This window comes from Micromonospora arida, assembly GCF_042873195.1.
GTDB classification, from domain to species: Bacteria; Actinomycetota; Actinomycetes; order Mycobacteriales; family Micromonosporaceae; genus Micromonospora; species Micromonospora arida.
Genome location: NZ_JBIALC010000002.1, coordinates 388,486 through 497,889, shown reverse-complemented (window position 1 = coordinate 497,889; position 109,404 = coordinate 388,486). Strand labels below are relative to the sequence as shown.

112 protein-coding genes, 2 tRNA genes and 2 pseudogenes (1 of these 116 only partly in view) are annotated in these 109,404 nt (G+C 71.5%); 70 read left to right on the top strand and 46 right to left on the bottom strand.

Going from position 1 to position 109,404, the window contains the following annotated elements; all coding sequences use genetic code 11:
• The 3 genes from ACFYP0_RS08990 to ACFYP0_RS08980 form a co-directional block, all read right to left on the bottom strand.
• Positions 1 to 118, bottom strand: partial view of a 2-oxoacid:ferredoxin oxidoreductase subunit beta gene (locus ACFYP0_RS08990; protein WP_124854264.1) — the 5' end (the start) only. 917 nt of this gene lie to the left of the window's left edge; the window shows 118 of its 1,035 coding nt (coding positions 1-118); it begins with the start codon at positions 116 to 118; its stop codon lies beyond the left edge, outside the window.
• Complete coding sequence (locus tag ACFYP0_RS08985; RefSeq protein WP_112581690.1) at positions 111 to 1,958, bottom strand: 2-oxoacid:acceptor oxidoreductase subunit alpha; 1,848 nt, start codon at positions 1,956 to 1,958, stop codon at positions 111 to 113. The genes ACFYP0_RS08990 and ACFYP0_RS08985 overlap by 8 nt, the downstream gene beginning before the upstream one ends.
• 278 nt (positions 1,959 to 2,236) lie before the next feature.
• The gene (locus ACFYP0_RS08980) at positions 2,237 to 3,715 is read right to left on the bottom strand and encodes a hypothetical protein (protein ID WP_355493846.1); all 1,479 of its coding nucleotides are present in this window, start codon (positions 3,713 to 3,715) and stop codon (positions 2,237 to 2,239) included.
• A 128-nt stretch (positions 3,716 to 3,843) separates the two neighbouring features.
• Between ACFYP0_RS08980 and ndhC the strand changes: the two genes are divergently transcribed.
• Complete coding sequence (gene ndhC, locus ACFYP0_RS08975) at positions 3,844 to 4,221, top strand: NADH-quinone oxidoreductase subunit A (RefSeq protein ID WP_091394827.1); 378 nt, start codon at positions 3,844 to 3,846, stop codon at positions 4,219 to 4,221.
• A gap of 66 nt (positions 4,222 to 4,287) precedes the next feature.
• On the opposite strand, the gene folP is transcribed toward ndhC, so the two are convergent.
• Complete coding sequence (gene folP / locus ACFYP0_RS08970) at positions 4,288 to 5,157, bottom strand: dihydropteroate synthase (RefSeq protein WP_355493847.1); 870 nt, start codon at positions 5,155 to 5,157, stop codon at positions 4,288 to 4,290.
• Positions 5,158 to 5,313: 156 nt separating this feature from the next.
• Here folP and ACFYP0_RS08965 point away from each other — a divergent pair, with 156 nt between their 5' ends.
• On the top strand, positions 5,314 to 5,937 hold the full coding sequence (locus tag ACFYP0_RS08965; RefSeq protein ID WP_355493848.1) for a DivIVA domain-containing protein: 624 nt from the start codon (positions 5,314 to 5,316) through the stop codon (positions 5,935 to 5,937).
• Positions 5,934 to 6,431 (top strand): SRPBCC family protein, encoded by a 498-nt coding sequence (locus ACFYP0_RS08960; protein ID WP_124854261.1) that lies wholly within the window; start codon positions 5,934 to 5,936, stop codon positions 6,429 to 6,431. The genes ACFYP0_RS08965 and ACFYP0_RS08960 overlap by 4 nt, the downstream gene beginning before the upstream one ends.
• Here the strand turns inward: ACFYP0_RS08960 and ACFYP0_RS08955 are convergent.
• Positions 6,376 to 7,272 (bottom strand): sterol desaturase family protein, encoded by an 897-nt coding sequence (locus ACFYP0_RS08955; RefSeq protein WP_355493849.1) that lies wholly within the window; start codon positions 7,270 to 7,272, stop codon positions 6,376 to 6,378. The genes ACFYP0_RS08960 and ACFYP0_RS08955 overlap by 56 nt on opposite strands.
• Positions 7,273 to 7,407: 135 nt before the next feature.
• Between ACFYP0_RS08955 and ACFYP0_RS08950 the strand changes: the two genes are divergently transcribed.
• A complete protein-coding gene (locus tag ACFYP0_RS08950) occupies positions 7,408 to 7,989 on the top strand; it encodes a DNA-3-methyladenine glycosylase I (RefSeq protein WP_124854259.1) in 582 nt (193 codons plus the stop codon).
• A 13-nt stretch (positions 7,990 to 8,002) separates the two neighbouring features.
• On the top strand, positions 8,003 to 8,626 hold the full coding sequence (locus ACFYP0_RS08945; RefSeq protein ID WP_124854258.1) for a hypothetical protein: 624 nt from the start codon (positions 8,003 to 8,005) through the stop codon (positions 8,624 to 8,626).
• On the opposite strand, the gene ACFYP0_RS08940 is transcribed toward ACFYP0_RS08945, so the two are convergent.
• From ACFYP0_RS08940 to ACFYP0_RS08925, 4 genes are read right to left on the bottom strand one after another with little or no spacing between them, the layout of a single operon-like run.
• On the bottom strand, positions 8,623 to 9,864 hold the full coding sequence (locus ACFYP0_RS08940; protein ID WP_124854257.1) for a DUF1501 domain-containing protein: 1,242 nt from the start codon (positions 9,862 to 9,864) through the stop codon (positions 8,623 to 8,625). The two genes, ACFYP0_RS08945 and ACFYP0_RS08940, sit on opposite strands and share 4 nt — an antisense overlap.
• A gap of 14 nt (positions 9,865 to 9,878) precedes the next feature.
• A complete protein-coding gene (locus tag ACFYP0_RS08935; protein ID WP_355493850.1) occupies positions 9,879 to 11,174 on the bottom strand; it encodes a DUF1800 domain-containing protein in 1,296 nt (431 codons plus the stop codon).
• A gap of 59 nt (positions 11,175 to 11,233) precedes the next feature.
• On the bottom strand, positions 11,234 to 12,025 hold the full coding sequence (locus ACFYP0_RS08930; protein ID WP_091394802.1) for an enoyl-CoA hydratase-related protein: 792 nt from the start codon (positions 12,023 to 12,025) through the stop codon (positions 11,234 to 11,236).
• Between the two features lie 4 nt (positions 12,026 to 12,029).
• Complete coding sequence (locus tag ACFYP0_RS08925) at positions 12,030 to 12,848, bottom strand: PaaX family transcriptional regulator (RefSeq protein ID WP_386995156.1); 819 nt, start codon at positions 12,846 to 12,848, stop codon at positions 12,030 to 12,032.
• 190 nt (positions 12,849 to 13,038) lie between these two features.
• On the opposite strand from ACFYP0_RS08925, the gene ACFYP0_RS08920 reads away from it, so the two are divergent.
• Entirely contained in the window at positions 13,039 to 13,206 is a 168-nt protein-coding gene (locus ACFYP0_RS08920) for a DUF3117 domain-containing protein (protein ID WP_007455245.1), read from the top strand.
• Between the two features lie 146 nt (positions 13,207 to 13,352).
• Positions 13,353 to 14,828 (top strand): leucyl aminopeptidase family protein, encoded by a 1,476-nt coding sequence (locus ACFYP0_RS08915; RefSeq protein ID WP_386995154.1) that lies wholly within the window; start codon positions 13,353 to 13,355, stop codon positions 14,826 to 14,828.
• A gap of 53 nt (positions 14,829 to 14,881) precedes the next feature.
• Here ACFYP0_RS08915 and ACFYP0_RS08910 read toward each other — a convergent pair whose 3' ends face one another.
• Positions 14,882 to 15,451, bottom strand: a complete 570-nt coding sequence (locus tag ACFYP0_RS08910; RefSeq protein ID WP_112581855.1) for an O-methyltransferase — start codon at positions 15,449 to 15,451, stop codon at positions 14,882 to 14,884.
• Positions 15,452 to 15,750: 299 nt separating this feature from the next.
• Here ACFYP0_RS08910 and ACFYP0_RS08905 point away from each other — a divergent pair, with 299 nt between their 5' ends.
• Positions 15,751 to 17,217 (top strand): S1C family serine protease, encoded by a 1,467-nt coding sequence (locus ACFYP0_RS08905; RefSeq protein ID WP_386995501.1) that lies wholly within the window; start codon positions 15,751 to 15,753, stop codon positions 17,215 to 17,217.
• A gap of 97 nt (positions 17,218 to 17,314) precedes the next feature.
• Positions 17,315 to 17,737 carry a preprotein translocase subunit TatB gene (locus tag ACFYP0_RS08900; protein ID WP_091394791.1) on the top strand — a complete coding sequence of 141 codons (423 nt, stop codon included), beginning with the start codon at positions 17,315 to 17,317 and terminating at the stop codon, positions 17,735 to 17,737.
• A 474-nt stretch (positions 17,738 to 18,211) separates the two neighbouring features.
• Here ACFYP0_RS08900 and ACFYP0_RS08895 read toward each other — a convergent pair whose 3' ends face one another.
• The 3 genes from ACFYP0_RS08895 to ACFYP0_RS08885 form a co-directional block, all read right to left on the bottom strand.
• Complete coding sequence (locus ACFYP0_RS08895; protein WP_124863099.1) at positions 18,212 to 19,360, bottom strand: Mrp/NBP35 family ATP-binding protein; 1,149 nt, start codon at positions 19,358 to 19,360, stop codon at positions 18,212 to 18,214.
• Positions 19,361 to 19,436: 76 nt separating this feature from the next.
• Complete coding sequence (locus ACFYP0_RS08890; protein WP_124863096.1) at positions 19,437 to 20,087, bottom strand: DUF1003 domain-containing protein; 651 nt, start codon at positions 20,085 to 20,087, stop codon at positions 19,437 to 19,439.
• Entirely contained in the window at positions 20,080 to 21,366 is a 1,287-nt protein-coding gene (locus tag ACFYP0_RS08885) for a magnesium transporter MgtE N-terminal domain-containing protein (protein ID WP_124863093.1), read from the bottom strand. The genes ACFYP0_RS08890 and ACFYP0_RS08885 overlap by 8 nt, the downstream gene beginning before the upstream one ends.
• Before the next feature lie 33 nt (positions 21,367 to 21,399).
• Between ACFYP0_RS08885 and ACFYP0_RS08880 the strand changes: the two genes are divergently transcribed.
• Positions 21,400 to 22,269 (top strand): PhzF family phenazine biosynthesis protein, encoded by an 870-nt coding sequence (locus tag ACFYP0_RS08880; protein ID WP_355493854.1) that lies wholly within the window; start codon positions 21,400 to 21,402, stop codon positions 22,267 to 22,269.
• Positions 22,270 to 22,281: 12 nt separating this feature from the next.
• Positions 22,282 to 22,812, top strand: coding sequence for a hypothetical protein (locus ACFYP0_RS08875; protein ID WP_124863086.1), 531 nt, complete (start codon positions 22,282 to 22,284; stop codon positions 22,810 to 22,812).
• An 8-nt stretch (positions 22,813 to 22,820) separates the two neighbouring features.
• Here ACFYP0_RS08875 and ACFYP0_RS08870 read toward each other — a convergent pair whose 3' ends face one another.
• Complete coding sequence (locus ACFYP0_RS08870) at positions 22,821 to 23,540, bottom strand: HAD family hydrolase (protein ID WP_355493855.1); 720 nt, start codon at positions 23,538 to 23,540, stop codon at positions 22,821 to 22,823.
• Between the two features lie 107 nt (positions 23,541 to 23,647).
• On the opposite strand from ACFYP0_RS08870, the gene ACFYP0_RS08865 reads away from it, so the two are divergent.
• Positions 23,648 to 24,604 (top strand): DMT family transporter, encoded by a 957-nt coding sequence (locus ACFYP0_RS08865; protein ID WP_355493856.1) that lies wholly within the window; start codon positions 23,648 to 23,650, stop codon positions 24,602 to 24,604.
• A 6-nt stretch (positions 24,605 to 24,610) separates the two neighbouring features.
• Here ACFYP0_RS08865 and ACFYP0_RS08860 read toward each other — a convergent pair whose 3' ends face one another.
• The 3 genes from ACFYP0_RS08860 to ACFYP0_RS08850 all read right to left on the bottom strand — a co-directional run bounded on the left by ACFYP0_RS08860 (position 24,611) and on the right by ACFYP0_RS08850 (position 26,495).
• Positions 24,611 to 25,255 carry a hypothetical protein gene (locus tag ACFYP0_RS08860; RefSeq protein WP_355493857.1) on the bottom strand — a complete coding sequence of 215 codons (645 nt, stop codon included), beginning with the start codon at positions 25,253 to 25,255 and terminating at the stop codon, positions 24,611 to 24,613.
• A 129-nt stretch (positions 25,256 to 25,384) separates the two neighbouring features.
• Entirely contained in the window at positions 25,385 to 25,678 is a 294-nt protein-coding gene (locus tag ACFYP0_RS08855; RefSeq protein ID WP_112669814.1) for a hypothetical protein, read from the bottom strand.
• Positions 25,671 to 26,495 (bottom strand): SDR family NAD(P)-dependent oxidoreductase, encoded by an 825-nt coding sequence (locus tag ACFYP0_RS08850; RefSeq protein WP_386995499.1) that lies wholly within the window; start codon positions 26,493 to 26,495, stop codon positions 25,671 to 25,673. Before ACFYP0_RS08850 ends, ACFYP0_RS08855 begins: the two co-directional genes overlap by 8 nt.
• 129 nt (positions 26,496 to 26,624) lie before the next feature.
• On the opposite strand from ACFYP0_RS08850, the gene ACFYP0_RS08845 reads away from it, so the two are divergent.
• On the top strand, positions 26,625 to 27,581 hold the full coding sequence (locus tag ACFYP0_RS08845; protein WP_355493858.1) for an HpcH/HpaI aldolase/citrate lyase family protein: 957 nt from the start codon (positions 26,625 to 26,627) through the stop codon (positions 27,579 to 27,581).
• Between the two features lie 87 nt (positions 27,582 to 27,668).
• On the opposite strand, the gene ACFYP0_RS08840 is transcribed toward ACFYP0_RS08845, so the two are convergent.
• Positions 27,669 to 28,238, bottom strand: a complete 570-nt coding sequence (locus tag ACFYP0_RS08840) for a DUF4190 domain-containing protein (RefSeq protein ID WP_355493859.1) — start codon at positions 28,236 to 28,238, stop codon at positions 27,669 to 27,671.
• A gap of 118 nt (positions 28,239 to 28,356) precedes the next feature.
• On the opposite strand from ACFYP0_RS08840, the gene ACFYP0_RS08835 reads away from it, so the two are divergent.
• The gene (locus ACFYP0_RS08835; RefSeq protein WP_091394758.1) at positions 28,357 to 29,262 is read left to right on the top strand and encodes an SDR family NAD(P)-dependent oxidoreductase; all 906 of its coding nucleotides are present in this window, start codon (positions 28,357 to 28,359) and stop codon (positions 29,260 to 29,262) included.
• A 27-nt stretch (positions 29,263 to 29,289) separates the two neighbouring features.
• Here ACFYP0_RS08835 and ACFYP0_RS08830 read toward each other — a convergent pair whose 3' ends face one another.
• The gene (locus ACFYP0_RS08830; protein ID WP_355493860.1) at positions 29,290 to 29,829 is read right to left on the bottom strand and encodes a DUF4190 domain-containing protein; all 540 of its coding nucleotides are present in this window, start codon (positions 29,827 to 29,829) and stop codon (positions 29,290 to 29,292) included.
• Between the two features lie 177 nt (positions 29,830 to 30,006).
• Between ACFYP0_RS08830 and ACFYP0_RS08825 the strand changes: the two genes are divergently transcribed.
• A complete protein-coding gene (locus ACFYP0_RS08825; RefSeq protein ID WP_124863063.1) occupies positions 30,007 to 31,203 on the top strand; it encodes an acyl-CoA dehydrogenase family protein in 1,197 nt (398 codons plus the stop codon).
• 126 nt (positions 31,204 to 31,329) lie between these two features.
• On the opposite strand, the gene ACFYP0_RS08820 is transcribed toward ACFYP0_RS08825, so the two are convergent.
• Together ACFYP0_RS08820 and ACFYP0_RS08815 are read right to left on the bottom strand one after the other, a co-directional pair.
• Complete coding sequence (locus ACFYP0_RS08820) at positions 31,330 to 31,737, bottom strand: CoA-binding protein (RefSeq protein ID WP_196928457.1); 408 nt, start codon at positions 31,735 to 31,737, stop codon at positions 31,330 to 31,332.
• A gap of 19 nt (positions 31,738 to 31,756) precedes the next feature.
• Positions 31,757 to 32,803 (bottom strand): Rv2578c family radical SAM protein, encoded by a 1,047-nt coding sequence (locus ACFYP0_RS08815; RefSeq protein ID WP_355493861.1) that lies wholly within the window; start codon positions 32,801 to 32,803, stop codon positions 31,757 to 31,759.
• 93 nt (positions 32,804 to 32,896) lie between these two features.
• On the opposite strand from ACFYP0_RS08815, the gene ACFYP0_RS08810 reads away from it, so the two are divergent.
• Complete coding sequence (locus tag ACFYP0_RS08810) at positions 32,897 to 33,316, top strand: thiol-disulfide oxidoreductase DCC family protein (RefSeq protein ID WP_355493862.1); 420 nt, start codon at positions 32,897 to 32,899, stop codon at positions 33,314 to 33,316.
• Here ACFYP0_RS08810 and ACFYP0_RS08805 read toward each other — a convergent pair.
• From ACFYP0_RS08805 to trxA, 3 genes are all read right to left on the bottom strand, one after another.
• Positions 33,280 to 34,248: an HTTM domain-containing protein gene (locus ACFYP0_RS08805; protein ID WP_355493863.1), complete on the bottom strand. Its 969-nt coding sequence runs from the start codon at positions 34,246 to 34,248 to the stop codon at positions 33,280 to 33,282. The genes ACFYP0_RS08810 and ACFYP0_RS08805 overlap by 37 nt on opposite strands.
• Entirely contained in the window at positions 34,245 to 34,685 is a 441-nt protein-coding gene (locus ACFYP0_RS08800) for a hypothetical protein (RefSeq protein WP_355493864.1), read from the bottom strand. Before ACFYP0_RS08800 ends, ACFYP0_RS08805 begins: the two co-directional genes overlap by 4 nt.
• A gap of 154 nt (positions 34,686 to 34,839) precedes the next feature.
• Positions 34,840 to 35,202, bottom strand: coding sequence for a thioredoxin (gene trxA, locus ACFYP0_RS08795; RefSeq protein WP_007455291.1), 363 nt, complete (start codon positions 35,200 to 35,202; stop codon positions 34,840 to 34,842).
• Between the two features lie 548 nt (positions 35,203 to 35,750).
• Here trxA and ACFYP0_RS08790 point away from each other — a divergent pair.
• From ACFYP0_RS08790 to ACFYP0_RS08740, 11 genes are all read left to right on the top strand, one after another.
• Positions 35,751 to 36,266: a MaoC family dehydratase gene (locus ACFYP0_RS08790; protein ID WP_030486570.1), complete on the top strand. Its 516-nt coding sequence runs from the start codon at positions 35,751 to 35,753 to the stop codon at positions 36,264 to 36,266.
• A 92-nt stretch (positions 36,267 to 36,358) separates the two neighbouring features.
• Entirely contained in the window at positions 36,359 to 36,895 is a 537-nt protein-coding gene (locus ACFYP0_RS08785; RefSeq protein ID WP_208741488.1) for a hypothetical protein, read from the top strand.
• A 51-nt stretch (positions 36,896 to 36,946) separates the two neighbouring features.
• The gene (locus tag ACFYP0_RS08780) at positions 36,947 to 37,570 is read left to right on the top strand and encodes a TrmH family RNA methyltransferase (RefSeq protein ID WP_355493956.1); all 624 of its coding nucleotides are present in this window, start codon (positions 36,947 to 36,949) and stop codon (positions 37,568 to 37,570) included.
• Positions 37,571 to 37,580: 10 nt separating this feature from the next.
• A complete protein-coding gene (locus ACFYP0_RS08775; protein WP_355574981.1) occupies positions 37,581 to 38,327 on the top strand; it encodes a DUF6758 family protein in 747 nt (248 codons plus the stop codon).
• Positions 38,328 to 38,443: 116 nt separating this feature from the next.
• Positions 38,444 to 38,602, top strand: a complete 159-nt coding sequence (locus ACFYP0_RS08770) for a hypothetical protein (protein ID WP_007455302.1) — start codon at positions 38,444 to 38,446, stop codon at positions 38,600 to 38,602.
• A 6-nt stretch (positions 38,603 to 38,608) separates the two neighbouring features.
• Positions 38,609 to 39,484 (top strand): PH domain-containing protein, encoded by an 876-nt coding sequence (locus tag ACFYP0_RS08765; protein ID WP_088951386.1) that lies wholly within the window; start codon positions 38,609 to 38,611, stop codon positions 39,482 to 39,484.
• Between the two features lie 103 nt (positions 39,485 to 39,587).
• Positions 39,588 to 40,370 (top strand): SigE family RNA polymerase sigma factor, encoded by a 783-nt coding sequence (locus tag ACFYP0_RS08760; protein ID WP_124863042.1) that lies wholly within the window; start codon positions 39,588 to 39,590, stop codon positions 40,368 to 40,370.
• Positions 40,367 to 41,629 (top strand): hypothetical protein, encoded by a 1,263-nt coding sequence (locus tag ACFYP0_RS08755; RefSeq protein WP_355493865.1) that lies wholly within the window; start codon positions 40,367 to 40,369, stop codon positions 41,627 to 41,629. Before ACFYP0_RS08760 ends, ACFYP0_RS08755 begins: the two co-directional genes overlap by 4 nt.
• Positions 41,630 to 41,682: 53 nt before the next feature.
• Positions 41,683 to 42,555, top strand: coding sequence for a PHP domain-containing protein (locus ACFYP0_RS08750; RefSeq protein WP_124863037.1), 873 nt, complete (start codon positions 41,683 to 41,685; stop codon positions 42,553 to 42,555).
• A 41-nt stretch (positions 42,556 to 42,596) separates the two neighbouring features.
• The gene (locus ACFYP0_RS08745) at positions 42,597 to 43,211 is read left to right on the top strand and encodes a MarC family protein (protein ID WP_091394729.1); all 615 of its coding nucleotides are present in this window, start codon (positions 42,597 to 42,599) and stop codon (positions 43,209 to 43,211) included.
• 13 nt (positions 43,212 to 43,224) lie between these two features.
• Positions 43,225 to 44,175 carry a RecB family exonuclease gene (locus tag ACFYP0_RS08740; protein ID WP_386995139.1) on the top strand — a complete coding sequence of 317 codons (951 nt, stop codon included), beginning with the start codon at positions 43,225 to 43,227 and terminating at the stop codon, positions 44,173 to 44,175.
• Between the two features lie 21 nt (positions 44,176 to 44,196).
• Here ACFYP0_RS08740 and ACFYP0_RS08735 read toward each other — a convergent pair whose 3' ends face one another.
• Together ACFYP0_RS08735 and ACFYP0_RS08730 are read right to left on the bottom strand one after the other, a co-directional pair.
• Positions 44,197 to 45,060, bottom strand: coding sequence for an oxygenase MpaB family protein (locus tag ACFYP0_RS08735; protein WP_356977378.1), 864 nt, complete (start codon positions 45,058 to 45,060; stop codon positions 44,197 to 44,199).
• Between the two features lie 59 nt (positions 45,061 to 45,119).
• Entirely contained in the window at positions 45,120 to 45,548 is a 429-nt protein-coding gene (locus ACFYP0_RS08730) for a Fur family transcriptional regulator (protein ID WP_112581661.1), read from the bottom strand.
• A 201-nt stretch (positions 45,549 to 45,749) separates the two neighbouring features.
• On the opposite strand from ACFYP0_RS08730, the gene ACFYP0_RS08725 reads away from it, so the two are divergent.
• Positions 45,750 to 46,232, top strand: a complete 483-nt coding sequence (locus ACFYP0_RS08725; RefSeq protein ID WP_091397283.1) for a DUF2231 domain-containing protein — start codon at positions 45,750 to 45,752, stop codon at positions 46,230 to 46,232.
• Between the two features lie 34 nt (positions 46,233 to 46,266).
• On the opposite strand, the gene ACFYP0_RS08720 is transcribed toward ACFYP0_RS08725, so the two are convergent.
• Positions 46,267 to 46,632, bottom strand: coding sequence for a hypothetical protein (locus ACFYP0_RS08720; RefSeq protein ID WP_356977376.1), 366 nt, complete (start codon positions 46,630 to 46,632; stop codon positions 46,267 to 46,269).
• Positions 46,633 to 46,774: 142 nt separating this feature from the next.
• Here ACFYP0_RS08720 and ACFYP0_RS08715 point away from each other — a divergent pair, with 142 nt between their 5' ends.
• Positions 46,775 to 46,957, top strand: a complete 183-nt coding sequence (locus ACFYP0_RS08715) for a hypothetical protein (RefSeq protein WP_124863025.1) — start codon at positions 46,775 to 46,777, stop codon at positions 46,955 to 46,957.
• Between the two features lie 122 nt (positions 46,958 to 47,079).
• Here the strand turns inward: ACFYP0_RS08715 and ACFYP0_RS08710 are convergent, their stop codons facing one another.
• Complete coding sequence (locus tag ACFYP0_RS08710; RefSeq protein ID WP_356977374.1) at positions 47,080 to 47,322, bottom strand: hypothetical protein; 243 nt, start codon at positions 47,320 to 47,322, stop codon at positions 47,080 to 47,082.
• 198 nt (positions 47,323 to 47,520) lie between these two features.
• On the opposite strand from ACFYP0_RS08710, the gene ACFYP0_RS08705 reads away from it, so the two are divergent.
• A complete protein-coding gene (locus tag ACFYP0_RS08705) occupies positions 47,521 to 47,739 on the top strand; it encodes a hypothetical protein (protein WP_356977594.1) in 219 nt (72 codons plus the stop codon).
• Positions 47,740 to 47,753: 14 nt separating this feature from the next.
• On the opposite strand, the pseudogene ACFYP0_RS08700 reads toward ACFYP0_RS08705, so the two are convergent.
• Positions 47,754 to 47,960: pseudogene (locus ACFYP0_RS08700) on the bottom strand (FmdB family zinc ribbon protein); the annotation flags it as partial.
• Complete coding sequence (locus ACFYP0_RS08695) at positions 47,957 to 48,634, bottom strand: 5-formyltetrahydrofolate cyclo-ligase (RefSeq protein ID WP_386995134.1); 678 nt, start codon at positions 48,632 to 48,634, stop codon at positions 47,957 to 47,959. The pseudogene ACFYP0_RS08700 and the gene ACFYP0_RS08695, both read right to left, overlap by 4 nt.
• 85 nt (positions 48,635 to 48,719) lie before the next feature.
• Between ACFYP0_RS08695 and ACFYP0_RS08690 the strand changes: the two genes are divergently transcribed.
• The 6 genes from ACFYP0_RS08690 to ACFYP0_RS08665 all read left to right on the top strand — a co-directional run bounded on the left by ACFYP0_RS08690 (position 48,720) and on the right by ACFYP0_RS08665 (position 55,437).
• On the top strand, positions 48,720 to 51,053 hold the full coding sequence (locus ACFYP0_RS08690; RefSeq protein ID WP_386995132.1) for a diguanylate cyclase: 2,334 nt from the start codon (positions 48,720 to 48,722) through the stop codon (positions 51,051 to 51,053).
• Positions 51,054 to 51,062: 9 nt separating this feature from the next.
• Positions 51,063 to 52,025, top strand: a complete 963-nt coding sequence (locus tag ACFYP0_RS08685; protein ID WP_124863014.1) for a UTP--glucose-1-phosphate uridylyltransferase — start codon at positions 51,063 to 51,065, stop codon at positions 52,023 to 52,025.
• Positions 52,022 to 53,335, top strand: a complete 1,314-nt coding sequence (locus ACFYP0_RS08680) for a molybdopterin molybdotransferase MoeA (RefSeq protein WP_091394702.1) — start codon at positions 52,022 to 52,024, stop codon at positions 53,333 to 53,335. The genes ACFYP0_RS08685 and ACFYP0_RS08680 overlap by 4 nt, the downstream gene beginning before the upstream one ends.
• A gap of 112 nt (positions 53,336 to 53,447) precedes the next feature.
• Positions 53,448 to 54,098, top strand: a complete 651-nt coding sequence (locus tag ACFYP0_RS08675) for a GNAT family N-acetyltransferase (RefSeq protein WP_091397273.1) — start codon at positions 53,448 to 53,450, stop codon at positions 54,096 to 54,098.
• A gap of 213 nt (positions 54,099 to 54,311) precedes the next feature.
• Positions 54,312 to 55,088: a divisome protein SepX/GlpR gene (gene sepX / locus ACFYP0_RS08670; RefSeq protein ID WP_355493957.1), complete on the top strand. Its 777-nt coding sequence runs from the start codon at positions 54,312 to 54,314 to the stop codon at positions 55,086 to 55,088.
• Positions 55,089 to 55,363: 275 nt separating this feature from the next.
• Positions 55,364 to 55,437, top strand: a tRNA-Ala gene (locus tag ACFYP0_RS08665).
• A gap of 106 nt (positions 55,438 to 55,543) precedes the next feature.
• Here the strand turns inward: ACFYP0_RS08665 and ACFYP0_RS08660 are convergent.
• On the bottom strand, positions 55,544 to 56,278 hold the full coding sequence (locus ACFYP0_RS08660; protein WP_355493869.1) for a hypothetical protein: 735 nt from the start codon (positions 56,276 to 56,278) through the stop codon (positions 55,544 to 55,546).
• A 59-nt stretch (positions 56,279 to 56,337) separates the two neighbouring features.
• On the opposite strand from ACFYP0_RS08660, the gene ACFYP0_RS08655 reads away from it, so the two are divergent.
• Together ACFYP0_RS08655 and ACFYP0_RS08650 are read left to right on the top strand one after the other, a co-directional pair.
• On the top strand, positions 56,338 to 57,423 hold the full coding sequence (locus ACFYP0_RS08655; protein ID WP_355493870.1) for a Gfo/Idh/MocA family protein: 1,086 nt from the start codon (positions 56,338 to 56,340) through the stop codon (positions 57,421 to 57,423).
• A gap of 120 nt (positions 57,424 to 57,543) precedes the next feature.
• Complete coding sequence (locus ACFYP0_RS08650; protein WP_355493871.1) at positions 57,544 to 58,563, top strand: hypothetical protein; 1,020 nt, start codon at positions 57,544 to 57,546, stop codon at positions 58,561 to 58,563.
• A gap of 64 nt (positions 58,564 to 58,627) precedes the next feature.
• Here ACFYP0_RS08650 and ACFYP0_RS08645 read toward each other — a convergent pair whose 3' ends face one another.
• Together ACFYP0_RS08645 and ACFYP0_RS08640 are read right to left on the bottom strand one after the other, a co-directional pair.
• Positions 58,628 to 59,398 (bottom strand): DUF4352 domain-containing protein, encoded by a 771-nt coding sequence (locus ACFYP0_RS08645; protein ID WP_355493872.1) that lies wholly within the window; start codon positions 59,396 to 59,398, stop codon positions 58,628 to 58,630.
• A gap of 202 nt (positions 59,399 to 59,600) precedes the next feature.
• Positions 59,601 to 60,257, bottom strand: coding sequence for a 4'-phosphopantetheinyl transferase family protein (locus ACFYP0_RS08640; RefSeq protein ID WP_124862996.1), 657 nt, complete (start codon positions 60,255 to 60,257; stop codon positions 59,601 to 59,603).
• A gap of 198 nt (positions 60,258 to 60,455) precedes the next feature.
• On the opposite strand from ACFYP0_RS08640, the gene ACFYP0_RS08635 reads away from it, so the two are divergent.
• Positions 60,456 to 60,725: a hypothetical protein gene (locus ACFYP0_RS08635; RefSeq protein WP_112581650.1), complete on the top strand. Its 270-nt coding sequence runs from the start codon at positions 60,456 to 60,458 to the stop codon at positions 60,723 to 60,725.
• Between the two features lie 46 nt (positions 60,726 to 60,771).
• On the opposite strand, the gene ACFYP0_RS08630 is transcribed toward ACFYP0_RS08635, so the two are convergent.
• The 3 genes from ACFYP0_RS08630 to ACFYP0_RS08620 form a co-directional block, all read right to left on the bottom strand.
• Complete coding sequence (locus ACFYP0_RS08630; protein ID WP_124862994.1) at positions 60,772 to 61,554, bottom strand: peptidase; 783 nt, start codon at positions 61,552 to 61,554, stop codon at positions 60,772 to 60,774.
• Complete coding sequence (locus tag ACFYP0_RS08625) at positions 61,554 to 62,831, bottom strand: VWA domain-containing protein (RefSeq protein WP_355493873.1); 1,278 nt, start codon at positions 62,829 to 62,831, stop codon at positions 61,554 to 61,556. Before ACFYP0_RS08625 ends, ACFYP0_RS08630 begins: the two co-directional genes overlap by 1 nt.
• Before the next feature lie 365 nt (positions 62,832 to 63,196).
• Complete coding sequence (locus tag ACFYP0_RS08620) at positions 63,197 to 64,858, bottom strand: dolichyl-phosphate-mannose--protein mannosyltransferase (RefSeq protein ID WP_244219236.1); 1,662 nt, start codon at positions 64,856 to 64,858, stop codon at positions 63,197 to 63,199.
• Between the two features lie 140 nt (positions 64,859 to 64,998).
• Between ACFYP0_RS08620 and rsmI the strand changes: the two genes are divergently transcribed.
• Positions 64,999 to 65,838 carry a 16S rRNA (cytidine(1402)-2'-O)-methyltransferase gene (gene rsmI / locus ACFYP0_RS08615; protein ID WP_386995497.1) on the top strand — a complete coding sequence of 280 codons (840 nt, stop codon included), beginning with the start codon at positions 64,999 to 65,001 and terminating at the stop codon, positions 65,836 to 65,838.
• Positions 65,839 to 65,869: 31 nt separating this feature from the next.
• Here rsmI and ACFYP0_RS08610 read toward each other — a convergent pair whose 3' ends face one another.
• On the bottom strand, positions 65,870 to 66,931 hold the full coding sequence (locus ACFYP0_RS08610) for a hypothetical protein (protein WP_355493874.1): 1,062 nt from the start codon (positions 66,929 to 66,931) through the stop codon (positions 65,870 to 65,872).
• A 149-nt stretch (positions 66,932 to 67,080) separates the two neighbouring features.
• Between ACFYP0_RS08610 and metG the strand changes: the two genes are divergently transcribed.
• On the top strand, positions 67,081 to 68,883 hold the full coding sequence (gene metG / locus ACFYP0_RS08605) for a methionine--tRNA ligase (RefSeq protein WP_124862979.1): 1,803 nt from the start codon (positions 67,081 to 67,083) through the stop codon (positions 68,881 to 68,883).
• A gap of 42 nt (positions 68,884 to 68,925) precedes the next feature.
• On the opposite strand, the gene ACFYP0_RS08600 is transcribed toward metG, so the two are convergent.
• A complete protein-coding gene (locus ACFYP0_RS08600; RefSeq protein ID WP_386995125.1) occupies positions 68,926 to 70,182 on the bottom strand; it encodes a hypothetical protein in 1,257 nt (418 codons plus the stop codon).
• Between the two features lie 129 nt (positions 70,183 to 70,311).
• Here ACFYP0_RS08600 and ACFYP0_RS08595 point away from each other — a divergent pair, with 129 nt between their 5' ends.
• The 6 genes from ACFYP0_RS08595 (at position 70,312) to ACFYP0_RS08570 (ending at position 76,335) form a co-directional block, all read left to right on the top strand.
• Complete coding sequence (locus ACFYP0_RS08595) at positions 70,312 to 71,211, top strand: TatD family hydrolase (RefSeq protein ID WP_386995123.1); 900 nt, start codon at positions 70,312 to 70,314, stop codon at positions 71,209 to 71,211.
• A 46-nt stretch (positions 71,212 to 71,257) separates the two neighbouring features.
• Positions 71,258 to 72,127, top strand: coding sequence for a 16S rRNA (adenine(1518)-N(6)/adenine(1519)-N(6))-dimethyltransferase RsmA (rsmA, locus tag ACFYP0_RS08590; RefSeq protein ID WP_355574862.1), 870 nt, complete (start codon positions 71,258 to 71,260; stop codon positions 72,125 to 72,127).
• Between the two features lie 86 nt (positions 72,128 to 72,213).
• Entirely contained in the window at positions 72,214 to 73,161 is a 948-nt protein-coding gene (locus tag ACFYP0_RS08585; protein ID WP_386995121.1) for a 4-(cytidine 5'-diphospho)-2-C-methyl-D-erythritol kinase, read from the top strand.
• Positions 73,162 to 73,281: 120 nt separating this feature from the next.
• Positions 73,282 to 75,087: an ABC-F family ATP-binding cassette domain-containing protein gene (locus ACFYP0_RS08580; protein WP_386995118.1), complete on the top strand. Its 1,806-nt coding sequence runs from the start codon at positions 73,282 to 73,284 to the stop codon at positions 75,085 to 75,087.
• Between the two features lie 100 nt (positions 75,088 to 75,187).
• The gene (locus tag ACFYP0_RS08575; protein WP_124862961.1) at positions 75,188 to 75,643 is read left to right on the top strand and encodes a DUF4383 domain-containing protein; all 456 of its coding nucleotides are present in this window, start codon (positions 75,188 to 75,190) and stop codon (positions 75,641 to 75,643) included.
• Between the two features lie 215 nt (positions 75,644 to 75,858).
• Positions 75,859 to 76,335: a DUF4383 domain-containing protein gene (locus ACFYP0_RS08570; protein WP_356977878.1), complete on the top strand. Its 477-nt coding sequence runs from the start codon at positions 75,859 to 75,861 to the stop codon at positions 76,333 to 76,335.
• A gap of 6 nt (positions 76,336 to 76,341) precedes the next feature.
• On the opposite strand, the gene ACFYP0_RS08565 is transcribed toward ACFYP0_RS08570, so the two are convergent.
• Entirely contained in the window at positions 76,342 to 77,040 is a 699-nt protein-coding gene (locus ACFYP0_RS08565; protein WP_356977880.1) for a TetR/AcrR family transcriptional regulator, read from the bottom strand.
• 224 nt (positions 77,041 to 77,264) lie between these two features.
• Positions 77,265 to 78,230 carry an acyl-CoA desaturase gene (locus ACFYP0_RS08560; RefSeq protein WP_124862952.1) on the bottom strand — a complete coding sequence of 322 codons (966 nt, stop codon included), beginning with the start codon at positions 78,228 to 78,230 and terminating at the stop codon, positions 77,265 to 77,267.
• A gap of 315 nt (positions 78,231 to 78,545) precedes the next feature.
• Between ACFYP0_RS08560 and ACFYP0_RS08555 the strand changes: the two genes are divergently transcribed.
• The 8 genes from ACFYP0_RS08555 to ACFYP0_RS08520 all read left to right on the top strand — a co-directional run bounded on the left by ACFYP0_RS08555 (position 78,546) and on the right by ACFYP0_RS08520 (position 86,319).
• Positions 78,546 to 78,617: transfer RNA gene (locus ACFYP0_RS08555), tRNA-Gln, on the top strand.
• A gap of 110 nt (positions 78,618 to 78,727) precedes the next feature.
• Positions 78,728 to 80,287, top strand: a complete 1,560-nt coding sequence (gene glmU, locus ACFYP0_RS08550; protein ID WP_386995115.1) for a bifunctional UDP-N-acetylglucosamine diphosphorylase/glucosamine-1-phosphate N-acetyltransferase GlmU — start codon at positions 78,728 to 78,730, stop codon at positions 80,285 to 80,287.
• Between the two features lie 58 nt (positions 80,288 to 80,345).
• A complete protein-coding gene (locus ACFYP0_RS08545) occupies positions 80,346 to 81,326 on the top strand; it encodes a ribose-phosphate diphosphokinase (protein WP_091394633.1) in 981 nt (326 codons plus the stop codon).
• A gap of 334 nt (positions 81,327 to 81,660) precedes the next feature.
• Complete coding sequence (locus tag ACFYP0_RS08540; protein ID WP_355574848.1) at positions 81,661 to 82,356, top strand: 50S ribosomal protein L25/general stress protein Ctc; 696 nt, start codon at positions 81,661 to 81,663, stop codon at positions 82,354 to 82,356.
• A 94-nt stretch (positions 82,357 to 82,450) separates the two neighbouring features.
• Positions 82,451 to 83,041, top strand: coding sequence for an aminoacyl-tRNA hydrolase (gene pth, locus ACFYP0_RS08535; protein WP_356977885.1), 591 nt, complete (start codon positions 82,451 to 82,453; stop codon positions 83,039 to 83,041).
• A gap of 132 nt (positions 83,042 to 83,173) precedes the next feature.
• Positions 83,174 to 84,004, top strand: coding sequence for a 3'(2'),5'-bisphosphate nucleotidase CysQ (locus ACFYP0_RS08530; RefSeq protein WP_091394622.1), 831 nt, complete (start codon positions 83,174 to 83,176; stop codon positions 84,002 to 84,004).
• 75 nt (positions 84,005 to 84,079) lie between these two features.
• Entirely contained in the window at positions 84,080 to 84,991 is a 912-nt protein-coding gene (cysD, locus tag ACFYP0_RS08525) for a sulfate adenylyltransferase subunit CysD (RefSeq protein ID WP_091394617.1), read from the top strand.
• A gap of 74 nt (positions 84,992 to 85,065) precedes the next feature.
• Positions 85,066 to 86,319 (top strand): sulfate adenylyltransferase subunit 1, encoded by a 1,254-nt coding sequence (locus ACFYP0_RS08520; protein ID WP_124863102.1) that lies wholly within the window; start codon positions 85,066 to 85,068, stop codon positions 86,317 to 86,319.
• A gap of 438 nt (positions 86,320 to 86,757) precedes the next feature.
• On the opposite strand, the gene galK is transcribed toward ACFYP0_RS08520, so the two are convergent.
• Together galK and galE are read right to left on the bottom strand one after the other, a co-directional pair.
• Positions 86,758 to 87,927, bottom strand: coding sequence for a galactokinase (gene galK, locus ACFYP0_RS08515; RefSeq protein WP_355493875.1), 1,170 nt, complete (start codon positions 87,925 to 87,927; stop codon positions 86,758 to 86,760).
• Positions 87,924 to 88,907: a UDP-glucose 4-epimerase GalE gene (gene galE, locus ACFYP0_RS08510; protein ID WP_355493876.1), complete on the bottom strand. Its 984-nt coding sequence runs from the start codon at positions 88,905 to 88,907 to the stop codon at positions 87,924 to 87,926. Before galE ends, galK begins: the two co-directional genes overlap by 4 nt.
• Positions 88,908 to 89,101: 194 nt before the next feature.
• Between galE and ACFYP0_RS08505 the strand changes: the two are divergent.
• From ACFYP0_RS08505 to ACFYP0_RS08480, 6 genes and pseudogenes are all read left to right on the top strand, one after another.
• Positions 89,102 to 90,079: pseudogene (locus tag ACFYP0_RS08505) on the top strand (hemolysin family protein); the annotation flags it as partial.
• A 282-nt stretch (positions 90,080 to 90,361) separates the two neighbouring features.
• Positions 90,362 to 91,387, top strand: a complete 1,026-nt coding sequence (trpS, locus tag ACFYP0_RS08500; protein WP_355493877.1) for a tryptophan--tRNA ligase — start codon at positions 90,362 to 90,364, stop codon at positions 91,385 to 91,387.
• Positions 91,388 to 91,454: 67 nt separating this feature from the next.
• Entirely contained in the window at positions 91,455 to 91,982 is a 528-nt protein-coding gene (locus ACFYP0_RS08495) for a 2'-5' RNA ligase family protein (RefSeq protein ID WP_091394601.1), read from the top strand.
• A 184-nt stretch (positions 91,983 to 92,166) separates the two neighbouring features.
• A complete protein-coding gene (locus ACFYP0_RS08490) occupies positions 92,167 to 93,093 on the top strand; it encodes a YihY/virulence factor BrkB family protein (protein WP_355493878.1) in 927 nt (308 codons plus the stop codon).
• Positions 93,093 to 93,479 (top strand): GntR family transcriptional regulator, encoded by a 387-nt coding sequence (locus ACFYP0_RS08485; RefSeq protein WP_355493879.1) that lies wholly within the window; start codon positions 93,093 to 93,095, stop codon positions 93,477 to 93,479. Before ACFYP0_RS08490 ends, ACFYP0_RS08485 begins: the two co-directional genes overlap by 1 nt.
• Before the next feature lie 81 nt (positions 93,480 to 93,560).
• Positions 93,561 to 93,998: a hypothetical protein gene (locus tag ACFYP0_RS08480; protein ID WP_030486628.1), complete on the top strand. Its 438-nt coding sequence runs from the start codon at positions 93,561 to 93,563 to the stop codon at positions 93,996 to 93,998.
• 220 nt (positions 93,999 to 94,218) lie between these two features.
• Here ACFYP0_RS08480 and ACFYP0_RS08475 read toward each other — a convergent pair whose 3' ends face one another.
• Together ACFYP0_RS08475 and ACFYP0_RS08470 are read right to left on the bottom strand one after the other, a co-directional pair.
• Complete coding sequence (locus ACFYP0_RS08475) at positions 94,219 to 95,853, bottom strand: glycoside hydrolase family 13 protein (RefSeq protein ID WP_355493880.1); 1,635 nt, start codon at positions 95,851 to 95,853, stop codon at positions 94,219 to 94,221.
• Positions 95,854 to 95,885: 32 nt separating this feature from the next.
• Entirely contained in the window at positions 95,886 to 96,932 is a 1,047-nt protein-coding gene (locus ACFYP0_RS08470) for a LacI family DNA-binding transcriptional regulator (RefSeq protein WP_355493881.1), read from the bottom strand.
• 199 nt (positions 96,933 to 97,131) lie between these two features.
• Between ACFYP0_RS08470 and ACFYP0_RS08465 the strand changes: the two genes are divergently transcribed.
• The 4 genes from ACFYP0_RS08465 to ACFYP0_RS08450 all read left to right on the top strand — a co-directional run bounded on the left by ACFYP0_RS08465 (position 97,132) and on the right by ACFYP0_RS08450 (position 101,373).
• Complete coding sequence (locus ACFYP0_RS08465) at positions 97,132 to 98,382, top strand: sugar ABC transporter substrate-binding protein (RefSeq protein WP_355493882.1); 1,251 nt, start codon at positions 97,132 to 97,134, stop codon at positions 98,380 to 98,382.
• Positions 98,382 to 100,022, top strand: coding sequence for an ABC transporter permease subunit (locus tag ACFYP0_RS08460; RefSeq protein WP_386995106.1), 1,641 nt, complete (start codon positions 98,382 to 98,384; stop codon positions 100,020 to 100,022). The genes ACFYP0_RS08465 and ACFYP0_RS08460 overlap by 1 nt, the downstream gene beginning before the upstream one ends.
• A complete protein-coding gene (locus tag ACFYP0_RS08455) occupies positions 100,019 to 100,948 on the top strand; it encodes a sugar ABC transporter permease (RefSeq protein ID WP_124856394.1) in 930 nt (309 codons plus the stop codon). Before ACFYP0_RS08460 ends, ACFYP0_RS08455 begins: the two co-directional genes overlap by 4 nt.
• Before the next feature lie 83 nt (positions 100,949 to 101,031).
• The gene (locus ACFYP0_RS08450) at positions 101,032 to 101,373 is read left to right on the top strand and encodes a hypothetical protein (RefSeq protein ID WP_355493885.1); all 342 of its coding nucleotides are present in this window, start codon (positions 101,032 to 101,034) and stop codon (positions 101,371 to 101,373) included.
• Between the two features lie 71 nt (positions 101,374 to 101,444).
• Here the strand turns inward: ACFYP0_RS08450 and ACFYP0_RS08445 are convergent, their stop codons facing one another.
• Positions 101,445 to 101,735: a hypothetical protein gene (locus tag ACFYP0_RS08445; protein WP_355493886.1), complete on the bottom strand. Its 291-nt coding sequence runs from the start codon at positions 101,733 to 101,735 to the stop codon at positions 101,445 to 101,447.
• A gap of 510 nt (positions 101,736 to 102,245) precedes the next feature.
• Here ACFYP0_RS08445 and ACFYP0_RS08440 point away from each other — a divergent pair.
• From ACFYP0_RS08440 to ACFYP0_RS08425, 4 genes are all read left to right on the top strand, one after another.
• Entirely contained in the window at positions 102,246 to 103,313 is a 1,068-nt protein-coding gene (locus tag ACFYP0_RS08440) for a BMP family lipoprotein (protein ID WP_355493958.1), read from the top strand.
• Positions 103,314 to 103,504: 191 nt separating this feature from the next.
• Positions 103,505 to 105,136, top strand: coding sequence for an ABC transporter ATP-binding protein (locus ACFYP0_RS08435; RefSeq protein ID WP_386995493.1), 1,632 nt, complete (start codon positions 103,505 to 103,507; stop codon positions 105,134 to 105,136).
• Complete coding sequence (locus ACFYP0_RS08430; RefSeq protein WP_124856388.1) at positions 105,133 to 106,506, top strand: ABC transporter permease; 1,374 nt, start codon at positions 105,133 to 105,135, stop codon at positions 106,504 to 106,506. The genes ACFYP0_RS08435 and ACFYP0_RS08430 overlap by 4 nt, the downstream gene beginning before the upstream one ends.
• Positions 106,507 to 106,509: 3 nt before the next feature.
• Positions 106,510 to 107,790 carry an ABC transporter permease gene (locus tag ACFYP0_RS08425; protein ID WP_124856386.1) on the top strand — a complete coding sequence of 427 codons (1,281 nt, stop codon included), beginning with the start codon at positions 106,510 to 106,512 and terminating at the stop codon, positions 107,788 to 107,790.
• Between the two features lie 54 nt (positions 107,791 to 107,844).
• Here ACFYP0_RS08425 and ACFYP0_RS08420 read toward each other — a convergent pair whose 3' ends face one another.
• Entirely contained in the window at positions 107,845 to 108,339 is a 495-nt protein-coding gene (locus ACFYP0_RS08420) for a nitroreductase/quinone reductase family protein (protein WP_355493888.1), read from the bottom strand.
• A gap of 256 nt (positions 108,340 to 108,595) precedes the next feature.
• Here ACFYP0_RS08420 and ACFYP0_RS08415 point away from each other — a divergent pair, with 256 nt between their 5' ends.
• Positions 108,596 to 109,300, top strand: coding sequence for a cytidine deaminase (locus ACFYP0_RS08415; RefSeq protein ID WP_355493889.1), 705 nt, complete (start codon positions 108,596 to 108,598; stop codon positions 109,298 to 109,300).
• Positions 109,301 to 109,404: the final 104 nt, after the last annotated feature.

Sequence of the window (109,404 nt, the reverse complement as noted above, 5' to 3'; positions counted from 1 at the left end):
GCATGAACTGCTGGATGGCTGCCAGGATCGCGTAGTCACCGCAGCCGGGGCACCAGCGCACCTCCTGGTCGGACTTGAAGTCCTTCGCGGTGAGCTTGACGGCGACGGGCTCAGACATTCTTCAGCACCTCTTCCAGCGTCGTCTCCAGCTCGGCGGCCGTGAACGGAAGGCCGCGGACCTGGTTGTAGCTGATCGCGTCGACCAGGTAGCGGGCCCGGATGACGTGGGCCAGCTGGCCCAGGTTCATCTCCGGGATGACCACCTTGTCGTACGAGCGGAGCACCTCACCGAGGTTGGCCGGCATCGGTGCCAGGTGCCGCAGGTGCGCCTGGGCGATGGAGAGGCCACGCTGGCGGACCCCGCGGCACGCCGCGCCGATCGGCCCGTACGTCGAGCCCCAGCCGAGGACCAGCACCCGGGCGTCGCCGTCCGGGTCCTCCACCTCGATGTCCGGCACCGGGATGGTCTCGATCCGGGCGGCCCGGGTGCGCACCATGAAGTCGTGGTTGGCGGGGTCGTAGGAGATGTCCCCGGTCTTGTCGGCCTTCTCCAGACCGCCGATCCGGTGCTCCAGGCCCGCGGTGCCGGGGATCGCCCACGGCCGGGCCAGGGTCTCCGGGTCACGCAGGTAGGGCAGGAAAGTCGTGCCGTCCTCGCCGTTGGGCTTGGTGGCGAACTCGACCCGCAGGTCGGGCAGCGACTCCACGTCCGGCAGCAGCCACGGCTCGGAGCCGTTGGCGACGTAGTTGTCGGACAGCAGGATCACCGGGGTGCGGTAGGTGAGCGCGATCCGGGCCGCCTCCAGCGCCGCGAAGAAGCAGTCCGACGGTGACCGGGGCGCGATCACCGCGACCGGCGCCTCACCGTGCCGACCGTAGAGCGCCATGTTGAGGTCGGCCTGCTCGGTCTTGGTCGGCATGCCGGTCGACGGGCCGGCGCGCTGCACGTCCACGATCACCAGCGGCAGCTCCAGCGCCACCGCGAGCGAGATCGTCTCGCTCTTGAGCGCCACGCCGGGGCCGCTGGTGGTGGTCACGCCGAGCGATCCGCCGTAGGAGGCGCCCAGGGCGGCGCCGACGGCGGCGATCTCGTCCTCGGCCTGGACGGTGAGAACGCCGAAGCGCTTGTGCTTGCTCAGCTCGTGCAGGATGTCCGACGCGGGCGTGATCGGGTACGCGCCGAGGAAGACCGGCAGCCCGGAGCGGACCCCGGCGGCGACCAACCCCAGCGAGAGCGCCGCGTTGCCGGTGATGTTGCGGTACGTACCCGGCTTCATCTTGGCCGGCTTGACCTCGTAGCGGACCGCGAAGTCCTCGGTGGTCTCGCCGAAGTTCCAGCCGGCCTTGAAGGCGGCGACGTTCGCGGCGACCAGCTCCGGACGGGCCGCGAACTTGCGCTCCAGGAAGCGCAGCGTCGACTCGTAGGGCCGGGAGTACATCCAGGAGAGCAGGCCGAGCGCGAACATGTTCTTCGACCGCTCGGCGTCCTTCTTGGACACCTGGTGGGCGGCGAGCGCGCCGACAGTCATCGAGGTCAGCGCCACCGGGTGCACGACGTAACCGGCCAGCGAGTCGTCGTCCAGCGGGCTGGTCTGGTAACCGACCTTGGCGAGGTTGCGCTTGGTGAACTCGTCGGTGTTGACGATGATGTCCGCGCCGCGCGGCAGATCGGCCAGGTTGGCCTTGAGCGCCGCCGGGTTCATCGCCACCAGCACGTTGGGCGCGTCGCCCGGCGTGAGGATGTCGTAGTCGGCGAAGTGCACCTGGAAGCTCGACACGCCGGGCAGGGTGCCGGCGGGAGCCCGGATCTCGGCGGGGAAGTTTGGCAGCGTGGAGATGTCGTTGCCGAGCTGCGCCGTCTCCGAGGTGAACCGGTCGCCGGTCAGCTGCATGCCGTCGCCGGAGTCACCGGCGAACCGGATGACCACCCGGTCGAGTTGACGGATCTGCTTGGTCACTGTGCCACCTTCGTTCGCGACTGCGGGGCTTGCCCGGCCACGGAACCTCCTCGACGCAACGCTTCGCCGCACCGCCCAGGCTGGTCCGGCCGCTGTCGTTCCTCACCTGAGAGCCTACGTCTAAGGGAGCCCTAACCATCCCTGGAGGTCCGCCGACTGGGACCAGACCGGACCGAGAAATGCCCAGCTTTGCGGTATTTCGCCCCGCCCGCCGTAATTCAGATCACCACCGGGCCACGCCGACGACCCCGGCGGCGGGTGCCGGGGTCGTCAGTCGATCAGTCCGCGGGGTTGGGTGCCGGCTCAGGCGGCGGGCCGCCGAGCCGGCGGCGCAGCGAGGTCGTGGCCAGCGTGAGAGCCAGCACCACCAGCAGCGTGGAAACCGCGATCAGGATCACCGCGGTGCGCTCCACCGAGGTCAACCCGCCGTCTCCGGTCGCGCCACCGGCCTGGAGTACGCCCTGCGAGCCGGTCGGCGCCGGCGGGGAGACCACCGGCGTGGCCAGGGCGGCCGCAGAGGTGATCCGGAAGCTCATCTGCACCCGACGGGTCGGGCCGCTACTTGGATCGAGTTGACCGATCACGGCACCGGACAACGGTGCTTCCCGCTGGGCCTGCGGTGTCGCCTCCACCGGCAGCCGCACCTCGGCGGTCGTGCCCGCCAGCACCAGGCCGGCGTCGCAGCGGGTACGCGTCGGGTCGACCGCCACGCAGCCGAGTGGTGGGGCCGGCACTGTCACCCCGGCCGGCAGGACGACTTCGACCCGGCCGGCGGCGTCCACCCTGCCGGTGTTGCCCAGCCGCAGGGTGAGGGTGCTGGGGCTTCCGCTGATGTCGAAGGCCACCTCGTCGGCGGCGAGCGTGATCCCGGGCACCGGCGGGCCGGGTGGGAAGAGCACCGCGAAGCCCTGGTCGTCGGTCGCTTCCCCGGGCACTCCCGGCGCGTCCGCGATGACCTGGACCGAGCCGCTGAGCGGCATCTGCTTCCACGCCGTGCCAGTGACCCGCAGGCGCAGCACGGTGCTGAAGCGGACGCCCGCTTCGGTGCTCCAGGCCCCGCAGCGGTACGCGCCGCCACCGACGGCCGCGCAGCCCTTCGTGCCGGCGTCGGTCAACCCGGCGGGCAGCGTGTACGAGAGTCGGACCCGCTGCGCAGTGGTACCGGTGTTGTGCACGGTGACCTGGAGGGTGGCCGCCGTGCTCGCCTTGTTCCAGTACGCCTCGGTGAGGTTGACGTCGCCGGTGGTGACCTGCACGCCCAGCGGGCTCTGCGGCGGTGGCGCCGAACCCGGCGCGGGCGGCTGGACCGACGGAGCCGGGGGTGTCGGCGGGGCCGGGGGCGCAGTCGGTGGCGACGGGGGAGCCGGGCTGGGCGGTCGGGTGGTGCCGCCCGGCGCGGGCGCGACGGTGGTCGGTGCCGGCGGGACCTCCGGGGCGGTGGTCACCGGCGCCGGCGGCGTCGTCTCCGGTGGTGGCGCGGTGGTCGCCGGTGCCGGATCGGTCGGCTCCGGTTCGCCGCCCGGGTCTTCGGTCGGGGTGGGCTCCTCCGCCGGTGTGGTCGGGGGCTCCTCGCCGCCCGGCTCGTTGACCGGCTCGGCCGTGGTCGCGACCGGGTCCGCGTCCGGTGCGGCCGCGCTGGCCCACGCCGGTCCCACGGCGAGCGCCGTGAGCAGGCCGAGCGCGAGCGCGGTCGCCAGCAGGGGCGTGGAACGTCGCCCCTCCGCCCGGTTACCGGGCGATGCCTTCACGCGGGCCATCTGTCCTCCGGTGACATGGGTGGGTGTCCAGTATTCGGTAACAGTTGCCCCGGGGCACTAGTCCCATGCGAAACAAATTCGTAACGTGTTTGGGACGACTCGTCCGGGCGGACGGTAGGCTGCCGACTGTGAACGGATACCTGGGCTCGTACGCGACGCTCGGGCTCCTGCTGCTCGCCAGCGTTCTCTTCTTCGTTACGGCGTTCTCGGCCAACCGGGTGTTACGCCCGGCGCGTCCGGCCGACCCGCCGGGCAAGCGGGCCAGCTACGAGTGCGGGCTCGACCCGGTCGGTGCCGACTGGGCGCAGATGCAGATCCGCTACTACGTGTACGCCTACCTGTACGTGCTGTTCGCGGTCGAGGCGGTGTTCCTCTTCCCCTGGGCGGTGGTCTTCGACCGGCCGGGCTTCGGACTGGTGACGGTGGTGGAGATGGCGGTGTTCGTGGCCGTGCTCGCGCTCGGCATCCTCTACGCCTGGCGTAGGAACATCCTCCGCTGGACCTGAGCGCCACAGCTCCGTCGATCGTGTCGGTCCGTCCGGCCGTTCGCGGTTGGTTACGGCGACGACCGGTCAGGCCAGCCCTCTTCGGGTCGCCATGGGCGGGCGGTCGCCTCGGATCGAGGCCACCATGTCCAGCACCCGGCGGGTCGGGCCGACCTGGTGGGCCCGGAAGACCCGGGCGCCCAACCAGGCCGAGACGGCCGTCGCGGCGAGCGTCCCCTCCAGCCGTTCGGCCACCGGCAGGCCCAACGTCTCACCGATGAAGTCCTTGTTGGAGAGGGCCACCAGCACCGGCCAGCCGGTCGCGGTCAGCTCGTCCAGTCGGCGGGTGACCTCCAGCGAGTGCCGGGTGTTCTTGCCGAAGTCGTGCGCCGGGTCGATGAGGATGCCGTCGGGGCGTACCCCTGCCGCCACCGCGCGCTCGGCGAGCCCGGTCACCGTCGCGACCACGTCGGCGACCACGTCCGTGAAGGCGGACCGGTGCGGCCTGGTCCGCGGCGTCAGCCCGCCGGCGTGCGAACAGACCAGGCCGGCGCCGGTCTGCGCAGCCACCCGGACCAACGCCGGGTCGACGCCCGACCAGGTGTCGTTGAGGAGGTCGGCCCCGGCCGCCACGGCCTCGATCGCCACCTCGGCCCGCCAGGTGTCGATGGAGATCACCACCTCCGGAAAGGCGGCTCGGACGGCGGCGATGGTGTCCACCGTGCGCCGGATCTCCTCGGCGACGTCCACGTCCGCGCCGGGGCCGGCCTTGACGCCGCCGATGTCGATGATGGCCGCGCCCTCGTCCACCGCCCGCTCCACGGCGCGCAGAGCGCTGTCGGCGGCGTAGGTGGCCCCGCGATCGAAGAACGAGTCCGGCGTGCGGTTGATGATCGCCATCACCACCAGCTCGCCGGGGGCGAACGTGTGCCCACCCAGCCGAAGCGCCCCGGCCATGCCCGCCTCCTGGAAGTTCACGCCGTCGCCGCCGCGTCGGCCGGTCCCGACGCTAGTCGGTCGCCCGTCCACGATTCCGGGCGGGCGTCGGCACCGATCGTGATCGAGGCGGGTGGCGGGGTCGCTCCCGGCCGGCTGCCGTGCCACGATCAGTACATGGGTCAGCTTCTGCTCCTCCTGGTCGTGGCGTTGACCGTCGCGGCGGTGATATTCGGCGTGACGGTGCTGGTCAGCGGGCGCGATCCCGGCCTGGTGCCGGCCGAGCCGGATTCGCAGGCCGTGGCGTTGCCGGGCACCCGCCCGTTGCGCGAATCCGACGTGGGGGCGGTCCGTTTCGACACCGGGTTGCGCGGGTACCGGATGGACCAGGTCGATCAGGCGATGCGCCGTGCCGCCTACGACATCGGTTACAAGTCCGAGCTGATCGGCGTACTGGAGTCGGAGGTCATCGCCTTGCGTGAGGGGCGCACCGACGATGCGGACGTGCTGCGGCAGGCCCGCGAGCAGTCCGCCAGCAAGGTGACCACCACGGACGCGGATGCGGCAGACGAGCCGGGCAAGGCGGCCGAGCCGGGCAACGATGCGCCGCTGACCGGCGAGGCGGGCTCGGCCCCGGTCGGCTCGACGACTCCCGGCCCGGCGCCCGCCGCCAGCTCGTCCCCGGCGGATTCCGACGGGGTGGCACCCGCCGCCGCGCCCGCCGACGACGAGTCGGCCGATCGTGAGCAGACCGCCGGCACCGAGCAACGCGACGCGGTGGTTCGGTCGGAGTCGGCGTGACCGAGCCGGAGGGCGCTGACGATCTTCGCGAGGCGGCCCGACCCGGTGCCGGTGAGGTGACCGCCACGGTGATCGTCGAGGCCCCGGCGGAGCGGGTTTTCGCCGCGCTGCTCGCCTGGGAACGTCAGTCCGACTGGATCCCCTTCACCCGCGTCCGGGTTGTCGAGGGCGACGGGCGCGAGGGCAGCCGGATCGAGGCGGTGACCGCGCTCGGCCGGGCGGCGCTGCGCGACGAGATGCGGGTGGTCCGGGTCGACGAGCCGTACGAGATCGGCGTCGTGCACCACGGCCAGCTGCTGCGCGGCCCGGGGGTGCTGCGCTGCACCCAGCTGGACCGGGACCGCACCCAGGTCGTCTGGCACGAGTGGTTCCACCTGCCGGGCGGTCGGGCCGGTCGACTGGCGTGGCCGGTGCTCTGGCCCGGCTCCAAGCTCGGCCTCACCCAGGCGCTGAAGAGGTTTGCCCGTCTGGTCGAGCAGGGCCGGCTGCCCTGACCGGGGAGGCCGGTGCCGGCTGCCAGCCCGGTGCGCGGAAGAGATGCCCGACCCGGTGCCGCCAGGTCACCGCGGCGCGCAGGTCCCGGGCGATCGAGGCGTACTCGTGGAAGGCCACCCGGACCGGGTTGTAGCTGTCGACGTTCTTGGTCAGGCCGTACACGCAGCGTTCCCGTTCCGGCGCGAACGACTTGAAGAGCCGGTCCCAGACGATCAGGATGCCGCCGAAGTTGCGGTCCAGGTAGCTGCCCTGCGACGCGTGGTGCACGCGGTGGTGCGACGGGGTGTTGAACACCGCCTCGTACCAGCGCGGCATGCGGTCGATGCGTTCGGTGTGGATCCAGAACTGGTATAGCAGGTTGACCGAGCCGCAGAACGCGACCACCGCCGGGTGTACGCCGATGAGGATCAGCGGGATGTAGAAGACCCAACTGGTCAGCCCGGTCCACGGCTGGCGCAGCGCCGTGGAGAGGTTGAACCGCTGCGACGAGTGGTGCACCACGTGCGAGGCCCAGAGGATCCGGATCACGTGATGACCGCGATGGGACCAGTAGTAGAAGAAGTCCTGCGCGAGCAGGATCAGCGGCCAGGTCCACCAGACCTCGGCCACCCGCAGCGGGGTGAGCGCGTAGAGCAGCGCGTACGCGGCGGCGATCGGCACCTTCCAGAGCAGGTCGGTGAAGATGCTGCCCAGGCCCATCGCCATGCTGGTCACGGTGTCGGCGCCGCCGTAGCCGACCTCGTCGTCGTCTCGGTGCAGCAGGTAGGAGACCCGCTCCAACACGATGAGCAGCACGAAGGCCGGGATCGACCAGGCGATGACGTCCGGGAACTCCTTCACCGCGGCCTCCGCTCGCCGTCACCGGTCGGGGCGCACCGTCGGGTGACCTCGACCTACCGGTCGGTAACAAGCACCATAGGCAGCCGGGCGGCCGGTGGCAATGGGGTGTCGGTGCGATGCCCTAGCGTGTACCAGGTGACTGACCTGGTGATCGGCGCGGATGGGCTGGCTCGCTGCGCCTGGGGGTCCAGCACCCCCGACTACGCCGTCTACCACGACACCGAGTGGGGGCGGCCGCTGCGCGGCGACGACGCGCTCTACGAGCGGATGACGCTGGAGGCGTTCCAGTCCGGGCTGTCCTGGCTGACCATCCTGCGCAAGCGTCCGGCGTTCCGACTGGCCTTCGACGAGTTCCACATCCCGACCGTCGCCCGTTACGACGACTCCGACGTGACCCGGCTGCTCGCCGACGCCGGCATCGTCCGCAACCGGGCCAAGATCGAGGCGGCGATCGCCAACGCACGCGCCGCACTGGAACTGCCCGAGGGCCTGTCCGCGCTGCTCTGGTCCTTCGCGCCGGAGCCCCGGCCAACCCGTCCCGCCTCGTTCGCCGAGCTGGCGCCGATCACCCCGGAGTCGACGGCGATGGCCAAGGCGCTCAAGAAGCGCGGCTTCCGGTTCGTCGGCCCGACCACCGCGTACGCGCTGATGCAGGCCACCGGGATGGTCGACGATCACATCGTCGGCTGTCACGTCACCCTTCCAGCGGCGGCGTGATGAGATGGCAGGCATGACGACCGAGACCGCGCACCGGGCCGGTGCGGCCGGCAACGCCGACGGGGTGGGCACCTGGGCGGTGCTGCTGCCCGCCGAACGGTATGAGGCCGAGCGGCTCGTGCACCATGACACGCTGGAGCTCACCGGGCTCACCGACGTCGCCCGGCCAGGGCTGGGCGACCAGGTCGCCGTGCTGGTCGACGCGCCGCCACGGCTGGTGGCCCTCGGCCGGGTCACCGCGCCGGGTCGACGCCACCGCGAAGACCCGGACGACCCGCAGTCCCCGATCGAGCCGGGCACGCTCGTCGTCGCGTACACCCGTCGGGCCTTCGACGAGCCGGTGCCGGCCGACCTGCTGACGCTCGACGGGCCGGTCACCGCGGTGGAGCCGGCGGCCTTCCGGGCGCTGGTCGACCAGCTCGGCCCGCCCCCGGCGCGACGCACCTGGCTGGTCAGCCTCGACCTGCCGATCGAGGCCGGCACGCCGGCCGAGGCGGTTCGGCTGTTCTGGTCCTACGTGCAGGAGCTGGGCCCGCGTGAGCTGCCCGCCTTCGTCTCGCCGTCCGGCGACGAGCTGGCCATGCAGGCGTTCGTGCTGGGCGAGCAGGCCAACCAGGACCCGGAAGAGGACGACTAGAAAAGCTTGTCCACTCGTCCCCGCCAGTCGGCGAGGACCGGGCCCGGGTCGGTGTCCAGCACCCGCTCCAGCAGCGTGGCGTAGACGTCCCGGAAGTCGGTGGTGTATTTCAGGTCGCCGTCGTCGAGGTCGGTGAGGCTCGGTGGTGAGCCGTGCCAGCCGCCCCGGACGCCCGCGCCGAGCAGCAGCACGTCCGAGGCGGTGCCGTGATCGGTGCCGTCGGAGGCGTTGGCCCGTACCCGACGACCGAACTCGGAGTAGACCGCCACCACCACCTTCCGGCCCGCCTCGGTGCGACTCATCCGGTCGGCGAAGCCGGTCAACGCCCGGTCCAGCTGACCCAGCAGCACGGCCTGCAACTGCTTCTCGTCGGCGTGCGTGTCGAAGCCTCCCAGCGACACCGAGAAGACCCGGGTGGACACTCCCGCCTCGACGCACTGCGCGACCAGGTCGAGCTGCGCGTCCAGTGGGGTGCGTGCCCCGCCGGTGGCCGTCGCGGAGGCCTGCTCGCCGTCCGGGTCCGCCGTGTCCGGGTCGGCGGAGTCGCGTACCTGGCGGATCATCTCGTCCACCGACCGCAGGTCGGCGAAGCAGGCGGCGGCCCGACCTCGGGCCGCCGACTCGCCCGCCTCGACGGCGGCGAACGCGGTCAGTGTCGCCGCGGGCAGCCCCTTCGCGGCCTTGCGGTCGGTCACCGGCACGGCCGCACCGGCGCTCTCCGCCCCGGCCAGCAGCGGCGGCAGCGCCGGCTCGAAGGAGACCGCCAGCCGGGGGTCGCCACCGGCGCGGTCCAGCCACCGCCCGAGCCAGCCGGTGTTGCCGGGCCGGTCCGGTTGCGCGGTGTGCCAGATGTCCATCGAACGGAAGTGGCTGCGGTCCGGTTTCGGGTAGCCGACTCCGCGCACGATCGCCAACCCACCGCCGGACCAGCGCTGGTGCAGGCCGGCCAGCGCCGGGTTGAGGCCGAAGTCGTCGTCCAACCGCCGCACCTCCCCGTCCGGGTACGCCAGCTCCGGGCGAGCCGCCCGGTAGGCCGGGTCGCCGTACGGAATGACCGTGTTGAGACCGTCATTGCCGCCGTAGAGGGTCACCAGCACCAGCGTGCGGGACTGCGGGTCCCGGTCCCCGCTGGTGTCCAGCAGGTCCCGCAGGCTGTACGCGCCGGCCCCGGCGGCCAACGCGCCCGCGCCGACCACCCCGCTGGTCAGTAGGAACCTGCGTCGGGTCAGGGTGTCCATGTCGACTCCTCCGCTCAGCTGACTGTGTATTCGGGGCTGACCAGGCCGGCGGCCAGCAGTTTGCGGGGCTCACCGGCCAGCGGGGCGAGAGCGGCGCGGGTGCGCGCTCCCCAGCCGTCGACCACCAGCAGTCGGGCCAGCGCGTCCGGTCGGCCGGCCGTGGGCGCGGCGGTCAGCCGGGCCAGCACCGCTGGTGCCGTGGCGGCGGCGAGCACGCCGGCCGTCCGCAGCCGGGCCTGCAACGACGAGGTGGTCAGCCAGGCGGACCCGGCCGGCCAACCGCCCACGCTCGGTGGGCGCAACGGCACCTGGTCGAGCGCGTTCAGACCGGCCAGCAGTTGTCTGCGTTGCTGCTCGGGCAGCGCGGACGGTCGGATACCGAGCTGCCGCAGCGCACCGACCAACCACTCCACCGGCTGCTTCACCAGCGTGCCCCGGGTCTGCGCGAAGGCCGGTGCGGAGAAGATCGCGCGCAGTGTCGCAATGGTGTCCGCGCCGGCCAGGCCGTCTGGCGCCGGGGTCTCGGTGCCGGCGTAGCGGAACCAGAGCCGACCGGCCACGAAGGTCGCCGCCGCCGGTTGGGCCGCCAGAAGGCCGGCGTACGCCTCGGCGTCGAACCGGCCGCTCTGCCCGAGGATGCTCTTCTCGCCGGGGTCGTGCCGCTTGGTCTCGAAGCGGACCACCCCGGTACGCCGGTCGACCACCCAGCCGGTCAGGGCCCGCGCGCCGGCCTTCACGTCGGCCTCGGTGTAGGCGCCGATGCCGAGGGTGAACAGCTCCATCAGCTCGCGGGCCAGGTTCTCGTTCGGCGCCTTGCGGGTGTTCTTCTGCCCGTCCAGCCAGACGATCAGGGCGGGGTCGCGCACCATCGCGGCGACCAGCGGGCCCAGCGGCCCACGACCGTGCCGGCGCAGCGTCTCCAACTGGCCCACCATCAGCCTCGCCGACTTGACCTTCTGCGCGCTGGTGGCCCAGTGCCCGTGCCAGAAGAAGAGCAACTTCTCGGTCAGCCCGTCCTCGGCGGCCACCATCCGGTCCAGCCACCACTCGGTGACCTGCTGGAGTTGCTTGCGGCGCTCCGCGTTGGCCTGCTGCCGCTGCTCGCGGGTGGAGTCCTTCAGCCCGGCGTACGGGTCCGGGGGCAGCGTCGGAACCGGCGTGGCCGCCGCACCCTGGTCCGTCGCGGGCGGGGTGAGCAGCCGGTCCAGGGTCGCCGCCGGCCCGGCCCGCTCGGCCGCGTCCACCTCTTCGGCGGTCGGCCCGAAGGTGGCCCGGCGCAGCAGGTGCGCCACCGATTCACGATCGCTCATACCGGCCGACGCTAGGCGTCCCGTGTTCGAGGACGGTAAGGGCGGCGTCCGGATCGCGTTCAGCGTCCCTCGAAGACCGGTTTCTGCTTGCCGACGAAGGCGAGGGTGGCCGCCCGGTGGTCGGCGGTGGCGCCGCAGATCGACTGGGCCTGCGCCTCGGCGGCGAGGGCGTCGGCGAGGGTGCCGGCGTCGGCGATGGAGAGCTGGCGCTTGATCGCCCCGTACGCGACGGTCGGGCCGGCGGCGAGGCGGGCGGCCAACTCCTGGGCGACGGGCAACACCTGCTCGTCGTCGTCCGTCAACCGGTTGAGCAGGCCCAATCGGCAGGCCTCCTCGGCGCGGACCGGCTCGGCCAGCAGCAGCAGCTCCACCGCCTTGGCGTGCCCGACCAGTCGGGGCAACGTCCAGGAGGCGCCGGTGTCGGCGGCGAGACCGACCTTGGCGAAGGCCATCAGGAAACTGGTGGTCGGACCGCCGATGCGGATGTCGGCCAGGAACGCCAGCGACGCGCCCGCCCCGGCGGCCATCCCGCGGACCGCGGCGATCACCGGCTTGGGCAGGTTGGCGAGCCGGGCGGCGATCGGGTTGTAGTGCGCCCGCACGGTGCCCAGCGGGTCACTGGCGGAGTTTTCCAGGGTGGCCACGTGCTCGCGCAGGTCCTGACCGGCGCTGAACGACCCGCCGGCCCCGGCCAGGACGACCGCGCGGCACGACCGGTCGGTCTCCAGCTCGGCGAGGGCGTCCCGCAGCGCCTCCTTGAGCGCCACGTCGAGCGCGTTCATCGCGTTCGGCCGGTTCAGCGTGAGGGTGACGACGGCATCGGTCCGGTCGACCAGCAGCGGCTCGGTCACGTGTCTAACGACCCTTCTGTCGGACGATGCGGTTGCCGGCGTCGAGGCACTGTTCGACGTACCGGTCGGCGGCCGGACGCAGGCGGGCCGCGTGCCGGTCGAAGAAACTGGCCGCGGCGGTGCCGGGCCACCGCTCGGGCAGCAGCGCCGGGGGCAGCTGCGGATCCTGGAAGAGGAACGTACGCCACGCGTGCACGAGGCGGAACCGCGTCGCGTACGCCTCCTCGTCGCTGCTGCGCACGGTGACCGCGGCGAGCAGCGGGCGCTGGTCCGCGACGAACCGCTCGTAGGCGCGGCCGATCTCGGCCAGGTTCCAGGCGCGTCGGACCACGCCCATCGCACCGGGGGTGCCGGAGAAGTGCGAGGCGGTGAACCGTTCGAACCGGATGCCGGTCTCGGCGAGGAGCAGGTCGACGTCCTCGGCGGGGCGGGTGGCTACCCACGTCTGCTCGTCGAGCGTCCCGTAGCCGAGGAAGCTCAGGTTGGCGGCGAGCCGCTGGCGGTCCCGCCGGGAGCCCGGGGCCTCCAACACCAGCAGATCGAACCGGCCGTCCCAGGTGACCCGACCGGTCCGGTAGATCCGGGCCGCTGCCTCGTCGAGTCGGCGGGCAGCTTTCGGTGTGATCGAATATCCCGGTCCGGAGACCAACCGGAGGGGCTCGAGCCAGCCTTGACGCACCATCCGGGAGACGGCGGTGCGAACTGCCGGCGGTGCGATTCCCAGCGGCGCCAGCAGCTTGACCAGGGCAGCAACCGGTGCACGGCCACCCTTCGGACGGAGGTGGTCGCCGTACAGGTCGAAGAGTGCCGACCGTGCCTGCATGACCGCACATTGTGACAGGCCTTCTCAAGATAAGCTAGATGCTGTTACATCAATGCTGCTCCGGTTTGGGTCCGGCGGTGTTCATCAGGGAAAATCGTTGGTCGACACCCCCGTGACCCTTGCGGGTGGTCGTGACGAAGTGGCTGTGGGGCAACCCACCGACCCTGGTGTAGGTCTGAGGGGAGACAACATGGCGGCGATGAAGCCGCGGACGGGCGACGGTCCGCTGGAAGTCACCAAGGAGGGGCGGGGCATCGTCATGCGGGTCCCGCTGGAGGGCGGTGGCCGGCTCGTCGTCGAGATGACTCCCGACGAGGCCAACGCGCTCGGTGACGCACTGAAGGCAGCGGCCGGCTGAGTAAGGAGTGCTCCGGGCGGCTCACGCCGCCCGGAACGTTCTTTGGACCCTGAGCCACCGGAATCGCCGGTGGCTCAGGGTCTTCAACGCTGCGGTCAGGTGGGTTTCCGCCGGTCCGCGACACTTTCCTGGAGGTACGGTTCCGCGTGCTCGCCATCCGTCTGATCGCCGAGCCTGACCGGCTCGACGTCCTCGTCCTGCCCGTCCGCTCCGCCGATTCGACGGCGGAAGGTGACACCTCGGCCGAGCCCGTGTCGACCGCCGTGGCGGGCCCGGACGGCACGGCCGACGAGGCGGCCGCGCTGGCGTCAGCGGCCCGGCTGACGGGCCGAGCCGGCGAGATCCACACCCAGTTGCGCCCCGGGCGTACTCCCGGCCGGCTGCTGCTGCTCGGCATCGGTGACGGCGGCGAGGCGGCTTGGCGGGCGGCCGGCGCGGCCCTGGCCCGCTCAGCTTCAGCTGAGACGCATATCACCATCGCGCTGCCGGCCGAGGTGACCCCGGCCGCGGTTCGCGGGTTGACCGAGGGGCTGCTGCTCGCCCCGTACCGGTTCCGCCTCACCGAGGCCGGCGACCGACCGGCGCTCACCGGCGTCGACCTGCTGCTCGACGACCCGACCGGGTACGAGGACACCGTCGCCACGGCCCGGACCACGGCCGCGATGACCCATCTCGCACGGGACCTGACCAACACTCCCTCGTCGGTGAAGACCCCGCAGTGGTTCGCCGACCAGGTGGCCTCCGCCGCAGCCGACCTTCCGGACCTGCGGCTGCGGGTCCGTGGCCCGGCCGAGCTGACCGCCGAGGGCTTCGGCGGGATCCTCGCCGTGGGCGGTGGCTCCGCCAGCGGACCTCGGCTGCTCGAACTGGACTGGCACCCCGCCGACGCGCGCACCCACGTGGTGCTGATCGGCAAGGGCATCACCTTCGACACCGGTGGCATCTCGATCAAGCCGGTGGCGTCGATGAAGTTGATGCGCAAGGACATGGCCGGCGCGGCCGCGGTCGTCGCCGCCACCCTCGGTGCCGCCGCGCTGCGGCTGCCGGTCCGGATCACCACGTTGACCCCGCTGGCTGAGAACATGGTCAGCGGCTCGGCGTTCCGCCCCGGCGACGTGATCCGGCACTACGGCGGCACGACCAGCGAGACGACCAACTCCGACGCCGAGGGTCGGCTGGTCCTCGCCGACGCGCTGGCGTACGCGGTGCAGCAGCTCAAGCCGGACCTGCTGCTCGACCTGGCCACGCTCACCGGCGCGAACTCGGTGGCGCTGGGCAAGCGCACCGCCGCCCTGTACAGCGAGAACGACGAGTTGGCCGCCAGCGTGCTGGCCGCGGCCGAGGCGGCCGGCGAGTCGGCGTGGCGGATGCCGCTGCACACCGACTACGTCGAGTACCTCGGCAGCGAGATCGCCGACCTCTACAGCGCACCCACGCAGGGTGCCGGCTCGGTGCTGGCCGCGCTCTACCTGCGCGAGTTCACCGGCGAACTACGAGACCGCTGGCTGCACCTGGACATGTCCGCCCCGTCCTGGGCCGACGGCGACCAGGCCGAGGTCAGTCGTGGCGCCACCGGTTGGGGCGTCCGGTCGTTGCTGCGCTGGCTCGCCGACGTCAACTAGGGCGTGGGTCAAGCCTCGGCTTGTTCGAGGCTCTGACCCGTCCTGGGCTCGAATCAGCACTTCACCGCAGCGAGCAGCCCGTGGCCGACCGGAAGCAGCGCGGGGATCCAGTGCTCCGACTCCCGGACCGCCTTGATCGTCTCGCGGACCGTCACCGTCTCCGCGTCCCGGGCGGACGGGTCACCGATCCGGTCGCTGGCCAGCACACCGTTGAGCGCCAGCACGCCCCCAGGGCGCAACAGCCGCAGCGCCGCCTCCACGCAGGCATGGAAGCCGGTCGCCTCCGCGTCCACGAAGACCAGGTCGTACGCACCGTCGGCGAGCCGGGGCAGCACGTCGAGCGCCCGGCCGGTGATGATCCGGGTACGCCCGGCCGCGAAACCCGCCTCGGCGAAGATCCGTCGGGCGATCCGCTGGTGCTCCACCTCCACGTCGATGGTGGTGAGCACGCCGTCCACGCGCATGCCGCGCAGCAACCAGACGCCGCTCACCCCGGTGCCGGTGCCGATCTCCACCACCGCACGGGCGTTGCCGGCGGCGGCCAGCAGCCGCAGCGCCGCCCCCGCGCCGGGGGTGACCGCGTCGAGGCCCACCTCCCGGGCCAGGCTGCGGGCGGTACGCAGAACGAGATCCTCGGTGACGTACGACTCGGCGAAATGCTGGGCCTGTGTCGTCGAACTGCCGGAACCGGCGACCGTGGCGATGGGGCACCTCCGGGGGCGGTGCGTTGTGCGGGGGCGGGTTGGCACTGTGAGCGTAGAGGCGACCGTCGTGGGGCGCAGCCGCGCCTCCGCCGGAAGCGATCACCGGGGCAACCGCTGACTGCACCGCGTCCATCCGTGCAATCCTGGAGGCGGTATCCCGTCAGCCGCGACCAGACCGGCCCGTGGCCGGGCGACGCGGCGCGGGATCCGGGGACGGACTGGGAGGCACCGACGTGACCGACGGCTGGGACTGGCGCCGGGGCGGTGAGACTCCGGCTCCGGCGCGACCGCCCGGGGCAGGAGCCCCGCCGGTGGGGCCGCCGACCATGCCGGGGGCTGACCGCACGCCCCTTGCCTCGCCAGGCAGCGGACCGACACCGGGCTGGCCGGCGTCTCCCGTCGGACCGACACCGGGCTGGCCGGCGTCTCCCGTCGGGCCGGCGTCTTACGGTGCGCCGGCTGCGGGCGGGCCCAACTCGGCCGACGCGTCGGCCTGGTGGTCGGACGCGCTCGCCGACCCCTGGCGCAACCCGGCGGCCCCGACCGCGGTGGTGGTGCCCGGGGTGGTGGCCCCCGGCACCGAGCCCGAGCCGGTCACCGACCCCGACGCGCCGGGCCGGCCGACGCTGCGCCACCTGTTGCTCATTCCCGTGATCACCGCGCTGCTGGCCGGCACCCTCGGCGGTGCGTTGGGCTACGCGTTCGCCGTGCGCGGCGGCGCTGGTGCGGCGGTCCTCGGCGGTGCGCCCGCGGAGGTGCCGGCGCTGGCGCAGCGCAAACCGGAGTCGCTGGCCGGGGTCGCCGAACGGGTTCTGCCCAGCGTGGTCACCGTCCGGGTGAGCAGCCTCGGCGGGACCAGTGAGGGCTCCGGCTTCGTCGCCACCGCCGACGGCCATGTGATCACCAATGACCATGTGGTGGCCGGCGGCACCGGCAAGGCCTCGGTGGTCTTCAACGACGGCAGCACCGCGCCGGCGACCATCGTCGGTCAGGACGCGGAGTCGGACATCGCGGTGATCAAGGTGAGTCGTCCCGGGTTGCGACCGGTGGAGTTCGGCGACTCCGACGCGCTGGCGGTCGGCGACCCCGTGCTCGCCATCGGCTCGCCGTTGTCGCTGGCCAACACGGTCACCGCCGGCATCGTGAGTGCGTTGGACCGGACGATGCAGGCCGGCGAGCCGGGCGGCCCGGTGCGTTACTACGCCGCCATCCAGACCGACGCCGCCGTCAACCACGGCAACTCCGGCGGCCCACTTGTCGACGGCGCCGGCCGAGTGGTCGGAGTGAACTCCACCATCAAGTCACTTGTCGCCGAGGGACAGGAGGCGGGCAATATCGGGCTCGCCTTCGCCATCCCGATCAACCAGGCCAAGCGGGTGACCCAGGACATCATCGGCACCGGCAAGGCCCGGCGTACGGTGATCGGCGCCCGGGCGGACGGCCCGACCGGGGTCGTCGGGGGTGGCCTGCGGCTGGCCGAGGTGGAGCCGTCCGGCCCCGCGGACGGCGCCGGACTGAAGGTCGGCGACGTGATCCTCAAGATCAACGGGCGGCCGATGACCGAGCCGACGGATCTGACCGCGTTGGTCCGCAAGTACGCGCCGGGCTCGGTCGTGACCGTCGAGTATCGGCGGGGCTCCGCCCGGCAGAACACCTCGGTAACTCTCGCCGCGGACGCGAAGTGACTCATCGCGGAAGCGAAGTGAACAGCGGCGCACCCCTTGCCCGAAAGCCGTCCGCCGTGCGTAGTCTTGCTGCTGACGCCGAGAGGAGGCCCGCGGGATGCTCGACAACCTGAACTGGTGGGAGATCGGTGCGCTGCTGCTCCTGGCGCTGCTGATCTTCGGCGACCGGCTCCCCGCCGTGATCACCGACGGCCTGCGGTTGGTGCGCAACCTGCGCAACATGGCCCGCAACGCCACCGGCGACCTGAGCCGTGAGCTGGGCACCGACATCCAGCTGGAAGACCTGCACCCGAAGGCGTTCATCCGCAAGCACCTCCTCAGCGAGGAGGACGAGGCGGCGATCCGCAAGCCGTTGCAGGGCGTCTACGACAACCTGCGCGCGGACGTCAGCGGCGTGCACAACGACCTGAAGGACGTGGCCAACGCCGCCGACCTTCGGTCGAACGAGGCCCGGTCCGGAACGGCCACGAGCAGCCCTTCGGCTCCGGCCCCCCGCGCCAGCTACGACGACGCCACCTGACCGACCCGTACCCCGACCGGCTGGTGCCCGCGACCGGCGAGTCCCGCCTGCCCGGATTCGGCCGGCTCGTGCCCGCCTGGGCCGGGCACCGGCTTGATCGACTCGGGTTCCCGGAACTCGCGGTATCCCACGCCGTTTGAGCGGCCGACTTCCTGAAACCCGAGTTGACCATGCCGGCCCTGCCCGCCGGTATCGGCTCCGCCGGTCCAAGACGGCCGCGAGTCCCCGCCGACTGCCAGTCCACGCCGACTGCCTGCCCCCCGCCTGCCGCCGCCGGCCGCCGGCCGACGGTCGACTGCCTGCCGCCGCCGGCCGCCGGCCGACGGTCGACTGCCTGCCCCCACCGGCCGACGGTCGACTGCCTGCGCCCCGCCGACGGCCAGCCGCCGTCGCGGCGGCCTGGCTGGACCACCCAACGACGCAATTCAGCCCGCCGGCCAACAGTGGCCGACGGGCTGACGGTGTGCCGGGTGGTCAGCGACCGGCGGGCTTGAGACCGAGTGGCTTGCCGAGCAGCGAGTCGCGGCGCAGGGCGAGCCGGTCGGCGACCGTGCCGAGTGCCTGAGCGGCCGGGGACTCCGGCTCGGCCAGCACGATCGGGTTGCCGGCGTCGCCGGCCTCGCGGACCCGGGTGTCCAGTGGGATCTGACCGAGCAGCGGCACCTGGGCGCCGATGGTCCGGCTCAGCGACTCGGCCACAGCCTCACCACCGCCAGCGCCGAAGATCTCCATCCGGGAGCCGTCCGGCAGCTCCAGCCAGGACATGTTCTCGATGACGCCGACCACCCGCTGGTGGGTCTGCAGGGCGATCGCCCCGGCCCGCTCCGCCACCTCGGCGGCGGCGGTCTGCGGGGTGGTGACGATCAGGATCTCCGAGTTGGGCAGCAACTGGGCCAGCGAGATGGCCACGTCACCCGTGCCCGGCGGCAGGTCGAGCAGGAGCACGTCCAGGTCGCCCCAGTAGACGTCGGCCAGGAACTGCTGCAGTGCCCGGTGCAGCATCGGGCCGCGCCACACGACTGCGGCGTTGCCGGACGTGAACATGCCGATGGAGATCACCTTCACGCCGTGCGACTGCGGCGGCATGATCATGTCCTCGACCCGGGTGGGCCGGGCCTCCGTGCCGAGCATCCGGGGCACCGAGTGGCCGTAGATGTCGGCGTCGACGACCCCGACGGAGAGCCCACGGGCGGCGAGCGCCGCCGCCAGGTTGACAGTGACGCTGGACTTGCCGACGCCACCCTTGCCGCTGGCCACCGCGTACACGCGGGTGCGCGAGCCGGGCTGGGCGAACGGGATGACGGGCTCCTCGGTGGCGCCGCCGCCACGCAGCTGCGACTGCAACGACTGCCGCTGCTCGGGGGTCATCACGCCAAAGTCGATCTCGACGCCGGTGACGCCGGGCACCGCGGCGACGGCGGCGGTGATGTCCGTACGCAGCTTGTCCTTCAGCGGGCAGCCGGCGACGGTGAGCAGCAGCTCGACGCGGACGACACCGCTGGCACCGATCGTGGCGGAGCGGACCATGCCCAGCTCGGTGATGGGCCGGCGGATCTCCGGGTCGTTGACGGTGGCCAGGGCGGCCTGGATCGCGTCCTCGACGGTGCTCACGGGTGCTGACATGCCCGCAATGCTACGTCGCGGGGCATCCGTTGCCGCCGCTGCCCGGGGCGGTGTGAGCCAATCGATGACCCGTCGGTCAGCTCTCTGACCGGCGCGGGCCGGTGCCGTCCGGCCGGGCGTCACGGGTGAAGTCGCCGTCCAGGTCGTCGCGGGGTTCTTCCAGTCCGACGCCGTCGGTCGGCCGCTGGCCACGCCGCTCCTGCCGGCTGTCCTTCTCCTGCTGGCGGCGCTCCAGTCGTTGCCGGCGCTGCCCCACCTCGTCCAGTTCCTCGGCCAGCCGGGCCAGCTCGGAGCGGAGGAAGTCGCGGGTGGCGACCTCACCCAGCGCGATCCGCAGGGCCGCGATCTCCCGGGCCAGGTACTCGGTGTCCGCCTTCTGCGCAGTGGCTCGCCGCCGGTCCTCCTCCAGGGCCACCCGGTCCCGGTCGGCCTGCCGGTTCTGGGCCAGCAGGATCAGCGGGGCGGCGTAGCTGGCCTGCAACGACAGCACCAGGGTCAGGAACGTGAAGGTGTACGGGTCGAAGCGCAGGTCCGCCGGGGCCAACGTGTTCCAGACGAACCAGATCGCGATCACCACGGTCATGACGACGATGAAGTTCGCGGTGCCCATGCCCCGGGCGATGCCCTCGGACCACCGACCGAACGCCTCCGCGTCGAACCTGGGCAGCTTGATGCCCCGGGGCTCGCGTGGCTGGTCGAGACGCTCCGTCCGCCGCTGGTCAGCCATCCGTGCCGTCCAGCGTGGGGTCGGTGGTGCCCGAGGCGGTCAGGGCGTCGCGGTCCCGCCAGTCCCGGGGCAGCGAGTGGTCCAGCACGTCGTCCACCGTCACGGCGCCGACCAGCCGGTTGTTCCGGTCGATCACCGGCATGGCAACCAGGTCGTAGGTGGCCATCCGGCGGGTGATCTCCGGCAGCGGAGTGGTGGGGCGCAGCGGGTCGATGTCGTTGACCACCACCTTGCCCAGCAGGTCGGCCGGGGGTTCGCGCAGCAGCGCCTGGAAGTGCACCATGCCCAGGTAGCGGCCGGTCGGCGTGTTCTGCGGTGCCCGGGTCACGAAGACCTGCGCGGCGACGGCGGGGGAGAGCTGTGGCTCCCGGATCCGGGCGAGCGCCTCGGCGACGGTGGCGTCCGGCGGCAGGATGACCGGCTCCGAGGTCATCACACTGCCCGCCGTGCCCGGGGTGTATTTCAGCAGCTGACGTACCGGGTCGGCCTCGTCCGGCTCCATCAGGTCCAGCAGCACGTCCTGCTCGGGTGGGGGCAGCTCGTTGAGCAGGTCCGCGGCGTCGTCCGGGTCCATCTCCTCCAGGATGTCGGCGGCCCGCTCCCGGTCGAGGGCGGCGAGGATCTCCACCTGGTCGTGCTCCGGCAGCTCGCTGAGCACGTCGGCCAGCCGCTCGTCGTCCAGCGCGGCCGCGACCTCGTTGCGCCGCGCGTCGGGCAGATCCTGCAACGCGTTGGCCAGGTCGGCGGGGCGCATGTCCTCCAACACCGCGAGCAGGTTCGCCGTACCCCGGTTGTCGGCGATGCCGCTGAGCCCGCGCACCCGGTCCCACTCGACCTGGTGCAGGTGGCCGCGGCGGCTGAGTCGACCGGTCTGCTCCCGTACGGCGACGCGGGTCAGCGACCACTCGCCGCCCCGGCTGCACTCCATCGCGACGTCCACGACGGCGCCGGGCTGGCCGCCCGGGTCGAGCTGTACGCGTCGGTCCAGCAGTTCCTGGAGCACCAGCAGCTCGTTCGGGCGCTTCTCGAACCGGCGCAGGTTGAGGGTGCCGGAGCCCAGCACGACGGCGTCCACGTCGATGGACGTGATCCTGTTGATGGACAGGAAGATCCGACGGCGCATCGGCATCTCGGCGACGAGGCCCACCACCTCCGGGGGCCGTTTGGTCGCCCGCAGCCGTGCCACGGCGTCACGAACCCGCCCCACCTGGTCACCGTTCGGGTCGAAGACGGCGACTCCGGCGAGACGGGCGATGTAGACCCGGGTCGGCGTGCTCACGGGCACCAGCCTAAGCGCCTAGTGTTTATCAACATGTCGACCTTGGCCTACGAGATCGTGGACGTCTTCACCGACCGCCCCTTCGCCGGCAACCCGCTGGCCGTGGTGTTCGGCGCGGAGGCGCTGGCCACCGAGCAGATGCAGGCGCTCGCGCTGGAGTTCAACCTGTCCGAGACGGTGTTCGTGCTGCCGCCGACCCAGGTCGGCGTCACCTACCGGGCCCGGATCTTCACCCCGGTGGAGGAGTTGCCGTTCGCCGGGCACCCGAGCGTCGGCGCGGCGGTCACCGCCAGCAGGCGGGGCATGTTCGGTGTGGGGCAGGTCACCCAGGAGTGCAAGGCCGGGGTGCTGCCGATCGAGGTGACCGCGTCGGGGGCGACGCTGACCGGGGGCACGCCGACTCTCGGGCCGGAGTTGGACCCGGAGCCGTTGCTGGAGATCGCCGGGTTGGCCGACGGCGACCACATCGGGCCCGCCCCACGGGTCGCCGGCTGCGGGCTGGAGTTCCCGTACCTGCCGGTGCGTCCGGAGTCGGTGGCCCGCGCCCGGGTGGACCCGGCGGCGGCGCAGCGGTACGGGGTGTCGCACGTCAGCGTCTTCTCCTGGGACGCCGCCGCGCAAACCGCGCACGCCCGGGTCTTCGTGCCGGGGGTCGGCGTTCCGGAGGACCCGGCGACCGGTTCGGCGGCGCTCGGCCTCGGTGTCTGGCTGGTGGCGAGTGGTCTGCTGCCCGGCGAGGGGCGGTCGGAGTACGCGGTCCGTCAGGGCGCGGAGATGAACCGTCCGTCCGCGTTGGCCTGCACGGTCACCGCGGCGAACGGGGTGGCGGTCGGCGCGACGGTCGCCGGCCAGGTGGTGCCGGTGGCCCGCGGCGAGATCGCCGTGCCGCCGTTCGTGGGCTGAGCGGAGGGGTCGATGCGGGAGGATGCGGGTGTGACGGACGAGGACGCCCCCGGGGGCACCCCACTGGTCGACGAGGCGATGAAGAAGGCCGCCGTGGCCTGGGTCAGCGTTGCGGGCGGGCCGGCGCTCGCGCTCTGGTGCGCCCCGCTGGAGGGCGCGCTGCTGGTGGTCAGCGGGCCGGGCGAGCAGGCCGCACCGGGTCTGGCCGACGCGACCGAGGCCCAGGTCACCCTGCGTGGCGACCACGGAGGTCGGATCGTCACCTGGCCGGCCCGGGTGAGCCGGTTGCAGCCGGGCACCGAGGCGTGGGACGTCACCGCGCCGTTGGTGGCGGCGAAGCGCCTCAACGCGCCCGGTCCGAGCGCTGACCTGGTGGCCCGATGGGCTGCCGACGGATGCGCGGTGAACCGCCTCGCCCCGGCCGGTACGCCGCTGGCCGGAGCGGAGTTGCCGGCCGACGCGCAGGCCGAGCCACCCCGGGCGACTCCGGCGGTCCGGGCCACCCGTAAGCCGTTCCGCCTGCACCGGGTCCGCCGCCGCTGATCGGTTGATCAGCCGGCCCGACCGCCGACACCCGCCACCGCGGCGTCGGCGTCGACGAGGGCGAGCACCTCGCCCAGGGTGCCGAGCGTGGGGCCGCGCCAGTCCCGGTCGGCGTTGAACACCATGTGCGTGGCCAGGTCCGGTGCGGCGAGCCGGACGGCGGTCATCCCGGCCCGCTCGGCGCCGGTCAACTCCTGGCTGCCGCCGTCACCGACGTAGAGGCAGTCGCCCGGCTCGAGCCCGAGCCGCCTGCAGGCCGTCAGGTAGAGGGTCGGATCCGGTTTGCACCGCCCGACCTGCACCGAGAAGACCCGTACGTCGAGCAGGGGGGCGACCGCGAGCTGCGGCAGGAAGGCCGGCAGTTCGTGCGTACAGTCGCTGATCACGCCGGTGCGCAGGCCGCGCTGGCGCAGAGCCGCCAGCACCGGCACCGCGTCGGCCCGCAGCCAGGTGTCGGCGCGGACCGCGCGGTGCCGGGACGCCACCGCTGCCCGTACCGCGTGGTCGCTGGGGTGTACGCCGGCCTGGGCGCACACCCAGCGCAGGGTCGCCTCCGCGTCGCCGAGCCGGCCGGTGGCCCGCTCGTAGTAGGTGCGGTTCAGCACCTCGGTCAAGATCTCGGTGGAACACCCGAGCAGCTCGGCGGTGCCGACGTGCGCGACACCGCGTTGTACCGAACGGGTCAGGGTGCCGAAGAAGTCGAACAGCACCGCCTGGTAGCTGGGCATGGGGGAGCGCCTCCGGGCGGTCGAGGGGTCGCCGGCGCGAACCTGCGTGATCGTAACGGAGCGATGACCCTCCGTGTCGACCGTCATACGTGTGAGGATTACGTCCCGTGCCCCCTCCTCCGCCCCGGCCGTCCCTGGATCCGCTGACCACCGGCGCGGTCGGGCTGGCCGTGGTCGCCGTGTCGTCGTCCGCGCCGCTGATCGCGTACGCCGCCGCCCCGGCGCTGGCCATCGCGTTCTGGCGCAACCTGCTCGCGGTGGCCGTGCTGAGCCCCTTCGCGCTGGTCCGACGCCGCGCCGAGTTCCGCAGGCTGACCGTCGGCGCGGGCCGGCGGGAGGGACTGTTCTGCGTCCTGTCCGGGGTCGCCCTGGCCGGGCACTTCGCGACCTGGGTGCCGAGCGCCCAGCTCACCTCGGTCGCCACGTCCACCGCCCTGGTCGCCACCCAACCGGTCTGGCAGGGGCTGATCGCGCGTGCCCAGGGGCGTCCGCTGCCCCGGGTGGTGTGGATCGGCATCGCGGTGGCGGTCGGCGGCGCGGCGGTCGCCACCGGAGTGGACGTGGGGGTTTCCGGCCGGGCCGTCCTCGGCGACGTGCTGGCGCTGATCGGCGCCATGTTCGCCGCCGTCTACACCGCCTTCGGGGAACGGGCCCGGGTCAGCATCAGCACCACCACCTACACCACCATCTGCTACGGGATCTGCGCGCTGATCCTGCTGTCTCTGTGCCTGGTCGGCGGCGTACGGCTGACCGGCTTCGACGGGCGTACCTGGCTGGCCATCCTGGCCCTGGTGGCCGGCGCCCAACTGCTCGGGCACTCGATGTTCAACTACGCGCTGAAGAAGATCCCGGCGACCACGGTGAGCGTGCTGATCCTGCTGGAGGCGCCCGGCGCGGCCCTGCTCGGCTGGGCCTGGCTGGGTCAGCTACCCCGCCCGTACGCGCTGCTCGGCATGGCGTTGCTGCTGACCGGCGTGGCGGTGGTGGTGCTCGGCGGCGGTCGGGCCGCTCGCCGAGCGGCGCCCAGCGCGCTGCCGACCGACCCGATTCCGCTGGACGGCTGACGGCCGTCACAGGTACGCGGCGAAGTGATCCGCGACCAGGTCGGTCAGCTGGTCACCGTCGAGGCTGCCGTCCACCTGGACCACCCGGACGCCCAGCCGCTCAGACTGCGCCACTGAGTCCGCCGCTACCAGTTCGTCCCTCGCCCACCTGTTGCGGAGGGCCCGTTCGGGGTCGCTGACGCTCGCCACGGCGACGCTGGCACGTGGCAGCCGGGTGATCTGCTGGGCGCGGAACTCGGCAGTGGGCACCAGCACCACCATCTGCCGTACCGATTCGACGATCGGCGCCACCAACTCCGGTCGCAGCCCCCAGCCTTCGGCCACCACCCGGCGGCCGGGTACCAGTGCGCTGAGGTCGTCGAGCACCCACGCGAAGCGGCGGGGGAAATCTGCCAGTGTCTCAGCAGCCATTCGGGTTGGCACGGTGCGGACCCAGGTCGTTTCCGGATCTGGGCCGGCCGGAGGTTCGCCGCGCCGGACCCGGTCGGCGATACGTCGGTCGTCGTGCCCTCGGGCGTCGTGCCGGTCGTAGAGGTACGCAGTCAGGCCGAATCGCAGGGCCAGGTTGACGGCGACGGTCGACTTGCCGGCCCACTGCCCGCCGCCGATCCAGAGGGCTCGGCGCGCGGTGGCTGTCCCATCGAAATCCATGCCTCGATGGTGGTTGTCGGCCACTTCAAGATCAAGTCTTGTTCTCGCCCGCCACCCCGTGATGAAGTGAGGGAAGAGGCATTTGGTAAAGGTCGATTCCACCCTGAGGGCGACCACCGCCGCCGAAGGTCAGGCCTCGTGCACCTCGATGACCCGGGTCGTCGGCGCGGCTTCGCCGAGGGCGGTACGCAGGGCCGCCCGGTCCGGGTCGGCGAGGAACGACTCGTAGCCGGCCCGCCCGTCGAACCGGATCACGTGCACCTCGGCCTGCCCGTCGGTGCCGCGCAGTCGCCGCTCCAGCCGGCCGCCGTGCCGTTCGAGCAGGGCCAGCACGGCGTCCTCGTAGCGCTGCCCGGCGGCCTCGGCCCCGACGGCGAACTCGACGATCGCGACGAGTGTCAGCACACCGGCCCGGTCAGTCATCGAGACCGACGGCCTTGGCACTCGCCGCCCACAGCCGGGCGGCGAGCTGCGGATCGGCCGCCTTGCGGAGCGGTCGACGCGGCCGACGGTCGACGTAGTAACCCCCGTTGATCAGCCGGGAGCGCTCCTGCTTGGCCAACCAGACCAGGGTCTCGGCGCCCTTCTCCGGGCTGCGGAACGGCATGAACCGCATGCCGAACGCGACCAGCCTGCTGTCGTTGGCGAACCGGGTGCGGACCACCCCGGGGTGGAAGCTGTACGCGGCAACGTCCGGCCAGCGCCGGGCGGCCTCGGCGGTGAACAGGATGTTCGCCTGCTTGCTGGTGCCGTACGCGCCCATCGGCCGGTAGTTCCGCAGTGGCTTGTTCAGGTCGTCCGGGTCGAGTGCGCCGAAGCGGTGCGCGCCGGAGGCGGTCACCACGACCCGGCCCACCCGGTCGGCGAGCAGGTTGGTCAGCAGGAACGGGGCCAGGTGGTTGGCCTGGATCGACATCTCGAAGCCGTCGACAGTGCTCAGTGGTTGCAGCGCGATCGCGCCGGCGTTGTTGGCGAGCACGTCGATCCGGTCGTACGTGGCCCGGAGCTGCTCGGCCAGCCGGCGTACGTCGTCGAGGATCGCGAAGTCGGCCCGGAACAGCTCCGGACGTTCACCGGAGTTCTCCCGTACCCGTTCGGCTGCGGCCTGGAGGCGGGCCGGGTCCCGCCCGACCAGCACCACCTGGTCGCCCCGGCAGGTCAGGTGCACGGCGGCGGCCAGCCCGATGCCGGAGCTGGCCCCGGTCACCACCACCAGTCGGCGCCCAGTGAGATCTTCCACAGGTCCATTCACCCCGGTCATGGCGCGAGGTTACCGTGGCGTCACAACGCCCTTTGGGATCGTTAAGGTTTCGGATCTGTCGTCAGGTTGGCGTCGGCATGCCCGCCGGACGCTGGAAGGAGCACATCCATGGCCGCAGTCGGTCGCCCCCGCAGGTCCTGCCTCGCCGTGCCGGGTTCCAGCGTGAAAATGCTCGGCAAGGCCCAGGGCCTCCCGGCCGACCAGGTCTTCCTCGACCTGGAGGACGCCGTCGCCCCACTGGCCAAGCCGGACGCGCGCAAGAACATCGTGGCCGCCCTCAACGAGGGTGACTGGGCCGGCAAGACCCGGGTGGTCCGGGTCAACGACCTGACCACCCCGTGGACCTACCGGGATGTCATCGAGGTCGTCGAGGGCGCCGGTGCCAACCTGGACTGCATCATGCTGCCGAAGGTGCAGACCGCCGCCCAGGTGCAGTGGCTGGACCTGACGCTCACCCAGATCGAGAAGACGATCGGCCTGGAGGTCGGTCGGATCGGCATCGAGGCGCAGATCGAGAACGCCGCGGGTCTGGTCAACGTGGACGCCATCGCCGCCGCCTCGCCGCGCGTGGAGACCATCATCTTCGGCCCGGCCGACTTCATGGCGTCGATCAACATGAAGTCGATGGTGGTCGGCGGCCTGATCCCGGACTACCCGGGCGACCCGTACCACTACATCCTGATGCGGATCCTGATGGCCGCGCGGATGCACGACAAGCAGGCCATCGACGGCCCGTTCCTGCAGATCCGCGACGTCGACGGGTTCCGCGAGGTGGCCAAGCGCTCGGCCGCGCTGGGCTTCGACGGCAAGTGGGTGCTGCACCCGGGCCAGATCGACGCCGCCAACGAGGTCTACCAGCCGGCGCAGGCCGACTACGACCACGCCGAGCTGATCCTCGACGCGTACGAGCACTACACCTCGGAGGCCGGCGGCCGGCTCGGCGCCGTGATGCTCGGCGACGAGATGATCGACGAAGCGTCCCGCAAGATGGCGCTGGTGGTCGCCGCCAAGGGCCGGGCCGCCGGGATGAGCCGTACCTCGTCGTTCACCCCACCGGCGGAGTGACCGGCCGGGCCGGGACGACCGCCGCCGGTTGTCGGTCCGGCCCGACAATCGGCGGTACGCCGGCCCGCCCGCCCGCCCGCGGGCCGGTCAGTAGCTGCTGCTGCTGTTGTCGCTCGTCGCGATCGCGTAGATGATCGCGGCGGCGTAGATGGCGATCACCAGCACCAGGAACCCGGTGAGAATCCAGCCGACGATGATGGCGGCCTTCGCCATCCCCGCCCCGCCCTCGCCGCTGAGCCGGATCTGCTTCTGCGCCACGTGGCCGAGGATCGCGCCGATCGGCGCGGTGATGCAGGACGTGAAACCGATCAGGGCCAGCACGAACGCCGCGATGGCCATCCCGTTGGTCTTCGGGGGCTGCGGGTAGCCGTAGCCGGGGTACTGCGGCGGGTAACCGGGCGGGGCGTATCCGGGCGGGGCGTATCCGGGCGGGGCGTATCCGGGCATCGGCTGGGCCGCTGACTGCTTCGCGCCGGCGTACGGGTCGACCGGGGCGTACGGGTCCGGGGCGTACGCCCCGGGGGCGTACGGGTCGACCGGGCCAGGTTGCGCGGGCACCGGCTGACCGGCCACCAGGGTCGGGTCCGGTGCGGGGCTCGACGGCTGGGCCGACCACGTGGGATCGCTCCAGTTGCCGGGCGGCGGGGGATTGGTCATGCGAACTCTCCGTCGGGTTGGGGTGCGGAGACAGGGTAGCCAGCGCCGCCCAAACCCGACGCCCCTGCTTCCGGGTGCCGCGTTGCTCGGGCCGGTCGTAACGGGCAGGATCCCTGACATGGCATACGACGCGCGCGCCGCGGACCGCTCCGGCAGTCGACCCCGACGGGACGTCAGCCGCCCGGGCGCTGCCCGGCGCGCCCGGACGGCCGCCCCGGCGGGCAGTCCCGGCCCCGACGAGCCGGTCGCGCTCACCGACCCGGTCACCATGCGCCTCGACGGGCGGGTCGCCCTGGTCACCGGGGCGGGCAGCCCGGACGGCATCGGTTATGCCACCGCCCGGCGACTCGCCGACCTGGGCGCGCGGGTGGCCATCGTCTCCACCACCCGACGCATCCACGAGCGGGCGACCGAGCTGGGGGTGACCGGCTTCGTCGCGGACCTGACCGACGAGTCCGAGGTCGGCGCGCTGGCCGATGCGGTCGCCGAGCAGTTGGGCGACGTCGAGGTGCTTGTCAACAACGCCGGCCTGGCCAGTCGCGCCAGCCAGGGGGTGCTGCGGCCGGTAGCGCAGCTGACCTACGACGAGTGGCGCGGCGAGATCGACCGCAACCTCTCCACCGCGTTCCTGTGCAGCCGGGCGTTCATCGGGGGGATGGCCGAGCGGGGTTGGGGTCGGATCGTCAACCTGGCGGCCACGGCCGGCCCGGTCAACGCCCTGCCCACCGAGGCCGCGTACGCCGCGGCGAAGGCCGGGGTCGTCGGGCTGACCCGGGCCCTGGCCATGGAGATGATCGCCGACGGGGTGACCGTCAACGCGGTGGCACCGGGCACCATCTACACCGCGGCGTCCACCATGGCCGAGATCAAGCAGGGACTGGGCACCCCGGTGGGGCGACCGGGCACGCCGGACGAGGTCGCCGCGGCGATCAGCTTCCTCTGCTCGCCGGCTGCCTCGTACATCACCGGGCAGATGCTGGTGGTGGACGGCGGCAACAGCGTCCGCGAGGCCCGCTTCCGCTGACGGTGCCGGTCCGCACCGGCCCGTTCGTCAGTAGCTGCCGCTGTCGCCGGTGTTGCTGAAGGCCACCAGCGCCAGCCAGCCACAGCAGGCCAGCACGGTGAGCCCGGTGAAGACGTAGCCAAGGATCAGCCCCCAGGTCGCGAGCTGGTCGCCCTCCTCGCCGTTGGTGCGGATCTGCCGCTTGGCCACGTGGCCGAGGACGACGCCGGCTGGCGGAAAGACGAAGGCGAACACCAGTGACAGGATCGCCAGCACGTTGGTGCCCCGACCCGGCCCGGACGGCGGTGGGCCGTACTGGCCGTAGGGGCCCTGCGGGGGGTACGGCGGTTGCTGGCTCCAGTGCGCCGACTGCTGCGGCCCCTGGTGGCCGTACGGCGACGGTTCGCCCGCCGGCGGTCCGTACGGTGAGCGTTCCGCTGGCAGTTCGTACGCCGGCTGGTCCGGCTGCGGCGCGGACGGCGGCTGACCGGCCGGCGGTGGCGCGTACGGCGACTGGTCCTTCGGTGGCTCGTAGGGTGACGGCGGCGGCTCGTCCTCGGGCAGTCCCGACGGCGGCGGGTAGCTCACAGCTGTCCTCCTCCTGCCGGTGCCGGAAAAGTCCCTCTTGCCGGACGCTACCCGCAGCGGTGAACCTTTTCACAGCGGTTGTGTGGACTGGTCACCTTGGCCTCGTCGACCCGAGGGGCCGATACTGACCCAGCGTTCAGTTACCCATGAGTAGTGCGCTGATCCTCGGAGGCTGAGATGGCTCGACTCGCCCAGACGCCCGGCCTGACCGATGTGCAGCAGTCGATCCTGGAGACCGTTCGGGACTTCGCCGACAAGGAGATCATCCCGCACGCGCAGCGGCTGGAGCACGCCGACGAATACCCCACCGACATCCTCGACGGCATGCGCGAGATGGGGCTGTTCGGCCTCACCATCGACGAGGAGTACGGCGGGCTCGGCGAGTCGCTGCTCACCTACGCGCTGGTGGTGGAGCAGCTGTCCCGGGGCTGGATGTCGATCTCTGGCATCGTCAACACCCACTTCATCGTGGCGTACCTGATCTCCCAGCACGGCTCCGCCGAGCAGAAGGCTCGGCTGCTGCCGAAGATGGCCACCGGCGAGGTGCGCGGCGCGTTCTCCATGTCCGAGCCCGAGACCGGCTCCGACGTCTCCGCGATCAAGTCCCGGGCCGTCCGCGACGGCGACCGTTACGTGCTCAACGGGCAGAAGATGTGGCTGACCAACGGGGCGTACTCCTCGGTGGTGGCCACCCTGGTCAAGACCGACACCGGCGCGGAGTCGGTGTACGGCAACATGAGCACCTTCCTGCTGGAGAAGGAGCCGGGCTTCGGCGAGACCGCCCCCGGGCTGACCATCCCCGGCAAGATCGAGAAGATGGGCTACAAGGGCGTCGAGACCACCGAGATGGTGCTCGACGGGGTGACAGTGCCCGACTCTGCGATCCTCGGTGGCGCCGACCAGGTGGGCCGCGGCTTCTACCAGATGATGGACGGCATCGAGGTGGGCCGGGTCAACGTGGCCGCCCGTGCCTGCGGCATCTCCATCCGCGCCTTCGAGTTGGCCGTGCAGTACGCCCAGCAGCGCAAGACCTTCGGCCAGCCGCTCGCCAAGCACCAGGCCATCGCCTTCAAGCTCGCCGAGATGGGCACGAAGATCGAGGCCGCGCACGCCCTCATGGTCAACGCCGCCCGGCTCAAGGACGCCGGCCAGCGCAACGACGTGGAGGCCGGGATGGCCAAGCTGCTCGCCTCGGAATACTGCGCCGAGGTCGTCCAGGAGGCGTTCCGCATTCACGGCGGCTACGGCTACTCCAAGGAGTACGAGATCGAGCGGCTGATGCGGGAGGCCCCGTTCCTGCTCATCGGCGAGGGCACCTCAGAGATCCAGAAGACCATCATCTCCCGAGGTCTCCTCAAGGAGTACAAGCTCTAAGTCCACGCCCTGCACCCTCGCGATCTTGCACTTTCGGTTGTCCGATTGACCCTCATGCCGGGTTTGTCGCGACAGTAAGTGCAAGATCGCGGCGGGGGCGGGGGTGGGGGTGGGGGTGGGGGTGGGTCAGGGTAGGCGGGTCAGGTTGGCGGCGGCGCGTTCGACGATGAGGCAGCGGTCCTCGACGTAGTCCATGCCGGCCTCCTCGGCGATCCGCCGCGCCTCGGCCGAGACGATGCCCAGTTGCAGCCAGACCGCGGGGGCACCGATCGCCGCCGCGTCCCGGACCACCTGCACGGCGTCGGCCGCCGGTCGGAACACGTCCACCAGGTCGACGGGGTGCGGAATGTCGGCGAGGGTCTTGTAGGCCCGCTCCCCGAACAGTTCGTCGACGGTCGGGTTGACCGGGATGATGCGCCAGCCGTACTGCTGCATCTGCAACGGCACGCCGTGCGCGGCCTTGAACGGGTCGCGGGACGCGCCCACGACGGCGATCACGGCGGAGTCGGCGAGGATCTGCTGAGCGGTACGCACCAGCCGACTGTAGCTCCGACTACAGCAAGGTCAGCTGCTCGGCCGCCGACGGTGGCGGCGGCTCGGGCAGGCTGCGGTTGTCGCCCCGCTCGCCGCGGTGCAGCCCGTGCCGGCGGGCGGCGATCCGCACCCGCGCGGTCAACTCCCGCTGGTACGTCTGCGGCGCGTACGCGCCGGCCCGGTAGAGCTCGCGGTAGCGGGGCACGAGGTGCGGGTGCTCGCGGGCGAGCCAGTGCCCATACCACTCCCGGGCGCCGGGACGCAGGTGCAGGGGCAGGGCTGTCACGCTCGTCGCGCCTGCGGCGGCGATCGCCGAGACCGTTGCCTCGATCGACTCGTCGCTGTCGCTGAGGCCGGGCAGGATCGGGGCCATCAGCACGCCGACGGAGAAGCCGGCGTCGGCGAGCGCCCGGACGGCGTCCAGTCGGCGGCGTGGGTGCGGTGTGCCCGGCTCGACGGTGCGCCACAGGTGCTCGTCGACGAACCCCACCGAGAAGGAGATGCCCACACTGGTCACCTCGGCGGCCTGGCGCAGGAGCGGCAGGTCGCGCAGGATCAGGGTGCCCTTGGTGAGGATCGAGAACGGGTTGGCGAAGTCCCGCAAGGCGCCGATGATCTGCGGCATCAGCCGGTAGCGACCCTCGGCCCGCTGGTAGCAGTCCACGTTGGTGCCCATCGCCACGTGCGCGCCCCGCCAGCGCGGCGCGGCCAGCTCCCGCCGGACCAGCTCACCGGCGTTGACCTTGACGATCACCTTCCGGTCGAAGTCCGCACCGGCGTCGAGATCGAGATAAGTGTGAGTATTTCTCGCGAAACAGTAGCGACATGCATGAGAACAGCCCCGATATGGGTTGATCGTCCACTCGAACGGGACGCGGGACTGCCCAGGCACCCGGTTGAGGATGGACTTGGCCTGCACCTCGTAGAAGGTCATCCCGGCGAACTCGGGGGTGTCGAAGGTGCGGGCGACGGCGCCGGGCAGCGCCAGCGGCAGGGGTGGCGTCGCTGGCGCTGCCCGCTCGGGGTCTCCCTCGACCGGGGGAGCGGTGAGGTTGTCCCAGCGCATGGCCACTATTCGAACACGTGTACGAGGCAAGCGCAAGTGACCCGCCGTACACCGGTGGGCGTCCGGGTGGTCGGAGAGGGGAGGATGGACACCATGGAGACGTCGACCTTCGTCTACGACGGGGACTGCGCGTTCTGCACGAGCTGTGCGCAGTTCATCGAGCGCCGCATCCCCACCGCCGCACGGGTGGTGCCCTGGCAGTTCGCCGACCTGGACGCGCTCGGCCTCACCGTGGCCGAGTGCGAGGAGGCCGTCCAGTGGGTCGGCGCGGACGGCTCGCGGGCGGCCGGTCCGGACGCCATCGCGAAGCTGCTCGCCGCGAGTGGTCCGCTCTGGCGGGTCGCCGGCGCCGGCCTGCGGATTCCTCCGGTACGCGTGGCGGCCTGGCCGTTGTACCGCTGGGTGGCGCGCAACCGGCACCGACTTCCCGGTGGCACGGCGGCCTGTTCCCTGCCTCAGGAGGCCCGGGAGCGGCTCTATGGCCCGACCGGTCGCCCGACCACCGGCGTCTGACCGTCGAGCGCCGGCCCCGCGCCGGCTGCCACCGGGCCCTGGTCGGCCGGCACCGGGTCGACCTCGGCCGGGCGCGGTTCCGGAGCATCCGTCGTCGCCTCGGAAGGGGCACGCCCGATCAGCCGGCGTGCCCGGACCAGCGGGCGCACCCGCTCCAGCGGTAGGAAGCTGGTCATCGCGGCCAGGTGCGGCGCGAACGAGATCGTGATGGTCGCGATGGTGACTGCGTGGAACGAGTAGAAGAAGCCGACCATGGCGAGTCGCCAGCGGGGTGGCAGGAAGAAGACCATCGGGCTCAGCAGCTCGAACGCCACGATGCCGAACTGGGCGACGATCAGCAGGTACGGCACCTGGGCGATGAGGTCCGCCAGGTCGGTGCCGCGTCGGATGATCGCACGGGCCAGGACCGAGCCGGTCAGCCAGTCCAGACCGCCGAAGCGCAGCTTGGCGAAGGCGGCCAGGAAGTACGTGCAGATCACCGCGATCTGGGTGACACGTAGCGCCCAGCCGCCGGCCTCGGTGCGGGTGGTGTCGCCGTGTCGGGCGCGACCGGCGGTGGGCAGCACGGCCAGTGCGACGAGCAGCCCGAACCGGTCGTGGTCGACCTTCCCGTAGCTCATCGCGATGATCATCCACTCCAGGTACAGCGCGCACACCGCCCAGCCGAGCAGCCGGGGCGCTCGGCCGGTGGCGGCGAGGAGGGCGAGCAGCAGCAACGCCCAGAAGATCACCGTCACCAGCGTCTCTGTTGGCGTCGGCAGTGGGAGCAGGCGGCCGATCAGGAGTGGCTGGTACAGGTCGCCGGGCACGCTGACCCGGGTGCGTACCCAGGGGGTGAAGATCACCAGATCGGCGGCGACGAACAGGTAGATCAGGGTGCGGAAGGCGGCCACCCGGCCCCGGGGTACGGCCTCGGTCAGCCAGCGGTTCATCGGGTGGCCTGCCAGCGGACGACGGTCTGGTCGGTGTGTTGACCGGTCGGTCGGCCGGCGCGGATGCCGTGCCAGCGGATGACGATGCGGACCTCGACCAGCGCGGGGGCGTCCGGGTGGCGTTCGGCGTACGCGTCGGCGACCTCGGTGAGCAGCGTCGGGTCGGCGGCGTATCGGGCCTGCTGACCCTCGATCTCGGCGCGGCGGATGCCTGTCGCGTTCTGGTCGAGGTCGACCACCACCCCGGAACTGTTCACCCCCTCGACGCGGGTGTCGGGTGCGGGTGCGTTCGGCGGGTTGGAGGTGGAGTACATCCGGAACGGGCCGAACGGGAAATCGTCGTCGCTGCCCCAGAAGGTGCCGACGACGAGCAGGACGAGGCCGAGTGCGGTCGCGCCCAGCCGGGTCACGCGCCCGCGGGTGGTCAGGTTCTCCATCGGGTCGTGACGATACGGGATGTACCGACGGCCTCGGGTCCCTCCGACGGCCAGTTCGGCCTGACCAGGCAGGTGATCATGTGGGAGTCGGTGGGGGTACGACGAAGGCCGGGCCCGCATCGGGCCCGGCCTCGCGTGTCGTCGTGGGAACGACTCAGTGGTTGTGCTCGGCCAGCTGCTTGCGGACGTCGTCCATGTCCAGCGCTTCGACCTGCTCGATCAGGTTCTCCAGCGCGGACTCGGGAAGGGCGCCCGGCTGGGCGAAGACGATGACGCCGTCACGGATCGCCATGATCGTCGGGATCGACCGAATGTCGAACTTCGCGCCCAGCTCCTGCTGAGCCTCCGTGTCGACCTTGCCGAAGACGATGTTCTGGTGCTTCTCCGAGGAGCGCTCGTAGACCGGGGCGAACCGCTTGCACGGACCACACCAGTCGGCCCAGAAGTCGACCAGGACGATGCCGTCGTTGCCGGTCACCTCGTCGAAGTTCGTCGAGGTCAGCTCAACGGTTGCCATTGCACTCTCCGATCACCGCGGTTTATCTACGTCCCGTAGAACCAGGGCTGACCGTATCGAATTCCCGGGCGGTGGGGCACGAAACGTGCCCGGGGCTGCCGGGGGGTGCCGCAGGTCATCGATGCGCATCTGTTCACACCCGACCTGCGGAACGCAAGTGCATGACGCACTTGCGTGACCTGCGGTGATGGGAGCGTTTCCAGGGAGATCCACGCGATTGAGCGCTACGAATCGGTAACTTGGGCCTTGACAAGGAGGTATCCGGCCTGCAGAGATCGCTGATCAACCTCTGCTTCGTCACTCACAGTAGTGTTACAAAAAGATAAATGTGACCGCGATCTCTGTTGAACCTACGCAGGCGTAGGGCAGAATTCCTCACATCAGAGCGTGGGCGGCGGGTGCCGGGGAGGGCCCCGCCGCTCATTGCGTCTCCCCCCAGGCGAGTGGCCGGTGTGACATTTCCGCCGCCGTCGCGCCCCGCCGGTCGCCTTAACCATCGGTAAGGCATGCTGTGCCGAACTCCATCGCCGCCCGTCGAAGGGACCAGCATGCAGTTCGGTCGCTACTACGAGGAGTTCGAGGTCGGCGCGGTCTACCGGCACTGGCCGGGCAAGACCGTCACCGAGTACGACGATCACCTCTTCTGCCTGCTCACCATGAACCACCACCCGCTGCACATGGACGCGCACTACGCCGCGACGGCCAGCCAGTTCAAGCGCAACGTCGTGGTCGGCAACTACATCTACTCGCTGCTGCTCGGCATGTCCGTACCCGATGTGAGTGGCAAGGCGATCGCCAACCTGGAGGTCGAGTCGCTGCGGCACGTGGCGCCGACCTTCCACGGCGACACCATCTACGGCGAGACCACGGTGCTGGACAAGCGTGAGTCCGGCTCGAAACCCGACCGGGGCGTGGTGTCGGTGGAGACCCGCGGCTACAACCAGGACGGCACGATGGTCTGCGTCTTCCGACGCAAGGTCATGGTTCCCAAGCGGGAGTACGCGGCCGCCGCGGTGCCCGACGGAGTGGATCCGGAGCGACCCAGCTTCCCCGAGCCGCGCTGACAGTCGCGGCGGGCTCGACCGTCGACGAACACAGGGCCCTTTCCCCACCGCGGGTCTGCTGGGGAAGGGGTCCTGTGCCCGTCGCGGGGCATATGCTGACGCCGGAGGTTCCGATGAGCCACTCCGTAGCGGGAGAGCCGTCCTCTGCCGGCCGCCGAGCCGCACCCTTGACCACCGCTGTCTACTCCGCCGCCGAGTGGGATCTGCTCACCGGCCTGCCCGGTCGGGTTCTCGTGGCCGCCGCGGCACCCGGTCCTGGGCGGACGGAGCGTGGAGTGATGGCCGGCCTGGCCGGCCTGGATGCCGTGGCCGCGGGCCGAGCCTCCGACAGCGACCTGGTCCGTGCGGTGGTCGCCACGATCTACGCCCGCCACGACGGCACCCCGCAACCCACCGAGCGGCTCACCGACCTGGTGGACCTGCTGGCCGCCTGCCGTGCGGCGAGCCGGGTCCTCCGGCGACGGGCCGACCCCGCCGACTCGGCCGCGTACCGCCAGTGGGTGCAGTCGGTCGCGGCCCGGGTCTGTCGCGCGGTGCCCGGCACCGGCGCGCGCCGGGTGGACCCACCGGCCAGCCCGGCGGACCGGCGCTTCCTGGACCGGCTCGGTGCCGCCCTCGACCTGGGCTGACCGGCAGGTCGCCGCGCCCGGCGCCGACGCGGTCCGTACCCTCTGATGACCGTGACCGACGACCAGCTCGAGGTGGGCGTGGGCCCCTGGCCGGGGGACCCACCGGACGACAGCCGTTACGACCCGCAACTGCTGGCGGAGGGGGACCGGCGCAACGTCGTCGACCGCTACCGCTACTGGCGGCACGAGGCGATCGTCGCCGACCTGGACCGGCACCGGCACGGCTTCCACGTCGCGATCGAGAACTGGCAGCACGACTTCAACATCGGCACTGTGGTGCGCAACGCCAACGCGTTCAACGCCGCCGAGGTGCACATCGTCGGACGGCGACGGTGGAACCGACGCGGCGCGATGGTGACCGATCGGTACCAGCACGTACGGCACCACGAGACGATCGAGGAGTTCGTCGCGTGGGCGGCCGAGCGGCAGCTACCGGTGTTCGGCATCGACAACCTGCCCGGGTCGCGTCCGCTGGAGACCGGCACCCTGCCGCGGGACTGCGTGCTGCTGTTCGGCCAGGAGGGGCCCGGTCTCTCCGCGCCGGCCCGTGCCGCCTGCGACCAGCTCTACTCCATCGCCCAGTACGGCTCAACGAGGTCGATCAACGCCGGCGTGGCCAGCGGAATCGCCATGCACGCCTGGATCCGTGCGCACGCCGGTACGCCGCCGGACTGACCCACGTACGGTGCCGAATCGGACGTTCCGGCTTGACGTGCCGACGGTCCGGGGAGACGGTGGGGATGTGAGTGTCGCGGTGAGTTGTCCGAGATGCGGGGGCCCGGTAAGGGCGCCGGATCTGATGAACACCGACTCGAGGTGTGTGCGCTGCGGCCCGGTGCCGCCGTTGCACGTGCCCGAGCACATCGGAGCCGACATCGTGGCGAGCGTGGTGGAACGGATCACCGCGACCGGCGATCCGCCGGTGACGCCGTTGTGGTGCCCGTGGCCGCTGCCGCCCGGTTGGACACTCACCGGCGTGGCGTACGCCGGGGACGACCGGACGGGCGTGCGGGCGACAGTGGTGGCCTGCGCAGGCCCGGCGCCGCTCGGTGGTGGTCCGGCCGATCTGGTCTTCGTGGCCGAGGAACCCGGTGTCGGCCTGGGCACCCGGCTCGCCGGTCTGACCGGCCCGGATCCGGGACCGGAGTTGGTGGACGCGTTGACCGACCCGGGGTCGGGTCACCCTGACCACGTCGGACAGGCGAAGATCAAGGTCGGCGGGCACCCTACTCCACTGTGGTTGGTGAATTCACCAACGGATCGAAGCGCGTACGCCGGCGAGGCTCGGGGAATGTGGCTCCATGCGATAGCCTGGCCGGCGAGTGCGGGTCACCTGCTCGCGGAAGACGTCGTGCTACACGACCTGACCGAGTGGACTCCGCCCGAGCTCGTGTACGGCGCACCGTCCCCGTATCTACCCGGTAGAGCTTGACAACTCTTCCGGATTGACGGAGAACGGACGCAGATATTCACTGTACGACACCACACTGATACTCTGGGTGCCGCTGCGGTAATGGGACCCGGCGCCGCGCGAGAGGATGGCCCGCCATGGTCAAGAAGGTCCTCACCTGGGCCGGAATCGCATTCTTGATCTTCTTCGTCGCCTACCGGCCAAACTCGGCGGCGGACGTGTTCAAGTCGCTCGGCGGCGGGATCATGGATATCGCCCAGGGGTTTGGCGACTTCTTCACCAGCCTCGTCGCCTAGCCGCCGATGGGCAGCCCCTCCGGTCCACCCTTCGACCCGGACGACCCCGACCGGGAACGTCGCGAGCGAGACACCGAGCCGATCCCGCGGATCGGGCCTGATGACGGCCCGGGCTACGGGGCCGGTCCCGGCCTGTCCGACGGTCCGTCCCTTTCGGACGACGTCGGCTATGGCGACGGGCCCGGCTATGCCGGCCAGGGTCGTTCCGGTCGGGGGTGGATCCGTGATCCGGAGGCCAGCTACCAGCCGCCGCAGATCTCCGAGGACGAGCTGGCCGGGTTGCGCGCCGACGCGACCGGCTCGACCCCTCGGCGGGTGCTGCCCCTGGAAGACGAGCCCAGTTCGCTGGTGGCTCGCTACCTCTTCCCCACCGAGCGCTATCGGGGCGAGTGGAAGCGACACTGGATCCACCTCACCAACCCGCTGTTGATCGGTGTCGCGGCGACCTTCGTGCTCGGCTACCTCTCCGGCTTCCTCGCCGGCCAGGACGTCGGCGCGTTGACCACCATCGCCGTGCTGCTGTGGTTCGCGGTGATGGGCTGGGTGGCGTGGAAGGTCGCCGACTGGTGGTATGACCGGTTCATTCTGACCAACAAGCGGGTCATGGTGGTCAACGGCATCGTCACCCGCAAGGTGGCGATGATGCCGCTGGTCCGGGTCACCGACATGAAGTACGAGCAGACCCCGACCGGTCGGGCGCTCAACTACGGCACGTTCGTGCTGGAGTCCGCCGGCCAGGAGCAGGCGCTTCGCGAGATCAAGAACCTGCCCAACCCGAACGAGCTCTACCTGCGCGTCGTCGAGGAGATGTACGAGCCTCAGGCCGTCGAGGCGCGGCTCGGCAAGGAGGCCGACGAGGCCAAGGCCGACGACGGGGCGTGAAGGTTTTCGACCGAACATCGGAGCAAGTGCGCACCTTTCGTCATGGACCAGAGCGCCCCTGACGTGGCACTCTGCCAGGACGGCAGGGGTGTGGAGGTGGGCGGTGGCGAGCAAGGACTCGTTGGAGGAGCAGTTCCGCGAGTTCGTCGCGGCCCGCTCCGCCGCGCTCCTACGCACCGCCTACCTGCTCACCGGCGACTGGGCTACGGCCGAGGATCTGCTCCAGACGGCGCTGACCAAGACCTACCTCGCGTGGAAGCGGCTCGGCGGAATCGAGGCGGTCGAGCCGTACGCCCGGCGTGTGATGGTCAACACGTCGACCAGTTGGTGGCGGCGGCGCTGGCACGGCGAGCGCCCGACCGAGGTCCTGCCCGAACGGGCCGGCGTCGACGAGATCGAGCAGCAACTTGACCGTGACCTGCTCTGGCGGCATCTGCGGGAGTTGCCCAACCGGCAGCGGGCAGTGCTGGTGCTGCGCTACTACGAGGACATGTCGGAGGCGCAGACCGCCGCGATGCTGGACATTTCACCGGGCACGGTGAAGAGCCAGGCGTCCCGGGCGCTCGCCACGCTGCGTCGGCGACTGGGCGCGGACGCACCGGAGCTCGCGGCCGCCGCCGGCATCGCCGGCCGGTCGGCCGCTGCCGCCGGTGCAGGGGCCGCGACCGGTGCCGCCGGCCGGACGACGGGCTCGGGTTCCCGGACCGGGCGAGTCCCGGCGACCGGTGCCGCTGCCACACCCCGTCCCGAACGGGCGGCTGGCCGACCCGCGCCCCGCCCGGCCGCGCCGCGCCCCGCCGTTCCGCGTGCGATCACCCCGCAGGTCGTGCTGCCCACCGCCCCGGCGGCCGTGCCCGTCGGCACGGGCTCCGGGGAACAGCAGTGAGTCAGTTCCCGGGCCGGCGCGACAACCTGACGGACGGCCCGCAGCGTTCATACCAGGTGCGGCCTGACGAGCTGGAAGGTGCGGTGCGGGAGACACTCTCGCACCAGGTCGCCGTTGCCCGCCCACTGAGCGTCGATCCGGCCGGCCAGGCCATCCGCCGCGCGAACCGTGTCCGGCGTCGACGCAGCGCCGCCGGCCTCGCCCTCGCGGCGGTCACCACCGTGCTGCTCAGCGCCGGCATGGCCCAGCTCGGTGCCGAGACCAGGCGGGACGGCTCACCCATCGTCGTGATCGGCGACCCGGACCCGACCAACCGACCGCTCCCGACGGCCAGCGTTCCCGGCTCGGCCCCCTCGCCCAAGACGTCGACCTCCCTCATCTTCAGCGAGACGTTGGTCAACGCCGACGGACGGCGGCTGGTGCTGCCCGATGTCGGGCCGGCCGAACACGTCCAGCCGCTGCCCAGCGGCGGCGGTTGGCTGGTGGTCGGCGCGCCGAGCACCGCAGGACGCTCCCTGTGGGTGGTGCAGGACGACGGCCTGGTGCAGGTGTTGCTGGCCGGCGCCGGCGCGATCGTCCTGGCCCCGGACAGCCTTCAGGTGGCCTGGCGCGACGGGGACGATCTCCTGGTGGCGGGCGTGGTCGGCACCCAACTCATCGGGGCGGTGCGCACCCCGGTTCCGGCGACGGCGGAGCCTGTCCGGTTCGTCGATGACAGCGTGCTGGTCCAACTCGACCCGGCCAGCGCCGGTCACACCCTCTGGCGGCCCGGTGCGGGACCGTTGCCCGAGGCCCTCGACCGGAAGAGCCTCAACGTCTACGGGCGGCTGCCCGACGGACGGCTCGTCGGTCAGGTCACCACGACCGATCCGGGCCGGACCTGCCTCGCCATCCTCACCCCGACGCGTCGTCTGGACCCGGTACGCACCGGCTGCGGTCCAGACCTGGGCCGGGACGGCATCGGTGGGGTCTCGCCGGACGGGCGGTGGCTGCTGGTCAACGGTGAGAGCGGCACGGCCGATCGGTCCCTGCTGGTCGACCTGCAGCGGCTCGGGCCGGGTGCGACAGCCGTTGCGGCCGGGCCGCCGATGACCGGTGCGGTCGTGTGGAGCGACGAGACCGAGGCCTCCTACCTCGACGGCACCGGCGAACTGGTCCGGGTCGACGTCGGCCGGGTGTGGGCGGGTAAGCCCGCCAGCCCCGCTGCGGTGCCCGGCGTGCCAGCCGGAGAGCGACCGATCCTGGTGCAGGGCTTCTGACCCCGGGTGGCCCATGTGAACCGGGCTCGCTGTTTCCTCGGTAACGTCGGGCGGTGACCTCGCGTACCGGCTCCGCCCCCCGGATCGACCTGCACGCCCACTCGACGGCCAGCGACGGCACGCTGACCCCGGCCGAGCTGGTCGGCGCGGCCTTTCACGCCGGGCTGGACGTGCTGGCGATCACCGACCACGACACCACGGCCGGCTGGGCGCCGGCCGTGGGCGCGCTGCCGCCAGGTCTGCGTCTGATCCGGGGTGCCGAGTTGTCGTGTCGCTGGTCCGGCGCGCAGCCGGCGGTGCCGCTGCACCTGCTCGCGTACCTGTTCGACCCGGACCACCCGGAGCTGGTGGCCGAGCTGGCGCGGGTCCGGGCCGCCCGGGAAGAGCGTGGCGAACGGATGGTCGGCCTCCTGCAGGCCGACGGCATCGACGTGAACTGGCCGGACATCCTGGCCGGCGCGGGTGGCGGCACCGTGGGACGTCCGCACATCGCGCAGGCACTCATCCGCGCCGGCCTGGTCGACAGCGTCCGGGAGGCGTTCGGCCCGGACTGGCTGGGCGAGCGGTACCGGCTGCCCAAGGAGGACATCGACGTGTTCCGGGCCGTTCGACTGGTCCGGGAGGCGGGGGGTGTGCCGGTCTTCGCCCACCCGCGAGCCACCCGACGTGGCCGGGTGGTGCCCGACGAGCTGATCGCCGAGCTGGCCGCCGCCGGGCTCGCCGGGCTCGAAACGGACCACGAGGACCACAGCCCGGCCGAGCGGGAACACGTGCGGGCGCTCGCCGCCGAGCTGGGTCTGCTCGTCACCGGCTCCTCGGATTTTCACGGCACCCACAAGACCGTCCAACTCGGCGCTTTTAGCACCAGCGTCGAGGCGTACGAGCGGATCGTCGCCGAGGGGGTGACCGAGGTCGCTTCAGGCTGATCCGGGTATTTCGCCCATCGCGGCGCGACTAGGTTGCTCACGTGGATCTGAAGCTGTTCGGCGAGGTTTTCGTGACCCTGCTGGTGATCACCGACCCGCCGGGCATGATGCCGATCTTCCTGGCGCTGACCGGCCCGCTGCCCGCCCGCGACCGCAACCGGGCAGCCTGGCAGGCCGTCGCGTTGGCGCTCGGCGTCATCGTGATCTTCGCGGTGGCGGGGCAGACCCTGCTCGACTACCTGCACGTGGACCTGCCGGCGTTGCAGGCGGCCGGTGGGCTGCTGCTCGTGCTCGTCGCCCTGGAGCTGCTGACCGGCAAGGCCGACGACCCGAGCCAGCAGGTCACCTCCAACATCGCGCTGGTGCCGCTGGGCACGCCGTTGCTGGCCGGCCCGGGTGCCATCGTGGCCACCATGCTCTTCGTCCAGCAGGCCGACGGGCTGGGAGAGTTCAGCGCCATCGCCGTGGCGATCCTCGCCGTGATGGTCGCCGTCTGGATCGTCCTGCGCTTCTCCGGCGGCATCGTGAAGATCCTCCGGCCGGGCGGGATCGAGGTGCTGACCCGGATCGCCGGCCTGCTGCTGGCCGCGATCGCCGTGCAGCTCATCGCCGACGCGGTGGCCGCCTTCGTCACGCAGTACGTGAACATGGCCTGACGGCACGCGCGCGATGTCGGAGGTGGATGGCAGGATCGCAGGCGTGCGACGATCCTCATCAGCGGGGCGGCCGGCCGCCGGCGGCCGGGCCCCGCGGCAGCGCGCCGGTGACGCCGAGCAGCTCGGCTTCGAGGGCATGCCGGAGCGGCTGTTCGTCTGCACCCCGAGCAAGCTCGGCGCGTACGCGGACTGCCCGCGTCGCTACCGCTACTCCTACGTCGACCGGCCCGCCCCACCCAAGGGCCCGCCGTGGGCGCACAACTCGCTCGGCGCCAGCGTGCACACCGCCCTGAAGAACTGGTATGCGTTGCCCGCCGACCGGCGGCGTCCCGAGGCGCTGGCCACGCTGCTCAAGGGCACCTGGGTCCGTGAGGGCTACCGCGACGATGAGCAGGAGCGGGCCGCCTACCGGCGGGCGTTGGGATGGCTGGAGGCGTACGTCGAGACGCTGGAGCCGGATTCCGACCCGCTCGGCGTGGAGCGGGTGGTGGCGGTCAAGACCGCGGTGTTGGCCTTCAACGGTCGCGCCGACCGGATCGACTCGCGGCCCGGCCCCGAGGGGCCGGAGCTGGTCATCGTCGACTACAAGACCGGCCGCACCGGGCTGGACACGGACGACGCGCGGGGCTCGCAGGCGCTGGCGCTCTACGCTTACGCCGCCGAGCGTGTGTTCCGTCGGCCGTGCCGCCGGGTGGAGCTGCACCACCTGCCGACCGGCACGGTCGCCGGCCACGACCACAGCGTCGAGTCGCTGGCCCGACAACTGACCCGCGCGGAAGAGACAGCCCGCGACATCATGGCCGCCGAGCGGGCAGTCGCCGACGGCGCCGACGCGGACGAGGCTTTCCCGGTGGCACCCGGCCCGCGCTGTGGCTGGTGCGACTTCCGGCGGCACTGCCCGACGGGCGCGCAGGCCCCGGGCAAGGAGCCGTGGGCGGCCATGGACCGGCCCGCCGGCGGCTGATCGGCCCTGCCGAGGGTCAGGTCAGCCGGCCACTGAGGCGGCGGTGTGCCGCGCGGCCCGCTCCTTGGCTGCCTGTATCAACGGCCCCTCCAGGTAGCGGCGGGGGACGGCGGCGAACGCGAGCCGCAGCGCGCGCACGCTCAGGTCCGCCGACAGCGCGGTGGTCGGTAGACCGAGACCTCCGTACATCCGACGCGCCCACCCCGGCAGCAGCGCGAACGCGGTGCCGGCGATCCCCAGGTACGCCCAGCGTGGCGGGCCCAGAGTGAGCCCCAACCGGACCGGCAGGCTGAGCTTCCACGGCAGCGGCGGGGCGGTGAGGAACACCGCCGTCTCGGCGGCCTCCCGGGTCATCCGCAACTGTGGCCGTACGGCCTCGTAGTAGTCCGCGACCTCGGCGGCGGTCCCCGGGACGGTGGCCGGGTCCAGGCCGACCAGGGCGGCGGCGCGGCGCTGCTCGGTGTAGTAGCCGTCAACCTCGTCGTCGCTCAGCGGCAGTCCGGCGCGTCGGGCCGTGCTCAGGAACGACTCGACCTCGGTCACGTGCACCCACCGCAGCAGGTCCGGTTCGTCGATCCGGAACTGTTCACCGGTGAGCCTGTCGGTGGCTCGCATCCGGTCGTGCAGACGGCGCAGTCGGGCGCCGGCAGCTTCCGCTTCGGCGGTGGTCCCGTACACGGTGGTCTCCACGTAGGTCGCGGTGCGGAGCAGTCGGCCCCAGGCGTCGGTGCGGTAGTTGCTGTTCTGCGCGACCCCGGCCATGGCCCGGGGGTGCAACGCCTGGAGGTAGAGCGAGCGCAGGCCGGCGACGATCAGGATCGGCTCCTCGTGCACCTTCCACGTGACCGAACCCGGACCGAAAAGGCCGAGGTCATCGGAGTCCACCGCTCAAGAGTGCCACGGTTGGGCCGCCCTCGCCGGTCACGTGCCGCCGGTGCCGCTGGTCAGACGTCGGCGGAGCGGCGGGCCCGGCAGCCCGGGCAGAGGCCCCAGAAGGTCACCTCGGCCTCGTCCACCTCGAACCCGTGCGCGCTGTTCGGCTCCAGGCACGGGGCGCTGCCCACCGCGCAGTCGATGTCGGCGATCTCGCCGCAGCCCCGGCAGACGACGTGGTGGTGGTTGTCGCCCACCCGCGCCTCATAACGGGCGGGACTGCCCGCCGGCTCGATCCGGCGCGACAGTCCGGCCCGGGACAGCGCGCCCAGCACGTCGTAGACCGCTTGGGTGGAGACCGAGTCGAGGCGTTCGCGAACCCGCCGGGTGATTTCGTCGACCTCCAGGTGGCCGCCGCCGGCCAGCACGTCGAGCACCGCGAGGCGTGGCCGCGTGACACGCAGGCCCCTCGACCGCAGCAGCTCCTCGGCACCGGACATTGGGCAATGACAACACGCCCGACCCGCATCGACAACTGTCGCCCGCTCCGGGTGGCCACCGACACAGCCAGGCAAGATCGGGAGTATGGCCCAGAAAATGAACCCGATCGACGCGGCGCGCGTGTCACCGGTCGAGAGCCTGGGGACGATCGGCGGACCATAGGCTGACCACCCCTGACCATGATCCACCTGGAGGGTTCGATGTTCGAGGAGATCCTGGGTCTACCGGTGCACGTCCTGGTAATCCACGCGGTCGTCGTGTTCGTGCCGCTGCTGGCGGTGCTGGCCATCGCGTACGTGGGGCTACCACGGTGGCGGCACCGGCTGGACTGGGCCCTGGGCCTCCTCGCCGTGGCCGCGCCGGTGACCGCCTACGTCGCGGTCAAGTCGGGTGAGGCACTCACCGACGCGCTGGTGGCCCGGGGCTTCCAGGGGCCGATCCTCGATCAGATCTTCGAGCACTCCCGCTACGGTGACATCCTGTTACGCGTCGTGGTGCCGCTCGGGATCGTGGCCATCCTGCTGCTCGTGGCGACGAGTGGGCACCCCCGGGTGCCGCAACTGCCCGCGCTGGTCATCCCGGTGCTGGCGGTAGCGGCCGTGGGGCTTTCCATTGCCGCCCTGGTCTACGTCTACCTGACCGGCCACTCCGGTGCCGAGACGGTTTGGGGCACCACCCTCTGAGCTGCTGCTCGCCGCTGCTGCCCCGGGGATGGCATCAGAAGATGACTCGCGAGCAGAGCAGACAGAGCAGCACGAGAAGCACCACGCCGGCCGCAGCCCCGAAGCCGTAGGTGACCCGCTGCGAGCGCTGCTCGGCCGCATCCAGGCCGGCCATGTCCTGCGGTGGCAGTTGTCGCGGCGCCGCCGGCTGCAGGTGTACGGGTGGACGCCAACCCGCCGGGGGCGGCACGCTCGGCGGCGGGCCGGCGTATCCGCTGGAGGTACCGCCTGTTGGCGCAGGACCGGTCTGCCCGGCCGGCGGCGGGCCGTCGTTCTCGCTGGTAGTACCCACCGCGTCGTCACCGGTGTCGGGCCGTCGCCAGTAGTCGTCCGGGGTGCTGCCACCGCTGGGGGTCGTCACGCCGTCCGACGCTACCAACGCCACCGGCGGCTCGGTCGCTTCTGGCCGGCGCGCCCACGGTCGGCGGTCCGGCCGGCCTGGCCGGCGTCGCCGCCGCCGATGGCCCGGTCCACCGCCGTCGGCTGCGCTAGTCTTGCCGCTCGTGAGCACCGAGGACCCTGGCACGCACGGCGCACGTGGAGACGATGACCGCGCCGTCGACCTGAGCGAAGACTTCGTGGTGCTGCCCGAGCAGACCTCTGACGACACCGACCGTGGTTGGGGCGAGCGGTCGGGTGGCAACGACGACTGGCTGCTCGCCGAACGCCCCCCGCACTGGGACTGACCTCGGGTGGCTCGCCCAGACCCCCACGACGTCGATCCATCAGCCGGCCTTGCGATGGCCGGGCAGGACGGCTTCGAAGCAGAACCTGCCCGTGGTGGTCGTACCCACCGTCGGTGAGCGGGTCAGCCCCCTCCGTTTCGGGCCCCCGCTGACGGCGGTGGAGTCTGTGGTGGCGGGGTTCGGTCTGCCACCGATGGTGCGTCGGAGGGCACGGCGGCCGGCGGGCATCCGGCCGGGGTGTGCAGGACTGCGGCGGCCAGGCCGAGCAGCGCGGCGACCAGACCGGCCCGGAGCAGGGTGCGCCCGCTGGGCGAAGTGAACTGGCGCAGCGGGCGCAACGCCCGCGCGGAATCCGGATCGACCATCGCCTCTGCCGCCTCCCGTCCCCGAGCGCCGCAGTGGCACCCGTGTACGGGAGGCTAGGCAGTTCCGGCCGCCTCGGCCGACCCACGGCCGACGCCTGTGGACAACCGCCCGGCCTGTGGAAAACGCGCATCCGTCGGCGCGATCTGCTATGGCAGCCGCCTTGATCGACTCAAGATCAAGGAATCCGGGATCAGGACGTGGAACTGGCCGCCGCCGCCTTGCCGCCGCCCGATCCCCCCGAGGACGACCCGGAGGAGGACGACGAGCCCGAGGACGACCCGGACGAGGACGAGGACCCCGAAGAGGACGACGAGGACGAGGAGCTGTCACCGGAGGACGACTCGGACTTCGCTGGCTTGGTGGCCGTGCCGGCGGCGGTCGTCTCGGAACCGGAAGCCCGGGAGTCGGTGCGGTAGAAGCCCGAACCCTTGAAGACGATGCCGACCGAGTTGAAGACCTTGCGCAGCCGCCCCTGACACGCCGGGCACTCGGTCAACGGCTCGTCAGAGAAGGACTGCACCGCCTCGAGCTGCTGACCGCACGTGGTGCAGGCGTACTGGTACGTGGGCACGTTCTCCTCCGGATCTGGGCTCAGCCAGTTGGCACTCGACGTATTCGAGTGCCAATGGTGCGTCATTCGCCCCGGGTTCGTCCAGCAGACGTGTGGGGCGCGACACCGTGCGCCGCTCCCGGGCCGCCGTCAAGCGTACGCACCCCGTCGGCGGGAGTGACGACCGCGCGCACCCGACGGTCGTGGGGCTCCGCCGGCAGCGCCTCGACCAGCTCACCGTCGTGCAGCGGCACCACCGTCAGGGTTGCACCGGGTACCCGGGCGAGTGCGCGGTCGTACGAGCCGCCGCCGCGCCCGAGCCGCCGACCGTGGCGGTCGACAGCGAGAGCCGGTACGACCACGAGTTCCGCGTGCGCCACGGCGGTCACCCCGAGACGGGCACCGACCGGTTCGCGGATACCCCGTCCCGCCGCGATCAAGGCATCCGGCCCGGTATACGCCGCCCAGTCCAGATCCAGGTCGGCGAGGAGCACCGGCAGCAGCAACTCGGCGTCCGCCGGCAGCGCCGCCCGCAGCACCTCGGGCAGGTCGCCGCCGCCCGGTTCGGAGCCGACCGGCACGTACGCCGTCATCCGGTGTGGGCGCAGTCTGCGTACCAGTGCGACCAGCTCGGCCTGCACGCGCCCGGCGGCGGCTGCCCGGGTGACGGCGGGCAGCGACCGGCGGCGAGCGAGCAGCTCGACGCGGGTGTCCCGCTTCGCCATCCGGGTCACTTCCGCTTCATCAGAAAATTCCGGCACGCAACACTCCTGACGCAACGCCTCTCCCACGGTTGCACTGTGTCAGCATCGCAAGCAACGGAGGCGGAACTTCCGGGGGGACCGAGTGACGCTACGCGGGCGGTTGACGGCAGCCTTCCTCGTGGTGGTGCTCGGGCCGGTCCTGCTCGGCGCGCTCTTCGTCGCCTCCACCCTCGCGGCCGTTGACCGCAGCCGCTCCACCGAGCGCCTGGCGGTGGCGGCGTCCACCGTTCGTACCTCGGTCGACGCGCTCTGCCAGCAGCTACGCGCCACCGCCGACGCGGTGGCGCTCACCGCCGATCCGGCCGTCGCCGCCGCGCAACTGGTCGGCCGGGGACTGGCCGCCGCGGTGCTGATCACCGACGTGGCCGGCCAGGTCACCTACCTGTCGCCCGGCGCTCCGTCGACCCAGTGGCAGAACTGCGCCGGCGCGACCGAGGGCTCGAACCCAGGCTCGACCGGCCCGGTCCGTGCGTTGGCCGCCCAGGTCGACCTGCACGATCGCGCCGGCACCCGGCTGGGCACGGTGACCGCCGCGCAACTGGTCGACCCGGCCTTCGTGGCCCGACTGGCGGCGGTGACCGGGGTGGCGGTCACCCTGCTCGACAGTGGGGCGAGCGCCGCGCGGGTCACCCACACGACCGAGTCCCGGGACGTCCGCGACGCGGTGCTGGCCGCCGCCGTCGGCGTACGGGGCGAGCAGGTCACCGAGACCAACGAGGGCCGGTACGTGCGCAGGCTCGGGCCCTCCGACGCGCAGCCGCTGCCACTGGTGCTCTCCGTGCCCAGTGAACGGCCACCGGGGCTGCACGCCACGCTGCTCGGGGTGGTCGTGCTGGCCGGGCTGCTCGCCGTGCTGGCCGCCTGGCGGCTGGCCCGGGTGACCACCCGGCCGCTGGCGGAGCTGGCGGGTGCGGTCGACCGGGTGGCCCAGGGCGACCTGACCGCCCGGGTGCCGGTACGCAGTCGCGACGAGTTGGGACGGTTGGCCGCCGCGTTCAACCGGATGACCCGGGAGACCGGCTCCTACGTCGCGGCGTTGACCAGCAACCGGGATCAGCTGCGCGGGCACCTCGCGGTGCTGGGCGACACCCTGGCCAGCACGCACGACCTGCAACGCATCCTGCGGGTGATCCTGCGCAGTGCCATCGGGGCCACCGGCGCGCGTGCCGGTGCCGTGCTGCTGGTGGAGACCGGCGGGGTGCTCGTCGCGCAGTGCACCGAGGGGCTGGACGGGCGCTGGCCGGCCGAGGAGGCGGACGGGTCGCAGACGCTCCGGGTGCCGGTCGGCGTCGGCGTGGTCGGTGAGGTCGCCGCCACCGGGGAACCGCAGCGGGGCAGGACGGAGCCGACCGAGGCGCCAACGGGTGAGCCGCGCTGCCGCACCTACGTCGCGGTTCCGTTCGCCGCCCCGGCCGGCGGTGCCACGGCCACCCTCGGCGGGCCCTCGGGGTCGGTCGACGAGGCGGGCGCGGCGGCCGCGCTCGGTGTGTTGGCCCTCTACGACCGGCTGGGCGCCGACGAGTTCGACGACGACGACCTGGCCACCCTGCGCACCTTCGCCGGCCACGCGGCCGTGGCGGTGGACAACGTCCGGGTGCACGAGGAAGCGCAGCGGCTCTCCCTCACCGACCCGCTCACCGGGCTGTGGAACTACCGCTACCTGCGCGAGTCGATCCGGCGGGAGGTGGAACGGGCCAGCCGCTTCGGGCGGATGCTCAGCGTCCTCGCGTTGGACCTGGACCGGTTCAAGGACGTCAACGACACCTACGGGCACGCCGCGGGGGACACCGTCCTGGCCGAGTTCGCCCGGCGGGTGCGCGGGGAGATCCGTGAGGTCGACCTGGCCTTCCGCCAGGGTGGTGAGGAGTTCGTGCTGCTGCTGCCGGAGACCGACGCGCGGGGCGCGGCGATCGTGGCCGAGCGGCTCGGCGCGGCGGTGCGCGACACGCCCATCGCCGTCGAGGCGTACGCCGGGCCGGTCCTGGTGACCGTGTCGGTGGGCATCGCCGTCTTCCCGGACAACGGCAGCACCGGGCGGGAGGTGCTGGAGGCCGCCGACGACGCGCTCTACGCGGCCAAGGCGGCCGGCCGCGACACGTACCGGGTTGCCGAGGTGCGCTCGGATCTGCCGACCCGGGAGATTCCGGTGCTCGCGTGTGCGGTGAGCCCACCCGACGGGCTGCCGCGCGCCGGCCAGCCGGCGCAGGCCAGCCGGGAGCCGGGCGGGCCCGCCCGGTCCGACCCGGCGGTGGGCGTACCGGAATCATCTGCGGCGCACGCGCGGCCGGAACCGGCCGGCGACGGCCCGGACAGCGCGACGGGCGCGGCGCGGGCCGGCCCGGACGCGGCGCGGCCGGGGCCCGGTGGCGGCGCGTCTTCTGGGCCACACCCGCCGCGGCAGAGCCGTGGCCGATAGTCTCGCGGCATGTCGGAGCACTCAGCGAACCCCTCATCGACGGTCGCCGCAAACGGCCGTCCCCTGGCGGTCAAGGCCGTCATCCCGGCCGCCGGACTGGCCACCCGGTTCCTGCCGGCCACCAAGGCGGTGCCCAAGGAGTTGCTGCCGGTGGTGGACAGGCCGGTTCTGCAGTACATCGTCGAGGAGGCCACGCAGGCTGGCATCGGTGACGTGTTGCTGATCACCGGTCGGGGTAAGACGTCGATGGTGGACCACTTCGACCGTCGTCCGGACCTGGAGACCAGGTTGGAGGAGAAGGGCGACTCCGAGCGACTGGCCGCCGTACGTCGGCCCAGCGAGCTGGCCGAGATCTACACAGTGCGGCAGCCCGAGCAGCTCGGGCTCGGCCACGCCATCGGGTACGCCGAGTCACACGTCGGCGACCAGCCCTTCGCGGTGCTGCTCGGCGACGAGTTCGTCAAGCCGTCGGAGCCGCTGCTGCCGGCGATGCTGGAGTTGCAGGCCCGCACCGGCGGTGTGGTGCTCGCCTTCTTCGAGGTCGACCCGTCCGAGACCAAGCGGTACGGGATCGCCTCCGTCGAGCCGGCCGAGTCGGAGCTGACCGACATCGGCGAGGTCGTCAAGGTGACCGGGATGGTGGAGAAGCCGCAGCCCGAGGACGCCCCGAGCAACCTCGCGGTGCTCGGCCGCTACGTGTTGCCGGGCAAGATCTTCGACGCGATCCGGCGGACCAAGCCGGGCAGCGGCGGCGAGATCCAGCTGACCGACGCGATGGAGCTGCTGCGTACCGAGGGCGTCCCGGTGCACGCGATCGTCTACCGGGGCACCCGCTACGACACCGGCATGCCGCTGGGGTACCTCCAGACGGTGGTGCAGATCGCCGCCGAGCGCGAGGACCTGGGCACCGAGTTCCGGTCCTGGCTGGCCGACTTCGTCAAGGCCGACGCGGCAGGCGGATCTGGTACATGACCGCGACGGCCGACGCCGAGGCGGCCGCGAACGAGTTGACGCCGCTCGCCGACTACCTGGGCAGCGTGCTGCGCAGGTTGCGCGCGCTGCCGCCACTCGACCTCGACCTCACCCAGGCGCACGGCAACGTCCTCGCCGAGGACGTCGTCGCGCCGCACGCCTTCCCGGCCTTCGACCAGGCGGCCGTGGACGGCTACGCCGCGCGCTGGGAGGACATTTCCGGAGGGGGTCGGGGGCCAAGCTACGTCCCGGCCCCCTCCGGCACGCCCGGCGGCCGAACCATCCGGCTCAACGTGGTCGGCGATCTCGGCGCCGCGAGCTGGCGGCCGGTCCGGCTCACCCCCGGCTCGTGCTTCTCGGTGGCCGCCGGGGCCCCGCTGCCGGTCGCCGCTGACGTCGTGGTCCCGGTGGAGTGGACCGACCAGGGCATGGCCGCGGTGGAGATCTTCCGCACCCCCAAACGGGGGTACGGGGTACGCCGAGCGGGTGAGGAGCTGCCCGCCGGCACCCTGCTCGCCCGGGCCGGCACCTACGTGTCCCCGGCCCTCGTCGCGGTCTTCGCGGCCACCGGCATCGGGCACGTGGTGGTCCGGCCCAGTCCACGGGTGGTCATCGTGGCCACCGGCGACGAACTCGTCGACGTGGGCCGGGGCAGTCAGCCCGGTCAGGTGGTGGACGCGAACTCGCACGCGCTGACCGCCGCGGCGGCCGAGGTGGGCGCGCTGGCGTACCGGGTGGGAATCTGCGACGACGACCCGGAGGGGCTGCGCGGGCTTCTGGAGGACCAGACGCTGCGCGCCGACCTGATCATCACCACCGGGGGCACCGGCACCGGCCCCGGAGACATGGTGCGTCGGATCCTCTCCCGCCGTGAGGGCGGTCGCGCCGGGCCGGTCACCTTCACCGACGTGGCGCTCTATCCCGGCACCGCGCTCGGGTTCGGCACTGTCGGCGCCGAGGAGGTGCCGGTGGTCTGCCTGCCCGGCGACCCGGGCGCTGCGTTGATCGGCTTCGAGGTGCTGGCCCGCCCCGCCATCCAACTGCTCGCCGGGGCCGAGCCGGTGTTCCGACCCAGCGTGCGGGCACATCTGCTGGAGACCGTGTCGTCGCCGACAGGGCTGCGCGAGTTCCGGCCGGCGCACGTCGCCGAGCGACGCGGCGGCGGGTACACGGTCCAGCCGCTCAGTGGCGGGCCGTTCACCCTCTCCGGGTTGGCCGAGGCCAACGGGCTGCTGGTGCTCGGCGAGCGGGTCACCACGGCCGCCGCCGGCTCCACCGTGGACGTCCTGCTGCTGGACCGCCGCCGGTGACGCGTCCCGGCCGGTCCGCTCGCGGCCCGCGTCGGGTGATCGTCGGGATCTGTGCGGTGAACGCGGTGGGGCCACTTGCGCGCGACACGGTCCCGCGCGGGAGACTGTGCGGGTGAGTCTCTTCGGACCCGCGCGGGCACCGGGCTGGCCGGTGGAGCTGGCCGACGGCCCGGTGCTGCTGCGCCCCTACCGGCGCTCCGACGCGGCGGCCTGGTCGGAGGTACGGCGGGCCAACCGGGCCTGGCTGGCACCCTGGGAGTCGTCACTGCCCGGCGGTTGGGACGAGATGAACTCGCCGGCCGCGTTCCGTTGGGTGCACCGTGACCAGCGCCGTTCGGCCCGCGAGGGTGAGGGCATGCCGTTCGCGGTCTGCCTGCGTGAGGCCGACCGGGACCGGCTGGTCGGGCACATCAACGTGGGCAGCATCGTGCGGCGGGCGCTCTGCTCCGGCTACGTCGGCTACTGGGTGGACGCGCGGGTCGCCGGCCAGGGTGTGATCCCGACGGCGCTGGCGCTCGCCGTGGACCACGCGTTCGGGCCGGGCGGGCTGCACCGGGTGGAGGTGAACATCCGTCCGGAGAACCGGCCGTCCCGCCGGGTGGTGGAGAAGCTTGGCTTCCGCGAGGAGGCGTACCACGTGCGCTACATGCACATCGACGGCGCGTGGCGGGACCACATCGGGTACGCGATGACGAGTGAGGAGATCGCCGCCGAGGGTGGTCTGCTGGCCCGCTGGCACCGGGTTCGCGCCAACGCGCGGTAGGAGGATTTCCCGGACATCCGCCCACTCGTCCCACGGACGGGATCGGCGCGGCGCGGTGGCATCCCGGTCGGCGCGCCGTAACCTCAAGTAACTGCAAGCTGCGGCAAGCGCTCCCCGGCCGGACGATCCACGCGCCCAGGCGTGATCGGTGGAAGATCCTGCGGTCGGATGGCGGTTGCTTCGAATTCGGTGACGGTGACGGGAGGGGTGAGGGTGCCGACCTCGGTGCTCCTCGCCGTCCTCGCCGCCGCTGGCCTGCTCGCCCTGGCCCCGGCGTTGGTTCGCCGGTACGACGCCACCGAGCGGCTGGTGGCGGAGCGGGCGCAGTCGACGGCGCGGGTGCTCCAGCGTCGCCGACGGCGCCGCACTGTGCCTGGACGGCGACCCGTCCACCCTCCGCGCTCACTGGTCGTCACTCTCAGTGAAGACGCGACTACCGGCGTGTTGGGCGCGCCGGTCTCCGCGCCACCGGCCGTCCGCCGCTCCGGTCGACTGCGCGCCGTGCCCGCCGCACCGAAGCGGTCCCGTCGCCGCCCGCCGCCGCGCCGACAGCACACCCCCGCCGTGTACCGGCGTCGCCGGGTGCTCGCTGCCCTGCTGCTCCTCAACGTCGTCGAGCTGATCGGCGTGCTGTTCGTCAGCCCCGGCTTCTGGGTCGGCTTCGGGGTCACCTTCCTGCTCCTGGCCCTGTACGTCGTGCACCTGCGGGGTCAGGCCCTCGCCGGGCGTCGCCGCCGCCGCGCCCGAGCCCGGGAGGCCGCCTGGTTGGCCGCCCGGCAGGCCGAGGTGCGCCGGGAGCAGGCCCGCCGGGCCGCCGCCCGCCGGGAGGCGCAGCGCCGCCTCGCCGCCCAGCGCGAAGGGGTACGCCGAGCCGCCATGGGCCTGGACCGGCCGGGGGACCTGCCGGCGGCGGTCAACGGTGGATCGGTCTCGTACCGGCGCTCGGGCGGCCTGCGAGGCCGCCCCTACGAGGCCGGCCGAGGCGCCTGACGCGGGTCCCGCCCGTGCCCCGGGCCTGGCCGTGCCCCGGGCCTGGCCGTGCCCCGGGCCTGGCCGTGCCCGGCCGGCTTGATCGACTCGGGTTCTTGGAAGTCGGGTGGTTGTGGCGTCCGGGATGCCCCGATTTCCAGGAACCCGAGTCGATCTTCGGGCGGGTCGCAGGGCCGGGCCGGGGGCGGATTCGCGGTGGAGGCCGACGACCTGTTAGCCTTGCTGCCGGCCCGCCCGGTGTAAGCCGGGTGGGACCGAAGCCGGTTCGCCGGCGGGGGGCTGTGGCGCAGACTGGTAGCGCACCTCGTTCGCATCGAGGGGGTCAGGGGTTCAAATCCCCTCAGCTCCACCCCAGGTCAAAGGCCGTTTCCGCGAGTCGGAGACGGCCTTTTGCGATCTTCGGGTGCGTGACCGACCTCCGAGGTCCCCGGCGGGCAGGCCAGGCGTTGATCCACCTAGGCGAAGCGTTCGGTCGTCACGGGTATCAGGCCATGCCCGCGCAGGACGTTCGTCAGCTCGGACAGGGTCGAGCCGAGCGCCGCGGTGGCGTCGGTCCGCAGCAGCGCTGTCACGTCGAGACACCAGGCCAGGGAGTGGCCGACGCGGCGCAGATCCCAGGTGAACTGGTCGCCGTGTTCGTCGAGACGACCGGTCGCGGCGGACGCGGCCGTGCCGCCCGCCGGTGTCCGCCAAGCCGTCCGGAGGCTCGCCACCTGCTCGGCGCGGAGGTCCTTGGCGAAGAGGATGCGGTACACCCGCTGTTCGTGGAAGCCGTCCGGTGGCTGCGCCGGGCCGAGCCGCAGCGGCGGGGCGGTGGCGATCGGTTGATGGTCGAGGAAGTGCGTACGAAGCACCTTCTCGGCCGGCAGTTGCCAACCACCGAGTGCGCGGTGGACGTCCTCGGCCTCCCGGCGGGAGGTGGGGAGCACCCGCGTCAGCATCTCGGGGTCGGTGCGCATGCCGCGGCTCAGCGCGGCGGAACTCCACCAGCCGACCTCCGGCGTCCAGCCAGCGCTGTCCAGCCCTGTCGTGGTGAAGTCGTGGTGGCGGGTGAACTCCTCGACGACGATTCCCTCCACAGTGGTGTTCAGGCTGCGGTCGTCGGGTCGAGGTAGGACCAGGTAGTAGTCCAGGGGCGGTCCCGCGTCGGGCATCAGCACGGGTACGGCGCGCACAGGGTCGGTGGTCATCAGCGCCACGGTAGCGAAGGAGAGCGGCTAGCATCCGGACCTCTACGTGAGGAGCCCAGATGACTTCGGTGGCCCAGACCCGGTTCGGCATCATCGGCAGTGGCTGGCGAGGTGAGTTCTTCCTTCGCCTGGCCCGGCTGCTCCCCGAGCGGTTCCGGGTGACCGGGGTGGTGACGCGTACCGAATCTCGGGGAGCTGCCGTGACGGCCGACTGGGGCGTGCGGACCTTCCGCACGACGGCGGAGTTGCTCGCCCACGAGCGGCCGGACTTCGTCATCGTGTCGGTGCCGTGGCCGGTGACACCAGAGGCGACCCGGGAGCTGGTGGCAGCCGGCATACCGGTGCTCGCCGAGACGCCGCCCGCCCCCGACCTGGCGGGTCTGCGCTCGCTCTGGGCCGACGTCGGAGCCAGCGGCCTGGTGCAGGTCGCCGAGCAGTACCTGCTGATGCCCGGGCACGCGGCGCGGCTGGCGTTGGTTGGCGCAGGGGTGCTCGGTGAGCCGACCTCGGTGCAGATCTCCTCGACCCACCTGTACCACGCGGTCTCCCTGATCCGGGGTCTGCTCGGCGTCGGTCACGAGAGCGCCGAGGTGAGCGCGCGCGCCTTCGTCGCACCGCTGGCCAACCCGCTCTCGCCGGCCGGCTGGAGCGGCGACGACACCCCGCAGCAGCTCTCCACCACCCTCGCGACCATCGACTTCGGCGGGCGGATGGGGTTGTACGACTTCACCGACAACCAGTGGTGGAACCCGCTGCGTACCCGCCGATTGGTGGTCCGGGGCTCGCGCGGTGAGCTGGTGGACGACCTGGTGGTCCGCCTGGTCGACCCGAGCACGCCGGTGGAGTCCTTCCTGACCCGGCGGCAGACCGGTCTCGACCTCAACCTGGAAGGACTCGACCTCAAGCACATCAGCTTCGACGGCGACGTGGTCTACCGCAATCCGTTCGTCGGCAGCGGGATGTCCGACGACGACATCGCGGTGGCCGACATCGTCGCCCGCGCCGGGGCGTGGGCGCGGGAGGAGGGCCCGGCTCCGTATCCCCTCGCCGAAGCATGCCAGGACCACCTGATCAGCCTCGCCATCGAAGAATCGGTACGCACCGGCCAGCCCGTCGTCACCGGGCAGCAGGCGTGGGCGCGGTAGGTCCGGCGGATCCACTGCTGTCCCTTGGCTGACAGTACGCAACCGAGAAGCCAGCTCACCTGTGGAGCCGAGTATCAACGGAATGCCCGGGAGTACCCGGGCCCCACACGGGGAGCAAGGATGAATCGAAGCACTCGACGCCGGATGCTCGCAGCCACCGCGACCGGTCTGCTGGCCACCTCTCTTGGCGTCGCTGTCTCCGCGACGGCGACCGCCGCGCCCGGCGGGGTGGCCCTCCGCACCTGCAAGATCAGTACGCTGCCGTACCCGACCGACACCTATCGCGCCGACGCGAACGCGGTCGACCCGACGGGTCGCTACGTCGCGGGCACCGCGCTGCGGGTCGGCGAGACCGACAACCAGTACCTGCTGCTGTTCTGGGACGGGCAGCGGGTCACCGAACTGGAGTCGAAGAGCACGGACACCCCCGTCGACATCAACGCGGACGGCGTGGTGATCGGCAACGGATCGGCGGAGAGCGGCTACGGGCAGCCGTGGAGGTACCGCGACGGCAAGCTCGAGCAGTTGCCGGTGCTGCCGTCCACCGGCATCTTCGTCAGCGCCATCAACGATGCCGGCGACATCGTCGGTTACGGCTCGGACATCGTCCCCGGGCAACTGGTCGCGCTGCGCTGGCCCGCCGCCCGTCCGGGCACTGTGGAGGTGCTCGACGCCCCGGTCGACGCCCAGGCTGGTGGGATCACGGACAACGGGACGATCGTCGGCAGCGCCGGACCCTTCGGAGACTGGAACAGCTGGGTCCGCCGGCCGAACGGCCGGATCGACGCGCTCACGTTCCCGGGCGCCGAGTGGAGCACGGCCGGCGCGGCGGCGGGCCGCTGGGCGATCGGCCAGGTATGGCTGGGCGGCGGCACCAGCTCGACCAGGGTGCGGTGGGACCTTCGGAACGGCTCACACACGTTGCTCGACCAGGAGATGCCGGCACTGACCGATGTCAACGCCAAGGGCGTCGTGGTGGGTGGTGACCGCGTTGCCAGGGGCTCCACCTCCCGGGTCCTGCCGGGTGGCGGCAAAGGGGTGGTCGTCGGTGCGCGGTCCATCTCCGACTCGGGCACCATCGTCGGGTTCCGCAACGTCCTCGCCGACCGGTTGACTCCGGTGCGCTGGACGGGCTGCTGACCCACCGCTCTCCCACCGCGTGGGGCCGGCCCGGAAGGGGTCGGCCCCACGTCGCGTCAGCGCGTCACGGCTTCCAGGAACCGGCGGTGTGGAACTGGTCCTGGTACTCCAACGCGCCCGAGGTGTCGTGCACGTCGAATACCACGCTGCCGGTGCGTCTGGTGCCAGCGGTCAGGTCGTCGACGGCCGGCATCGGTTTGCCGCAGCCGGAGAAGGCGCCACCGATCGCGGTGGTCTTGGTGCCGTCGGCGGCGACCCACTGGAAGTAGAGCGGGTTCGTCGACGCGGTGCCCTTGGTGACAGCCACCGTCACGTCGGCGATCACGTACATGCCCTCGCCGGGCTTCAGCCCGTGGGACTTGCAGGGTTTGGTGGCGCTGCTGAACTTCGTCACGGTGATCTCGACGGTGCCTGCCTGGCTGTTGACGACCAGGGTGTCGCCCGGCGACATGTCGCGGGTGTCGTCGTTCGCCGGCGGTGGGGTCGGCGGGGTGGCCTGTGCCTCGCTCACCGTGGTCGAGGTGCCTTTGGTGCCGATGACGACCGCCACGATGCCGCCGACGCAGGTGAGCAGGGTGAGTACGGCAGCGGTGACCGCGACGAGCACGACGGACTTCTTGGCGCGGTCCGTCTGCGCCAGGGGTGGTGCGATGATCGGGTAGCCGGGGCCGCCGGGTGCCCGATATCCGCCGCCAGCGCCCGTGTACCCGCCGGCCGCCTGGTACGCAGCCCCCGAGAACGGCGGCTGCGGTGTCGCCGCGAACGAGCGGGTCGGCTGCTGCGGGTTCGGTTGTCGGGGGTCGTGCGGCCTGACGCGGGGCTGGGGGTGGGTCACCGTACTCCTTGACGCTTCGGTACGTGCGGTGCGGGAACTCGTCGACGTTACCGTGGGTGGCGGAGCGTCCAGCGGTCACGCCGGAGGCCTTCCCACCGCGAGGATGCTAAACCGCTCTGGCCAGCGTGGACGGTGCTCAAGCGGTCACCGAACGCCAATGTGGATCAGTATCCCATTCATTGCTAGGAGTAACCAGGCGAGGTCAACGTGCCGGAAGCACGGCGGCGGTGCGGACCAGCCCGTCGGCGATCACGAAGTGGCCACTGATCGATGTCGGCGGGTCGTCGACCGCCGCCGCGTCCACCCGGGCCGGTGCGATCCGGGCAGTGAACGTGCCGGCATCCGGATCGATGTCGAGTCGGGCGTCGTGGAAGTCCAACCAGCCGCGGACGACCGGATGCCACACCTTGTAGACGGTCTCCTTCGCACTGAACAGCACGACCGGCCAGTGGGTGCCGCTGGGTAGCCGGGCGCAGGTGGCCTCCTCCTCGGGCAGCAGCACGAGTCGGCGTACTCCCGGATTGACCTCGCGGTGCTGCTCGGCGTCCATTCCGACGGACCGGATGTCGGTGGCGTGTGCCGCCGCGGCGGCGCAGTAGCCGGCGGTGTGGGTGATGCTGCCGACCACCCCCGCCGGCCAGACCGGCGCGCGGTCGGCGGCGGCCGGCACGGCGGTCGTCGGCAGGCCGAGGTCGCGCAATGCCCTGCGGGCGCACATCCTCCCCGCGGCGAAGTCCCGCCGACGGGTCTGCACCGCCCGCTCGCCGAGACATGCCTGCTCAGCGGGGAGCAGTTCGCCCGTCCAGTCCTCGGGCCCGGCGACGGCGACGGCGACCGTCGATGGCAGCAGGTCACGCATTCCGGTGACCTACTGGTCGGTAGGAATGACGCATCGAATTAACCGTCAAATTTCCGACTCCCACGACGGTCGAAGGTACCGCAAAGATGTAACACCGGAGGGACGCGCGGCGCCCTCCCTGATGGCTCCGGGGGGACCACCATCAATGCTGGCCGGCACGGCAGCCGCCAGTCCCGTGGACATCTGGAAGGACGTGCGATGACCGATGGCCTGGAACGGCCAGGGGTGCGGGCTGACGAACACGCCCCGAAGACCCCCTGTTGGAGCTGCGGCTCCTGCGGTGACGAGTGGCCGTGCGCGACGAAGCGCACCCGGCTGCTGGCGGAGTACGAGGGTGATCGAGCCATGCTCAGCGTCTATCTGGGCTCCTGCCTCGCCGCCGCCACCGAGGATCTGCGTGCGGCCCCGGTGATGTCGCTCCAGGACCGGTTCATCGGCTGGTTGCCGCGCGGCTCCCGGCGTAGCTGAGTCTCTGGTGGCCCCGCTGCTGGGCGGGGCCACCAGAGGTGGCGTCTCAGGGACGTCGAGGGCGTCGGGTCACCGCGAAGCCGAACACGCCGGCCACCGCGGCGAGCACGCCACCGATGCCGGTCCAGACCCAGCGCGAGCCGAGATCCGGCAACCAGTCCGCCAGCGAGCCGCTCTCGTCGTCGGCCTCCGCGTCCACCGGGGGTACGGCGTTGAGCACCGTGCCGGCCTTGGTGTTCGGCACCAGCGGGGCGGCCAACTCGCCGTCGTCAGCCGAGGCACCCCGGTCGGCGATGGTGCCGACCAGCAGGTCGACGTCGATCGGCGCACCCAGATCCGGCTCCGGCAGCTCGATCACTGAGAGTCGGACGACGTACGTGCCGGGCAGTGGGTCGGCCGACCAGGGCTCCGCCCACGACCGCACCTCGCGCAGCGTGCAGCCCAGCACCACGTTCGACGCCTTCGCGTCCACGGTCGGGGTCTGGGCCCCCGCCGTGCACGCCTGGCGTCGGCGCAGCCCGTCGAAGACGTCCACCGTCCAGGTGGAGGCGCCGCTGCGTCCCTTCGGGAAGGTGACGGTGGCGTTGATCTCGTGGACCTGGCCGGCCGTCGCCGGGAACGACCAGTAGAGGTGGTCGCCGATCGAGGCGTCCACCCGGACCGGTTGGCCGGCGGTGATCGGGGTGGCGGTGAGGAACGACGTGCCGGCACGGTTCACCGGCGTGGCACCCGGGGAGGGGGTCGGTGCGGCGACGGCCGCAGCGGGGAGCAGAGCGGCCACGCCGGCGGCGAGCAGCGCCGCCATCGACCGGAACAGTGCGATACGCATCAGTTCTCCCTCCAGGTGGCGACCCACCAGCGGGTGAGCAGACCGGCGAGCAGGCCGGTGATCAGCCCGGCGATGGTGAGCAGGCCGAGCAGCACCCAGCCCCGGCCGAGGTCCGGTCCGTCCGGTGCGGGTGCGGCGGCGACCACGTCGATGGTCAACTCCACCGGCATGCCCGGGGTGGCCGCGGTGCCGGGACGCGGGGCGAACGAGTTGCTGACCACCAGGCAGACGGTGGTGGGTTCGATGACCGGCGCGGAGCTCTGCTCGGTCTCGGCGGCATCCTCGTCGTCGGCGGTGGCCGACCAGCGCAGCCCGGCGGAGAGCACGTCGGCCCGCCCGCTGCCGGCGTCCGCGCCCCGGACGAGTTCCCGGCCGTCGGCCGCGGTGGCCCGAAGCAGCACCCCGTAGTCCCGGTTGACGGCCCGGTCCAACGCCATGCTCACCGAAGCCCGCAGCTCCTGCCCGGGGCGGATCGGCACCCGGTAGTAGCGATGCTCGGAGAACGCCTCCCGGTCGGCGTAGACGCCGGGGGCGAGCAGTGGCGCCGAGTCGCACGCGCTCGTGCCGCCGACCACGGTCGGGGCCCGGGTGTGCGTGTCCGCGGCTCGCTCGACGAGCTGTTTGATCCGGTCGGTCAGCTCCTCGGCGCTCTGGGCGGCGGTGTAGGTCCCGCCGGTCGCGCTGGCGATGCAGAGCAGTTGCCGGCGAACCTTCTCGTCGGGGGCCAGACCGAGGGTGTCGACGACCAGGCTGGTGCCCTGGGCGGCCAGTTCCCGGGCCACCTCGCACGGGTCCGGCGGAGCGCAGGTGTCCTCTCCGTCGGTGATCAGCACGATCCGCCGGGTGGTGGCCCCGGTGCCCAGGTCCTGCGCGGCGGAGCGCAGCGCCAGCCCGACCGGAGTGAACCCGGTCGGCCGAAGTGTCGCCACCGCCGCCTTGGCAGCGGACCGGTCCACCGGCCCGACCGGCACGATCTGCTGGGTGTCCTGGCAACCGACCTTCTTGTCCTTGCCGCGGTAGGTCGCGCCGAGCACCCGGATGCCGAGCTGTGTCTCCTCGGGCAGCGCGTCAACCACCTCGTTGAAGGCCTGCTGGGCGACCGCGATCCGGGTGCGTCCGTCGATGTCGGCGGCGCGCATCGACCCGCTGACGTCGAGCACCAGCTCGACCCGGGGCGGCTCGGGAGCCGGCTCCTCGTCGGCCTGCGCCGGCCCGGTCAGCGCGGTGGTCGCCAACAGTCCGAGAAGGACCGCCGTCGATCGTCTGAAGTTGATCACGATCCGCAGTGTAGTGAGATCCACTTTGGATGATCGTTTGGGTGGGGGCGTGCCGAACCGACGACTCCGGCTGGGCCGGGGATCGCCTCTGACCGGCCGCACCCGCGCTCAGGGTCCACGCCGGGTCACCCTCGGTCAACTGTGCGAGGAAAGGTGTCGGTTCGGCCAGCATCCGTCGGAAATCTGACCCAAGTCGACCCGTTGTGCCGGTGGTGCGCGGTGGTTAAGCTCTTCATGCGCGCCCCAATCGCCCGCTTCCCCCGTGGCAGGCGATCGGGGCGCGCGTCTTTGTCAAGAAGGGCCCGCACGCTTCGGCGTGCGGGCCCTTCTTCCGTCGCGCTACGCGGCGCGTCGCCTGTCGATGCTTATATCCACCGGCCGTCGAGCCACATCCGGGACAGCCAGTCCGAGTACGGAATCACCCGACCCACGAAGATCGGATAGAAGTACGCGAAGCAGAGTGCCACCAGCAGCACGTACGCCCCCGCCGCGATGCTGCCCACGAGTCGGCGCTCATAACTCGGGTCACCGGGCACCAGCGGCGCCACCGTACCCACGTCACCCCCGGCGGGCGCGATCAGCGCACCCAGCACGTACACCACGGCCAGCACCAGGAACGGCACCGCCGGCGCGGCGTAGAACGAGAACATCGTGCGGCCGTCGAGGGCGAACCAGAACCACGGCAGCAGCCCGGCGGCCACGGTGAGCAGGATCGCGCCGGCCCGCCAGTCCCGACGGGCCACACCCAGCCAGGCCAGCGCCACCAGGGCCGGCAGGAACGACCACCAGAGCAGCGGGGTGCCGAGCAGCAGAATCTCGGAGGCGCAGCTCGCCGCGCCGCAGACGCCGTCGCCGGCGTAGTGGAACGCCACCGGCCGGCCCAACAGCAGCCACTGCCACGGCCACGACTGGTACTTGTGCGCGTCGTCAAGCTGGGCGTGGAAGCCGTACGCCGCGCGGTGGTATTCGAAGAGATTGATGAGCGGGCCGATCACCGGCCGGTCGCTGAGCCGGGAGCCCGGGTAGGACGACGCGAGCCGGTAGTAACCGTCGTCGGTGAGCAGCCAGCCCGACCAGGTGGCGAGGTAGGTGCCCAGCATGAGCACGCCGGCGAGCACCAGCCAGGGCAGCTCGTCGACGAGCGCGTCCCGCCAGGGCCGGCGGACGCCCGCCGAGCGGCGGACGCCGACCTCCCAGAAGAGCACCAGCAGCGCGAAGGCCGGCACGAAGTACAGGGCGCTCCACTTCACCGCACAGGCGCAGCCGATCAGCACGCCGGCGGCCAGCCGCCACCACGGCCAGGTGCGCCAACCGGTCGGCGGGCGGCCGGCCCGGCCCGGCTGGCTCGGATCGAGCCCGTCGTCCAGGGCCCGTGCCCAGCGTCGACGGCGGGCGTCCCGATCGAGCACCAGCGCGCCGAACGCCGCCAGCACGAAGAAGAGCAGGAAGATGTCGAGCAGGGCCGCGCGGGACAGCACCAGGTGGAAGCCGTCCAGGGCGAGTAGCAGGCCGGCCGCGCAGCCGAGCACCGTCGAGCGGAACATCCGCCGACCGATGCGGACCAGTAGCAGCACCGACAGCGTGCCGATCACCGCCGCCGAGAAGCGCCAGCCGAACTCCGGCGCGGTGGTCATCAGGTGCCCGGGGACGGAGACCTTGGAATCGGCGTCCTGATAGCCGAACGCCCACTCGCCGACGCCGATCAGCCACTTGCCCAGCGGCGGGTGCACCACGTACGACGGGACGTTGTCCTTGTAGTTCCACTCCACGCCACGCGAGATCAGCCCGTAGGCGTCCTTGGCGTAGTACGTCTCGTCGAAGATCTTGCCCGTCGGGCTGGACAGCCCGACGAAGCGCAGGATCGCCGCGATGGCCACCACCACCGTCGTGGCGAGCCAGGAGAACCGGTCCGCCTGGCTGTCGACGGTCGCGAACCGTCGCCGGACCACGGCGGAGACCCCACCACCCTCGGCGCTCGGGGTCGTCGGCTCCTGGGGGGCACTCGCCTCTGCCGTCACCTGGATCATCTTGTCCGGATCGGCGCTCGGGCTCTGCGCTGTCGACGCACTCGTCACCCGGCGATCGTAGGCTGCCAAGGTGTCCAGTGGCGTCCGTCGTCCCTGATATCGGTATTCCCAGCAATGAAGGAGACGAATCCGTGGGTGAAATGTCCGAAGTTGGGCGCCTGATTCTGCTCGGTGCCCCGCTCGGCAACCCCGCCGACGCCTCGGCCCGACTCCGGGAGGTGCTGATCAGCGCCGACGTGGTCGCCGCCGAGGACACCCGCCGGCTCACCCGGCTGGCCCGCGATCTCGACCTCACCGTCGGCGGTCGAATCGTCTCCTACTTCGAGGGCAACGAGGAGCGGCGCACCCCCGAACTGGTCGAGGCCATCCTCGCCGGGTACGTGGTGGCGCTGGTCACCGACGGTGGGATGCCGAGCGTCTCGGACCCCGGCTACCGGCTGGTCCGGGCCACCTTGGATGTCGGAGCGCCGGTCACCGTCGCCCCCGGGCCGAGCGCGGTCACCACCGCGTTGGCCGTCTCCGGGCTGCCCTGCGACCGGTTCTGCTTCGAGGGCTTCCTGCCCCGCAGCGGGGGCGCCCGCCGGTCCCGGCTGCGCGCGCTCGCCGCCGAGGAGCGCACCCTGGTCTTCTTCGAGGCCCCGCACCGGATCGGGGCGACCCTCACCGACCTGGCCGACACGTTCGGGGCGGAACGGCCGGCCGCGCTCTGCCGCGAACTCACCAAGACCTACGAGGAGGTGCTCCGCCGCCCCCTTGGCGAGCTGGCCCGGTGGGCCACCGAGGGGGACCCGCGCGGAGAGATCACCCTGGTGGTGGCCGGAGCGCCGGTGACCGCCGCCGAACGCCCTGACGACGACACCCTGCGCGCCGCCGTCGCCGAGCGGGAGGCCGCCGGCCGGTCCCGCCGGGACGCCATCACCGACGTCGCCACCGAGTACGCGCTGCGCCGCCGGGACGTCTACACGATCGTGCACAGCTGACCGAGGTGGGCCGGTCCGCCGGACGGCGGGTTCACCACGCGGCGGCCAGGAATCCGACGGTGATCAGCGTGGGGCCGGCGATGGCGGCGGCCACGGCCCAGCGGCGGTGCCGGCGACCGGGCAGCCGGGCCGACCCGGTCCACCGGACGATGCCGCCGGTGCAGGCCAGCACCATCAGCAGACCGGGCAGCCACCGCAGGTGCCGGCCCACACCGACGTCCGCGTACGCGGTGCCGCTGTCCGGGCCGGTCATCCGCGCCGGCAGCGCGGTGCCGGCTGTGCTCTTCTCGACGGGCACGCCGCTGACCCGGACGCCATGGGCGATGAACCGCCCGTCCTCGGCCGTGAAGATCCCCCGGCATCGCAGGGTGAGCCCGCCGCCGGAGCAGTCGTCGATCACCACAGTGCCCGTTCGGGCGTGCCCGACCGCGAGCCAGAACGGGCCGGCGCTGACCCAGGCGAAGAAGGCCGTGACCAGGCTCAGCACCACCAGCGCGGCGAGCCCGGGCAGCGGGTCCGGTGGCAGTGGCGTGCGGTGAGGTGCCCGGCGCCGCGCCAGCCGGAAGCCGGGGAACCGCGCCGGTGCCGCGTCCTTGCGAATCGGGGTGCCGTCCCAGTGCACCTGCTCGATCGGCGCCCAGAAAGTGCCGCCGTCGTCGTCCGGCGCGTCGCCGTCGGGCCCGTGGTCGCGCTGCCGGCGGCCCTGCTGCCGGACCGGCACCCGACGCGGCACCGCGTCCACCGGCGCGCCGGTGGTCGGCTCCACCTCGACGGTTTCCGCGCCGGCCGGTGCCGCGCCGGCCGGCGGGCCCGACGAGCCGGGCCGGACCGGGCTGGGTACGGGGGCTCCCGGGGTCGGACGGGTCGGTGTGGGTGACGGCGCCGCCGGCGCGGGGCGGGCCGGGGCGGCTGACCTCCCCGCCGGGGTGGGCCGCCGCGCACCCGGGTCGACGCTGGGCACGAGCCGGGGCTGCGGCGGGACCCCGGCGACCCGGGACGCGGCGGGCTCGGGCCCCGGGTCGTCGCCGACCGCCGGCCCGGTGGGACGGTCCTCGTGGTCCCGTGCCGCTCCTCTGCCCGTCACGACGTTCATTGCACACCGCGCCAGGAGGTGAAACGGGCAGGTGAGCCGCGTGTCGACGACAAATCGGACCAACGGGCGACGTGGTTGGCCCGGTCCGCCGGTCGGGCACCCCCCATTGGTTCGCGAACGCCCCGGACGGGTCACTAGGCTCACTGCTCATGAGTCACGTTCTCGCGGCAGTGGCCTGGCCGTACGCCAACGGCCCCCGCCACATCGGCCACGTCTCCGGTTTCGGCGTTCCCTCCGACGTCTTCGCCCGGTACATGCGGATGGCCGGCCACGACGTGCTCATGGTCTCCGGCACCGACGAGCACGGCACCCCGATCCAGGTGCAGGCCGACGCCGACGGGGTGACCCCGAGGGAGCTGGCCGACCGCTACAACAGGGTGATCGTCGAGGACCTGCACGGCCTCGGTCTCTCCTACGACCTGTTCACCCGCACCACCACCCGCAACCACTACGCGGTGGTGCAGGAGTTGTTCGAGGGGATGTACCGCAACGGCTACATCGTGCCGAAGACCACCATGGGCGCGATCTCCCCGTCCACCGGGCGCACCCTGCCCGACCGCTACATCGAGGGCACCTGCCCGATCTGCGGGTACGACAGCGCCCGCGGTGACCAGTGCGACAACTGCGGCAACCAGCTCGACCCGATCGACCTGATCAACCCGAAGTCGCGGATCAACGGAGAGACCCCGAAGTTCGTCGAGACCGAGCACTTCTTCCTGGACCTGCCGGCCCTGGCCGAGGTGCTGCGGCAGTGGCTGGACACCCGCGAGGGGTGGCGGCCCAACGTGCTGCGGTTCTCGCGCAACCTGCTCGACGACCTCCAGCCTCGGGCGATCACCCGTGACCTGGAGTGGGGCGTGCCGATCCCGCTCGACGACTGGCGCGACCGGCCGGACAAGCGCATCTACGTGTGGTTCGACGCCGTGATCGGCTACCTGTCCGCCTCGATCGAGTGGGCCCGCCGCTCCGGCGACCCGGACGCATGGCGGAAGTACTGGTCCGCCGACGGCGCGGGGAAGGACGCCCAGTCCTACTACTTCATGGGCAAGGACAACATCGTCTTCCACTCGGTGATCTGGCCGGCGCTGCTCTCCGGCTACTCCGGCGAGGGCTCCCGCGACGGTGAGCCGGGCGAGCTGGGTCGGCTCAACCTGCCCACCGAGGTGGTCTCCAGCGAGTACCTGACCATGGAGGGGCGCAAGTTCTCCTCGTCCCGCAAGGTGGTCATCTACGTTCGCGACTTCCTGGAGCGCTACGACGCCGACGCGCTGCGCTACTTCATCGCCGCCGCCGGCCCGGAGAGCAACGACACCGACTTCACCTGGGCCGAGTTCCTGCGCCGCAACAACGACGAGTTGGTCGCCGGTTGGGGCAACCTGGTCAACCGGTGCGTCTCGATGGCCGCGAAGAACTTCGGGGCGATCCCGCCGGTCGACCCGGCCGGGCTCACCGAGGCTGACGAGGCGCTGCTCGCCGTCGCCCGGACCGGGTTCACCACGGTCGGCGACCTGATCGGCCGGCACCGGCAGAAACAGGCGATCGGTGAGGCGATGAAGGTGGTCGCCGAGGCCAACAGGTACCTCTCCGAGCAGGCGCCGTGGAAGCTCAAGGACGAGGCGGACAAGCCCCGGATGGGCACCATCCTGCACGTCGCCCTTCAGGTGATCAGCGATGCCAACACGCTGCTCACCCCGTTCCTGCCGCACTCCGCGCAGCAGGTGCACGAGCTGCTCGGGGGCACCGGCGTGCACGCGCCGATGCCGGTGATCGAGCAGGTCGACGACCTGGACGGCGGCCCGGCGTACCCGGTGCTCACCGGGGACTACACCGTTGGCGCGCGCTGGGAGTCGGTGTCGATCGAGGCGGGTCGCCCGCTGGCCGCGCCGAAGCCGGTGTTCCGCAAGCTCGACCCGTCGATCGTCGACGAGGAACTGGCCCGGCTCGCCGACTGAGCGCACGACGCGCGGCGGCGGGTAAGCCGCCGCCGCGCGCGGTCACATCGCGTAGCGGGTGTCCATCACCTGGTCGTCGGTCACCTCGGCGCCCGGCGCCCAGGCCTCGTAGACGCCGCGTTCCTGACACTGCGCGCCGGTCGTGACCACGGTGTCCGGGTTCGGGGAGCGCAGGCGCACCCGCAGCCAGCCGGCCTCCTCCCGGAGCACCAGGCACGGCACCCCGCGCCACTGGGCGAACCGGACCCGGCGGGCCACCGCGTCCACCGGGTAACGGGCCGCCCGGGTCATCGCCAGCACCCGGAACCCACCGGGCAGGTCGGCGACCGCCTCGTACTCGCTGTCGCCGTACATGCCGACCAGTTGGGTGGAGCGGGGGGCGTCGACGTTCGGCACGTACTCCTGGTCCGGGGAGAGACCCGGCACCGCGGCCAGCAGGTGCCGCCACTGCGGGCCCACCATCCGCAGCCACCCGCGCTGCTCGGCCTGGTAGGTGTACAGCACCACCTCCGCCCCCTCCGCCGGGTACGCGATGAGGGCCGCGTTCGCCGGCATCGGCAGGTCGGCGAAGTCCCGGGTGATGAACTCGGGGATGAGCTGACCGTTGCTGGGCACGAAGCCGGTGCCGAGCACCGGGGCGCCGAGCCGGTCCCGGGAGGCCAGCGCGGTCAGGCCGCGGTGTGCCGGGCCAACCGGCACGTCGTAGTCACCCGGGTCGGACGCGCGCCAGCGCAGCGCGTACGCCACGTCCGGGCCGTCCCGGCCGACGTCACCATCCGTACGCAGCACCGTCGTCGTCGCCGACGTACGCAGGTGGGCCACGTCGTGCTCGCGGTAGCAGAAGCCGTGTGGCAGCCAACCCCGTAGGTAGCCGGCGACCTGCTGGGCCGAGAGCACCTTCATCATCCGGGTGCCCCGCCGGACCACCGCCGACGCGCGCGCCGCGACCAGCATCGGATCGCCCGCCGCCGCCGCCGCCGCCGGCTGCTGGCTGAGCTGGTGCAGGTACGCCCAGCCCCGCTCGCGGTGAGCGGGCATCAGCAGCGGCGTCTCCGGCTCGTCGGCCGGCTCCGTCGCCCCGTGCACCGCGGTCACCTCGGTGACGTGCACGAACCGGTGCCACGGCAGGGCGCTACCCGGGCGGGGTGCCCACTCGAAGCCGGCCACCTCGTCGGCGCTGAACAACTCGTACGCGGCGCCTCGGGCGATCTCCTCGGCCGGGTACACGCCGCCGCCGAACGCCACGTGCAGTCCGGTCCGTTCACCGGCGCTGCCACCGGCCTGGGGGGTGACGCTCATGCCGTCGCCTCGCTGCTCGGTGGGATGAGGTCCGCACGCTGTCGCGTCCGCTCGTGAGCGACCGTAGAGTCGCGCGGCGTAGTCGGGGTGAACGTCGGGTGGCGGGCAGATGGACAGGCCCGGTGTGTGATGCTGTCGCTGATGAGCGAGCCCACTGAATCCCGCCGCGAGCGTGCCGCCCGGCGGGCCGGAGAGTTTCCGCCCGCCCCCGAGTCGTTGCCCCGGGCGGTGCTGGACAGCCACACCCACCTGGACATCACGGTCAGCGAGGCCGGTGTGCCCGGCGGCGGGCCGGCCGACGACCCGGTTGCCGTGGCCATCGCGTTGGCCGCGAAGGTCGGCGTGGACCGGCTCGTTCAGGTGGGCGTGGACGTCGCCTCCTCCCGGTGGGGCGCGGACACCGCCGATGAGTACCCCGCCGTGCTGGCAACCGTGGCGCTGCACCCCAACGAGGCACCCCGGCTCAGCGACCTCGACGAGGCGTTGCGGGAGATCGAGTCACTCGCCGCCCGCGACCGGGTCCGGGGGATCGGCGAGACCGGAATGGACTTCTTCCGGACCGGCGACGAGGGGCGTGCCGCGCAGGAGCAGAGTTTCCGGGCGCACATCGCCATCGCCAAGCGGTACGACAAGACGCTGGTCATCCACGACCGCGATGCGCACGCCGACGTGCTGCGGATCCTCGACGACGAGGGCGCTCCCGACCGGGTGGTGCTGCACTGCTTCTCCGGCGACGCCGACTTCGCCCGCGAGTGCGTCCGGCGCGGCTACCTGCTGAGCTTCGCCGGCACCGTCACCTTCGGCAGCGCGACGGCGCTGCGCGCGGCTGCCGCGCTGACCCCGGTGGATCAGATGCTGGTGGAGACCGACGCCCCGTACCTCACTCCGATGCCGTACCGGGGCCGGCCGAACGCGTCGTACCTGATCCCGCTCACCGTCCGCGCGCTCGCCGCGACCACCGGCAGCGACCTGGACGAGCTGTGCGCGGCCATCTCCGCCACCGGCGACCGGGCCTTCGGCCCGTGGTGAGCCCGGCCCGACGGTCGGCACCGACCCCGTCGCTACGCTGCCTGCCATGACCGGTCTCCTCGGCCCGGCGGAGATCCGGGAACTCGCCGCCCGGCTGGGCGTCGCGCCCACCAAGAAGCTGGGCCAGAACTTCGTGCACGACCCGAACACCGTGCGCCGGATCGTGACCGCCGCCGGCCTCACCCCCGACGACGTGGCCCTGGAGGTGGGGCCTGGCCTCGGCTCGCTGACCCTGGGGCTGCTGCCGGTCGCCGGGCACGTGCACGCCGTGGAGATCGACCCGGTGCTCGCCGGGGCGCTACCGGAGACCGCCGCGCGGCACGCCGGGGCCGACGCCGCCCGCCTCACCGTGCACCGCGCGGACGCGCTGCGCATCGCAGCCGCCGAGTTGGCCGACCCGGCACCGACCGCGTTGGTGGCGAACCTGCCCTACAACGTCGCCGTGCCCGTGGTGCTGCACCTGCTCGCCGTGCTGCCCACCCTGCGACACGGCCTGGTGATGGTGCAGAAGGAGGTCGCCGACCGGCTCGTCGCCGGTCCCGGCTCCAAGGTGTACGGCATTCCGTCGGTGAAGCTCGCCTGGTACGCCCAGGCCAGGGGCGCCGGCAAGGTGCCGCCGAACGTGTTCTGGCCGGTGCCCAACGTCGACTCCGGCCTGGTCTCCTTCACCTGCCACGAGCCGCCCCGCGCCGACGTACCGCGGGAGCGGGTCTTCGCCGTGGTGGACGCGGCGTTCGCGCAGCGGCGCAAGACGCTGCGCGCCGCGTTGGCCGGTTGGGCCGGTGGCGCGGACCGGGCCGCCGCGGCGCTCACTGCCGCGGGCGTCGACCCCGGCGCCCGCGGGGAGTCACTGACCGTCGAGCAGTTCGCCGCCATCGCCGCGTCGGCTCCGGTCGGTACGCCGGCCGGGAAGTAGGCTGACGCCGTGCCCGCCGAGGACGCCGAGGAGCTGATCGTGGCCAAGCCGTTCGACATCCGCCTGCACCTTCGGGACGTCACCCCGTGACCGAGGCCTGGCGACCGGACGACGACGAGCGACGCGGGGCCATCGGCCCGGTGCGGGTGCGGGTGCCGGCGAAGATCAACCTGCACCTCGGGGTGGGCCCGCTGCGCCGGGACGGCTACCACGAGCTGAACACGATCTACCACGCCATCTCGATCTACGACGAGCTGACCGCCCGCCGGGGCGACACCCTCGCCCTGACCATGGAGGGTGAGGGCACCGGCGAGCTGGCCCTGGACGACACCAACCTGGTGATCCGCGCCGCGCACGCCCTCGCCGGGTACGCGGGGGTGCTGCCGCACGCCCGACTGCACCTGCGCAAGCAGATTCCGCTCGCCGGTGGGTTGGCCGGTGGCAGCGCCGACGCGGCCGCCGCGCTGGTGGCCTGCGATGCACTCTGGGGCACCGGGCTGTCCCGCGACGAGTTGGCCGGCATCGCCGCCGACCTCGGCTCCGACGTGCCGTTCCTGATCTACGGCGGCACCGCGCTGGGCACCGGCCGGGGTGAGGCGATCAGCCCCGTGCTGGCCCGCCCCACCTCCTGGCACTGGGTGGTGGCGATCGCCGACGTCGGCCTCTCCACCCCGACCGCGTACCGGGAGCTGGATCGGCTCCGCGACTCCGGTGCCGCCGGCGCCCCGCTGGGCAGCACCGACGCCCTGCTGGGCGCGCTGCGCCAGCGTGACCCCCGGGTGCTCGCCCGTACGCTCGGCAACGACCTCCAGGACGCCGCCCTGGCCATGCGCCCGGCGCTGGCCGACACCCTGAAGGCCGGCGAGGCGGCCGGCGCGCTCACCGGCATCGTCTCCGGCTCCGGCCCGACCTGCGTGTTTCTCGCCGCCAACGCGGCCGACGCGGAGCGGATCGCCGCGGAGCTGACCGCTGCGGGCGTCTGCCGGGAGGCGCGGGTCGCGCACGGTCCGGTAGCCGGCGCCCGCGTCGGCTGACGACGCGTTCCACCGGAGCTGCTGGCGCGCGGCGCGGACGTTCGGGGCTTCCGCGTACCCTTGGGACAGGCGTCCAGGTGCCCGCCGGCATCGGGACGCCTTGATCATGAAGGGTGGAATGTGGCGAACATCGTCAATCTGGACCGGGTGTCCAAGGGGTACGGCGCCGCCGGGCGGCTGCTCACGGACGTCTCGCTCGGCCTGGACGACGCCGACCGGATCGGCGTGGTCGGCCTCAACGGCGCCGGCAAGTCCACCCTGCTGCGGCTGCTCACCAAGCAGGAGGACCCTGACGACGGTCGGGTGACCCACCGCCGTGACCTGCGTGTGCTCTGGCTGCCGCAGCAGCTCGCGCTCGCCCCCGAGGCCACCGTCCGGGACGTGGTGCTCGGCACCGCCTGGCTCGCCGAGGGCATGGGGGCTGAGCACGAGTGGGCCGGCGACTCCGGGGTGCGGGCCATCCTCGACGGCCTCGGCATGCCACACCTCGGCCTCGACCAGCCGGTCGGCCCGATGTCCGGTGGCGAACGCCGCCGGGTGGCGCTCGCCGCGCTGCTCGTGCGCGACTCCGACCTGCTCATCCTCGACGAGCCCACCAACCACCTGGACGTCGGCGGGGTCGACTGGCTGGCCCGGCACCTGGTCGGCCGCAAGGGCGCCCTGGTCGTGGTCACCCACGACCGGTGGTTCCTGGACGCGGTCTGCACCAACACCTGGGAGGTCGCCGACCAGACCGTCCGCGCCTACGAGGGTGGCTTTGCCGCCTGGATCCTCGCCCGCGCCGAGCGCGAGCGGGTCGCCGCCGCCACCGAGGCCCGCCGGCAGAACCTGCTCCGCAAGGAGATCGCCTGGCTGCGTCGTGGCCCGCCGGCGCGGACCTCCAAGCCGCAGTTCCGCATCGACGCCGCGAACGCGTTGATCGCGGACGTGCCGCCGGCGCGCGACACCATGTCGTTGCAGCGGATGGCGGTTTCCCGCCTGGGCAAACAGGTGTACGAGCTGGAGAACGTCGAGCTGCACGCCGGCCCGAAGGAGATCCTGCGCGACACCTCCTGGCTGGTCGGCCCCGGCGACCGGATCGCCATCCTCGGTGCCAACGGCGCCGGCAAGACCACGCTGCTGCGGATGCTCGCCGGCATCACCCGCCCCGATGGCGGTCGCCTCGGCACCGGCTCCACAGTGCGGCCCGCGTTCCTCTCCCAGGAGCTCACCGAGCTGCCCGGGCACCTGCGGGTGCTGGAGGCGGTGGAGGAGGTCGCCCGCCGGGTTCAGCTCGGCGACCGGGAGGTCTCCGCCGCGCAGCTCGCCGAGGTGTTTGGCTTCGACGACCGCCGCCTCTGGACCCCGGTCAGTGACCTCTCCGGTGGGGAGCGCCGCCGGTTGCAGATGCTGCGGCTGCTGGCCGGCGAGCCCAACGTGCTGCTCTTCGACGAGCCCACCAACGACTTGGACACGGACACCCTCGCCTCGCTGGAGGACCTGCTCGACTCGTGGCCCGGCACGATCATCGTGGCCAGCCATGACCGGTACCTGATCGAGCGGGTCACCGACACGGCGTACGGGATGTTCGGCGACGGTCGGCTGGTGCACCTGCCGGGCGGCGTGGACGAATACCTCGCGCGGACCGCCGAGCGGGCCGGCTCTCCTCGGGCGGGCGTCACCTCGACCTCCGCGCCCGCTGCCCCCTCGGGAGGTGGCATGTCCGCCGCCGAGGTCCGTCAGGCCCGTAAGGAGCTGACCCGGCTGGAGCGGCAACTCAGCAAGCTCGACCAGCGCGAGACCACGCTGCTCGATCAGCTCGCGGCGGACGCCACCGACTACGCCCGGGTCGCCGAGTTGGACACCCAGCTCAAGGATCTGCGCGCCGAACGGGAGCGGATCGAGGAGAGCTGGATGACCCTCGCCGAGGACCTGCCCGAGAGCTGACCGGCCGGGCGCGCCGGCACGGGCCCCGTGTGCGGCGTCACACCACCACATGCGAGACAATCGTCGGCGACACCTACCCCACGGCGTTGGAGACACAGACATGGCACACACCCCCGTCAACCACCCCGCGCGGCCGATCTACCGGGCGATCGGCGGGCTGACCGGTCTGTACCTGGTCGTCTTCGGTGTGCTCGGCATCATCGCGAGCACCGGCAACGAGATCCTCGCCCAGGACGACACCCGGGTCCTCGGTCAGGGCACCAACCTCGGCTTCTCGCTGCTCAGCGTGCTGCTCGGGATCGTCGTGCTGGTCGGCACCGCGCTCGGCCGCAACATCGACGTGGCGATCAACCAGTGGCTGGCGTACACCCTCATGGTGGTCAGCCTGGCCGGTCTCGCGTTCATCCGGACCGACGCCAACATCTTCAACTTCAGCATCACCACCGTGGTTGTGGTGATGACGGCCGCCCTGGTGCTGCTCATGGTCGGCATGTACGGCAAGGTCGGCACGGAGGATGAGGCGGAGGCGTTCCAGAAGGCTCGTCTCGTGCTCTGAGCTTTCTTTTTTGGTTGCGGCCGTGGGTTTTCGCCGGAGCCCGAGCTGCTCCGGGCGGTCAGGCTTGATCCCTGCGCAGCTCGGGCTCCGGCGAAAACCTGACCCGGTCCAGCCTCCGGCGGACCTTCCGGCATTGGTGTTTTTCGGACAGTCGGCTCTGCCTTGGGTGACAATCCTCCTGAAACGGTCAACTCAGGTGGATGGGGTTCAGGGCTATGCCGCATTTTCCGGTCAACCATCCGGCACGGCCGCTCTACCGGGTCCTCTCCGGGCTGATCGGGGTCTACATCCTGGTCTTCGGCGTCTGGGGCGTCGCCGAGACGATCGGCGACCCGCTCTTTGCCCGCAACAGCACCTGGGCCCTCGGACTCCGGACCAACCTGGCCTTCTCGCTCGCCTCGGTGATCTTCGGGGTCGTCCTGATCATCGGGGCCTCGCGGCGCACCAACCTTGGCCACTACATGAACCTCACCGCCGGGGTGGTGTTCCTGGTGACCAGCATCCTGATGATGTCGGTGCTGCAGACCGGAGCGAACTTCCTCAACTTCTCGATGTCGACAGTGGTCGTGTCGATGCTGTTCGGCCTGATCCTGCTCGGCACCGGTCTGTACGACAAGATCGGCCCACCGGAGTCCGCCGAGGCGGAGCTGGAGCACCGCAAGCACCCGGTGGCCGACGTGCACCGCCGTTGAGCGGGGTCAGTGGCGCCGCGCGGTGATCAGCGTCGGCTTGGCCTCCAGGTGCGACAACCCGTTCCAGGCCAGGTTGACGAGGTGCGCCGCCACCGTCTCCTTGCGCGGCTTTCGCACCTCCAGCCACCAGCTGCCGGTCAGCGCAACCATGCCCACCAGCGCCTGTGAGTACAGCTCGGCCAGCTTCGGGTCGTACCCCCGGCTCTTGAACTCGGCACCCAGGATGTGCTCGACCTGGTGTGCGACGTCGTTCATGATGCTGCTGAAGGTGCCCGTCGCGGACATCAGCGGCGACTCGCGGACCAGCACGCGGAAGCCGCTGGTCTCCTCTTCGATGTAGCCCAGCAGGGCCAGCGCCGCCTGCTCCAGCAACTCCCTCGGGTGCCCGGCGGTCAACGCCGTGGTGATCCGATCGAGCAGAGCCCGGACCTCCCGGTCCACCACGACCGCGTAGAGCCCTTCCTTGCCGCCGAAGTGCTCGTAGACCACCGGCTTGGAGACTTTGGCGCGGGACGCCACCTCCTCGATGGAGGTGGCGTCGAAACCGCGTTCGGCGAAGAGTTGCCGGCCGGTCGCGATCAACTGCTCCCGGCGTTGGGCCGCCGACATGCGGACCCGGGAGGGAGCTTTGGCTTTCGGTGCCGCCGCCGGCGTCGCCCGCCGGCCGCCGACGGCTGCCGCCGCCTCGTCGCTGACCTCAGGCATGTCGCCGCCTCGCTGGCGCTCGGTGACGCCCTGCCGTGGAATGGTTCCTCCGCTGTGCCCGTTCACGTCGTCGCCTCACTGTCGGGCGGTCCGACCGCCCTGACGCGCCGTTCGACCGTACCCGGATCGGGCTCGGCCCCCCGTCCGACGAGCCGCCCGGTCCCCCCGCATGGCTCGGTCATCCGGCCATCCTGCCAGGCGGCATCGTCGGGCACCGCCCGGTTTCAGCGCGGTGCGACCGGCTTCACCAGCTTGGCGGCGAGGCGCTCGGGCTTTGGCCAGCGCACCTGCGTTGCCGCGCCGGTCTTCTCGAACAACCAGATCACCCTGGCGGAGATGTCCACCTGACCGCGCAGCACGCCGTGCCGGGCGCTGGTCGGGTCGGCGTGGTGCAGGTTGTGCCAGCTCTCGCCGAAGGACAGGATCGCCAGCGGCCAGAAGTTCGACGCACGGTCGCCCTGGCGCATCGCGAACGGACGCTCGCCGTAGACGTGGCACACCGAGTTGATCGCCCACGTGACGTGGTGCAGGAGGCCGATCCGGACCAGCCCGGCCCAGAAGAACGCCGTCAGCGCACCCTGCCAGGACCAGGTCACCAGGCCGCCGATCAGTGCCGGGCCGAGCAGCGAGATGGCCACCAGCGCGGGGAAGAGCCGGTCGACCCGGCTGATGTCCCGGTCGGCGATGAGGTCCGGTGCGAAACGCTGGCGGTTGGACAGCTCCCGGCGGAACAGCCAGCCCACGTGTGCGTGGAACAGGCCCCGGGTCAACGCCCAGAAGCTGGTGCCGAAGCGCCACGGCGAGTGCGGGTCACCCTCCAGGTCGGAGAACGCGTGGTGGCGCCGGTGGTCGGCGACCCACTGAATGATCTCGCCCTGCACCGCCAGCGAACCCGCGACCGCCAGAGTCACCCGCAGCCACCGCTTGGCCTTGAACGAGCCGTGCGTGAAGTAGCGGTGGAAGCCGACGGTGATGCCGAGCCCGGAGACGACGTACCAGACCAGGCCGATGATCACGTCGGTCCATCCCAGCCAGCCGCCCCACGCCACCGGCACGGCGACCAGCAGGGCGACGAAGGGGATCACCACGAAGGCCCAGAGGGCGGCCAGGATGCCGGGGGACTGGCTGCCGTCGGTGAGTGGTTTGGGGCCGGGGCCGGCGGTGTTGGAATCGAGCAGAGCAGTGGACATGGGACCTCGCAGGGGGATGGTAACGATCACTAACTTACGCCTACGTCACCGTAACTTACGGCCCCGTAGATCGCACGGGGAAGTTTCGAATCGCCTTCGCGTAACTGCTCGAAGTCGCAGGTCAGTCGGCACGGTGGCAGGTGCCTGGCCGGCCCGGGAAGCGGGCGGCCGAGGTGCCGGCCGACCACACCCGGACAGTCGACGGCATCGACCGCTCGCCGTGCGGCGGGATGAGCGCTGGCGTCCGGCGGCCGGGGCGCTAAGGTGTAGCGGCGGGATGGTCCATCCCTCCTGCGACGTGCTCAGCGTCGCTGATCGGCCGTGGTGTAATTGGCAACACCCGGGTCTTTGGTACCCGTATTTCAGGTTCGAACCCTGGCGGCCGAGCTGCCCACCTACGCCCGTTTTAGGGTCCGGTGGGGGTAAGAGGGAAACGTGCCGGGCCCCGCGGCTAGCATGGCCGCGAGAGTGTCCGCCGTCCCGACGGGAGCCACGTCGTGCCCCAGCCCCACCTCCGTACCGTCGTCGTACTTGCCGCCGGTGAGGGCAAGCGGATGAAGTCGACGCTGCCCAAGGTGCTGCACCCCCTGCTCGGTCGGACGCTCCTCGGTCACGTGCTGAGCGCCGCCGCCCCGTTGGGCGCGGACCGCACCGTCGTCGTGGTGGGGCACGGCGCCGACCAGGTGCGGGCGCACCTGTCCGAGGTCGCCCCGGACGCCACTCCGGTGCTCCAGGCCGAGCAGCTCGGCACCGGGCATGCCGTACGGATCGCGCTGGAGGCCGTACCGGACGGTGCCGGAACGGTCGTGGTGATCAACGGTGACGTGCCCCTGCTGCGACCCGAGACGGTGGGCGCACTGGTGACCGCGCACGAGGAGGCCGCCGCGGCGGCCACCGTGCTGGCCGCCGAGGTGCCCGACCCGACCGGCCTCGGGCGGATCGTGCGGGACGCCGACGGCCGCCTGGAGCAGATCGTCGAGGAGCGTGACGCCGACACGACGCAGCGCGCGATCCGGGAGATCAACGCCGGCATCTACGCGTTCGACGCGGTGCGGCTGCGCGAGGCGCTGGGCAAGCTCTCCACCGACAACGACCAGGGCGAGGAGTACCTGACCGACGTCTTCGGTCTGCTCCGTTCCGTCGGCGAGCCGGTGGCGGTGCACGTCGCCGTGGACCACGTCGAGACGTTGGGCTGCAACGACCGGGTGGAGCTGGCCACGTTGCGTCGGCTGCTGCGCGACCGGATCAACGAGGTGTGGATGCGCACCGGGGTGAGCCTGCTCGACCCCGCCACCACCTGGATCGACGTGACTGTCGCGCTGGACCGGGACGCGGTGGTCGACCAGAACACCCAGTTGCGCGGCGGCACGGTGGTCGGCGCGGGCGCGCTGATCGGGCCGGACGTCACCCTGATCGACACGATCGTCGGCCCCGCCGCGTCGGTGATCCGCAGCCACGCCGTCGGCGCCGAGGTGGGCGCGGGCGCGACCGTCGGGCCGTACGCGTACCTGCGGCCGGCCGCCCAGTTGGCCGAGAAGGCGAAGGTCGGCACCTTCGTCGAGGTGAAGAACTCGCAGATCGGCGCCGGCGCGAAGGTGCCGCACCTGACGTACGTCGGCGACGCGACGATCGGCGAGCAGACCAACATCGGCGCCGCGTCGGTCTTCGTGAACTACGACGGGGTCAACAAGCACCGCACGGTGATCGGCAGCCACGCGCGGACCGGTGCGGACAACATGTTCGTGGCACCGGTCGAAGTGGGCGACGGGGCGTACACGGCGGCCGGTTCGGTGATCGTCGACGACGTGCCGGCCGGGGCGATGGGCGTCGCCCGGGCCCGCCAGCGCAACATCGAGGGCTGGGTCGTCAAGCGGCGCGCCGGCACCGCCGCGGCGGAGGCGGCGCAGCGGGCCCGCGACGCGAAGGATGCGCAGCCGGCCGGCGACGCGAAGGGTGCGTCCGGTACGACCGGTGCCGCAAGCCACAGTGAGGCAATCCACGGGGCGACCGAGACGCTGGGCGGCGCATCCGGCGCGGGAGATACTGCAACCGAATAGTCCCTGACCCACCACCACCGGGTCGGGTACCGCCGACATAACGGGAGCAGACGGGCCCATGGGCAGCATCGTCGCCGAAAACCGCAAAAGCCTGATGCTCTTTTCCGGACGTGGCTTTCCGGAGTTGGCCAAGGAGATCGGCGAGGTGCTCGGCGTCGCGCCGACGCCAGCCGACGCGTACGAGTTCGCCAACGGCGAGCTCTTCGTACGGTTCAAGGACTCGGTACGTGGTTCGGACGCCTTCGTGGTGCAGTCCGTCACGCACGGGGTGAACACCTGGGTCATGGAGACCCTGATCATGGTGGACGCGCTGAAGCGGGGGTCGGCGAAGCGGATCACCGTGGTGCTGCCGTTCTACCCGTACGCCCGCCAGGACAAGAAGCACCGTGGCCGGGAGCCGATCTCGGCCCGCCTGGTGGCGGACCTGCTGAAGACCGCCGGCGCGAACCGCATCCTCACCGTCGACCTGCACACCGCGCAGATCCAGGGCTTCTTCGACGGCCCGGTGGACCACCTCTTCGCGATGGACATCCTGGCCGAGTACGTGGAGCACAAGTACGCCGGCCGGCCGATGACCGTGGTGGCACCGGATTCGGGCCGGGTGCGGGTGGCCGAGCGGTGGACCGACCGGTTGGGCGGCTGCCCGCTGGCGTTCATCCACAAGACCCGTGACCCGATGAAGCCGAACCAGGTCGTGGCGAACCGGGTGGTCGGCGAGGTGGAGGGCCGGGTCTGCCTGATCGTCGACGACATGATCGACACCGGGGGCACCATCGCCAAGGCCGCCGACATCCTCAAGGAGTCGGGCGCGGCGGAGATCGTGGTCGCGTCCACCCACGCGTTGCTGTCCGACCCGGCCACCGAGCGGCTGAAGAACAGCTCGATCAGCGAGATCGTGGTGACGAACACGCTGCCGCTCCCGCCGGAGAAGCAGCTGGACAAGCTCACCGTGCTGTCGATCGCGCCGCTGCTGGCGCGGGCGATCCGGGAGGTCTTCGACGACGGCTCGGTGACCACCCTCTTCGGTGGCCTGAGCTGATCCTGAGCCCCGTTTCCGCCACTCGACACGCTGGCGGGAGCAGGGCTGGCAAACTGGTGGAAACGGGGCCGGCACGCAGGGTGGGAGCACCACCCACGCGCCGGTCACGAGCCGTGATCGGGGACTGCCGGAAACCCTGGAAACAGCTCGGGTAGACTGGTGCGGTTGCCACGGCGAGGGTGCCCGGCGGGCCGCTGAAAAGCGCCGCACGGAGGCACCGTCATCGACGCGGTGCTCCGGGCAGTCGTTCATGACGCATGAGCCCCAGCGAGCCCCTCGCCCCAGCACCGTTAGACGACAAGCCGCCGCAGCGAAAAGCATCAGGAGTTTCCCCGTGTCCGAGGTAAAGATCAGCGCCGAGCCCCGTACCGAGTTCGGCAAGGGTGGTGCCCGCCGTACCCGCCGGGCCGGCAAGGTGCCCGCCGTGCTGTACGGCCACGGCGAGAAGCCCAAGCACATCGCGCTGCCGTCGCGGGAGTTCGCCGCCGCGATCCGCAAGGGCGGTGCCAACCAGCTCTTCGCGATCGACATCGCCGACGGCACCCAGGTGCTGGCGCTGCCGAAGGCGATCCAGCGTGACCCGATCCGCGACACCTTCGAGCACGTCGACCTGATCCTGGTCCGCCGGGGCGAGAAGGTCACCGTCGAGGTCCCGGTCCAGCTGACCGGCGAGGCCGCCCGGGACACCCTGATCGTGCACGACCACGACACCCTCTCGGTGACCGCGGACGCCACCAAGGTTCCGGACCACCTCGAGGCGTCGATCGAGGGCCTGGAGGCGGGCACCCTGGTGACCGCCGGTGATGTCGAGCTGCCGACCGGCGTCGAGCTGGCCGTCGACTCGGAGCTGACCGTCGCGTCGGTGACCGCCGCCCCGACCGCCGAGCAGCTCGAGGCGACGCTGCCCGAGGTCGAGGTTGCCACCGACGAGGCCGAGGCCGAGGTCGGCGAGACCACCGAGGGCTCCGAGGGCGCGGACGCCGCCCCGGCCGAGGGCGCCGAGACGACCGAGGCGCGCACCGAGGCCTGATCGGTTCGTACTGTGCGACAGGCGTCCCCGGATGTTCGGGGGCGCCTGTCGGCATATCGGGAGTCGGTGGGATGGGCGTCGGAAGGGACGGGTCGTGACGGACGAGGCGGGGCCGTGGCTGGTGGTCGGCCTGGGAAACCCGGGTCGGGAGTACGCCGGCAACCGGCACAACGTCGGGTTCATGGTGGCCGATCTGCTGGCCGGGCGGGTGAGTGCGCGTTTCGGCCGGCACAAGCGGGCGGTGGCCGAGGTGGCCGAGGCGCGGCTGGGGTTCGGTGGCCCGAAGCTGGTGCTGGTCAAGCCACTGACGTACATGAACCTCTCCGGCGGGCCGGTAGCGGCATTGGCGCAGTTCTACAAGGTGCCCACCGCGCAGGTGATCGCGGTGCATGACGAGCTGGACATCGGCTTCGGCCAGGTGCGGGTCAAGTTCGGCGGCGGCGAGGGCGGGCACAACGGCCTGCGTTCGATGTCGAAGTCGTTGGGGACCAAGGACTACGCCCGGGTGCGGTTCGGCGTTGGCCGACCGCCGGGGCGGCAGGATCCGGCGGATTACGTGCTGTCGGATTTTGGCGCGGCCGAGCGCAAGGAGCTGGATTTCCTGGTGGACCGGGCCGCCGACGTGGTGGAGTCGGTGATCACCAAGGGCGTGGAGCCGACCCAGAACCTCTACCACGGCGGCTGAGCCGGGCGGGGCGTACCCGAGCCGGAAACGGCGGGCCGGTAGTCTGCGCCTTTCAGCGTGCCGCGACCGGCGACGCGAGTCGCGGCGGATCGGCCCGTGCGGGCGGCGCGGCGAGGCGACGGGAGCGGACAGATGAGCAGTCCTCCGATGATCGATGGCGCGTTCGCCCGATGGTTGGCGTCCCGAGCCGGGCAGGCGCTGCTCGACCTGCGCACAGAGATGGGTTTCGCCGACGCCGGCGCGCTGAAGTCGGCCGGGGACAAGGTGTCGCACGACCTGATCCGCACGGAGTTGGCGAAGTGGCGTCCGGGTGACGCGGTGCTCTCCGAGGAGGACGAGGGGTCGCGGTTGGCCTGGGCCGCGGAGGTGAACACCGGAGCGGTGTCGCGGTTGAACGCGGACCGGGTGTGGATCGTCGACCCGTTGGACGGCACCCGGGAGTTCTCCGAGGAGGGCCGCTCGGACTGGGCGGTGCACGTGGCGCTCTGGGCGCGTAACGCGCCGAGCCCGCACGGGCTGGTCGCCGGGGCGGTGGGGTTGCCGGCGCAGCACCGGGTGCTGGGCACTGACTACCCGCCGGCGTACCCGCCGATGACCGTGGAGGCGGCGACGGCCGGCGAGCGGAAGATCCGCCTGGCCGCGAGCCGGAGCCGGCCGCCGGTCTTCCTGACCGATCTGGCCGAGGACGTCGGGGCGCACCTGGTGCCGATGGGCTCGGCCGGAGCGAAAATCGCCGCCGTGGTCACCGGCGAGGTGGACGCGTACATCCACGCAGGTGGGCAGTACGAGTGGGACTCGGCGGCCCCGATCGCTGTGGCGACGGCCACCGGACTGCACGCTTCCCGGATCGACGGTTCTGCGCTGAAATACAACGAGGCGGATCCGCGGCTGCCCGACCTCCTGGTCTGCCGCAAGGATCTCGCCACCCGGTTGCTTGCAGCGCTGCAGAAACATTCCGGGTAGCCTGAGCGAACTTTCTTGACATGCCCGACCGGAAAGGTCTGGAAATCGGATGAGCGAGCGAATCGAGCCGGTGTCATGACCACCCCCGCGGCGTACCAGGTCTCCCACCTGGACGCCTTGGAAGCGGAGAGCATCTTCGTGATGCGCGAGGTGGTCGCCGAGATGGAACGCCCGGTGATGCTCTTCTCCGGTGGCAAGGACTCGATCGTCATGCTGCGGCTCGCGCAGAAGGCGTTCGCCCCGGCCAACGTCCCCTTCCCGGTCATGCACGTCGACACCGGGCACAACTTCCCCGAGGTCCTGGAATACCGCGACCAACGGGTCGCCGAGCTGGGGTTGCAACTCGTGGTGGCGAGCGTGCCGGAGGCCCTGGCCAGCGGCATGGTCCGGGAGTCCGGTGACGGCATGCGCAACCGGATCCAGACACCGGTGCTGCTGGACGCGGTGGAGAAGCACCGCTTCGACGCGCTGTTCGGTGGCGCCCGCCGGGACGAGGAAAAGGCCCGGGCGAAGGAGCGGGTGTTCAGCTTCCGCGACGAGTTCGGTCAGTGGGACCCGAAGAACCAGCGACCGGAGCTGTGGTCGCTGTACAACGGCCGGCACCACCCGGGTGAGTCGATCCGGGTCTTCCCGCTGTCCAACTGGACCGAGCTGGACGTCTGGCACTACATCGCCCGGGAGCGCATCCCGCTGCCGTCGATCTACTACGCGCACGAGCGCGAGGTGATCGAGCGGGACGGCATGTTCTACGCCGTCAACGAGTTCTTCCGCCCCCGCGCGGGTGAGGAGCGGTTCAAGGCGCAGGTGCGCTACCGCACCGTCGGCGACGCATCCTGCACCGCCGCGGTCCGTTCCGACGCGGACACCGTGGAGAAGGTCATCGAGGAGGTGGCGGCCACCCGGATCACCGAGCGCGGCGCCACCCGTGGTGACGACCGGGTCAGCGAGGCCGCCATGGAGGACCGCAAGCGGGAGGGCTACTTCTGATGAGCACCGAGATCGTGGCGTCCGAGAATGCGGAGGCCCGGGCTGTCACCGGGGCAGGGCCGGAGGCCCGGCCGATGGACCTGCTGCGGTTCGCCACCGCCGGCAGCGTGGACGACGGGAAGTCGACCCTGATCGGGCGGCTGCTCTACGACACCAAGTCGCTCTTCACCGACCAGTTGGCCGCCGTGGAGGCGGTCAGCGCGGCCCGCGGTGACGAATACACCAACCTGGCGTTGCTCACCGACGGTCTGCGTGCCGAGCGGGAGCAGGGCATCACCATCGACGTGGCGTACCGGTACTTCGCCACCCCCCGGCGCAAGTTCATCATCGCCGACACCCCAGGCCACATCCAGTACACCCGCAACATGGTCACCGGGGCGTCGACCGCGGACCTGGCGTTGATCCTGGTGGACGCGCGCAAGGGCCTCGTCGAGCAGTCCCGCCGGCACGCGTTCCTCTGCTCCCTGCTGCGGGTGCCGCACCTGGTCCTCTGTGTCAACAAGATGGACCTGGTCGACTGGTCGCAGGAGGTCTACGAGCGGATCGCCGACGAGTTCACCGCGTTCGCGGCGAAGCTCGACGTACCGGACCTGACCGTGGTGCCGGTCTCCGCGTTGCGCGGCGACAACATCGTCACCCGGTCGGACAACATGCCCTGGTACGAGGGCCCGTCGCTGCTGCACCACCTGGAGCGGGTGCACATCGCCAGCGACCGCAACCTGGTCGACGTCCGGTTCCCGGTCCAGTACGTGATCCGCCCACAGTCCACCACGGTCACCGACTACCGCGGCTACGCCGGCCAGGTCGCCTCCGGCGTGCTGAAGCCGGGTGACGAGGTGATGGTGCTGCCGTCCGGCTTCACCAGCCGGATCGCCGCCGTGGAGACCGCCGACGGGCCGGTCCCGGAGGCGTTCCCGCCGATGTCGGTGACGGTACGACTGGCCGACGAGATCGACATCTCGCGGGGTGACCTGATCTGCCGGCCGAACAACGCGCCAGCGGTGGCCCAGGACATCGAGGCGATGGTCTGCTGGATGGACGAGACGGCCCCGCTGCGGGTCGGCGGCCGGTACGCGATCAAGCACACCACCCGGTCGGCACGGGCGATCGTGCGCGGGCTGCACTACCGGCTGGACATCAACTCCCTGCACCGCGACGAGTCCGCCGACGAACTACGGCTCAACGAGATCGGCCGGGTGCGACTGCGCACGACGGTGCCGCTGCTGGCCGACGAGTACCGCCGTAACCGCACCACCGGCGGCTTCGTCATCATCGACGAGGCGACCAACCGCACGGTAGGCGCCGCCATGATCGTCGAAGCCAGCTAACCCCAACCCACCGGCTCGCCCGCCGTCCCCTGCCCGCGCGCCGGCCCCTGCCCCTGCTCGCCCGCCGGCTCACCCGCCTGCAAGATCGCGCTCGATCCAGGAAGTAGTGGCCTCGCCCGGCGGGCGAGGCCACTACTTCCATGAACAAGCACGATCTCCATCCCCGCCTCCCGTCCGGCGCCCCGCCTCCCGTCCGGCGCCCCGCCGGCGCCCTGCTCCTGCCGGCCCCCTGCTCCCGCCCGGCCCTGTGCCCCGCCGACCCCCTACCTGTGGCGGGTGATCAAGAGGGTTGCGTCAGGATTCGAGCTTGAATTGACGCAGATCTCTTGATCACCGGCTGGAGCGGGGCTGGAGCGGGGCTGGAGCCGGGGGCGGGCGGTGAGGGCAGGGGCCGGTGAGGGCGGGGTGGGGGTGGGGCCGGCGCGGGGTGGGGCGGGGTTAGGGCAGGCGGGTGGCGCCGGGGGAGGGGAGGACCGTCACGGTGCCGGGGGCGGTGAAACCTCGTTGCGCGTACGCGTCGGTCACGGCGGCGGCTACCGCGTCGGCACGGTCGGCCTCGATCAGCGCGAGCACGCAGCCGCCGAAGCCGCCGCCGGTCATCCGAGCGCCCAGCGCGCCGGCCGCCAACGCTGCCTCGACCGCGGTGTCGATCTCCGGCACGGTGATCTCGAAGTCGTCGCGCATCGAGACGTGGGAGGCGGTCAGCAGCGGGCCGATGTCGCGGACCCGGGCGGCGCGGAGCAGCGCCACCGTGTCCAGTACGCGCTGGTCCTCGGTCACCACGTGCCGGACCCGTCGCCGGGTCTCCTCGTCGTCGAGCCGCGCCAGTGCGGCGTCGAGTTGGTCGATGCCCACGTCGCGCAGGGCGGTGACACCGAGCGCACTGGCCCCGGCCTCGCAGGAGCGACGGCGGGCCGCGTACTCCCCGTCGGCGTGGCGGTGCGGTGCCCGGCTGTCGATGACCAGCACAGCCAGCCCGTCGGCGTCCAGGTCGAACGGGATGTGCTCGACCGACTCGTCGCGACAGTCCAGGAAGAGTGCGTGCCCAGCGCGGCAACGGATGGCCGCGGACTGGTCCATGATCCCGGTCGGCGCGCCCACGTAGACGTTCTCCGCCCGTTGCGCCAGCCGGGGTTGCAGTTCCGGGGCGAGCTCCAGCTCGCCGAGGTCGAGCAGGGCAGCCAGCACGGCCGACTCCAGCGCGGCCGAGGAGGAGAGCCCGGCGCCCAGCGGCACGTCGGAGGCGATCGCCAGCCGGGCGCCCGGCACCGGGTGACCGGCCTCGCGCAGCGCCCAGACCACACCCGCGACGTACGCGCCCCAGCCGGTGACCCGACCCGGCTCGGCGACGTCGTCCGCGCCGAAGGTGATCGCCTCGCCGGAGAGCTCGGACCAGGCCGTCCAGTGCTCACCGTCCTGCCGGTCGGCCGCGACGACGGTGCGCATCGGCAGCGCGAACGGCAGCACGAAGCCTTCGTTGTAGTCGGTGTGCTCACCGATCAGGTTGACCCGCCCAGGGGCCGCCCAGCGGCCGGCAGCCTCGGCACCGAACTGCGCGGAGAAGCCGGCCGCAGCCCGCTCGGCGACGGCACCGCTCGGGTGGGTCATGACTGCCCCAGGATGTGCGTGCGGTAGAACGCCCAGGCATCCCCGACCATGTCGTGCAGGGTCGGCTTCTGCGGCACCCAGCCCAACTCGTCGCGGGCCAGTGCGGACGATGCCACCAACTCGGCCGGGTCGCCCTCGCGGCGCGGCGCGACCTCGACGGGCAGTTGGTGCCCGGTGACATCGCGGACCACGTCGACGACCTGCCGGTTGGTGAAGCCGTTGCCGTTGCCCAGGTTGTAGATGCGGTGCTGACCGCCGGTGGCCGCGTCCAGCGCCAGCAGATGCGCGCGGGCCAGGTCGGCGACATGGATGTAGTCACGGACGCAGGTGCCGTCCACGGTGGGGTAGTCGTCCCCGAAGAGCTGGAGCTTCTCCCGCCGGCCGGCGGCGACGTCCAGCGCGATCGGGATCAGGTGCGTCTCCGGGTCGTGCCGCTCGCCGAGCGTGACGTCGCCGTCGAGGTGGGCACCGGCCACGTTGAAGTAGCGCAGCGACACGGCGGCCAGGCCGTGCGCGATCGCCTCGGAGGTGAGTGCCATGTCGACGGCGAGTTTGGTGGCGCCGTACGTGTTGGTGGGTGCCTTGACCGCGTTTTCGGTGATGGGCAGCTCGGTGGGGTTGCCGTAGACGGCGGCGGTGGAGGAGAAGACCATCCGGGGCACGCCGGCGGCCCGCACCGCGTCGATCAGGGCGAGCGTGCCGATGGTGTTGTTGTGCCAGTACAGCTCCGGCTTGACCATCGACTCGCCGGCGGCGATCAGGGCGGCGAAGTGCAGCACTCCATCGAACCCGGCGTCCGGGGTGACGACCTGGGCGGCGTCGTGGATGGACGCCTCCACGTGGGTGGCGTCCGGGGCGAGGGCCTCGCGGTGGCCGGTGCGCAGGTCGTCCAGGATGACCACCTGGTGACCCGCGTCCAGCAGCATCCGGGTCACCACGCTCCCGATGAAGCCGGCGCCCCCGGTGACGAGCAGTTTCACGTCGTTGCCTCCTGCCTGGCCCGCCCGGGACGTGGCCCTTCGGTGATCACACTAGGGCGGTGGCCGGCGCTCTCGCCGTCGCCACCGTCAACCCATTCCATCATAATCTCTCACGATTAAACAGAGCCGAACATCTGTGCGCCGCTCCGCCTGATCCCCGGTGCGGTGGGCCCACGGTGTCTACCATCTCTGTCATGCGGGAAGCGGCCCGTACCGGGCTCCGGCGACACGCGCGGGCACACCCCCGCCGCGACCCTGGCCCGCTCGCCCGGGCCGTCGCCCGGGTGCTGGTTCGCGCCGCGGATGGCGCCACCCGACTCGTCACCGATCTGCTCGGCACCGGTCCGACGGCCGGCCGGGAGCACATCTCCGAGGCCGATCTGCGGGACCTGGTCGCGGCGAACACGGTGCTCGACCCGGACGAGCGGCGGATCATCGACGAGGTCCTGGTGGCCGGTGCCAGTCTGATCCGCGAAGTGATGATGCCGCGCACCGAGGTGGTCTTCCTCCCGGCGCGGCTGAGCATCGTCGAAGCCGCCCGACTGGTCCGCGCCGAAACGCACACCCGTTACCCGGTCACCGACGGCACGCACGACGACGTGGTCGGCTTCGTGCACCTCCGTGACGTGCTGCTGCGCCCGGACGCCGACCCGTGCGTCACCGTCGGCGAGTTGGCCCGGGAGGTGAAGCGGCTCCCGGGCAGCAAAAGGGTGATCGCCGCGCTGACCGAGATGCGCCGGGAGGGACAGCACCTCGCGGTGGTGGTCGACGAGTACGGCGGCACGGCCGGGATCGTCACCCTGGAGGACCTCATCGAGGAGTTGATCGGTGAGATCCACGACGAGTACGACGCCACCCCGGACCCGGTGCACGCCGGCCTGCCCGCCGTGGTGGACGGCCGCCTCAACCTCGCTGACTTCGCCGAGCGGACCGGGGTGGCACTACCCGCCGGACCGTACGAGACGGTGGGCGGGTTCGTCATGGCCGCGCTGGGCCGGCTTCCGGTGACCGGCGACGAGGTGCCGGTGCCGGGTGAGCCCGCCGAGGTCGGCGCGCCCGATCCGGCCGATCTGCCGGCCGGCTGGCTGCTGCGAGTGCTCACCCTGGACGGCCGCCGGGTGGCCCGACTCGCCGTCTCCGCCGCACGCACCGAGCAGCACCGCGAGCCGAGCACCGAGCAGCACCGCGAGCCGAGCACCGGGTCGGGGCGCGAGCCGAGCACCGAGCCGGGCACCGGGCGGCGCCGCCAGTACGACGCCGCGCCGGCCTCGGCGGGCGGACCCGAGCCGGCCCGGGAGGCGGTGACGGGGCAGCACCGCCGGGTATCGGTCGGGCCGACGCGCCGGGTCGGCGCGGGCGAACCACGCGAGGTCAACACCCCGGCACCGGCGGGCCGGAGCCGACCCGCCGGCCCGTCATGACGGACCGGGTTGCTTGCTGACAGAATTATCGCCATGTCCGACGTTCCCGCCCGGCCCCGCGTCTTCTCCGGCATCCAGCCGACAGCCGACTCGTTCCACCTCGGCAACTATCTCGGCGCGGTGCGGCACTGGGTGGCGCTACAGGACACCCACGACGCGTTCTACTGCGTGGTGGACCTGCACGCCATCACCGCGGGGCATGATCCGGCGCTGCTGCGCCAGCGGACGCGGGTGGCCGCGGCCCAGCTCTTCGCGGTCGGGCTCGACCCGGAACGCAGCACCCTGTTCGTCCAGTCGCAGGTGCCCGAGCACCCGCAGCTGGCGTGGGTGCTCGGCTGCATCACCGGCTTCGGCGAGGCCAGCCGGATGACCCAGTTCAAGGACAAGTCGCAGAAGCAGGGCAACGAGCGGGCCAGCGTCGGGCTGTTCACCTATCCGGTCCTCCAGGCCGCCGACATCCTGCTCTACCAGGCCAACGCGGTCCCGGTCGGCGAGGACCAGCGCCAGCACCTGGAGCTCTCCCGGGATCTGGCCCAGCGCTTCAACTCGCTGTTCGGCGCGACTTTCACAGTGCCCGCGCCGCACATCGTCAAGGACACTGCCAAGATCACCGACCTGCAGGACCCGACCGCGAAGATGTCGAAGTCGTCGTCCTCGCCGGCCGGCATCATCGACCTGCTCGACGATCCGGCCCGATCCGCGAAGAAGATCCGTTCGGCGGTGACCGACACCGGTCGGGAGATCGTCTTCGACACCGAGACCAAGCCGGGCGTGTCCAACCTGTTGACCATCTACTCGGCGCTCAGCGGCCGCAGCATCGACGAGCTGGTGGCCGCGTACGCGGGCCGTGGCTACGGCGATCTGAAGAAGGAGCTGGCCGAGGTGGTGACGGACTTCGTCCGGCCGATCCAGGAGCGCACCCGCGGCTACCTCGACGATCCGGCGCAGTTGGACAAGCTGCTCGCGGCCGGCGCGGAGAAGGCCCGTGCGGTGGCCGCGACGACCCTGCGGTCCGCGTACGAGCGGGTCGGGTTCTTCCCGCCCGTGCGCGGCGAGTAGCTCCGCGGTACAGGTGGACGGCTCGGTGGTCGGAGGGGCGGCGCGAAGCGTGGATCGCAGTGGCGGGATGCCGCCGACCGGCGACACCATCCAGATCGGCATCGCGGTGGACATCCCCGAGCCGTGGGGTGCCCTGCTCACCCGGCGGCGGGTCGAGGCCGGCGATCCGCTGGCGGTGCCCGCGCACGTGACGTTGCTCGGGCCCACCGAGATCCGGACGGCCAACCTGCCGGCGGTCGAGCGGCACCTGGCCGCCGTCGCCGCCGCGCACCTGCCGTTCACGCTGCACCTGAGGGGCACCGGCACGTTCCGTCCGGTCACCCAGGTGGTGTTCGTCGCGGTGGCCGCGGGGATCAGTGAGTGCGAGCTGCTGGCCGCGGCCATCGCCGCGGCGCCGGGCCTGCATCGCGAGCTCCGGTTCCCGTACCATCCGCACGTCACCGTGGCTCAGGACGTGGCACCGGAGGCCCTGGACAAGGTGTACGAGGATCTGGCCGACTTCTCCGCGATGTTCGAGGTCGACGGCTTCACCCTCTTCTCGCACAGCGGGCAGGCCAGGTGGCAGCCGCGTCGGGACTTCTGCCTCGGCAACTGAAGCGCCGGCAACTGAAGCGCCGGCAACTGAAGCGCCGGCAACTGAAGCGCCGGCAACTGAAGCGCCGGCAACTGAAGCGCCGGCAACCGGACCGCCAGCACCTGAAGCACCGGCGACGCGCCGGCCGGCGAGCATCGGGAGCCGGTTGCCACTACAGCGGTGGGAGATCGGCGAGGATGATCGCGTGAACGTGATCGGCCGGATCGAGGCGGGCATCGACCGCTGGGTGGGCGCCGCGCGCCACCGGTCGGGGCTCTTCGATCATGTGTGGCGGGCCGGCGTGCTGTACGGCGAGGTGCTGGCCGGCCGGTTGGCCGCCGCCATCGCCTACTACGGCTTCTTCGCCGTGTTCGCCCTCGCCCTGGTGGCGTTCTCCATCTTCGGGGCGATCCTGGAGGACAACGACGAGGTCAGCGCGGCGGCGGCCGACTTCCTCAAGGAGAATCTGCCGTTCCTGGACGCCGAGCAGATCGCCAACTCCAGCGGCACTGTCGGTGTGGTCGGCCTGGTCATCCTGGTCTTCACCGGGATCGGTTGGGTCGAGGCCATCCGCTCCTCGCAGCGGTTGATGTACCAGCTCAACCAGCAGCCGGGCAATCTGGTGGTGCGGCGGCTCGTCGACCTGGGGGTGATGATCGGCGTCTTCGTGCTGCTCGGCGTCTCGGTCGCGGCGGTGGACGCGTTGGAGTCGCTGCTGCGTTTCCTGCTGCGCAGCACCGGGTCGGTGGGTCTGACCACCATCAGCGCGGTGCTCAGCGTGCTGGTCAACACCGTGCTCGCCACCGCGTTGCTGCTGGCCGTGCCCCGGCTGCGGATGAGCCGCTCCCGGCTGCGCCCGGTGGTGCTGCTGGTGGCGGTGGGCATCACGCTGTTGAACACCGTCGGGCGGTACTACGTGGTGCGGACCGAGCGGAACCCGGCGTACACAGTGGTGGCCGGCGCCGTCGGTCTGCTGCTCTACCTCTACCTGCTCAACCAGCTGGTGCTGTTCGGTGCGGCGCTCCTGGCGACCAGCAACAACGGCCGAGTGGTGGACCTGGCGGAGGCCCCCGCCCCGCCGAAGGGCGTCGACGAGGGCATCGACCCCGGTACGCCGGGCGGTGCGGGCTGATGACGGAAGGCGTACAGGTGCTGATCTCGGTCGACCCGGACTCGTCGGTGCCCCCGTACGAGCAGGTGCGCGTGCAGCTCGCCGAGCTGATCGGCGACGGCCGGTTGCCGGTGGGCAGCCGACTGCCCACCGTGCGGCAGCTCGCCGCCGACCTGCGGTTGGCCGCGAACACGGTGGCCCGCGCCTACCGGGAGCTGGAGGCGGCCGGGCTGTTGGAGACCCGGGGGCGCAACGGCACCTTCGTCGCCCCCGGACGGGACGACGCCGTCGACCGGTTGCAACGGGCGGCGGCCGGCTACGCGGCGGAGGCGGCCCGGCTCGGCGTGCCGCCGGCCACCGCGCTCGGCCTGGTCCGCGCAGCCCTGGACGCGGTCCGCCCCGGCTGACCGGCCGCCGATCGACCGTCGGACGGGCGATAACCGAGCAGAACGGCGTCGTGGCTCGCGTTCGCGGACCATGATGAGCCGGTGGGCGCACTCATGACACTGGACCTGCCGGCGGACTCACCCCTCCTCGGCCTGCCATGGATCATCACTTTCGGTCCGCTCGGTGATCTCGACGAGTGGGAGCCGGTGGTCTGCGGGCCGTACGAGCGACCGCACGCGTTGGCCCTGGCCGAGGCGGTGGTGGCCGAGGAGCAGTTGATGGCCGTGGTGGAGCCGTTGCTGCCGGCGCTGTCCGCCGACGAGATCCGCAGCGAGATCGCCGCCGCGCAGGTCGCCGCCGAGGACGAGGCCCGCCAGGTGGAGGGGGCCGACCTGTACGGGGACTTCGAGGACGTGATCGACGAGGAGTTGGACGCGGCAGCCGACGAGGCCGGCCACGGTGAGCCCGTCGAACCGCCGGACGAGGCGGAGGTACGCGCCGGCTTCACCCGGATCGCGGCGTTGTTGACCGCGAAGTGAGACGTCAGCGGGTCGGCACGCGGTCCAGCACGCAGTGCCCGATCCGGTACCCCCGCCATCTGCGGATCCAACCATCGGCGGCTCACGGACACCGGCGCCACGCGGAGCGGACTCCGCGCGGCGCCGGTGGCACCTCACCCCCCACCACAAGGGGCCGGTAGCCCAGTCGCCCGTCGGCGCGGGGCACGACGAACGACCAGGTCGAGAACGAGTTACCCGTTCAGCGCCGTTCCAACCAGACTGCCGCGTCAATTGGCAGCAGTTGGCCGGAGCCCTGTTCGGTGAGCTCGTCGCTGGCGACGAGCGGCTGGCCGTACCCGTCGATCAGGACCGGCGCGCCGCTGAAGTTGACCACGCAGGTCAGCACGGTCGCGCCTGCGGAGCGGGAGAAGGCCAGTACGCCCGGCTCGCTCTCCCGCCAGGTGACCCCGTCGGCGTCGAGGGCGAGCGCGGGATGAACGTGGCGGATCCGCAGCGCGGTCCGGTACAGCTCCAGGGTCGAGCCGGGCACGTCGGTCTGCGCCGTGACGGACAGCGCCTGCCAGAGCGCCGGGGCGGGTAGCCAGCTCAGCTCACTGCCGGCCGGCCCGAAGCCGTACGGGGCCAGCTCGCCGCTCCACGGGATGGGCACCCGGCAGCCGTCGCGGCTCTCGCCGGTGCGCAGGAACGCCGGATCCTGGCGCAGCTCGTCGGGGAGGTCGAGAACCTCCGGCAGGCCCAGTTCCTCGCCCTGGTAGAGGTAGGCGCAGCCGGGCAGGGCGAGCATCAGCAGGCTGGCGGCCCGGGCTCGGCGCAGCCCTTCGACGCCGTCGCCGTACCGGGTGACGTGTCGCTGCTTGTCGTGGTTGGACAGCACCCAGGTGGTCGGCGCTCCGACGACGGTCGCCTCGGCCAACGCGGTGTCGATCACCTTGCGGAACGAGTCGGCCGACCAGGTGGCGTCGAGGAAGTCGAAGCTGAACGCCTGATGCAACTCGTCCGGGCCGATGTAGCGGGCCAGGCGCTGTGGCGTCTCGGCCCACGCCTCGGCGACCGCCATCCGACCGCCCGGGTAGCTGTCCAGGATGGGTCGCCAGGCGCGGTAGATCTCGTGCACCTCGTCCTGGTCGAAGTACGGCAGCCGGCCCTTGCCGAGCAGTTCGACCTGGCGCTGGCCGGTGGTCATCGAGCTGAAGCCGACGTCCGGCAGCCCTTCCGCCTTGATCATGCCGTGCGCCACGTCGATCCGGAATCCGTCGACGCCCCGGTCGAGCCAGAACCGCAGCACGTCCTCGAACTCGGCGCGGACCTCCGGGTGACGCCAGTTCAGGTCCGGCTGCGACGGGTCGAACAGGTGCAGATACCACTGACCGTCAGCGACCCGGGTCCAGGCGGGGCCGCCGAAGATGCTCTCCCAGTCGTTCGGGGGCAACTCGCCGTGCGCGCCCTGACCGTCGGCGAAGAGGTAGCGGGCCCGCTCCGCTGAGCCAGGGCCGGCGGCGAGCGCCGCGGTGAACCAGCGGTGCGCGCTGGAAGTGTGGTTGGGCACCAGGTCGACGATGATCCGCAGGCCAAGGGCGTGCGCGTCGGTGATCATCGCGTCGAAGTCGGCGAGGGTGCCGAACATCGGGTCGACGTCCCGGTAGTCGGCCACGTCGTACCCGCCGTCGATCATCGGCGAGGTGTAGAAGGGGGTCAGCCAGAGCGCGTCCACCCCGAGGTCGCGCAGGTACGGCAGGCGCTGCCGGATGCCTTGGAGGTCGCCGGTGCCGTCGCCGTCGCTGTCGGCGAAGCTGCGGACGTACACCTGATAGACGACCGCGGAACGCCACCAGTCGTCGTCGGTGGCGTGCGGCGCGTTGGCGGGGCTGATCATTCGAGCAATATGCCGGTCCGCCGCTGCAAGAGTCAAGCAGATCTTGCGTAAGAAAGGCGTGCGGCACTCGGCGCGACAGCGGTGGAGCCGCGCACCACCAGCTCCGGGCGGAACAGGTACTCCGAGTGCGGGGCGCCGTGCCCGTTGATCTCGTCCACCAGCGCGCGGACGGCGGCCACCGCCATCGCGGTGACCGGTTGCCGCATGGTGGTCAGCGGCGGGTCGGTGAAGGCCATCAGCGGGGAGTCGTCGTAGCCGACCACGGAGAGGCCCTCGGGGACGTCGAGGCCGCGTTGGCGGGCGGCCCGGATCGCGCCGAGCGCCATCAGGTCGGAGCCGCAGACCACACCGGTGACGCCGCGGTCCAGCAGGCGGCCGGCCGCCGCCTCGCCACCCTCCACTCCGAACAGCGACAGCTCGGCCAGCGGACCCAGGTCGGCTTCGGCGACGCCGGCCAGCCGGGTCATCGCGGAGCGCCAGCCGGCCACCTTGCGCTGCACCGGGACGAACCGGTCCGGGCCGGTGATCAGGCCGATCCGTCGGTGTCCGAGCGCGACCAGGTGGGCGACGGCCAGTTCGGCCGCCTCCCGGTCGTCGCAGGAGACGAAGGGCGCGCCGATGCCGGGCACGTACCCGTTGATCATCACGACCGGCAACGGCCGGGCGAGCAGCGCCCGGTAGCGGTCGTGGTTGGCGGCCGTGTCGGCGTGCAGACCGGAGACGAAGGCGATCCCGGAAACCTGCCGGTCCAGCAGCATCTCCACGTACTCGTCCTCGGTCACGCCGCCGGCGGTCTGGGTGCAGAGCACCGGGGTGAACCCGCTCTGCGCCAGGGTGGACTCGATGACCTGGGCGAAGGCGGGGAAGATCGGGTTGTCCAACTCCGGCACCACCAGGCCGACCAGCCCGGCGCTGCGCTTACGCAGCCGGGCCGGGCGCTCGTACCCGAGCACGTCGAGGGCGGTGAGGACGGCCTGCCGGGTCTCCGGGGCCACGCCGGGGCGGTCGTTGAGCACCCGCGACACCGTGGCCTCGCTGACTTCGGCCTGCTGGGCGATGTCGGACAGTCGAGCGCGCATGGCGGCACTTTAGCCCACCGGCAAGTTCTTGCGGGGTGCTGTGCAAGCTCTTCCATTACTTGCAACGTCTTGCTAACGTCCCCGCAACATGCGAGAGCAGCGGCGCAGCATCCCTGCGCCGGTTGGCAAAAACTTCCAGAGCTTTCCACTGGCGGGCCGCCCTTCCCCCGGCGGACCCGCCATGACGACAGGAGCACCGATGCGCATCCGTACCGCGGGTGTGGTCGCCCTCTTCGCCCTGGCGCTCGCAGCCTCAGGCTGCGGTGGCGACAGCGACGAGCCGGCCGCGAAGGACACCCCCAAGGCCGCCGGCGGCAAACTGGTGATCTGGGCGGACGACAAGCGGACCGCCGCCCTCAAGCCGTTCGCCGAGAAGTTCGGCCAGGAGAACGGCGTCACCGTCGAGGTCCAGGCCGTCCCGAACGAGGACCTTCAGAACAACTTCGTGACCGTGTCGAGCCAGGGCGGCGGCCCGGACGTGGTGATCGGCGCGCACGACTGGATCGGCAACCTGGTCCAGAACGGTGCCATCGACCCGGTGCAGCTGTCCGACCAGCAGAAGGCCGCCTTCAACGAGACCGCCGTCAAGGCCGTCACGTTCAACGGCCAGCTCTACGGCGTGCCCTATGCCCAGGAGAACCTGGCGCTGATCCGCAACACCGAACTGGCCCCCGAGGCACCGAAGACGATCGAGGACCTGGTCGCCACCGGCAAGCAGCTCAAGGCGCAGAAGAAGGTAACCGAGACGCTCTGCCTCCAGGTCGGCCAGAAGGGCGACGCGTACCACATCTACCCGCTGTACACCTCGGCCGGCGGTTACCTCTTCGGCACCACCGCGAACGGCGACTACGACCCGAAGGACCTGGGCGTGGGCAAGCCGGAGTCGATCGCCGCGTTCAAGAAGATCGCCGCGCTCGGCGAGAAGGGCGAGGGCGTGCTGAAGCGCTCGATCGCCGACACCAACTCGACCGCCACCTTCACCGGCAAGAAGTGTGCCTTCCTGGTCTCCGGGCCGTGGGCCACCGCCGACGTGAAGAAGGCCGGCATCAAGTACGACGTCTCCGCCGTTCCCGGCTTCGCCGGCGGCAAGGAAGCCGCGCCGTTCGTGGGCGTCCAGTCCTTCTACGTGGCGGCCAAGGGCAAGAACAAGGCTCTCGCCCAGGAGTTCGTCGCCAACTACGTCACCACGCCGGAGCTGGCCGTGGCGCTCTACCAGGCCGACCCGCGCCCGCCGGCGCTGACCGCCGCGCTTGACCAGGTCAAGAGCAGCGACCCGGACCTGGCCAAGTTCATCGAGGCCGGCAGGAACGGTCAGGTGCTCCCGGCCATCCCGGCCATGGCCGCGATCTGGGACCCGTTCGGCAAGGCCGAGGCCGCCGTCATCGGCGGTGCCGACCCGACCAGCACGGTTACCGCGGCCGGCAAGACGATCGCCGGTTCGATCAAGTAATGAGCACACCGCTGTCCGGCCCGGGGCCTGCCCAGCAGGCCCCGGGCCGGGGGCCCGTCCGCACCGGGTCCCCGCGCACCACCCGTACCGCGCGGAACCACGCGCCGATCACCGCGACCGGCCTCGCCGCGAAGGTGATCCTGCTCGGCCTGGTGGCCGGGATCGCGATCTGGGCGGCCTTCCCGCTGGTGGCGGCCGAAAAGTGGGTCGGGCTGGCGGTGCTGGTGCTGACCACCGCCGCACTGTTCTATCTGTACGTGGGCCGCCGGCACGTCCCGGCGAAGTACCTCATCCCCGGCACGCTCTTCCTGATCGCTTTCCAGGTCGTGCCGGTGCTCTACACCGCGAGCACGGCCTTCACCAACTTCGGCGACGGCCACCGCGGCAGCAAGGACGACGCGATCGTCGCGATCCAGAGCTCCTCGGTGAAGCAGGTCCCGGGGTCCACCCAGTACCCGTTGTCGGTCGCCACCAAGGGCGACCCGGCCACCGGTGCCCTGGTCTTCCTGATCACCAAGCCAGGAACCGACACGGTCTCCGTCGGCGACGCCGGGGGCCTTCGCCCGCTCGATCCCGGCGCGGCCACCGTCGGCCCCGGCGGGAAGGTCACCGCGGCCGACGGCTACACCGTGCTGAACTTCGGCCAGGCCAGCGCCCGCAGCAAGGACATCACGGACCTGGTGGTGCCGACGGCCGGAGGCGCGCTGCGCTCGTCCGGCCTGTCCCGGGCGTACGAGGGCAAGGCCGTCCGGGCGTACGACGCGGGCTGCGACTGCGTCAAGGACAGCGACAGCGGCAAGACCTGGACAGCGGACGGCGAGGTCGGCGCGTTCGTCGCCGCCGACGGCGAACGGCTGGCCCAGGGTTGGAAGGTGAACGTCGGGCTGTCCAACTTCACCCGGGTGCTCACCGACGAGCGGATCTCCGGGCCGTTCCTCGGCACGCTGATCTGGAACTTCGCCTTCGCCATCGGCTCCACCGCCGGCACGTTCATCCTCGGCATGTTGATCGCCCTGGCGCTGCACTCGCCCCGAATGCGGGGCACCAACCTCTACCGGATGTTGCTGATCCTGCCGTACGCCATGCCGTCCTTCGCGATGCTGCTGGTCTGGCGGGACATGTTCAACACCGACTTCGGGCTGATCAACAATCTGTTCGGGCTCAGCGTCGACTGGTTCGGGCAGGACTGGTCAGCCCGCGCCGCGGTGATCCTGGTGCAGCTCTGGCTCGGCTACCCGTACATGTTCCTGGTGGCCACCGGCGCACTACAGGCCATCCCGCGGGAGTTGACCGAGGCCACCTCGGTCGACGGGGCGTCGCGCTGGCAGTCGTTCCGGGCGGTCACCCTGCCGCTGCTGCTGGTCGCGCTCTCGCCGCTGCTGATCTCGTCGTTCGCGTTCAACTTCAACAACTTCAACGCGATCTACCTGACCACCGAGGGCGCGCCGTTCCCGGCGGACAACCCCAGCAACGGCGCCACCGATCTGCTGATCACCTACACCTACCGGCTGGCGTTCGGTGGGCAGGCCGCACAGTTCGGCTTCGCCGCGGCCATCTCGCTGTTCATCTTCGCCATCGTCGCGGTGGTGTCGGCGGTCAGCTTCCGGCGGACCCGCCAACAGGAGGAGGTGTATTCATGACCATGCTCACCGGCGCCGCCGTCACGGGCGGCGCGAACGGCCCGGCGACGGTCGACCGCAACGCGGGCAGGCGTAAGAAACGATGGTTCGCCGAGGTCGGCTGGCGGCACCTGGTCGGCCTGCTCGGCGTGCTGTTCAGTCTCTTTCCGCTCGTGTTCGTCGTCTCGGCGGCGCTCAATCCGCTCGGCACCCTGTCGTCCACCGAGTTGGTGCCGACCGGCGGGGTGTCGTTGGAGAACTTCGGGAACCTGTTCGCGCGCACCGAGTTCGCTGACTGGTTCCTGAACTCGCTGCTCATCGCCGGTGGGGCCGCGTTCGCCTCGGTCTTTCTCTCCGCGCTCGCGGCGTACGCCTTCTCCCGGATGCGGTTTCAGGGGCGACGGGTGGGGTTGCTGTCACTGCTGTTGATCCAGATGTTCCCGCAGTTCCTGGCGATCGTTGCGATCTTCCTGATCTTCGGCACGATCACCGACCTGTGGCCGGCCATCGGCTTCAACACCCCGTGGGGTCTGTTGCTGCTCTACCTGGGTGGCGCGCTGGGCGTGAACACCTGGCTGATGAAGGGCTTCTTCGACACCCTGCCCCGGGAGCTGGACGAGTCGGCCACCGTGGACGGCGCCTCACACGCCCAGGTCTTCTTCCGGATCATGCTGCCGTTGGTGGCGCCGATCCTCGCGGTGACCGGGCTGCTCGCCTTCATCAACACCATCAACGAGTTCCTGATGGCGAGCGTCTTCCTCACCGACACGGACGCCAAGACCCTCGCGGTCGGCATGCGGGGCATGTTGCAGGGCGGCGAGCGGAACACCAACTTCGGGATCTTCGCGGCCGGCACCCTGCTGACCGCGATCCCGACGGTGCTGGTCTTCCAGTTTCTCCAGCGGTACATCGTCTCCGGCCTCACCTCCGGCGCCGTGAAGGGATAGGTCGACCGTGGCCGGGCGGCCTGGACGCGCCGAACGGCCACCCCACTACTACAAAGTGTCGTTGATAGGGGAGGATGGGCGGCGTGGAAGCACTCCGACTCATCCTTCTCTACGTCCATCTGATCGGGTTCGCCCTGCTGCTCGGTGGCTCGATCGCCCAGTACGCCAGCGGTCGGCTCCGGATCAACCAGGCCATGCTGTGGGGCGCGGTGATCCAGTTGCTGACCGGGCTCGGCCTCTCCGCGCCGCTGCGCGACGGCGACGAGCCGGCACCGGCAAAACTTGTGACGAAGTTGGTGATCGCGCTGCTGATCTTCGTCATGGTCTTCTTCTCCCGGAAGCGGGACGTGGTCAACCGCGGTCATTTCCTCGTGATCGTCGGTCTGACCCTGGTCAACGCGGCGGTCGCGGTCTTCTGGCGGTAACGTCCGGGACGGCTACCGGCGACAAAGTCGATCCCCCGACCGAGGTGCTGGTCGGGGGATCACCGTGCTGACTACTTCTTCTCGATCAACGCGTCGACCAGGTATGGGTACGACGAGTCGCATCGCGCTATGGAGTACTTGTTCGTGCCGGCGGGCAGCCAGGAGCCGTACTTCCAGACCCCGTATCCGTACGGGGTGGGGGAGCAGTAGGCGGCGGTCCGGAAGGAGCCGGTGCCGGCGAAGCAGTTGGAGTAGGCCTCACCGGGCGTCGTGATCCACGGATATTTGGTGAGCTGGCAGTTCGTCGGAGCGGCCTGAGCGGGACTTGCTGCCCCGACCAGTCCGATTCCCGCCGTCGCCACAGCCAGGGCCGTGGCCGTCGTCAGGCGCGCAATCAAGGTCCCCCGTAGACGCACTTGTCCTCCTGATGCTCATGCCGAGCCGTCGAAGGCATCGGCGAGGACCTTTATCCCACACCGTCGAGGGCGCACGCACTGACCCGGAGTACATTCTTCAATAAATGCCGCATTTCATCTGTCTTCAGTAAGATATTCACGAGATGCAAAGAAGCCCTACTGTCTCGCTAATGGCGTAAATCGGCGTGAAAACCGGATACCGGGCTAAGCGGGCACGTAGTTCCCGGCTGCGCGACCGGCCGGGATCGTTCCGTAGTGACCTGCCCCACCCGATGGTTGCGCACAGGTAACAGCCGCTCAACAGTCGTGCACGATTGTCGGCCGGTGGGTGGGCGCGGGCGTACGCTCCCGTCCGTAACGTGGGACAGCCGGCGGCATACCGCAGGTCGGCTGATGGATGCCACCGCACTAGGCGCGGTGTGTAGGGAAGGAGACGTCTTGCGCTCGGTGCGTGGGATGCGGATCGCCTCGATCTTCGCGGTGGGTGGGCTCGCGCTCACCGCCGCCGCTTGTGGCGAGGCGCCCAAGGATGACAACAACGCCGGCAGTGGCGCCAAGAAGTTCAGCGCCTGCATGGTGACCGACGTCGGCGGCATCGACGACAAGTCGTTCAACGCTTCGGCCTGGAAGGGCCTGCAGGAGGCCAAGGCCGCCAACGACAACATCGACATCAAGTACGTCGCGTCGAAGGCCGAGGCTGACTACGAGCCGAACCTGACGCAGTACGTCAACCAGAAGTGCGACTTCATCCTGGCGGTCGGCGGCCTGATGGCCAACGCCACCTCGAAGATCGCGAAGGCGAACCCGAACCAGGAGTTCGGCATCGTCGACGCGAACCCGGGTGACCCCAACGTCTACCCGATGCAGTTCGACACCGCCCAGGCCGCGTTCCAGGCGGGCTACCTGGCCGCCGGGCTGAGCAAGAGCGGCAAGGTCGGCACCTACGGTGCCGTGCCCATCCAGCCGGTGACCATCTTCATGGATGGCTTCGTCGACGGCGTCGCGTACTACAACACCACCAAGAAGAAGAACGTCCAGGCGCTGGGCTGGAACAAGGAGACCCAGAAGGGCTCCTTCTCGAACGCCTTCGACAAGCAGGACGAGGGCAAGAAGGTCTCCGACGCGCTGGTTGCCCAGGGCGCGGACATCATCATGCCGGTCGCCGGCGGCTCCGGCCTCGGCACCACCGCCGCGGCCAAGGCCTCGGGTGGCAAGTACAGCACCATCTGGGTGGACGTCGACGGTTGCGAGAGCACCCCCGACTGCTCCGCGATCGTCACGACGGTGGTCAAGAACATCCCGGATGCCGTCAAGGAGGCCGTGGTGAAGGCCGCCGCCGGCGACAAGCTGCCGGCCAAGCCGGGCTTCGTCGGCACCCTGGCCAACAACGGTGTCTCGATCGCCCCGTACCACGACTTCGACAGCAAGGTCCCGGCCGAGCTGAAGGCCGAGGTCGACAAGATCAAGGCGGACATCGCCGCTGGCACCATCACCGTCACCTCGAAGGCCCAGCCGACCAAGTGACAACCGGCCGGCCGCTCCGGTGAGATCATCGGGGGGGCCGGCGGGGGGCAGGTACGACCCGATCGGCCGCTCCGGCTCTGCGGATACCCCGCGGGGTCGGAGCGGCCGATCGCGCACCACGGCGGCCGGTCCGGTCCGGCCGGTACGACGGCAGCTAGGCTGCACCATCGCTCGCACTCCAGGAGGTTGCGCTGAGACTCGAACTGCGCGGCATCACCAAGCGGTTCGGTGATCTGGTCGCCAACGATCACATCGACCTGACGGTGGAGCCTGGAGAGATTCACGCCCTCCTCGGCGAGAACGGCGCGGGCAAGTCGACCCTGATGAACGTGCTCTACGGGCTCTACCAGCCCGACGAGGGCGAGATCCTGGTCGACGGCAAGCCGCTGAAGCTGAAGGGCCCGTCCGACGCGATCGGGGCCGGGATCGGCATGGTGCACCAGCACTTCATGCTGGTGCCGGTCTTCACCGTCACCGAAAACATCATGCTCGGCGCCGAGCAGATCAGGGGCGGCATCGCCGGCTTCCTGGACCGGCGGCGGGCCCGGCGCGAGGTCACCGAGGTGTCCGAGCGCTACAACCTGCGGGTCGACCCGGACGCGGTGATCGAGGACCTGCCGGTCGGCATCCAGCAACGCGTCGAGATCGTCAAGGCGCTCACCCGCGACGTCGACCTGCTCATCCTGGACGAGCCGACCGCTGTGCTCACCCCCCAGGAGACCGAGGAGTTGCTGACGGTCATGCGGTCGCTCAAGGCGGCCGGCAAGTCGATCGTCTTCATCACCCACAAGCTCGGCGAGGTCAAGGCCATCGCCGACCGGATCACCGTGATCCGACGGGGAAAGACCGTCGGCACCGCCTCGCCGGAGGCCAGCCGGGACGAGCTGGCCGCGTTGATGGTCGGGCGCAACGTCCGGCTCACCGTGGACAAGACCCCGGCCACTCCGGGCGAGCCGGTGCTGGAGGTGGCCGGGCTCGTCGTCGACGACGACCGGCAGATCCGCGCGGTCGACGGCGTCGACCTGACCGTGCGCGCGGGCGAGGTGCTCGGCGTGGCGGGCGTACAGGGCAACGGTCAGACCGAGCTGATCGAGGCGATCATGGGCCTGCGCCCGGCGCTCGCCGGCACGATCAGCCTGGCCGGCGACCGGATCAACGGCTGGAAGCCCAAGAAGGTGCTCCGGGCGGGCGTCGGTTACGTGCCCGAGGACCGCAGCGTGGACGGCCTGATCAAGGAGTTCACTGTCGCGGAGAACCTGGTGCTGGACATCTACGACCGGCCGCCGTTCGGTGCCGGGCTCGCGCTGAAGCCGGACGCGATCGCCGCCTCCGCGAAGGAGCGGATCGAGCAGTTCGACGTTCGTACCTCATCGGCCGACGCGGCGGTGGGCACCCTCTCCGGCGGCAATCAGCAGAAGGTGATCGTGGCCCGGGAGCTGTCCCGGCCGCTGAAGCTCTTCATCGCCGCCCAGCCGACCCGCGGTGTCGACGTCGGATCGATCGAGTTCATCCACAGCCAGGTCATCCGCGAACGAGACATCGGCACCGCCGTTCTGGTGGTCTCCAGCGAACTCGACGAGGTGATCGGGTTGGCCGACCGGATCGCGGTGATGTACCGCGGCCGGATCATCGGCATCGTCGGCCCGGACACCCCGCGTGAGGAGATCGGTCTGCTGATGGCCGGCATCAGCCCAGACGCGGCCCACGACGCGATCGCAGCACCCGCCGCCGACAAGCCCGGCGCGACGACCGCCGACAGTCCCGGCGTGGCAGATGGGAGCCCGGCGAGCGACGCAGGCTCCGCGAGCGAGGACGAGGCATGACCAACCCCAACCCGCAGTCGGGCTCCCCGGACAAGGAGCCGGCGAGCGAGGCGCAGGCCGCGCAGAACGCGCTCGGCAACACCGAACGGGCCGAGGTGGCCACCGAGCCGGACCGCTCGGTGGCGAAGCCGGGCCCGGAGCCGGAGCCGAAGCCGAGCCTGGGCCGGTTGTTCCTGGACAACCTCTGGGCGGCCAACACCTTCACGGTGACCCTGCTGTCGTTGGTGCTGGCGATCGTGGTCGGCGCGGTGCTGATGATCATCTCTGATCCCGACGTGCTCTCCACCTACTCGTACATCACCTCCCGCCCGTCCGACGCGATCAACTCCAGTTGGACGCTCGTCAGCGAGGCGTACGCGAACCTGTTCAAGGGTTCGATCTTCGACCCCGAGGCGTTCTCCGGCTGGTTGAACGGCGCCAACGGTTGGCAGGCGGTGCTCGCGCCGATCTCGGAGACGCTGACCTACGCGGCGCCGCTGGTCTTCACCGGTCTGTCGGTGGCGCTGGCCTTCCGGGGCGGCCTGTTCAACATCGGCGCCCAGGGCCAGGCCACCATCGGCGTGATCATGGCGGCGCTGGCCGGCTTCCTGCTGCCGCTGCCGCCCGGCCTGCACCTGCTGGTGGCGGTGCTGGCCGGCGCGCTGGGCGGAGCGATCTGGGGTTTCATCCCCGGCATCCTCAAGGCCCGTGCCGGAGCACACGAGGTGATCAACACGATCATGCTCAACTACGTCGCCACGTACTTCCTCACCTGGTTGATCGTGCAGAACGGCGTGCAGGACCCGAACCGTACCGACGCCATCAGCAAGGCGGTGGACAGCTCCGCCCAGCTGCCCCGACTGCTCGGCGACAACCTGCGGGTGCACGCCGGCATCCTGCTCGCCGTGCTGGCCACCTGGGCGGTCGCCTGGCTGCTCAACCGCTCGACGCTCGGCTTCGAGCTGCGCGCGGTCGGTGCCAACCCGGACGCCGCCCGGACCGCCGGCATCAGCGTCACCCGGACGTACATCCTGATCATGGTCTTCGCCGGAATCCTGGCCGGCCTCGGCGGCTCGAACATGGTGCTCGGCTCCACCGCCAGCGCGTTGACCCCGCTGGTGGTCGCGCAGATCGGCTTCGACGGCATCCTGGTGGCGCTGCTCGGGCGGGTGAAGCCCTGGGGTGTGCTGCTGGCCGCGCTGTTGTTCGGTGCGCTGCAGGCCGGTGGTAACCGGATGCAGTCGTACTCCGGGATCTCGCTGGAGCTGGTGACCGTGCTCCAGGCGCTGATCGTCATCTTCATCGCCGCACCGGCCCTGGTGAAGGCGATCTTCCAGCTCCGGGCCGCGCGCGCCGCCCGGTTGCAGACGAGCCTGGCGAAGGGCTGGTAACTCATGTCCACCATGGCTGTCCCCGACATCGCGGTCGCCCCGGTCGACGAGGGCTTCTGGACCCGCAGCCGGAAGGTCGGTCTCACGCTGCTGGCGCTCGGCCTGCTGTCCGCGGTGCTCTTCGGCGCGCTCGCCACCGACCAGCAGGCCCGGTTCACGCTCAGCGACGACGCGGCCGGCACCGCGTTGGAGATCAACGGCACGATCGGGGCGATCCTGTTCGGGATCATCACGATCGCCGCCGGCGCGGCGCTGCTCGCCGGGGTGCCGAAGCGGTGGTTCCTTCCCGTGCTCGGCGTCGGGCTGGTCGCCTTCGTGCTGTCGTTCCTCTGCTGGCAGGTCTCCGCCGCGCCGACCGGGCAGAACTTCATGCCGCTGGTCAACATCATCCGGGGCACGTTCATCCTGGCCCTGCCGCTGATCTTCGGCGCGCTCGCCGGGGTGCTCTGTGAGCGGTCCGGCGTGGTCAACGTGGCCATCGAGGGCCAGCTGCTGATGGGCGCGTTCAGCGGGGCCCTGTTCGGCAGCATCTCCGGCAGCGTGTGGGTGGGCCTGGTCGCCGCCGCCATCGGCGGCGCGTTCATCTCGCTGCTGCTGGCCGTCTTCGCCATCCGCTACCTGGTCGACCAGGTCGTCATGGGCATCGTGCTGAACCTGCTGGCCGTCGGCGTCACCGGCTTCCTCTACGAGCGGCTGATGCAGACCGACGCCGCGAAGTACAACAGCGCGCCCCGCTTCAGCAACTGGGAGATCCCGCTGCTGAAGGACATCCCGGTACTCGGGCCGGCGTTGTTCCGCGGCAACATCTTCCTCTACCTCGGGCTGCTCCTGGTCCTGGTGATCCACATCGGGCTGTTCCGCACCCGGTGGGGGCTGCGGACCCGCTCGGTCGGCGAGCACCCGATCGCCGCAGACACGCTCGGCGTCAAGGTGCTGCGGGTCCGCTACCGCAACGTGCTCCTGGCCGGCGTGGTCGCCGGCATCGGCGGGGCGTCCTACACGCTGGCGCTCTACTCGTTCACCAAGAACATGATCGGCGGCAAGGGCTTCATCGCCCTGGCCGCGCTGATCTTCGGCCGGTGGAACCCGACCGGCGCTCTGCTCGCCGCACTCTTCTTCGGCTTCGCCGACCAGCTCGCCACCTACCTGGGGGCGATCAACAGCGTCATCCCCAGCCAGTTCCTGGCCATGCTGCCGTACCTGGCGACCATCCTGGCGGTCGCCGGGCTGGTCGGGCGGGTCCGGGCACCGGCCGCCGACGGCAAGCCGTACATCAAGGGCTGACACCCGAGCTGTGCCCGGCGGGACTCCCGTCGGGCACAGCGAGGTCCGCGCCAGTCAACTCACGGGTGCCGTCTCGATACGGAACGCGGGGTACCGTGCCGCGATTGCCGCGAACTCGGACAGGGGCGCGTGCCGGTCGACGGGGAGATGCGGCCGGGCTCCGGGGACCGTCGCCAGATACCGCTTGAGAATCGGTGCACGCTCGTCGATCGGCACCTCGACCAGCCGGCAGACCCGGGTACGCCTGTGCCGAATGGTCACCAGGCCGTCGGCCGCACGTACGTTTCGGACCCAGTTGCAGTTCTCGCCCAGCATCGACACCAGATACCAGTCGCCCTGCCAGTCGGCCATACCCAGCGGGAAGCGGGTGATCCGACCGGTTCGGCGTCCCACGACCTCCAGCGTCACCCACCGCCTCGGGTGCAGGCCGGCGCCGTACACGGCCGCCCACAGCCGGGCGAACCGGCGGGCCGCCGCATTACCGCGGCCCCCCGCGTACATCCGACGAAGAGTGTCCTCGGACAACGGCCAGCTCCCCAACTTCGCCATCACATGTCTCCTCGGTCGCACGTGTCGATCCTCGGCTTCAGGGTTGGCTGACTTGAGCGGAAGATGCAGGGCCGAACGTCCCTTTCACCCCGAGCCGGCAGTCCTCGGCATTGCCTTCCGCTGTGGTGACGCCTGACCGCTGCTTGCGCTGCGGTGGCGCGGCCGATGAGTCGGGCTCACGCCCGGCGCGGCTGCGCCCGCCCGTGGACCCGGCCCTGCCCGCTTCTGACCTGGGCTGCTTGGGCAGAATGGCGGCATGACCGACATTGACTGGGCACGGTTGCGCGCTGCCGCCATCGAGGCGATGCGGCACGCGTACGCGCCGTACTCGACGTTCCCGGTTGGCGCGGCCGCGCTGGTCGACGACGGCCGTGTGGTGGTCGGCTGCAACGTGGAGAATGCCGCGTACGGGGTGACGCTCTGCGCCGAGTGCGGGGTCGTGTCCAGCCTGCACGCCACCGGTGGCGGCCGGCTCGTCGCGCTCTCCTGCGTCGACGCGACCGGCGAGCCGTTGATGCCGTGTGGTCGCTGCCGGCAGCTGCTCTGGGAGCACGGCGGGCCGGAGTGCCTGATCGAGAGCAAGAGCCGCCCACTGCGGATGGCCGAGCTGCTGCCGCACGCCTTCGGCGTGGAGGACCTCGAAGCCGTCACCGGGGAGACACCGGTGCCGGTGGTCCCGGAGCGGCTCGCCGCCTGGCGCGGGCGCGGCACCGTCTTCGTGCACCCGGACATGTCCGCCGGTCAGCAGGTCTGGACGGCGTACTGGGAGCGGTCGGCAGGCGACGACGCCGGCGCCGAGACCGGGGTGCTGGAGGAGGCGCCGAGCTGGGACGACCCGGCCGAGGCGATCACCTGGGGCCTGGCCCGGACGCCCCGGGTGGTCGTGGTGGACGCCACCGGCACGATCTTCTGGGCCGGTGAGGGTGAGCCGCCTGCTGAGATCCCGGTGCGGTGGTCTTAGTGGTTGCGGTTGGGGCCGGGGCCGACCGTGCCCGGCTCCGGGCGGTCAGGGCATGTTACAACAACCGGTGGCCTTTTGAGCCGGAGCAGCGTTTTGGCTGAACC

Excerpts from the sequence above, each read along its gene's own strand:
- ACFYP0_RS08980 (WP_355493846.1), bottom strand. The coding sequence starts at position 3,715 with ATGGCCCGCGTGAAGGCATCGCCCGGTAACCGGGCGGAGGGGCGACGT.
- folP (WP_355493847.1), bottom strand. The coding sequence starts at position 5,157 with ATGGCCGGGGCGCTTCGGCTGGGTGGGCACACGTTCGCCCCCGGCGAG.
- ACFYP0_RS08965 (WP_355493848.1), top strand. The coding sequence starts at position 5,314 with ATGGGTCAGCTTCTGCTCCTCCTGGTCGTGGCGTTGACCGTCGCGGCG.
- ACFYP0_RS08945 (WP_124854258.1), top strand. The coding sequence starts at position 8,003 with ATGACGACCGAGACCGCGCACCGGGCCGGTGCGGCCGGCAACGCCGAC.
- ACFYP0_RS08940 (WP_124854257.1), bottom strand. The coding sequence starts at position 9,864 with ATGGACACCCTGACCCGACGCAGGTTCCTACTGACCAGCGGGGTGGTC.
- ACFYP0_RS08935 (WP_355493850.1), bottom strand. The coding sequence starts at position 11,174 with ATGAGCGATCGTGAATCGGTGGCGCACCTGCTGCGCCGGGCCACCTTC.
- ACFYP0_RS08925 (WP_386995156.1), bottom strand. The coding sequence starts at position 12,848 with ATGCAGGCACGGTCGGCACTCTTCGACCTGTACGGCGACCACCTCCGT.
- ACFYP0_RS08920 (WP_007455245.1), top strand. The coding sequence starts at position 13,039 with ATGGCGGCGATGAAGCCGCGGACGGGCGACGGTCCGCTGGAAGTCACC.
- ACFYP0_RS08900 (WP_091394791.1), top strand. The coding sequence starts at position 17,315 with ATGCTCGACAACCTGAACTGGTGGGAGATCGGTGCGCTGCTGCTCCTG.
- ACFYP0_RS08895 (WP_124863099.1), bottom strand. The coding sequence starts at position 19,360 with ATGTCAGCACCCGTGAGCACCGTCGAGGACGCGATCCAGGCCGCCCTG.
- ACFYP0_RS08890 (WP_124863096.1), bottom strand. The coding sequence starts at position 20,087 with ATGGCTGACCAGCGGCGGACGGAGCGTCTCGACCAGCCACGCGAGCCC.
- ACFYP0_RS08880 (WP_355493854.1), top strand. The coding sequence starts at position 21,400 with ATGTCGACCTTGGCCTACGAGATCGTGGACGTCTTCACCGACCGCCCC.
- ACFYP0_RS08875 (WP_124863086.1), top strand. The coding sequence starts at position 22,282 with ATGCGGGAGGATGCGGGTGTGACGGACGAGGACGCCCCCGGGGGCACC.
- ACFYP0_RS08870 (WP_355493855.1), bottom strand. The coding sequence starts at position 23,540 with ATGCCCAGCTACCAGGCGGTGCTGTTCGACTTCTTCGGCACCCTGACC.
- ACFYP0_RS08860 (WP_355493857.1), bottom strand. The coding sequence starts at position 25,255 with ATGGATTTCGATGGGACAGCCACCGCGCGCCGAGCCCTCTGGATCGGC.
- ACFYP0_RS08855 (WP_112669814.1), bottom strand. The coding sequence starts at position 25,678 with ATGACTGACCGGGCCGGTGTGCTGACACTCGTCGCGATCGTCGAGTTC.
- ACFYP0_RS08845 (WP_355493858.1), top strand. The coding sequence starts at position 26,625 with ATGGCCGCAGTCGGTCGCCCCCGCAGGTCCTGCCTCGCCGTGCCGGGT.
- ACFYP0_RS08840 (WP_355493859.1), bottom strand. The coding sequence starts at position 28,238 with ATGACCAATCCCCCGCCGCCCGGCAACTGGAGCGATCCCACGTGGTCG.
- ACFYP0_RS08835 (WP_091394758.1), top strand. The coding sequence starts at position 28,357 with ATGGCATACGACGCGCGCGCCGCGGACCGCTCCGGCAGTCGACCCCGA.
- ACFYP0_RS08825 (WP_124863063.1), top strand. The coding sequence starts at position 30,007 with ATGGCTCGACTCGCCCAGACGCCCGGCCTGACCGATGTGCAGCAGTCG.
- ACFYP0_RS08815 (WP_355493861.1), bottom strand. The coding sequence starts at position 32,803 with ATGCGCTGGGACAACCTCACCGCTCCCCCGGTCGAGGGAGACCCCGAG.
- ACFYP0_RS08810 (WP_355493862.1), top strand. The coding sequence starts at position 32,897 with ATGGAGACGTCGACCTTCGTCTACGACGGGGACTGCGCGTTCTGCACG.
- ACFYP0_RS08805 (WP_355493863.1), bottom strand. The coding sequence starts at position 34,248 with ATGAACCGCTGGCTGACCGAGGCCGTACCCCGGGGCCGGGTGGCCGCC.
- ACFYP0_RS08800 (WP_355493864.1), bottom strand. The coding sequence starts at position 34,685 with ATGGAGAACCTGACCACCCGCGGGCGCGTGACCCGGCTGGGCGCGACC.
- trxA (WP_007455291.1), bottom strand. The coding sequence starts at position 35,202 with ATGGCAACCGTTGAGCTGACCTCGACGAACTTCGACGAGGTGACCGGC.
- ACFYP0_RS08790 (WP_030486570.1), top strand. The coding sequence starts at position 35,751 with ATGCAGTTCGGTCGCTACTACGAGGAGTTCGAGGTCGGCGCGGTCTAC.
- ACFYP0_RS08785 (WP_208741488.1), top strand. The coding sequence starts at position 36,359 with ATGCTGACGCCGGAGGTTCCGATGAGCCACTCCGTAGCGGGAGAGCCG.
- ACFYP0_RS08770 (WP_007455302.1), top strand. The coding sequence starts at position 38,444 with ATGGTCAAGAAGGTCCTCACCTGGGCCGGAATCGCATTCTTGATCTTC.
- ACFYP0_RS08765 (WP_088951386.1), top strand. The coding sequence starts at position 38,609 with ATGGGCAGCCCCTCCGGTCCACCCTTCGACCCGGACGACCCCGACCGG.
- ACFYP0_RS08740 (WP_386995139.1), top strand. The coding sequence starts at position 43,225 with ATGTCGGAGGTGGATGGCAGGATCGCAGGCGTGCGACGATCCTCATCA.
- ACFYP0_RS08730 (WP_112581661.1), bottom strand. The coding sequence starts at position 45,548 with ATGTCCGGTGCCGAGGAGCTGCTGCGGTCGAGGGGCCTGCGTGTCACG.
- ACFYP0_RS08725 (WP_091397283.1), top strand. The coding sequence starts at position 45,750 with ATGTTCGAGGAGATCCTGGGTCTACCGGTGCACGTCCTGGTAATCCAC.
- ACFYP0_RS08710 (WP_356977374.1), bottom strand. The coding sequence starts at position 47,322 with ATGGTCGATCCGGATTCCGCGCGGGCGTTGCGCCCGCTGCGCCAGTTC.
- ACFYP0_RS08685 (WP_124863014.1), top strand. The coding sequence starts at position 51,063 with ATGTCGGAGCACTCAGCGAACCCCTCATCGACGGTCGCCGCAAACGGC.
- ACFYP0_RS08680 (WP_091394702.1), top strand. The coding sequence starts at position 52,022 with ATGACCGCGACGGCCGACGCCGAGGCGGCCGCGAACGAGTTGACGCCG.
- ACFYP0_RS08660 (WP_355493869.1), bottom strand. The coding sequence starts at position 56,278 with ATGACCACCGACCCTGTGCGCGCCGTACCCGTGCTGATGCCCGACGCG.
- ACFYP0_RS08655 (WP_355493870.1), top strand. The coding sequence starts at position 56,338 with ATGACTTCGGTGGCCCAGACCCGGTTCGGCATCATCGGCAGTGGCTGG.
- ACFYP0_RS08650 (WP_355493871.1), top strand. The coding sequence starts at position 57,544 with ATGAATCGAAGCACTCGACGCCGGATGCTCGCAGCCACCGCGACCGGT.
- ACFYP0_RS08640 (WP_124862996.1), bottom strand. The coding sequence starts at position 60,257 with ATGCGTGACCTGCTGCCATCGACGGTCGCCGTCGCCGTCGCCGGGCCC.
- ACFYP0_RS08635 (WP_112581650.1), top strand. The coding sequence starts at position 60,456 with ATGACCGATGGCCTGGAACGGCCAGGGGTGCGGGCTGACGAACACGCC.
- ACFYP0_RS08630 (WP_124862994.1), bottom strand. The coding sequence starts at position 61,554 with ATGCGTATCGCACTGTTCCGGTCGATGGCGGCGCTGCTCGCCGCCGGC.
- ACFYP0_RS08620 (WP_244219236.1), bottom strand. The coding sequence starts at position 64,858 with ATGATCCAGGTGACGGCAGAGGCGAGTGCCCCCCAGGAGCCGACGACC.
- rsmI (WP_386995497.1), top strand. The coding sequence starts at position 64,999 with ATGTCCGAAGTTGGGCGCCTGATTCTGCTCGGTGCCCCGCTCGGCAAC.
- ACFYP0_RS08610 (WP_355493874.1), bottom strand. The coding sequence starts at position 66,931 with ATGAACGTCGTGACGGGCAGAGGAGCGGCACGGGACCACGAGGACCGT.
- metG (WP_124862979.1), top strand. The coding sequence starts at position 67,081 with ATGAGTCACGTTCTCGCGGCAGTGGCCTGGCCGTACGCCAACGGCCCC.
- ACFYP0_RS08600 (WP_386995125.1), bottom strand. The coding sequence starts at position 70,182 with ATGAGCGTCACCCCCCAGGCCGGTGGCAGCGCCGGTGAACGGACCGGA.
- ACFYP0_RS08595 (WP_386995123.1), top strand. The coding sequence starts at position 70,312 with ATGCTGTCGCTGATGAGCGAGCCCACTGAATCCCGCCGCGAGCGTGCC.
- rsmA (WP_355574862.1), top strand. The coding sequence starts at position 71,258 with ATGACCGGTCTCCTCGGCCCGGCGGAGATCCGGGAACTCGCCGCCCGG.
- ACFYP0_RS08575 (WP_124862961.1), top strand. The coding sequence starts at position 75,188 with ATGGCACACACCCCCGTCAACCACCCCGCGCGGCCGATCTACCGGGCG.
- ACFYP0_RS08570 (WP_356977878.1), top strand. The coding sequence starts at position 75,859 with ATGCCGCATTTTCCGGTCAACCATCCGGCACGGCCGCTCTACCGGGTC.
- ACFYP0_RS08565 (WP_356977880.1), bottom strand. The coding sequence starts at position 77,040 with ATGCCTGAGGTCAGCGACGAGGCGGCGGCAGCCGTCGGCGGCCGGCGG.
- ACFYP0_RS08560 (WP_124862952.1), bottom strand. The coding sequence starts at position 78,230 with ATGTCCACTGCTCTGCTCGATTCCAACACCGCCGGCCCCGGCCCCAAA.
- ACFYP0_RS08545 (WP_091394633.1), top strand. The coding sequence starts at position 80,346 with ATGGGCAGCATCGTCGCCGAAAACCGCAAAAGCCTGATGCTCTTTTCC.
- ACFYP0_RS08530 (WP_091394622.1), top strand. The coding sequence starts at position 83,174 with ATGAGCAGTCCTCCGATGATCGATGGCGCGTTCGCCCGATGGTTGGCG.
- cysD (WP_091394617.1), top strand. The coding sequence starts at position 84,080 with ATGACCACCCCCGCGGCGTACCAGGTCTCCCACCTGGACGCCTTGGAA.
- ACFYP0_RS08520 (WP_124863102.1), top strand. The coding sequence starts at position 85,066 with ATGGACCTGCTGCGGTTCGCCACCGCCGGCAGCGTGGACGACGGGAAG.
- galK (WP_355493875.1), bottom strand. The coding sequence starts at position 87,927 with ATGACCCACCCGAGCGGTGCCGTCGCCGAGCGGGCTGCGGCCGGCTTC.
- trpS (WP_355493877.1), top strand. The coding sequence starts at position 90,362 with ATGTCCGACGTTCCCGCCCGGCCCCGCGTCTTCTCCGGCATCCAGCCG.
- ACFYP0_RS08495 (WP_091394601.1), top strand. The coding sequence starts at position 91,455 with ATGCCGCCGACCGGCGACACCATCCAGATCGGCATCGCGGTGGACATC.
- ACFYP0_RS08485 (WP_355493879.1), top strand. The coding sequence starts at position 93,093 with ATGACGGAAGGCGTACAGGTGCTGATCTCGGTCGACCCGGACTCGTCG.
- ACFYP0_RS08475 (WP_355493880.1), bottom strand. The coding sequence starts at position 95,853 with ATGATCAGCCCCGCCAACGCGCCGCACGCCACCGACGACGACTGGTGG.
- ACFYP0_RS08470 (WP_355493881.1), bottom strand. The coding sequence starts at position 96,932 with ATGCGCGCTCGACTGTCCGACATCGCCCAGCAGGCCGAAGTCAGCGAG.
- ACFYP0_RS08465 (WP_355493882.1), top strand. The coding sequence starts at position 97,132 with ATGCGCATCCGTACCGCGGGTGTGGTCGCCCTCTTCGCCCTGGCGCTC.
- ACFYP0_RS08460 (WP_386995106.1), top strand. The coding sequence starts at position 98,382 with ATGAGCACACCGCTGTCCGGCCCGGGGCCTGCCCAGCAGGCCCCGGGC.
- ACFYP0_RS08455 (WP_124856394.1), top strand. The coding sequence starts at position 100,019 with ATGACCATGCTCACCGGCGCCGCCGTCACGGGCGGCGCGAACGGCCCG.
- ACFYP0_RS08440 (WP_355493958.1), top strand. The coding sequence starts at position 102,246 with ATGCGGATCGCCTCGATCTTCGCGGTGGGTGGGCTCGCGCTCACCGCC.
- ACFYP0_RS08430 (WP_124856388.1), top strand. The coding sequence starts at position 105,133 with ATGACCAACCCCAACCCGCAGTCGGGCTCCCCGGACAAGGAGCCGGCG.
- ACFYP0_RS08425 (WP_124856386.1), top strand. The coding sequence starts at position 106,510 with ATGTCCACCATGGCTGTCCCCGACATCGCGGTCGCCCCGGTCGACGAG.
- ACFYP0_RS08420 (WP_355493888.1), bottom strand. The coding sequence starts at position 108,339 with ATGGCGAAGTTGGGGAGCTGGCCGTTGTCCGAGGACACTCTTCGTCGG.
- ACFYP0_RS08415 (WP_355493889.1), top strand. The coding sequence starts at position 108,596 with ATGACCGACATTGACTGGGCACGGTTGCGCGCTGCCGCCATCGAGGCG.